The organism is Clostridium sp. CM037 (assembly GCF_055081095.1).
In genome coordinates, this window is sequence record NZ_CM143650.1 from 2,078,092 (window position 1) to 2,193,434 (window position 115,343).

The window sequence follows — 115,343 nt, forward strand, 5'->3', positions numbered from 1 at the left end:
TTTTCTAAAGATATAGGGTTTCCTCCAGTTAAAATGTTTATAAATGCTCTACCGATGGTTATTTCTGCATATATAGTTTTATTTGGTGATATGATACAATCTCAAGCGTTAATAGGAGACTGTAAGAAGGAGCGACCAGATGAACTTATAGATTATAATTCGAACAGATCTCACATAATATTTGGTCTTCGTAACATGCTAATGTCTGTAATAGGACCAGATCTTACAATGTGTGGACCACTATGGGCAGCAATGCAAGTTGTTATTTGTGAAAGATATAAACATGGCAAGGAATCTATGGAGTCGATATTTGGTGGAGCGGGTTCCTTCAGATTCGGTACGCTTACTGGATATTTACTCTTACCAATAGTTTCCCTATGCAAACCTATCTTAGGAATTGCACTAGCATCTACAATGCTAATACAGGGGTATGTTTCTATAAGGGTAGGAGTTTTGAAGGCACGTACAGCAAATGATCTAGGTATTGCAGGTGTTATGGCTGCTGTAGTTGCAACAAGAGGGGCAGCTTGGGGATTAGCAGCAGGCATTGTACTTTGTATAATCATTCAATCAGGAAATAAACCAAAATTTGATGTTATGCTGTTTGAAAATGAAGAACTGGAGGCATAAGCAAGAGAAAGACTTTTGAATAAAAGGAATAGAAGCGAGGTGATTTTACATTTTATTATACTGCTTCTATTTATTTTCATGTTTTAGTGCCTTTTTTATTTTGTTAAGTTTTGTACAAAATAAAAAAGGCTAATAATAGTTATGAAGTTTCAAAGCGATGTATTTTAATAAATACATTGGAAATATGGTTATATATATAATTAAAGAACCTTATTTAGGTATACAAGTTAAGAGAATTAGTGTATACTAAAAGAATAATAAGTGGAAAGATAAGCCAATTAGAATTGGTGTGAAAATGAACAAGTTTAAAAAATGCAGGAAGAACAATAAATATTAGTATATATATTATGCAGGAGTTTATAAATTTCTGTAAATTCGCTTTCTAACATTTGTGAAATAAATCACAATAATCCATTGAAATACTAACAAAAATGTGCTAATAAAAATTTTAAGAAATATTATAACCTTATTTATAACAACGTTTCCTTAAAAACTGAAACTATGATATTAAAATATTTAATATATAGTCAAAACAAAAATTTTATAATTTAGGAGAGTGATTGGTATGAACTTAGAAGAAATCTATAAATCAAAGGTGATTACGGCGCAGCAAGCGGCAGGGAAAATAAAGTCCGGAAATAGGGTAGTTACAGGCCATGCTTGTGGAGAGCCAACAGAGATTATAGCTGCAATGGTAGCTAATTGTAAGGCTTATGAAAATGTTGAAATTGCACACATGGTTCCTATGGGAAAAGCTGAGTATACTAATACTGGAATGGAAAAACATTTTAAGCATAATGCTTTATTTGCAGGCGCTCCTACAAGAGAAGCCATTAGAGATGGAAGAGCAGATTTTACACCTTGTTTTTTTTCTAAGATACCTGAGCTATTTAAGAAGGGCTATCTACCAATAGATGTGGCAATTGTTCAAGTTTCAGCACCAGATGAGCACGGTTATTGTAGTTTCGGTGTATCTGTCGATTATACAAAGACTGCAACGGAATGTTCAAAAATGGTAATTGCAGAAGTAAATAATAAAATGCCAAGAACTATGGGAGACTCTTTTATACATATTTCTGATATTGATTATATTGTAGAAGTAAGTCATCAAATAATAGAGCTTAATCCTCCTAAAATTGGAGATATTGAGAAAGCTATTGGAGAGTATTGTGCTTCTTTAGTTGAGGATGGTTCCACACTTCAACTTGGAATAGGAGCTATTCCAGATGCAGTACTTTTGTTTTTAAAGGATAAAAAGGACTTAGGTATACATTCGGAAATGATTTCAGACGGAGTAGTTGAACTTGTTGAAACAGGAGTTATAACAAATAAAGCTAAGACACTTCATCCAGGGAAAATAGTAGTAACTTTCCTCATGGGAACTAAAAGACTTTATGACTTTGTTGATAATAATCCAATGGTTGAAATGTATTCTGTAGATTATGTAAATGATCCGGCTATAATTGCAAAAAACAGTAAAATGGTCTGTATAAATTCTGCTATTCAAGTAGATTTTATGGGGCAGGTAAATGCAGAAACTATTGGATTAACTCAGTTTAGTGGGACAGGTGGACAGGTTGACTTTATTAGAGGTGCAAGTATGGCAAAGGACGGTAAATCTATCATTGCAATGCCTTCTACAGCAAGTAAAGGAAAGATTTCAAGAATTACGCCTTTGCTTGATGAAGGAGCAGCTGTTACAACTTTGAGAAACGAAATACAATACGTAATTACTGAATATGGTATTGCGGAGCTAAAAGGTAAAACATTAAGAGATAGAGCAAGGTCGCTCATAAATATTGCTCATCCAGACTTTAGACATTCACTTATTGAGGAATGGGAAGAAAGATTTAACTGTAAGTTTTAGTAAAATATATAATAAACACTAAAGATATAGTAAAAAGAAGCAGTGACTTTGTATTTAGTCATCCTGCTTCTTTTTATTTTCATATTTTACTGTAGTCTCTAATAAAAATGGGTATAACATAAAAAAATGAAAAAATATTACATAAAAAAAGAAGGAAAATCATGTAAGTTATAGAATATAGAATAAAGGTACATTATTTAGGCAATACTGAAAAATATTTTAATTTAAAATGATTTGGGGGGAAGAAAATGCATTTAAATTTTGAAAATAGCGAGGACAAATTGATAGTTTACATGTTTGGAGAACTAGACCATCATAGTGCTGAAGAAGTAAGGAACATTATAGATGATCGTTTAGAACGAGATAGTTACAATAAATTAATTATGGATTTCAAAGATGTGACGTTCATGGACAGCTCCGGTATTGGTGTGGTCATTGGAAGATACAAAAAGTTACATATGAAAAATGGGAAAGTATGCGTAACTAATATTAAATCTTCAGTAAAAAGAGTATTTGAATTGTCAGGAATGTTTAAGATTATTATGTCATATGATGACGTTGAACAAGCTGTAAACAACATTTAGTGGGGGGATTAGTATGTGTTACAATAGAATTAAAATTGAATTTTTAAGTAAATCGCAGAATGAAAGTTTTGCAAGAGTAGCAGTAGCAGCGTTCGCTTCACAATTAGATCCTACAATTGAAGAAATTACCGACGTTAAAACAGCAGTATCAGAAGCAGTTACTAATGCAATTATTCATGGATATGATAATGAAGAGGAAATGATTAATATAGAAGCTATTATTAATGGAACTGAACTAACAGTGATAATAGAAGATGTAGGAAAAGGAATTGACAATTTAGAACTTGCTAGGCAACCATTATACACTTCGCGCCCAGATTTAGAGAGGTCAGGTATGGGTTTTACTGTAATGGAGACTTTTATGGACAGTTTAGAAGTAAAGTCTGATAAAGGTAGGGGAACAAGTATAATAATGAAAAAAATATTTAATCCTTTAAGTTAGGTGGAATATTATGGATCAAAAAATAGTAAGAAAAGAAAACTATACTTATGAAGATAATATGCAACTTATTCAATTGGCTAGAAATAAAGAGCCGGGTGCATTAGATACGTTGGTGGAAATGAATTTACCATTAGTTTCATCAATAAGTAAAAAATTTCTTAATAGGGGATATGAGTATGATGATATATTTCAAATTGGATGTATTGGCTTAGTAAAGGCAATTAATAATTTTGATACTAAGTATAATGTGAAATTTTCTACATATGCCGTACCTATGATAATGGGAGAAATCAAAAGATTTCTTAGAGATGATGGAATTATAAAAGTAAGTAGAAGCGTTAAGATTACTGCAAGACAATTACATTATGATAAAGATACTCTAACCAAAGAATTGGGTAGGGAGCCTACTATTGATGAACTGTCGGTTTTTTCAAAAATTGAAAAAGAGGATATAGTATATGCATTAGAGTCTGCTAGCAATATGCTGTATTTATTTGATACAATACACCAAGATGACGGTGCCCCAGTACTATTAATAGATAAATTAAGTGAAAAATACGAAGAAGATAATCAGGTTTTAGATAAAATTTCCCTTAAAGAAGCACTTAGAAAACTTGATGCAAAATCAAGGCAAATAATTATGCTCAGATATTTTAAAGATAATACACAAATTCAAGTTGCAAAAATGATGGGAATTAGCCAGGTACAAGTATCGAGAATAGAAAAAAAAGTTTTAAAAATAATGAGGGAAAAGTTGATCTAATAAAAGTGAGTGTGTAAGATGATATATAAATAAGGAACTTCAATTTTAAATTTTGAAGTTCCCTATCTATAAATTCGTCTTATTTTTTTTGACTAAAAATAATATTAATGCAAATACTAACATAAAGAATTAACATATTATATTTGCATAATACAATATAATAAATGATTAGTAGTCACTATTAAAAGCGACAAGGAGGACATTTCATGAAAGTGGAAGAAAAAACTATAAGAAAAAAATTTGATAAACTTAATTCTAATAACATCCCTAAACCTAATTTAGGATTGCATTGCTTTAATGCTTTTTGGGTTGGAGGCTTAATATGTGTAATAGGACAATTTATCAGTGACATTTTTTCTGGAATTGGTATTCCTAAAGATGAGGTAGGGACATATGTTTCTATAGTTATGGTTTTTCTGGGAGCTGTGCTTACTGGCATAGGGGTATATGATAAGCTAGGTGATTTTGCAGGAGCAGGTTCTGTTGTACCAATTACAGGGTTTGCAAATTCAATCGTTTCACCAGCAATGGAATTTAAAAAAGAGGGTTTTGTTTTTGGTGTTGCAGCTAAAATGTTTACTATTGCAGGGCCCGTTTTAGTATATGGAATAGGGTCATCTGTAATTGTAGGAATTTTATATTATTTTTTAAGGTGGTGATTTAAAATGGGTAGAAGAATTGGTCTTCAAACAGTAGAAATCGAAAGTAAACCTAGAATTATCAGTACATATAATATAGTTGGGCCTAAGGAAGGGCAGGGACCATTAAAAGAGTATTTTGACCGAATTTTAGAAGATGATCTTAATGGAACTGAAAGCTTTGAAAAAGCTGAAACTAGTTTATTATATACTGCTGTATCAGAGGGCATAAAAAAAGCAAAACTAAAAGAAGTTGATATAAATTATCTACTAGCAGGTGATTTATTAAATCAGTTATCTTCTTCATGTTTTGCAGCTAGAGATTTGAATATACCATTCCTAGGACTTTATGGAGCTTGCTCAACTATGGCAGAGTCTTTAAGCGTTGCTTCAATGATAATGGAGGGTGGGCTGGCTAATTATGTTATAGCAGCTACTTCATCACATTTCTCATCAGCTGAAAGGCAATTTAGATTGCCACTCGAAATGGGAAGTCAGAGAGCTCCAACAGCGCAATGGACCGTTACAGGTGCAGGAGCAATAATTTTGGGAAAAAAAGGTAAATTTCCATATGTTACTCATGTTACAACTGGAAAGGTCAAAGATTATGGAATAATTGATGTGAATAATATGGGAGTTGCAATGGCGCCAGCGGCTGTAGACACTATTAAACAACATTTTATGGACACGGGTCGAAAGCCTTCGGATTATGATATTATAGCTACTGGAGATTTGGGCATTATAGGAAGAGAATTTACAGAAAAACTATTACTAGAATATAAGTACGATATGAAGGGTCATTACATTGACTGTGGTGAGGAAATTTTCGATGCGCAGACCCAAGGAACTAATGCGGGTGGTAGTGGTTGTGGATGTTCTGCAGTGGTTGCAACAGGGTACTTACTAAAAAATATGCTAAAGGGAAAATTTAAAAGAATACTACTAGTTTCCACAGGTGCACTTTTAAGTTCAACTTCGCCGCTTCAAGGAGAAACAATACCAGGAATTGCTCATGCCGTTTCAATAGAGTTTGGGGGTGAATAAATGAATAATTATATTATGTCTTTTATAGTTGGAGGGATAATTTGCATAATAGGTCAAATACTTATGGACACTACTAAATTAACTCCAGCTAGAATACTAGTTTTATTTGTAACTGCTGGTGTAATATTAGGTGCATTAAATATATATGATGTGGTGATAAAATATGGGAAAGCAGGTGGAAGTATACCTCTTCCTGGGTTTGGGTATAGTTTAGCTAAAAGTGTAATGAAGGAAGTAGATGAAGTTGGTATTATAGGAGCATTTACAGGAGGTATAAAGGGTACTGCGGGCGGTATTACTGCTGCAATTTTCTTTGGATATATTATGGCGTTGTTATTCAATCCTAAAACTAAAGGGTAATAAAAAACTACTATCAAATATTTGATAGTAGTTTTTTATTTATGTGTTAAGGCTTAGTAAAATAGTTACCTTTAGTTTTAGGAATGCTAGCTTTAGGAGTGACAACTGGGGGGAATATACTATTATTTGAAAAGGTGTCAACTGCTGTTGGTAATACATAAGCAGAGTCCTCTAGAAATACATTAGGTGTATAATTTCTCTTTATAAAAACTTTTGTTTCAATTTTTCCAGGTGGCGTAAATTCTGATGCAAGAACATATTTACCACTTGGGTCTTTGATAACCTTAGCCAAAACATGTATGCTATCAAGGGATGTAGGTTGAGTTCCATCAATAAATAGTTCGGAGTAAACTCTATTGCCTCTTGGGTCTGCATAAGTTAAATCAGTAGGTATATCACCTGAATCTTTTGATACGGAATAGGGAGATATACCAGAAGGCATTTCTAAGTTTTTCACTGAAAGAGACGTATGGGCTTTTTTCATAATATTGCCCCATAGTGAAGCGGCATCATTACTTCCAATATTTTTAAGTTCATCTCCCTTATCGGTTCCAATCCAAACAGCTGTAGAGTAATATGGAGTTAAACCAACAAACCACAGATTCTTAGAATCGGAAGAAGTACCAGTTTTACCTCTGACTGGCATGTCGCCAAAAACAGCATTTGTTCCAGTACCACCAGGACTTACAGGTCCTTTTAATAAATCATATATAATGTATGCACTTTGAGGAGATAAAACAGGTTTTGTTTCAAGTTTTGTTTCAAGCAATACTTTACCAGATCTATCGACTACTTTAGTGTATAATCTGGGAGTTGTACGTAGCCCATTGTTACCAAAAACACCATATGCCGCTGACATAGTGAGAGGATTAGTGCCTTTATAAGTACCACCATCTAATTGTCCAAGGGCCATAGCAGATATACTATTCTTATCTTGGTCATCTAACTGCAACCCAAACTTTTCGCCATAAGAAACGCCAGTCTTAAGACCAATCATATCCTCAATTTTAACAGCTGCAACATTAACAGAATATTTTAAGCAATCTCTAAGAGGTAAATATCCCTTATATCCAAGCGGGGAATTTCTAGGATTATAAGGAGGTGTACCTGGAGCAGAATATTTCTTGCCAATGTCTTCAGGTATAGGTGAATCTTCAATAATAGTAGAAGCTGTAGCTGTTTTTGAATCGATAGCTGGACCATATACGGTTAGTGGCTTAATGCTTGATCCAGGAGCCTTTAAGTAGTCATTCGACGCACCTCTGTTATAAGACATAGGAACTTGGTCACCACGTCCACCTATAATAGTTTTAACTTCACCTGTATGATAATCTGTGATAACACAGGCTGCCTGGAGGCCTGCTTGCGTTGATTTCATAGGATCATCAATTAGTTTCTGTGATGCATTTTGCATATCTCTATTCATGGTTGTATAAATTTTTACACCATCGTACATAAGCATTGAATATGCTTCCTTTTTACTAATATTATTTTGTTTCATTAAATCCTCAGCAACCTGTAGGAGTACAGGTCTTGAGAAGTACTCATAGTTCATTTTGTTTGCATCTTTTTGTGAAAAACTAAAATTTAAATCTTCAGCCATAGCTGAATCAAATTGTTCTTTGCTGATTTTGCCACTATTGTACATATTATCAAGAACGGCTTTTGTTCTATTTGAATCAAAAGCTTCTTTATTTTTATTTGATTTAGATGCCAAATTATATGAAACACTAGGATTTTGTGCAGCGCTAGCAAGAAAAGCGCATTGTTTTAAGGTCAAATCTTCAACAGATTTGTTAAAATATTGATGAGAGGCTGCTTCTACACCATGAGCATTTCCACCTAGAAAAATAGTGTTCATATAAGTCTCTAAAATTTGAGACTTGGTCAAAACTTTTTCAATTTGTAAGGATAAAGACATTTCTTGAATTTTTCTCTTTATAGAAGTTCTGTTTTCCATAGAATCTTCTAAAAACACTCTATACTTAACTAATTGTTGAGTTATAGTTGAAGCGCCCTGGAGACTTTGACCGCTACCAGCTATTTTTATCTTTATATCATTAAAAATAGCACCACCAAGTCTTTTTAAGTCAACACCTGGGTGTGTTTCAAATCTAACATCTTCAATACTTATAAATGAATCCTGAAGGATGACCGGAACTTTATTAATAGGTACATTAATTCTTCTTTGTGAAATAACATATTCATCCATAGTCTTTCCAGAATCGTCTAATAATATTGTAATCTCATCCAATTTTAAAAATTCATTAATATCTAAGATAGGAGCTGTCTTAATCATAGCTAGAACTGCTCCTCCAATAACTACACTGCTTACTAAGGCTATAATTAGAAAAGTAAAAACAAGGGTTCTAAAAACATGTTTCTCAGTTTCTTTTTTCTTTTTTTTATTATGTTCTTCTTTTTCCATTAAGTATCCTCCTTGCATTTCTCAGGAGCTGAAAACACTTATTAAGTATTTTTCCGCCTTCTAAAAATTCATCTTGTTTAACTATAATTAGCTTTTAATATTATACCATATAATCATGGTATTTATTTGAATGTGGCTTAATATAGAATATTGAGTTTGAGTTGGATATTTAAATTCTTTACCGTAAAAAAGTTACATATAATAGCATATAACCTTAGATGGAGGTAATAAATATTAAAAATAAAATTAAAGTTAGGATATTAATAATTATAGCCATAATTATGATAAATTTTACAATATTCATATACATTTTTGATAAAACCGTAATGCCAACGGTAATGGCGGTAGCGGATGCAGAAATGAGAGCAAAGGCTACAGAGATTGTAAATAGATCAATTATTAGTGAATATTCCAAGCAATTTAACTACGACCAGGTTATAAGAGTGGATAAAGATTCACAGGGGAATATTGTAATGCTAAAAGCGGATACTCTAAAAATGAATAAAATAGCATGTGATGTTGCTTTAGAATCCCAAAAGGAACTTATGAAATTGGGGGAGGTTGGTATGAAAATCCCAATAGGTTATATAACAAGAAATAGTATTTTATCTTATTATGGCCCTAAAGTAACCATAAAAATGCAGCCGATAGGCCATGTAGAAACTAAATATTCTTCTGAGTTTGAAAGTGCGGGTATAAATCAAACAAGGCATAAAATTTATGTTAAAGTAAAAACTACCGTTAAAGTAATTGCGCCTTTAAAAAGTAATGATATCGAAGTAGCTAATGAAGTACCAATTGCTGAAACTATTATAGTGGGAAAAACACCTAATACTGCAGTTCAATTAGATTTAAATGGTACAGATTTTAAACTGGGCAATAGTGGTAGTGATTAACAAAAATATAAAAATTAAAGTACGCTATTAATAATAACGTACTTTATTTTTATAAACTAACAATATGTATTTAAGGAGTATTGAAAAAGTGAGTTATTAAATAATCTCCTGCGGAGCTGCAATATTAACGACTTTCCCTCTGAAATGTCATTAATATGGACTTCTCTGATATAGAAGGTTATTAGTCTTCCCAATTAAATACGTATGGTATATTCCTATAGTAATCTCCGTAATTCAATCCATACCCAACTACAAAAAGATCTGGAATTTCAAAACAACAATAATCAGGTGTTATCTCAATTTTCCTTCTAAGTGGTTTATCTAAAAGAACGCAAGATTTAACGCTGGTGGCGCCTAAAGACTTAACGTGAGCCACAACGAAATCCATAGTTATTCCAGTATCAACAATATCATCTACTATTAATACATCAAAACCTTCAATATTGTCAGGAATATCATTTATAACATTAATTGATCCACAAGACTCTTCACCATCACCATAGCTTGAAGTTGTCATAAATCCTATTTTTGTAGGCACAGTAATTTGACGCACAAGGTCTGCGGTATATATAAAGCTACCTCTTAATAATGAAAGAATATATAATTTTTTTTCGCAATAATCTTTCGAAATCTCAGCACCAAGTTGCTCTATTCTTTCATCAATTTGGTCTTTAGTTATAAGAATATTTCTTTTTTTATTATCCAATGTTAATCCCACCCTCTATATATATTTACATTAATGCTCTAATGGTATAAAATTATATGAAAGTTGTCAAGTATAAGTATAAGGATACTTGTTAAATATTATTAGAATGGAGTGATTTACGTTGATATATGGAAATATTGGTGGAGTTAAAAATTCAATTTTAAATAAATTGGAAAATGCTTGCGATATAACGGTTTCCAAAGATTGCATTTTGTCTGAAGAATTGGTAGACATACTAGTGGAGGTAACAAAAGATTTGGATAGAGAAATTAGCGCTGCAATTGATAGAAAAGGTAAAATAATTAGTATGGCAATTGGTGATAGTAGTACAGTGGAATTGCCTATAATCGATATAAGAGAAGGTCGATTATCGGGGGTTAAAGTAGTACACACTCACCCAAATGGTAATTCTAGGTTATCTGCGCTGGATATGTCAGCTTTAACAAAATTAAAGTTAGATTGTATAGTAGCTATTGGTATAGGAGAAAAAGAGAATTTAAAGTATAACATAGGTTTTTGTGGAATAGAAAAGAGCATTTTAATAGAAGAAGAAATAGGACCAATAACTATAAATGAAGTAATGGAATATGATATTTTAGACAAAATTAGATATATTGAAAAATTAATGAGAACAAGTGAAATTGTTGAGGATGATTCAGAACGAGCTATTTTAGTAGGAATAGAAAGTGAAGATGATTTAGTAGAACTTGCAGAACTTGCAAAAGCATGTAATGTAGAAACTATAGATACAGTACTTCAGAATAGACATAAAATAGATTCGGCTTTATATATAGGTAGAGGTAAAGCAGAAGAGGTAGCTGGTCTTAGGCAAGCAATAAGAGCGAATATAGTTATCTTTGATGATGAATTATCAGGCTCTCAAGTTAGAAATTTGGAGGAAGTACTTGGATGTAAAGTTATAGACAGAACTACACTAATACTGGAAATATTTGCACGAAGAGCAAGAACTAGGGAATCAAAAATTCAAGTTGAACTTGCACAATTAAAATATAGATTACCACGTTTAACAGGACTTGGAACTATACTTTCAAGAACAGGTGCGGGAATTGGAACAAGAGGACCTGGAGAGAAAAAATTAGAAATAGATAAAAGGCGAATAAGAGAAGGTATCTATGAATTAAATAAAGAACTCGAAAAAATAAGAAATACTAGAAATGTGCAAAGAGAAAAGAGAAGTCGCGATAGCATTTCAAAAGTATCTTTAGTTGGATACACTAATTCTGGAAAATCAACACTTAGAAATGCATTATGCGATGTAGCAGCATTAAAAAGTATTGTGCAAAAAGAAAAAGTGTTTGAAGCAGATATGCTTTTTGCAACTCTAGATGTAACAACAAGAGCACTACTATTGCCTGATAATAGAGTGGCAGCAGTAACTGACACAGTGGGGTTTATAAGGAAACTTCCCCATGATTTAGTAGAGGCCTTTAAATCAACCCTTGAAGAAGTGGTATATTCAGATTTGTTGCTGCACGTGGTAGATGCATCATCTGAAAACGCAGTACTACAAATAGAGGCTGTAGATGGGGTTCTAAGAGAATTAAACGCAATTGATAAGCCAACAATATTGGTGTTGAATAAAATTGACAAAGCCTCACAAGAAAATATTTTTAAAATCAAAGAAAAATATAAAAATTTGAAATCAATTGAAATATCGGCTAAAGATGGTACAAATTTGGAGGAACTTCTAAAAAAAACTTGTAAATACCTTCCATATACTCTTAAAAAATTTAAGGTGCTTATTCCATATACTGATCAGGCAATAGTGGCATATTTGCATAGAGGCTCAAAGGTTGATACAGAAGAGTATATTGAAGAAGGAACGCTTATGTCAGTACAAGGGGACGACGAAGTTTATAATAAGTGTGAAAAATATATTTTAGTGTAGTTGAAATTTCTTTTTATAAAAAAATCTTCATAAGTGTAATAAAGTCAATGGGCATCTTATATAATTTAATATTAGGTCCGAAGCATTTATCAAAGAACTTAGGAGTAGATATGGGAGAAGAAAAATCAAATCCAGATAATGAAAAGAGAAAAAACAAAAAAATAAATCAGTATAACGTCAATAACATAATTAAAAAAATTATAGATGATATTAATGAACAAGATAAGGTACCCAATGATGGTCAATTTGATACCTGTGACATATCCAATAATTTTGACGTTAAATCATTAGCAGATAAGGTTGTAAATATAAATGTTTTAAGATTCGAATTAGATAGATTGCAACTAGATTTTAAAGCAAGTGCGTATTTTGAAAATGACATAAGACCGTTAATAGACACTCTATATACATTAGGCCTTGCATCTATTAATTTTTCAACCGCTGCAAGTAATATGTCGAATACAAATTTTGGACGCAGTTCAGAAATAAAAAATGCTCTAGGTTTAGCTGAAGACGTTAATGAAATTTCTGAAGATTTAATTAAAGTGTTAAGATGTAAAGTTGATAACATGCTGAAATTATCAAAGCATGATTGTAAATAATTTTCATAATGATAAGGAGAACAGGGTTATTAATATTAAACTTGATTCTCTTTATTTTTTTATTAGAAAATTATAAGCTTTTCTTTTTTTTATTAAGATTATTATAATAAAAGCTGGTAAAAATAGATATGATAATGAATTTGGAGGTAATATCATGAAAAAAATATGTCCTGTTTGCAATAATTTAGAAAGGAATATTTGTAATTGTGAAAAATGTAGTGCTATAATGAACGATAAAGGAATAATACAAGAATTTTATGATGATTATACTGCTAATATGGAGATTGATGACAAAGATCAGTTTTGCGTTCATATATATCAGTGCAGTAATTGTGATTTTTATGAGAGAATTAAAGTTAATAAAATATTCATTTAGGAATTTGATTTTTAAGACACCTAAACATATTTTAAAATTATAAGGCACATAAAAACTTGGGGGAGGCAAGGAAATGATGAAAACTATTTTGCAATATCAGAAAGCTTTTAATAGTGTAGTAGATAGAATAAAAATCGACGAATCTGTTTTATCAGTAATGGTTTTTGGAAGTATGGTAACAGGCGATTTGTGGGAAGAATCAGATATTGATATTTTCGTAATTGTCAGGGAGAAATTCAGTGAGATTAGGGACATATATGCACAAGAGAAGGATGTTCCTATTCATATTAAACTCATGGGTAAGGAAAAATTCATACAACTTTATTCTGATAATCTAAAGGGCGGATATATACATAGAATTTTCTCATCCTCAAGACTTATATTCTCAAAAGATATGGATATAACAGTAAGGTACGACGGTGGTAGATTTTTCCCGGATGTAGATAGAGAGCGATGGGGAATGTGTTTCCTAGGAAAACTCTTAAAAGATATTGGCGTATGTAAAAAATATTTATCAAGTGATGGTATATATACGGCCTATAGTACTGCGATAAGATGTATAGAGAAGTATTCAAGATTATTTGTCAACTCGTCGGGATATATGATTAGTAAGGATGTAATGACTATGGCGCTTAATTTAAATGAAGACTTTAAACTTTGCGTTGATAAATTGTTTTTTGAAAAATCAAATACAGTGGAGACAATTCAAGAAACTATGACATTTTTAGAACAAAGCATAAACTCAAGTATTAAGAGTAATTGTAGCCTGCTTTTAAACTATATGAGAGAAAAAGATAAGTTTTTAAGTGCTGAGGAAATTATGACGGAGGATTTGTTTAAGGATTTTGATATAGAAATGGAAGAGTTGCTTAATAAACTATGGGAAAGAAATATTATTAAAAAGGAAATTAGGGATTTTAAGATAAACAAGGATAAAATCTTATTTAATCAAAATGTTTACTTTGTTTAACATTTTCGGGATAGATAGGTGGAGATATGCATAAGTATGAAATTAAATTTATCTCCGAAATTCCTAAGTATATAGAGATATCAAAGCATATAAAAAAAATGATTGATGAAAATATGGTTGACGACGGTGAAAAATTACCCTCAATAAGGAAATTATCAAAACTGTTGGTGGTTAATGATGTTACCGTAGTTAGTGCTTATAAAAAACTTGAAGCTGAGGGCTATGCGTATCAAAAGATGGGGAGCGGAACTTACGCTAAACGAAGGGATACAAACAGTAAGTTTAAAAAGGAATATTCTAATACCTTAAAAAAAATTTCTGGTCAAGACCTTAAAAAATATATAGATTTTACGGGAGAAATTACAAGTAGTGAATATTTCCCTGTAACAGTCTTTAAAGACGTATTAAATGAGGTATTAGATAGAGATGGCACGGAAGCATTTGCCTACAAGGAATCTTTGGGGTATGAGGGACTTAGAAATAGTATAAGTAGTTTTTTTTGGGACAATAAGGTAAACACTGAAGATATATTGATTCTCTCAGGTGCGCAACAGGGTATTGATATAGTTTCAAAATCTATAATAAATGTTCATGATAACGTTGTTGTAGAAAAGCCGACCTATGGTGGGGCACTAACGGTCTTTAAATGGAGAAGGGCAAATATATTTGAAGTTGATATGTTAGAGGATGGCGTGAATTTACTTCAATTTGAAGAGATACTGAAAAAGAATAGGATAAAGTGTTTTTATGCCATGAGTTATTTTCAAAATCCTACAGGGGCCACCTATAGTTTGGAGAAAAAGCTAAGAATATTAGAACTTGCAGAGTTATATGATTTTTATATCGTTGAAGACGATTATTTATCTGAACTAATATATGACCAAAAGCAATATAAGAGTTTTAAGAGCTTAGACATATTTGATAGAGTTATCTATATAAAGAGTTTTTCAAAGATATTTCTACCAGGAATAAGGCTCGGATACATGATATCACCAGAGAAGTGCAAGGAGCATATTAAAAATTCCAAAATTAACACAGATATATCAACTTCAAGTCTTATGCAACGTGCTTTAGATTTATATATAAATAAGGATCTTTGGAAAGAACATATAAGTCGTCTAAATATGGCTTATAAGGACAAATATAACTTTATGATAACTTGTATAGAAAAAAACATGGGTGCAAAGGCTAGTTGTTATACCCCTGGAGGGGGAATTCATTTTTATTTTAAAATAGCTACTGGTTTGAAGATTAATTCCATGGAATTGTTTTATTTGTGTAAGCATAGAAAAGTTTTAATAACACCAGGGGTTTTATTTTATAAAAATGCTAAAGAAGGTAATGATTACTTTAGATTAAGTTTTTCAGAAATAAGAAAACCAGAAATAGAAGAAGGAATTAATATTATTTCAGAGATACTAAGCGGAAAGTAGAAAAAATGGCTACAAGGTAAGGAGAGGAGCTTTTGAAAAAGGGATTAGTGGACGTTGATTGGTTGTGCATTAGCAAATATTCTAACGAAGAAATATCTTATTTCTTGTTTTTGGAAGGGAAAACTATGGAAGCCATATGTAAAATTAGAAACTTGGATAATGCCATTGTGCAAAAACACATTATAAATGGTAAAATAAAATATAGATTTTTAGTGCATAGCAATGATACTGATGAGCTTTTTAAGAGTATTGCTAAAGCAGGAAAAGAGGATAAAATTTATTTTTTGAATTCATTGGAAGAGGATAATAAAAATAAATTAACGCAGCTAATAAAAACAAGTTATGTGGAGATGCACCCTAAAGATAAAGAAGTCGCAGTTTGGATATTAGGAGAATTAAAAGAAAAATCTTGTTTAAACATTTTAATCAAAGCTTCCGTGCATAAATTCTTAAATGTACGGAGAATGGCAGTTTCAGCTATGGGTAAAATGGGAGATGCGAGAGCTGAAGGAGCATTACTTAGAGCCTTAGAGGATGAGAATCCACAAGTAATAAGCTATGCAATAAAATCTCTAGGTAAAATAAAAAGTGAAAAAGCTATTACAAAAATAAAATACATATATGACAACGCAGAAAAAAAATACATAATTGATGCTGCTGAGAGGTTTTTATTGCTAATGGAGCAAATATAAATAGAAATTAGAGTGGGATTTTAAATTTTTATTTGGAATATTCAGTAATAGTTGGGAGAATTGAAATGGGTTACTTTACAATAAAAGATGAATCAATCGCTGAATTTAAAGAGAAAAAGTCCATTTTTATTGGACATGGAAAAAGGGTTGAAAGCGAAGATGAGGCTAAGGAATTTATCCAAGCGGTTAAAAATAAACACAAACAAGCAAGACACAATGTTTATGCCTATATAATTGGCGAAAACAGAGGGATACAAAGGTATAGTGACGATGGAGAGCCTCAAGGTACGGGAGGAATTCCTATGCTAGAAGTTTTGAAAAAAAGTGATATTACAGATGTAGCGGTGGTAGTTACCAGATATTTTGGAGGAATTCTTCTAGGCACTGGAGGCCTTGCAAGAGCATATTCGAAAGGTGCATCACTAGCTATTAAAGAGGCAGGGGTAGTGGAAAAGGTTGAAGGTATTTCAATAGATATACTAATTGAATACGATTTACTAGGGAAGCTACAACATGTCTGTGCTAAAGAAAATTTTTATATAGAGAACGTAGAATATACTGACAAAGTGAGGATTAAAATACTTTGTCAGTTTAGTAATCTAGAAAAATTAAGGGCAGAAATAACCCAGGTTACTTCTGGAAAAGCTCTGTTTTATGAAGAAGATCCAAAAATGTACTTCAAATTAGAACATAGATTATATGATAGTGAAATTATAAACTCTATCCTTTAACATATTTAAAATGTATTACCGATTTATGCACGAAAAAAAGTATATATTACGTATAATGTATTGAAGCGAGCGTTAGAACTATAATTTTCTTTTTAATTAAGGTGCGCTAAGAAAAACATATGATTGAGCGATAGCGAATTTATATATTGCGACAGCGAGTTTATGTTTTTTAGCAGATTAATTAAAAAGAAAATTAGTAGTTTTTAGCTAAGTGAATGCATTAATAGTGATATATACTTTTTTATTTTTTATTTGAAAAACGCTTTATTTCTATGATATAATGGGAATGTAATGTATTTAAAACCAATTGATAGAAATATTGGTATTTATTAGAGAAGGTTAGAATATTTCATATGAAAAATAGTTAGTTGGGGGGGATATCAAATGTCAGGACATTCAAAATGGCATAACATACAACAGAAAAAAGGTAAGATTGATGTTATAAGAGGTAAGGTATTCACAAAATTAGGTAAAGAAATAATAATGGCAGCTAAAAATGGTGGGTCTAATTTAGATATTAATGCTCATCTTAGAGATGTAGTTGCAAAAGCTAAATCTAATAATATGTCTCTAGAGACAATAACTAGAGCAATAAAAAAAGGTGCCGGAGAGCTTGAAGGCGTAAACTATGAAGAAATAGTTTATGAAGGCTATGGAGCAGAAGGCGTTGCTATAGTAGTTAAGACGCTAACGGACAAGAAAAATAGAAGTGTGGCAACTGTAAGGCATGCTTTTGATAGACATGGTGGAAACATGGGAGCGGCTGGATGTGTAAGCTGGATGTTTGCTAAAAAAGGACAAATCATCATAGAAAGAAATGAAACTATGGATGAAGATGAGATAATGATGGTAGCATTAGAAGCGGGTGCAGAAGATTTTAATGCAGAAGAGGAAATGTTTGAAATAATTACAGCTGCAGAAACTTTTGGAGCTGTAAGAGAAGTGTTAGAAACAGCGGGTTTTGAATTTGCTTCTGCAGAGGTTACAATGATACCAGATAACATGATACCTATTAGCCTAGAAGGCGCCGGTAAAGTGCAAAGACTTATAGATGCGCTTGAAGATGATGATGACGTACAGGACGTTTATCACAATGCAGAGTACCCTGAGGAATTTGAGGGATAGATGGTTTGCAGGCGATCATCAGAAATTTAGATGTTTGTATAATGACATACATGTTACCATAGAAAATTTAAGACAATGTTTTACTGAATTTAACCACCTCCAATAACAGATACACAATGTATCTGTTATTGGAGGTGGTTTTTTATTTTACAGAAAAATATGATTCAAACATAAGATCAATTTGTATAGTAGCAAAATAGTATATTTTCATTCAATTATTCTAATAATATAAAGAATAAATAATATTAGGATGGTGTGTAAAAATGAAGAATGTAAAAATTGCTTCAACATTTATTATAATTAGTATATCTATTCTGCTATTTACTGCTTGTAATTCCATGAAGTCGCCGACTAATAATACTACAAAAGATATCCTGCCAACAGCAACAAAAACAATTTATTCTGACACCCTTAAAGGATTAGTTACGGCTAAGACAATAACACAAACTCAGTCAGATAAAGTAATGGAAGAAGTAACAAAAGATGTGTCACAAGTTAAAGGTAGTATTAATAGATTAAGTACATTAGTAAAAAATCGTGTAATTACTCAAATACAAGCTGATAAAATAAACCAAGAAATTGAGAAAGCTATGAAAGGTATTGAGGGTAAGTAGCTACGGGTAAGATTACCCGTAGAATAATAGGGGAGCTTAGAGATGAGCTTCTTTTTTGTCGTGCAAAATGATGGTAATATACGAGACCCTATGAAAGAGTGCTCTAATGTAATATTTATATCACATTAGAGCAAAAACTTAGTGGGAGTATAAATCTCCTTCTGAAGTCATTAATATTGCAGATTCGCAGGAGATGACTTACACGATTAGAGTAGGAGAAATACTACTTTCGTTCTTTAGTTTGCAAAAATATCAGGTTTACTAAGAAAGTTGATAAATCAATTAACCAAATTTTTCATAATTATAAAATATTATGTAAAATATGATATAATATGGATATGTAAGAACGGATAAAAAATAATTATATACGAGGTGGATAAGATGAAGTGTTTTAATAATTTCTTAAAAAATATGTTAATTAATGATTTAGAACGTAAGGCATATTATGAAAGTAAGAAAATATTAGAAAAAAGAAAACCTATTTATGTATCAAGACAAAAATGGTTAAATATCCGTAAAGTCGCTATAGATGAATTTGTAGGAGAAAACAAAAATCCTAGAAATATTAGAGAACTTGAATTTAGTACATGCTATAAATTTTTAAATAATAATAAGCCTTCTTATATTAATAACAATGAATGGGATTATATATTGAAAAAATCTACAGAGGTATTAGAGGAACAAATCAAAAAAATAGTTTTGGAAATAAACTATTACAATGATTTTTCAGTGCTTTTAGGTTTGAATAAACCTCAAAATATTAAGCAAGATATATGGAATATAATACAGAATAAAATTTTTGATGTATTTATATTATTAAAAAAATACAATGCTAGTCAATATTATTTTAATACAGATAAAATACTGGATTTATTAAAAGAAAAAAAACAAAATGGAATGTTAGAAGATAAGTGGCTGGATTATTATAATTTCTTAAAAGAGTTGTATTTACAAAATTTATTAAGTAAATTATATTCTATAAAGTCTCCAATTGAATTTATAAATAATCATCCACTAGAATATTTGGAAGACAAAAAAATTTATGAGTTAAAGCATGAGGCATATAGATTAGAACTACTTGCATTTAAAATACTTTGTTATACTAAAAATCCGAAAGAATTAATTAAAAAGGAAAAACCTGCTTGGATTAAAGATATTGATTTTAAAATAATAGTATTAGATTTAAAGGGTAAAATTGAGATTGACGAAAAGAGAGAAGAATACAAAGAAAAACTACAATTGATTAATGGAATTTTAAAATGCAATAAATTACAGATGGATAGACCAAAAAATATAAATGAAGAAGACTGGTCATACTTATTTGATCTAGATAAAAGTATAAAAGATAAAATTGATAATAACAAGAAAAATGATAAGGCGAAAAAACTAATTGAAGATGAAGAAGAAACAAAATATATGAAAAAAATCACAAATATATTATAGGATAATAAATTAGTACAATATATATTCGAATAAAATTTGTTCAATGATGGTATAACACCTTAGTGTATTGATTAATTATCAATACACTAAGGTAGGTTTAATATTAAACACCCTGTGGTTAATTCATCCCTTGAGAAAAAGTCAAAATAACTCAAAATAAGAGCGTTACAGTATATATAGTATAGTCGGAAAACAATAATTAACAATTTCCATATTTAAGTATTAAAAGTGCTTATTTGAATGAAAAGTTATATTTGAATTAATTACGGATATGACAAAAAGACTTTTTTATACACTATTTTAAAAAAGCCGTAGGCTGGTTATTGAATTGAAATTTATTTTAAATTACGCAGCTATATTTTTAAGAGTTGGGAAAATATCGGCAAGGGCTATTAATCTTTCTGATGCCCAAGCATCTATGAAACAGCAAAATGCACCAAGAAATACCCTTGTTATTCTACACCCAACAGAATAAATAATTGCATCTTCAGCATGAAAATTGTTATTTATTCTATCCCAACATCTTTCAGTAGTTGAACGTCTTTTATAAAGAGATTTCCATTGTTTTGAACCTCTTAATATTGGAGTGAAATACCTTGGGTTGTCTAATGTTTTAGTGTAATAAGATTTATTGCTTTTCATAGGACATTTTTCACAGTTTTCACATTGAACTGGGAATAACCATTTATGTCTATATTGTTTACTAATAATTCCCCAATTACGAAGCTGATGTCCACAAACAGTTCCGTGTGGAATAGCATTCTTATCAAGTTTAACAAATTCACTATTTGATGAAGGTTTTGAAGAACGTGAATTTAAATCAATAATAGGATTTATTCCATAATGCATGCATAAAAGATAAAAAGCATTAGCATCATAAGCAGAATCTAAGGCTACAGAATGAAATTTAATTTCAGGATATAAATCCACAAGTTCTTTAAGTGCATAAACGCCAGTAACAGCATCATGGCGTGCCGCGCTAACAAATTTAATATGGATAGGTAGGCTGTAAAAGCTATCACAGGCAGTAAATCCGTGATAGGTATGACCATAGTAATAATGTTCATTAAAGCTATCCCAACCCCAGCTAGCACTGGGGTCGGTAAACTTTCGATAACAGTCACAATGTTCTCCTGGTTTAAGTTTGCAATCACAAACTTTTTTACCGTAAGGCGAAGCCTGTGTTGGCATACAGGTTCCGTCGCCAGCAATATTTAGTTTAGAAGGATCGCCCAAAATACCCATTGATAAAGAAGGAATAACAAATAATTCTTTAAGTATGTTGTTCATTTTGGATTCGCTTCTGTCAAGGAGCTTTGAATTATCATATTTTAAGATTCTTTTAACTAAACGGTCAACTACACCAGACTTGGAGTTATTCATCTTTTGGTTTTTCTTTTGTTTTTTACGTGGTTTACGTTTAATTTTACGCAGTTTGGATTTATTAAGGATCTTATCCTTATGAATCAGCCTATCCATAAAATCATAAAAAGTACCTACACCAGGAATTCGGTCAACATGTATGCCTTCGGCTTTAGAGTCTGAATAGCAAGCGGGTATAAAGCCAGATAAAATTGAATAGAAAGGGTCTGAACGTAATGTTTTTACCCAAGATGATATACTAGTTTCTTTACAATAAGCCATGATAATAAGTGACCTGAGTAATGCTACCGCATCTTTGGGCGGAGCCCCTTGATTAGATTTAGAGTAAGTACTTTCTATTAGAGGGACAATTCCGGTTAGGTCGGTAGACCAGATTTTAGTTATTTGTGAACTACGCTCAAACAAAGTGATTTGTTGATTGGTTTGAATATAGAATTTTTCTAAAAATGTTTCAAGAAAATATTGATATTGAGAATGAGAAACCTTAACAGTTAACATAAAAACACTCCTCGCAAATGAAATAATGTAAAAAAATATACATATTTAATTTTGCGAATTTTTACTAGCTGTCAAGTCTTATTTCACAATGTTTAAGTAAAAAAGATTAAAAGTAATACGAATAGCTTAAATTTTCTAGGTTATTCGTACAATATGAGGCACCACGAATTTTTGAGGTGAAGTTGATTTTTGAGCAAAATGAATCAAGAGTTAGCAGTACCTTAAGAGTTTCCGAGAGTGCACAGTATATACTGTAAGAGGTGAAAAGTATCACAGTGATGGTTGTAGATACTCAAAGAAAAGTAAAATGCATATGTTTTGAATAATGCAAAAGCGGGATATGAACCATGTAGCGTTTGGGGGGCACCTCGTTAAGGAGTTGATTGTATGAAAATAATAATAGATAGATTTGTTGGCTGTTATGCAGTATGTGAAAAAGAAGATAGAACTATGATTGATATTAAAAGGATTAAATTACCTCATAGCGCTAAAGAAGGAGACGTACTTAGTATTGATAATGGTTTGATTACTATTGATACAATGGAAACTAAAAAAAGAATCAGGAAAATTGAAAAATTAACTGAAGATTTATGGGAATAGAATTAATCGAGGTGTTCTTTTATGTTAATGAAAATAAATGAAGAATAACAGCACCTGGATTTCCAAAGTGCTGTTATTCTTCATTTATATTATAAAGTCTAAGATATACTCATCATTTAGACTTTTATATTTTTCTACAAGATCTTGTAGCGTTACTGAATCCATAACTTTATTAATTTGTTCATTAACCTCTTGCCAAACTAGAGTGTTTATACAAACTTTTATGGTTTTATCAACACCTAAGGCGCCACCATCATCTCCAGTAATATCTAAATCACCTTCAAGGGTTCTTAAAACTTCACCTACTGTGATTTTTGATGCTTCTTTTGATAGGGTATAACCACCCTGGGATCCTCTTGCACTTTTTACAAGATTAGCCTTTCTAAGTACTGAGAACACTTGTTCTAGATAATTTTCTGAGATTGACTGCCTTTCAGCGATAACCTTTAAGGGTATATAGTCTCCAAATGAATGCACAGCTATATCAACCATTGCCCTTAAACCGTATCTTCCTTTAGTAGAAATATTCATGGTAAGTTAATTCTCCTTATCTACACTAAAATATACATATTATGCATAATATAATATTTATTCATCAAACTATATACTACTATATTGAAAAGAATAAGTCAACTTAACCAGGCCACAACGACACTTTCTGGGGAACTATAAATTTTCGAATTCATTTAGTGTCTTCAATTTGCTCTCAACTTTAGCCTTTTCACTTCTTATATTATCTAATTGCTGTATTAGTTTTTTATTTTCTACTTTTATGTTTTTGGTTGAATTGTGCTTAAGACCTGTTTCTGAAAGTTCTAATGTATATTGAATTTCTTGCTCAAGCTTGCTTTTATAAGTTTCCTCAAATTCCTTCTCTACCTCAGTTAATTCTTCATTTAAAGTTGTTTTCATACTATCAATAACCTGCCTAGTAACTTCTGATTTAATTTGTTCTTCAGTTTTCATGATTATTTACCTCCTTATAGTTTATTGTTTTAATATTTTTGTTAATAATGAACTCTAACTAGCCAAAATTTAATGTTTTTATCGCTCCATCCAAGATCCCAAGGAACTTTATTTCTATCTGAATTATGACAGCTGACCAAGGAGTATCCTCTTGAATCAGAGCCTGTAACAACAGAAATATGAGTTATGTCATTTTTCTTTTCGTAGGCAATAAAATCTCCTGGCAGGAGATTATAACTAGCCTTATATACTTTGTCATAGCTGCCATAGGAAATTATTGATGCTCTACCGCTATATAGCATATAGTTTTTAAAACCATCCGCATTTAGCCAAGATCTTGTTGCTCCATTTTTGTCGTAGTTCCAAGCAGGATTTTTTTTAAATTTGCTTCCTTCTAAAAGAATTTGTGATGCAAAGTTTGCACAATCGCCACCTTCAGGATTATAATTTCTATATTTTTTGTTATACTTGTATTCATATTCTGAGGTGCTTGCAGCCCCGCAATATTTACCAGCATATTCTACAGCATTTACTCTTCTTTTATCTATGGTAGATAGATCTCGTGCGCTTTGAGATAGTATAAATTTTTTTATAGAATCTGCCTTAATATTATCTAAAGTTAAAGAATTTGCAAATGGATCTTTATACCACTCTTTAGAAATTACCCAAGAACCATCTTTACTCATAAGTTGTAAATTGTGATAGGTTCCAATTCTAGATGTATTTTCTAGTCCGGGCTGATTTTCATATACATATATATATTCTGTTGAACATAATAGATAAACTGAGAAATTATTATCGCTACATTTAATGTTTTTTACAATTACAGTTGGTATAATATGTGTAAACTTAACTCCTTGTTTTTCTGCCCAATTATTAATATACTCCATTTTTCTTTTTTCATATTCATATGCCCAAGTTCCGTATTTTGTGTCCATATTATAAAGTGACTGTATTAATTTTAAATCACTGCTAAGTAGGGCTTTATTTCTTTTTTGAAAAATTTGATCTATATAACTAGTAACTTCTTTTTTTGAATCATCCGTAATAGCATATGTGTAACTATTGCTACATAACTGTATTAATAAAAGAAGTATGATAAATATAAGTAAGTTACTTTTAGATAATTGTAATTTTTTAATTTTACAAAAATTCATAATGTTATACTCCTATTATTTTATTAATGCATTGATTCTATCAATTGCATTCTTTATAGGCACTTGTTGCCATGGTGCACCTTCATACCAAGCATTTTTTGAACCTACATTGCCTGTAAAATAGCGAGCTTTTAAAATGATTTCAGGTCTATACTCGAAATGTAAGATATCAAAGTGTGACCATTTACCACCCCAAACAAAGCCATTATTTTCAAAAACTTTTACAAGCTCGTTCGGATATGAGGATAATCTGTTTTCACCTGCTTCTTTAGATGCCCATTTCCAATAATCACTTTTATCACTAGCAAGATCAATAGCAATACCAAAAGAATGAGGACTTAATCGATTTGTACCTGCAATTACGCGATAATTAAAAGTTCCACTACAGGGAAGAAGACATCTTCTTACATTTTGGTTTCTTTCTGAAAGAGGAATTAGCTCACTCATAACAGATTGTAGTGAATCGGATGCACTACTACTATTATTGAATTGAAAATTACTATAACCTACTTTGACTTTTGTAAGTTTGGATTCTACAGCTTTTTTTGAAGTGCCATAAACTTCTGATAATAAGTCGTAGGACCGAAAGCGACCAGGATCAAAATTAGACTCCATAATGCTTTTAACAGCAGAAAGGGGATAAATTTGATCTAACGTGTCTTGAAGATCTGGGTTTGATAGTTTTTCTTGTGAATTTTTCTCTTTCTTGTCATCATAGCATAACTTTTTTCCAGACTTCATTATTAAATATACGTGTCCATTATTTTCTTCAATATTTGTAATATATTCAGGATAAGCTATCATTAGGCAGAGTAGGTCTTGCTTCATTATTATGTTATACTTATTAGCGTTTTGATCTGTAAAAGTAAAATTTGTAGCCGAGGCTATTGTCATATTGCAAATATTAAGAAGTAAACTAACAAAAAGCGTGAAAGTAAAAATTTTGATTTTGATAATATCTTCCTCCTTAAAAAAATAAATTATTTTAAGAAATTTTTAAGAAATATACAAGGATCAAATTACTTATTAATAATACTATTGGTATATATATTTGCCAATGTACTATTATTATATGTGTGGATATATTAACAAATTAAGTGAAGCTATTTCCAATAGAAATAAAATAATTATAAATTTTTATAAAATTGCAAAAGGAGAGAGGTAGAAATAAAGGTACCACAAAGCGAACAAAATAGGCCTCAAAAAATTGACGCCTATTTTGTATTTTCCTATTTAGTTATGATAAGAAACATGCCACTTGTAAGCTGGATGATACTAGGTATTAACCATTTATAATATTGCCGCCATTTACATGAATAGTTTCACCGCTTATAAATGAAGAACTTTCGTAAGCTAAAAACACATAAGTTTCAGCGAGTTCTACAGGTTGACCTGGCCTTCCCATAGGAGTGTTGCTCCCAAATTTACCAACCTCATTTGCGCTAAAGGAAGACGGTATAAGAGGTGTCCATATGGGGCCTGGAGCCACTGAGTTAACTCGTATTTTTCTACTTGCTAATGAAAGAGCTAAAGAACGAGTGAAGGTAACTATTGCTCCCTTAGTTGAGGAGTAATCAATTAAGGTTTCGTGGCCTTTGTAGGCTGTAACCGATGAAGTATTTATAATAGTAGCACCCTCTATTAAATGGGGTAATGCAGCTTTAACCATATAAAACATGGCAAAAATATTTGTTTTAAAAGTTTTCTCTAGTTGCTGCTTTGTAATATCTTCAATACTATTTTGGGGATGTTGCTCACCGGCATTGTTCACAAGAATATCTAATTTGCTAAATTCTTTTATTATTTTATTTACAGCATCATTACAAAAGGTATCGTCTCCTATATCTCCGGCAATTAAAATACACTTTCTACCCTTTGCCTCAATAAGTTTTTTTGTCTCTTCTGCATCTTCATGCTCATCAAGATATACTATGGCTATGTCAGCTCCTTCTCTGGCGTATGCAAGAGCAATTGCTTTTCCAATGCCACTATCGCCACCTGTAATTAAGGCAACTTTATTCATTAATTTTCCAGAACCTATGCAATTTAAATTTTCAAAAATAGGTCTTGGATTCATAAGCGTTTCTAATCCTGGTTGTTTATCTTGTTTTTGCTCAGGTACGTTCATAGGGTAATTAAAGTTTTCATTCATATAAATGTCTCCTTTTGTAAAAAAAATATTTTGTAGATATAGTTTGTGGTAAATTAACATTTATATTCAACATTATTTATGGAAAATAGAAGAATAGCAACAAGAGTCGAAATATGTTATAATAAGAAAATATGAGTGCAACGAATAGTTGAATTAAAACAGTTATAAGATTGAAGTTGATATAAAAGAAACATATTTATTTATACATCATAGACCTACAAAGTCGGAGCTAAATGAAGAAAAATCAGCCTAAATATGCTCATATCACTAATAAAAAGGGTGGTTTCTTAGATGCAATATAATCATGTAAGAAAGTTGTTGTTTCCAATTTTCAGGAAAATTCATAACAGGATATCAGTGATTTGTGACATTTAAAGTCAAAGACAGCCACTTCCAAAGGAGAAAAAAATGTTATTCGAAGACTTAAATCTTATTACGCCAATAAACAAGGCTTTAAAAACTGAAGGTTATGTGCAACCTACGCCTATACAAGAAGCTGCAATTCCTACTATATTGGAAGGAAAAGACTTTCTAGGCTGTGCTCAGACAGGCACTGGAAAGACAGCGGCTTTTGCTATTCCTATACTGCAAATTCTTTGTGGGAGACAAAAAGTTATAAAGGGACCTAAAAATATAAAGGCCTTAATACTCGCACCTACTAGGGAACTAGCAATTCAAATTGGAGAAAGTTTTACAGCCTATAGTAAACACATGAATCTTACTAGTGCAGTTATTTTCGGAGGCGTATCACAAAAAAAACAAACTGATGCTTTAAAAGGTGGAGTAGATATTTTAATTGCCACTACTGGTAGATTACTCGATTTAATGCAACAGAAATACATTAACATACACCATGTGGAAATGTTTGTACTTGACGAGGCAGACCGTATGCTTGATATGGGATTTTTGCGTGACGTAAAAAAAATTATAGCGCAACTACCTAAAATTAGACAAACTATGTTATTTTCAGCAACTATGCCGCCAGAAATCTCAAAGCTAGTTGATTCTATTCTTGTGGATCCAGTAAAAGTAGCAGTGACGCCTGTTTCATCTACCATTGAGCTTATTGAACAATCAGTATATTTTGTGGATAAAAAAGATAAGAAACCGCTACTTATTCATTTGCTAAAAGATAAGTCCATAGTTTCTGCCTTAGTATTTTCAAGAACAAAGCATGGTGCAAATAAAATCACGAAAGACCTTAACAATGTAGGAATAGAAGCACAAGCTATTCATGGTAATAAATCTCAAAGTGCTAGGCAACTTGCTTTAAATAATTTTAAGGCGGGTATAACAAGAGTATTAGTCGCGACAGATATAGCAGCGAGAGGTATTGATGTTGATGAATTATCTCATGTAATCAATTTTGATTTGCCAAATATACCAGAGACTTATGTTCATAGAATAGGAAGGACTGGTAGGGCAGGACTTGGTGGAGTTGCACTTTCGTTTTGCGATGAAGAAGAAAAACCTTTTCTTAAGGATATTCAAAAGGTTATATCAAAATCAATACCAGTAATAGAAGATCATCCTTATCCTGCAAGTAATGAACCTGTAATAGCAAGTAATGATAAGGCAAATAAACCTTCAACAAGAAAGCCTCAACAATCAGGCAATGCTAGAAGAAATGGAAGAAATCAGGGTGGGAATCAGCAGCCTAAAAATTTTAAATCAACAAGATAAAAAACATAAAGCCAATGATTATATAAAATAATCATTGGCTTTACTAATCCATATAAAATATGGATTTATTACTCCGTATTTTAATTTTCATACGGAATTACTTAGTAGTCCCCATTTTTAGCCCCAGCAATATTGCCTACGCTTAAAATTACAAGTGGTTTACTTATTAACATAACTAACATCTCCCTTTTATAAGTTTAATGTTTGTTTGTCGACTACAATAATAGTATATCCCGCGATTAAAAAGATATACATGAAATTAAAAAAATGTAAGAAGATAATTTAAAATTATCTTCTTACATTTTTAGTTTATTAAAATTATTTTAATGCCTTTTCAAATATACCATTAATAATATTTTTAGAGGCAACGCCTTCATGAACTTTAACTCCGTCAACATAGTAGGTAGGGACATAATAGTATGTATATTGTTTTGCTATATCCGGTTGAAGCTCTTCATCAATTATTTTAATATCAATACCAGCGTATTCTGGATTTTGTTTTTTTATAGCGTCCATCCAAGTAAGTGCTTTTTTACAATATGGACACCATTCAGTTACAAACATAATTACAGGTTTCATTTATTATCATCACCAAACTTTCTTATTAGTATATATATTATACACCATTTTTCTTATTCTTCGTGTATTATAAAATTTTAAATTTAGTACATAGTAATTAATAGAAATAAGTTAAACAATTTGATATAATGAAATAGCCGAAAAATAATTTATTATAGCGAAAAATCAAAATAATGTTTAGTTAAATTTCAATAAATTTTAACAAAAAACAATAAAAAAAGATGAAGGAGCGCCTTAAATGCAAACAATAACACAGTTATTTAATAGAAAAACCGTAGAGAAAATACTATTGCTTTTAGCAATAATATTATTTGCATATTTAATAAGATCCATTTTTAATTTGATTCTATTAACATTTATGATTACTTATTTAGTGAATAGTCTACAAAGTTTCTTAGTTAAGCAAATTAACAGAGTAGTAAAAGTAAATCCAACTATTATTACTATAATTATATATGTGTTTATGACAGTAACTATAGTCCTTCTAGCAGTAAAATATATACCAATTGCTATTTCTGAAGTATATCTATTTTAGGCAAAATGGAATATATTAATTTTTCTGAAAATACAAAAGGATTTACGAAGTATTTAGCACCGATGTTTAATCAAATTAATATTGCAAATTATGCTAAATCGGGTATTCAAAGTATTATGACTTTTGTAACTAATTTTGGAAAGTGGAGTTTTAATTTTTTTATGGCGCTTTTACTAAGCTTAGTATTTATATTAGAGAAGGACAGCGTGTTAAAATTTGTACATAAGTTTAAATATAGTAAAGTATCTGTGGCATATAATTATTTGAGCTATTTTGGTAATAATTTTTTAAATTCCTTTGGTAAAGTAATACAGGCTCAAATAATGATAGCCATTGCAAATACAGTATTATCAGTGATAGGATTAACTATAATGGGATTTCCGAAATTATTCGCTCTTGCATTTATGATATTTATTTTAAGTCTTATACCAGTGGAGGGGTTATTTATTTCGCTAATTCCCCTATGTTTAATTGCTTTTAAAATGGGCGGGTTAGTTAAAGTAATATTTGTGCTTATTATGATTTTTATAATTCATGCTATTGAAAGTTATATTTTAAACCCAAAGTTTATGTCTGATACCACCAATCTTCCAATATTTTTTACTTTTGTAACATTAATAGTATCAGAGCATTTTATGGGAATTTGGGGTCTGCTCCTTGGAATCCCAATATTTATGTTTATATTAGATTCAATTGGAGTAGAGTTTAGCGAAAAAACCATTCTAAAATTAAAGAAAATTAAAGAAAGGCAGTGATTTTGTGACAATAGAAAATAAAGAATCTATATTAAAATGTCCCGTATGCAACTTAAGTTTAAAAAAGTATGAAAAACAATATGTATGTTTAAATAATCATAGTTATGATATAGCAAGTAAAGGACATATTAATCTTTTGCTTGCTAATCAAAAGAAAACAAAAGACCCTGGAGACTGCAAAGAAATGATGGAAGGGCGTAGAGACTTTTTAAATAAAGGGTATTATCACACTTTCTCTGATAAACTAAATGATGTAATAATATCAAATATAAGTGGAAATAATATAAATATACTTGATGCTGGGTGTGGAGAAGGATATTTTTTATGCAGATTAAAGGAAGCCATACATAGAAAAGAAGCTAGCTACACCCGAAATAAAGAAATTGATTTTTTTGGCGTAGATATTTCGAAAGCTGCAGTTACTTATGCAACTAAGAGAGATAAAAAAATAAAATTTATAGTAGGTAGTAATTTTAACCTACCCATAATGCCAGGCACTATAGATATCATTATAAGAAATTTTGCACCCTCAGATGAGACTGAGCTTAATAGGGTTCTAAAGGATAACGGTAAGCTAGTTGTTATAACTCCTGGAGTTCAACATTTATATGGTTTAAAAGAAATATTATATGTAAATGCTAGAAAACATGAGGAAAAAGTAACAACATTTGATGGATTTAAGTTAACTCAGAGCGTGGAAGTTAAGTACAGCATCGATGTCGGAAATGCTGAAGATATAAAGAGTCTTATTGCAATGACTCCTTACTATTGGACCATTGATAATGCAATGAGAGAAAAAGCTAATGATACCTCAAAGCTATCAACTTTGCTCCATTTTAATATAAGTATATATGAAAAAAATTAACCGTATCCTCCATTTGAACTTCTTAGTTTTATTGATAATGCATGTTTGTTTTGGTAAAATCAAATTAGAACTAATGGAACTATATTTATAATGTATAATAAAATATATAGGAATAAATGTTATTGGGGGAGTTTGTGTGAAGTTTTATATCCGAGAAAAGATATTCTCAATAGGTGACAGTTTTAGTATTAAAGATGTTTCAGGTAATGATGTGTTCAATGTAGAAGGAAAGATTTTTTCATTTGGAAATAAACTTAGAATTTATGATATGAATAATAATGAAATTATATACATTGAGCAGAAGTTATTTAAGTTACTGCCGGAATATAATATATATTTAAGCGGAAACTATGCTGCCAAAGTGAAAAAAGAATTCACTTTATTTAGTAATAAATTCCATATAGAAAGCGATATGGGTAATTACGAGATTGAAGGAGACTTCTTTGTTCATGATTTTTCAATAGTGAAAAATGGTAGTATAGTTGCGCAAATAAACAAAAAATGGCTTTCGTGGGGAGATACTTATGAAATTGCCATCAATGAAGAAGAAAATTATGCGTTTACCTTAGCAATGGTAATTGTAATTGATCAAGTATTGCATGATAATAAAAAATAAAATAATGGGTAAATATCATAAATATTCGATTTCTAGAAGACTTTTTTAAAAAAAACTTATTAATTTAATTAGAAATGATTTATTGATGTTATTTAAGATGATATAATGTATTTGATAAATAAGAAATTTGAGGTGCATCCATGACTAATGATGAAATGTATAAACGTATAATAGCTATGACTAGTGTTAAAACTGCAAAAAGCTTTATTAAGACTTGTGATATAAGTAAAGGGGACCTAGGCAAGCTTTGCAAGAAATTTAACATATTTGTAGAAGGTAAAGCTACTAAGGAAGAAATGATTGATAGATTTATAGGCGAAACCCTTGGGAAAAAATTAAAAAATAAGGTGATCAATAAATACAACACTAGATAAAAAATATTAAGTTTGTAAAAGCACTGAAACATAGGGAGAACGGTATATATTTATCATACCGTTCTCCCTATATTTTGGTTTATATGGTAAATATAAAACCGCGGTTTTATTGTGGAATCAGTAGGTGCAATAATTATTGTGTGCTTATAATTAAGAAATAAGGTAAACTATAAAGGATCTAAGATGTATAAATAACTTTGTTTAATAAAATAATACTTATGAGGTGAGGATAATGGAGTTATTTATACCAGACATTGCATATATAGATCCTAAAGTTCTGAAATATGATGCAGCAAAAAAAGTTATAGAACACTTAGAGAGCTTAAAGGTACCCATAGTTAATTCTAAAAGAGTAATAATAGATTGTGGATCAACTGAAAAAAATTATGCAATGTCTAAAAAGGTTGTTCTTTTTACGATAAACGGTCAAAAAAAATTATCGAGTTGCAAACCATCTGCTGATTATCAATTTTCACTATCAAGTTCATGCCCTGCAAATTGTGAATATTGCTATCTTCAGACTACTCAAGGTGAAAAACCTTTCATGAAGATTTTTATGAATATTGAAGAAATTTTAGAAAATATACAAACTTATATAGAGGATAACAAGCCGAATATTACGACCTTTGAATGTGCAAGTATAACAGATCCCATTGCGCTTGAACACTTAAGTGGGAACTTAAAAAGATGCATAGAGTTCTTTGGAGAAAGTTCCAATGGTAGATTGAGGCTTGTAACGAAATTTAATGATGTTGATCCATTTTTAAAGCTAAAACATAACAAGCACACAAAATTCAGATTTACTTTAAATTCGCGTTATGTAATAGATAATTTCGAACACAATACTTCTAGTTTTAATGAGAGAATAGACGCAGTTAAAAAAAATGCTGCTGCTGGATATCCAATAGGATTCATAATTGCACCTATCATGATATATGATAATTGGCGTGAGGAATATAAGGAGTTATTTGAAACACTAAAAATAGCACTAGGTGATTATACTGGGGAAGTAAGCTTTGAACTTATTCAACATAGATTTACTAAAGCGGCAAAGGAGTTGATAGTTCAACGATTTAAAAATACTAAGCTTGATCTGAATGAAGAAAAAAGGCAATTGAAATGGGGGCCGTATGGAAAATTCAAATATGTCTATAAAAAACCAGACAGCGAGGATATTAAAAATTATATCTCAGAACTTATAAATAATAATTTTAAGCAGGCAATAATTGAATATTTTACTTAGTATTCTTTACCAAAGATAAGATGGTAGCATACTATTAAGAGTAGTGTTGATTTCTAACATAATAAAAGACTGCACTATTATATTATGAACGGCACCCTGCACAACGTGCAGGGTGCCCTATGTGTTAAGATAGTTGTCGTAGAGAGAAATATAGTATATTATACAGTATAGGCTTTACGAAAGGGGAAAGATATCATGGTGAGTAAAATTGGGTATTCTGAAGAAATAAGAAAAGAAGTACTTGCAAGAGTAACTGGTTCTGAAAAAGAAAGCATAACTAAAGTATCTCTAGATAAAAAGATAAATAAAGGTACAATTTATAAATGGATTAAAGACGCTGAGAAAAAAGAAGGAATAAAGATTTTAAGGCTAAATGGAGATTGGACATCTGAGGAAAAATTTCATATGGTTCTTGAGTCGGCTACTTTAAACGAGCAAGAGCTTAGTGAATATTGCCGAAGGAAAGGTACATATAAAGATGATATAAAGATATGGAAATCACAATGCATGAATGCAAACAACGTCAGCATCGAAGATCCTAAAAAGTTAAAAGGTGAGCTAAAAGAAGAAAAGGATAAAGTCATAAAGATTCAAAAAGAGCTTAGATTTAAAGAAAAAGCTTTAGCTGAAACCGCAGCACTACTAGTACTAAGAAAAAACGTTCATGCGATTTGGGGGGACCAAGAGGAAGACTAATCAGTGCCTCAGATCGCATTAAAGCTTTAGAACTGATTAATGAAGCTGTACATTCCGGTGCTAGGTTAAGTCCATGCTGCGATGAAGTTGGAATATCGACTAGGACTTATGAGCGATGGTCACTAACTCCTGAATCAACGGAAGATAAACGCCCGCTAGCATGTAGGAAGCCTCCTAAAAATAAACTTAGTGATGAAGAAAGAGCTGAGATTATTCAGGTAATAAATAGTAATGACTATGCCGATTTAGTACCTGCACAAATAGTGCCAAAGCTGGCTGATCGGGGGATTTATATTGTCTCGGAATCTACGATTCATAGAATACTTAGAGAAGAAAAACAAAACACTCATAGATTTAAGCCGAAGGCGCCTGTGAAAAGAGTTGCACCTACGCACATAGCAACCGCACAAAACCAAGTTTGGACATGGGATATCACATGGCTTGATGGCTCTGTGAAAGGTCTATATTTTAAGCTATATCTGATACTAGATATGTTCAGCCGTATGATTGTTGGTTATGAAGTTTGGGAAACAGAGAATGCAGAATATGCTAAAATCCTTGTTAGCCGTGCTCTCCTTTCTCAAAAAATATTAGGTAAACCTCTTATACTTCACTCCGATAATGGAAGTCCTATGAAGGCGGCAACATTCCTTGCCACATTAGAGAAACTAGGGGTCCAAAGTTCATTCTCACGGCCTAGAGTAAGCAACGATAACCCTTACTCAGAATCGTTATTCAAGACATTGAAGTATGTGCCCACATTCCCTAACGGCGGGTTTGTAAGCATTTCTGATGCACGAAAGTGGGTAACGAAGTTTGTCTACTGGTACAACAATGTTCATATGCATAGCGGTATCAAATATTTGACCCCATACCAGAGGCATTATAGCTTGGACAAAAACATTATGGAGAATAGAAAAAAAGTGTATGCAATGGCAAAAGAGAACCATCCTGAAAGGTGGAGTAGAGAAATTAGAAATTGGGATTTACCCAAATATGTATCTTTGAATCCAATAAAAGAAGAAGAGCTTCTTATTATAGAAGAGGCATCGTCATAAAAAGGTTAGAAATAGAAATTGCGACAACTATGTTGACAAACTCCGGGTGCCGTTCATTCAGGTTGTTTACAAACCCAGTATAATTTTTTTATTATACTGGGCTTTTTACATGCAATTATGCGATAGCATTTTGAGTTATGGATAAATTTAAAATAACAACTATGTTCTTAGTTAGAAAATCAAAAAACCTTAAAGATAGCAGGCTAGCTATCTTTTTCATATTCTGCACTGCTGCTGTAAGCAGACACTGCTCTTGCACATTTTCTAATCCACGCATATGGCAATAGCGAAGCCCATGCAGTTGTTTTGAATCTGCGAAGCTTCGCTCTATAGTTTCTTTTCTTCTTCTATATATATTTCTGCCTTTATCTGTTCTGGTGAACTTTACAACATCTTCTTTATACGTTTCCCAAACATGTCTTCTAATAGTTTTAAACTTGCTTTTTGCAGAAAAGCATTGAGCTCTGTTTGGACATATGTCGCAATATTTTGCATTACCAACATATTCTTTATATCCTTCTCTTGTTGTTGTTTTATAATGTAAAGCCCTTAAGTCAGGGCATACGTAAATGTCCTGCTCTTTAACATATTGGAATTTATTTTTTGTGTACATTCCTTTTGTATGTGGAGACCTACGGTATCCCATTACAGATTTTAATTCCCTCTCATATAGTTTTTTACATATAAGATTTGTAGCATAACCAGCATCTGCACCAACATATTTTGTATTAAAATTAAACTTTTTTATTTGCACATCTAATCTATCGATATAAGGATCAACATCATTTATGTTTCCAGGAGTAACATACACATCAGTAATTATATTATGTCTGCTATCGACAGTTCTGTGATCTAAATATGAGAAGCCTTCCGGCTTGCCATCTCTCATCATATATCCACTGTCGGGGTCGGTTGTGCTAACTTTAGTTTCTTTTATTTTGGTAACAGGTTCTTTTTCTTTTAAAGGTTTTTTACCATGGTTTATTCTATCTTCTTCCACTGCTTTATTAAGTTCAGCTACATATTCTTTCGGCGTTTTTTCAACTTCAATTTTCACAAGCTTTCGCTTATTAGCATTTGCTTTTAGGTGTGTAGAATCTGTGTAAAGTATTTTACCGGTTACCATCTTAAGATTTATAGCCTTAAATACTACTTCGTCAAATATTTTTTGAAACACATCTGTTCCTTTAAATCGTCTACGTCTATTTTGGCTAATTGTTGAATGATCTGGAATAGTATCAGTAAGACTTAGCCCTAGGAACCATCTATAAGCCACATTTACTTCAATTTCCTTTACAAGTTGTCGTTCAGATTTTATTCCAAATAAGTACCCAATAAACAGCATTTTAAAAAGTAGAATGGGATCTACGCCAGGTCTTCCATTATCTAAGCAGTAATATTTTTTAGTCAGTTCTCTTATAAAAGAGAAATCCATGTATTTATCTATATTTCTCAAAATATGGTCTTTAGGAACTAAATCTTCTAAATACACCATTTCTAGTTTTTGTTGTGTGAAGTTTTTTTCATTAATCATAATAATGCCCTCCGAATTATAAAGTTTGTATACTATATATATTCGACATTGATGTCCTAAAATCCTTTTTGAATATGAAAAAAACACTCCAATTTTAAATTAGAGTGTTTTACATTTTATGTTTGTCAACGGTCTGTATGAACGGCACCCTGCACAACGTGCAGGGTGCCGTTCATTTTTTTTTAGCTTCTGACTCTATAGTGTATATTGTATAATATTCGATAGCTTTTGCTTTTATAATAAAATAAAGGCTATTGAATGGAGCGTGATAGTATGTCAAATTGGCGGATGCATAGAAATATCATCTTTGAGATAATTCTTTATAAGGAATAGGCTCAACAATAAGGTAATCACTTCTGCACACGGAATAGTTAACCAAACTCCTGTCATTTGCAGAAAATGCGGAAGAATGAAAATCAAAGGGATAACAGTAATAAAACCTCTTGCAAGAGAAACGGTAAATGCTTTTGCAGGTTGATTAATAGAAGCAAAAAATGAAGACGTTAGGATATTAAAACCCATGAAGAAGAAGGAAATAAAATACAGCCTTATACCTTGTGTCGCCATATCAGCAAGCGCAGCATTATACTCCTTGTTAAACAGTTGGATAATAACATTCGGGTAAACCGCCCCCGCAATATAGAAAGCGAAGCCAATACAAAATGCAAGTATCACAGCGTATCTGAATACTTTCTTTATATTGTCTTTATTTCCTATACCGAAATTTATACTCAAAATGGGTTGTATACCCTGTGCAATACCAGTAAAAACAGCGACAACAATTAAAGCAAGGTTAGCGATAATTCCGTATGCTGCAACGCCGATGTTTCCGATGAGATTTAAAATTTCAATATTGAACAAAAGTATAATGAGTCCTGAAGATACCTCTGTGAACAAAGACGGTAATCCGAGCGAAAATATTTTTTTTACATACTTCTTTTGTAAGGATGTTTTTACTAATTTAAAACGGTTTTTCTTCTGTATAAGATGGATAGACAGTATGCCAATACTTATGATAGGGGCAAGACCTGTCGCAAATGCGGCGCCGAACATACCAAGATTCATGTGAAATATAAAAATATAATCAAGAATGACATTGCCAAAGCTTCCTGTAAGCATGGCAATCATCGAGAGCTTCGGATTGTTATCATTCCGTACAAAACAAACAATCACAGTGTTTACCATAAAAGCACAGGAAAATAGCAGTATTGTTCTTAGGTATGAACTTGCCATTGGCATTACCTCTGCATCAGCACCTAGCAGTCTCGCAATATCACCAGAGAAGAATGCTCCGACTGCCGTAAATAGGAACCCAAAGGCAAGAGCCATATAGATGGTTTGCGTAAAGGTCTTGCTTGCATTTTTGAAATTTCCCTCTCCGCAGAGGATGGAATACCTTATGGCACCTCCCATGCCGAGCATTAAACCGATACCATTCACAAGACTATAAATAGGCAATGCTAAATTCAATGCAGTTAAACCGTTATTACCCATATTTCTTGATACAAAAATCGTATCTGCCAATATGTAGAAAGACAATCCTATCATGCTGATTACATTTAACAACACATATTTGAAAAATAATTTATTAATGCTTGTATTAATTTTTGTTTTCATACTATAATCCTCCTAACAAAAAAAAGCATTAGGCGATTCATACCCTAAGACCTAACGGCATGAATTCCTAACGCTTATGATTTCAGTACATTTATCCGGTGACAAAAGTACCTAAGCAATATTTATTTAATCATATTATAATACTTGGAGTTTGTCAATGCGTTTCCATGCTTCGGTGTTTCTGTTTGTGTAGATTGCAATATAAAATGTCCGAAATTTTCAAGAAAAATATAATGTTAAGTTGTAATGGTTTTCTGTTCCATCATATTAGCAGATAGACCGTTAAAAATCCTTCTTGGATAATTGTTGATCCAGTGCTGTATTTGCATAATTTGTTTTTTAGAGAATGCTGTAATATCCACACCTTTTGGGATAAATCGTCGTATCATTTTATTGATATTCTCGTTTGTGCCTCGTTCCCATGAACTATATGGATGGGCATAATATACTTTAGTTCTCTTTCGTTTATTCCTTACTGAGGTCTCAATACCCTCGAAATCAAGGTTCTCACAGCCGTTATCACAGGTGATTGTTTTAAATGTTTTTGAGAATGCCATTCCCATTTTACGCTCCAATTTGTCCAATTCCTTCACAACAGCGACCTGTGATTTAGAAGGTATTTTAAAGATTAACTCCTTGCGAGTTACTCTTTCGCTTAACACCATTAATACAGTCTTTGTACCCTGCTTTCCTACTACGGTGTCCATTTCCCAGTGCCCTATCTCATCACGTGCAGCTACCGCTGTAGGTCTTTCTGATATGCTTGTCCCTTTGGTATTGTTATACGCCGGCCTTATTTTTTTATAGTTTCTCTTTTTGGCATTCTTTTTAACAGGCAGATCTTTGTTACTTATGTTTAAGAATAAATTATTATCCAAATAGTTATACACAGTTTTGAAGCAAATAGTTGTTTCGAATTGTAGATCTTTATTTGTTATATTTTGAATAGCTGCATACGGAGATTCGCCATATTTACCAATGGCTTTTTCTAAGTACTTCACCAATTTGTGATCTTTCCCTATTTTCAATGCAGGCCCTTTTGCTGTGCCTTGTCTGTCATGTTCTGACTGCCCAATTTCTGCGCTATATTCCATTCGAGTGGTTAAATCACTATTCAATAATTCTACTATTCCTTTAGCAATTTCACGCCTTATTGTACGCTCTGAACGTCCACCTATTTGCTCCGCAATACAGCTTGAATTTAGCCCCATTTTGTATAATGTCTCTATCTTTATACGATCCTCATATGTTAGGTGTTTACCTTTTTTGTTCTCTGTGATAAAATTTAATTGACTCATTTGAAATCCTCCTGTACTTGTGTTGGTTTAGTCACTTAACATGGTACAAGATTTTTTCTCTTGGGTCTTTATTTTTTGTTTTATGGTCATTTCATTTTACAACTTACCCGATGTTTCTGTTTGTAAGAAGTTTTAGAGCTTGAATAATTAAGGATTTGTGCAACTTAAAAGCACAATTTTAAAGGGTTTATTGAAATTTCTTTTTTCATAAGTTCCAAGAATTTTTCTCTTGGAATATAAACTGCTCCTAAACTTTCCAAATGAGTTGTATGAACCTGACAGTCAATCATATAAAATCCTTTTTCTTCCAATGACTTGCCTAGAGTAGTAAAGGCTACCTTAGAGGCATTATCCATAGTTGAAAACATTGATTCACCAAAAAAACATTTTCCCATACTTATGCCGTATAATCCACCAACTAACTTATCTTTGTACCAGGTTTCCACAGAATGGGCATAGCCGAGTTCGTGAAGCTTGCAGTAAGCTTCAATCATTTCATTTGTAATCCATGTACCTGTTTCTTTTCTTGTATTAGAACAATTACATATAACATCTCTGAAACAAGTATCAAAGGAAACCCTATATGTATTCTTTTTAAGTAGTTTTTTCATAGAATGTGAAATTCTAATATCTTTTGGATAAACAATAAATCTTGGATCAGGTGACCACCAAAGTATAGGCTCGTCTTCTGAAAACCATGGAAATATTCCATTAGAATACGCAAGTAGTAATCTCGCGGGAGATAGGTCGCCTTCAATGGATAAAAGTCCATCCGCGTCGCTTAGAGATGGATCTGGGAATACTAAATCATTTGATAATCTATAAATCGTCATAATAAACTCCTTTCAAGGTATATATTAATATTGCAGCTCCGAAGGAGATGATTTAATTACATAAACTAAGGGTCTGTAAAATTTATTATATACTATCTGTCTCATTGATACATACTTTCACCTTTATGATTATAGGAAATTGATATTTAAGTTATATTTTTCAATTTATTGAATGAATACCCCCTTATATGGACATAATTTCAAATAAGGAGTGGTAATATGAAAAACAGAAAAATTTTATATTCAATATTTACAATAATTTTAATAACTTTCGTTGGTGCTAACTATTCTCTTAATCACTATATGAATAAAAATGATTTAAAGCTTGAAGCTTGTGGCAAATTGCCATATTTAAAATTCACTGCGAAAAGTATTAATGATAATGACAAAAATAATTTAATGCAAACATCCGTGAATACTAAATTGGTTAGGGTATCTCAGGATACAAAATTTATGTTTAAGATTAGATATAAAGACAATGAAGTTAGAAATATGGTGCTCGAAAAACAATTTAATGGTTCGGATGTGCTAAATAAAAAAACACAGTTAGAACTTAATGAATTTTTTAAAAACCAAGGTTACACAGTTTTTAGTATGAGTAATGATGAAATAGTTTTTGTTAATAATAGTAATAGGTACAGTTACAAAGCTAACAGGTATTTTTTGGGAGTATATGAGGACCTTGTAACAATTTATAAAACAGATGAAAATGGAGACATAACAGCTCATAAACTATTTAATTCAAATGTTTATATAGCAAATGGTAAACAGCAGAAATATGACTTTGAAGCTCGAGACAAAGGGGAATTACAATATGTCAAGATAGGTGATTTGAAAGAGAAAGATGGCTTGGTGGATGACCTAATTCGCGGTAGAAAATATAGTAAAGACAGTGATGGTAGTAAGGATGCGGAAGAAAGCGCCGAATATGAAAAAGGAGAATTTAAAACACCCGAAAAGGCTTTTGATTATGCTAGGGGTTTATTAAAGTCTTAACATCCTAATGTGAAATAAAAAAATATGTACTAAAACCTTAAGAAAAATGTATTTCTTAAGGTTTTTTGACTTATTATTTATTTTCATGCATCTTAATTATTGAATTAATACCGTTTAGGTGGTAAAGTGTTATGTAGCCTTTATAAAAATGTGATGATAGCAATTAATAATTTATATTCACGAAGAAAGCATCAAGGAGGAAATATATGTACGAATATATAAATGGAATTTTTGTAGGCATTAATAAGGACTATATTGTAGTAGATAATAACGGCATGGGTTACAAAATATATACCTCTGGAAGTACTATGGCAAAGATGCCCAAAACTAACGAGCATGTATTATTATATATAAAACAAATTGTTAGAGAAGATTTTATTGGACTATACGGATTTCTAACAAAAGAAGAGATAGAGATGTTTAGCCTTGTAATTAGTATAAATGGAGTTGGGTCAAAAGCTGGCTTATCATTACTTTCTATTTGCAGTGTTACAAATTTAAAATATGCGATTGTATCGGGAGATGAAAAAACTTTAATACGGGCACCTGGAATAGGCAAGAAAATTGCTCAAAGAATAATTCTAGAGCTCAGAGAAAAAATTCATATTGAACAGTCAGCAGCTAACACTTTATCACAAATTTCAGGTAGTAATTTAGAAGATGATAGAAAACTTATAGAGGTTTTAGGAGCGCTTATTTCCCTTGGATATTCTGAAAAGGAAGCAGAAAAAGCATTAAAAGCTATAAGTAAAGAACAATCACTTGAAAATATGATTAAAGATTGTTTGAAATATTTGATGAACTAAGGTGGGAGTACACTATGGATGATATTGAGGAAAGAATTATTACTTCATCGGTCATTGAAGAAGATATGGACGCAGAGTATTCGCTAAGACCCCAAAAACTTAGAGAGTATATTGGTCAACCAAAGATTAAAGAAAAATTAAATATATTCATTAAAGCAGCTCAAAATAGGGAAGAAGCTCTTGATCATGTGCTTTTATATGGTCCTCCTGGGCTTGGTAAGACAACACTTGCCAACATTATTGCAAAGGAAATGAAGGGTAACTTAAAAGTAACCTCCGGGCCCGCGATTGAAAGAGCGGGGGATTTGGCAGCTATTTTAACTAGTTTGAGCGATTATGATGTTATTTTTATTGATGAAATACATAGACTTAATAGAGCTGTAGAAGAAATATTATATCCTGCTATGGAGGATTATGTTTTAGATATTGTAATTGGAAAAGGAGCTTCAGCAAAATCTATAAGACTAGATTTGCCTAAGTTCACACTTATTGGTGCAACTACCAGGATTGGACTATTAACAGCGCCTCTTCGTGATAGATTTGGTGTGCTAAGTGCCATGGAATATTATACGCAAGGTGAGTTAAAAGAGATAGTAATTCGTTCTGCATCTATTTTAAAAGTAGATATTACGGAAGATGCTGCAATTGAAGTTGCAAGACGTTCAAGAGGTACTCCGAGAATTGCTAATCGTTTGCTTAAGAGGGTTCGCGATTATTGTGATGTTAAGGGGAATGGAATTATTGATTTGAATTTAGCAAAGTCTGCGTGTGAACTTCTTGAAATAGACGACGAAGGATTTGATAGAATAGATAATAAAATGATTGAAGCTATTATAGATAATTTTAATGGGGGACCAGTAGGCATAGAGACCTTATCTTATTTTATAGGAGAAGAATTAGGAACTTTAGAAGATGTCTATGAACCTTATTTAATTCAAAAAGGATTCATAATAAGAACCCCAAGGGGGAGGATGGCTTCTAATAAGGCTTATAAACATTTGAATAGGCCTTTTAAAAAATAGAATAAGCATAAAAATCTAAAACAATTCACAGTATTTAATGATGAAGTTTGAATGATTTTTGCTAAAGAAAGGATGTAGTTTTTTTGAAAGTAAAGGATTTTTATTTTGACTTACCAAAGGAGCTTATTGCTCAACATCCAGTTGAAAAAAGGGATGAGTCAAGGCTTATGGTAGTCAATAAAACAAATGAGGAAATACAGCACAAACAGTTTAAAAATATAATAGAGTATTTAAACCCAGGAGATTGCTTAGTGCTAAATGACACCAGAGTTTTACCAGCAAGGCTTTTAGGAATGAAAGAGGAAACAGGAGGTAAAATGGAATTCCTGCTACTAAAGAGAATAGATGTTAACCACTGGGAAACCTTAGTTAAACCGGGTAAAAAAGCAAAGATTGGAGCTAGGTTTGTTTTTGGAAATGGAGAACTAAAGGCAACAGTCATGAGTGTTTCTGAGGGTGGAAGTAGAATAGTGGAATTTGAATTCGAAGGAATTTTTGAAGAGGTTTTAGATAAACTCGGAGAGATGCCGCTACCACCATACATAACTGAAAGATTAGAAGATAAAGAAAGATATCAGACTGTATTTTCAAGAGCTGCAGGATCTGCAGCAGCCCCTACTGCAGGACTCCATTTTACAGATGATTTGCTAAGCCAAATTAAAGCTAAGGGTGTTAAAATTGTATTTGTAACACTCCATATAGGGCTGGGTACTTTTAGACCTGTAAAAGCCGCAACAGTGGAAGAACATGAAATGCATTCAGAGTACTATATGCTTAGTAGTGAAGCAGCAGCGATAATTAATGAAGTAAAAGAGACAGGTGGCAGAGTAATTGCAGTAGGTACTACATCTAATAGAACACTCGAAAGTATAGCAGATGATAATGGCAGAGTAGAGGAAAAATCCGGATGGACAGATATATTTATTTATCCAGGATATAAATTCAAAATTGTTGATGCAATAATAACGAATTTTCATTTGCCAGAGTCCACGTTAATAATGTTAGTTAGCGCTTTTGCGGGCCAAGATTTAATTATGGGTGCATATGATATGGCAGTAAAAGAAAGATATAGATTCTTTAGTTTTGGAGATGCAATGTTTTTATATTAATTATTGTATAGAAAGTAGGGTAAATATGTATAAATTACTTAAGAAAAGTGGTAAAGTAAGACGTGGTGAGTTTACAACACCTCATGGAACTATTCAAACACCTGTATTTATGAATGTGGGAACTCAGGCAGTTATTAAGGGCGCTGTTTCCACTATGGATTTAAAAGAAATCAACTGCCAAGTAGAATTATCTAATACCTATCATTTGCACTTAAGGCCGACAGATAAGGTTATAAAGCAAATGGGAGGACTTCATAAATTTATGAATTGGGATAGACCTGTTCTTACAGATTCCGGTGGGTTTCAGGTGTTTTCTCTATCTAAAATGAGAAAAATTAAAGAAGAAGGAGTTTACTTTAATTCACATATTGACGGGAAAAAAATATTCATGGGGCCAGAAGAAAGTATGCAGATACAAAGCAATTTAGGATCTACTATTGCCATGGCTTTTGATGAATGTATATCAAACCCATCTACTAGAGAATATGTAGAAGACTCAGTAGCAAGAACTACAAGATGGCTAATTAGATGTAAGACTGAAATGGATAGATTAAATTCTCTTGAGGGCACCATAAATAACAAACAGATGTTGTTTGGAATAAATCAAGGTGGTATTTGTGAGGATATCAGAACAGAACATGCTAAAACAATTAGTAAAATGAACCTAGATGGTTATGCTATAGGAGGACTTGCAGTAGGGGAGACTCATGAAGAGATGTACAGAATCATTGATGCAGTTGTTCCACACTTACCACAGGATAAACCAATATATCTTATGGGAGTGGGCTATCCAAGTAATATTTTAGAAGCAGTATCTAGGGGAGTAGACTTTTTTGATTGTGTATTGCCAGCAAGAAATGGTAGGCACGGAAATGTTTTTACGAGTGATGGTAAAATAAATATAATGAATGCTAAATTTGAGCTGGATAGCGCTCCGATTGATGAAGGATGTCAATGTCCTGCTTGCAGGCACTATACAAGAGCCTATATAAGACACTTATTTAAGGCAAAAGAGATGCTCGCAATGAGACTTTGCGTGCTTCATAATCTATATTTTTATAATAAACTTATGGAAGACATTAGGGATGCCATTGATAATGATTGTTTTGAAGAGTTTAAGGCTGAGAAACTTGCTCAGTGGAATGAGTAAATATAATTATTTACTATAATATGATTAACCTATAAATGTACTAAGGGATGTTGTGGTCCTTTAGGAATTAAGTTTATGGGAAATTATTTTATTATAAGTTTAAAAAAATTATTGAAAGGAGGGGAACATAAATGGGACAATTCGGTTCTTTAATATCTATAGTGTTAATGCTTGCGGTATTTTATCTAGTAGTATTTATACCAGAAAACAAAAGAAAGAAAAAATATGCTACACTTTTAAATAATTTAAAATTAAATGATGAAGTAATGACTAAGGGCGGTATAATGGGAAAAATAATCAACATTCAAGATGACTACATTATATTGGAAAGTGGTCCAGACAGAGCTAGAATTAAATTATCAAAAAGTGGAATAGGCACAGTTATAAATTTAAACAGTGATGAAGTAGTAGAGAAAAAGTAGAAAATTAGTAATAAACCCCCCTTTTTAATCATAATTAATACTATAGATTTCAATGAAAACAATATTGAAATCTATAGTAAGGGGGGATATACATGGAAAACAAAAAAAAATATTCTTATGCTGCAGAAGGAGTATTTAGGGCTGCAATTTTAACCTTAATTATATTAGTGATTTATTCTATAATAACAACCTTTTTACCAGCTAGCATGAAGGTAACATCCGTTTTTTATATTGTAATAACATTAGTCAGTGTGCTTTATGGATCTGTATTTGCTGCAAAAAAAGCTGGAGAAAAAGGTTGGCTAATGGGTATCATGGTGGCAGCTACTTACATGTTAGTTTTATACCTAGTTAAAGTAGTTGGTGGTGGAAGCACTGCTATAGGTATGAGGGAAGTAGTAAGAACAGCTTTAGCTCTAGGCACAGGTGCTTTTTCAGGAATGCTTGGAATAAATCTATAAGAATACTTTATTTAGCTAAGATATTATGATATAATTATGCAGAAACTTTACGATATGGAGGAATAATAATGAAACATATAAGAACTATAAACAAATCAAGCATTAAAGAAAGTTTGAAAAAACCAGGATGCAAAGAATGTGCTAATTCATGCCAATCAGCATGTAAAACTTCTTGCACAGTAGCAAACTTAGCTTGTGAAAACGAATAATATTAATGTGGCAGTAACTTAAGGTTACTGCTTTAAATTTGTTAGGAGGAATAAAATTGTCATTAATTCATAAATATATCCAAAATGGAGAATACTACGTAATAGATGTAAATTCTGGAGCGCTACATGTAGTCGATGAAATAGTTTATGATCTTTTAGATGAGGTTTCCCTTGGGGAAAAAGAAGAGTTAATAGAAAGTTTAAAAGATAAATATAATGTAGAAGATATTGAGGAAGCGTATAGTGAAATTCAAAGTTTAATACAGGAAGAAATGCTATACACAAAAGATTTATATGAATCAATTGCAAAAGAAAGTGGACAAGCGGAGTCGTACATAAAAGCTTTATGTCTTAATGTAATACACGATTGTAATTTAAGATGTAAATACTGTTTTGCTGATGAGGGTGAGTATCATGGCGCTAGAGAGGTAATGTCAGCGGAAGTTGGAAAGAAAGCAATAGATTTTGTTCTGGAAAAATCTGGAACGAGAAAAAACATTGAGATAGATTTATTTGGTGGAGAACCACTCATGGCTTTTGATATGATAAAAGAAGTAGTGGAATATGCTAAAGTGCAAGAAAAAAAATATAAAAAAAGTATAAGGTTTACAATGACAACTAATGCTACATTACTTAATGATGAAATCATGAAATATATGGATGAAAATATGGGCAATATAGTACTTAGCATAGATGGTAGAAAATCTGTTAATGATAAGGTTAGAGTAAGAGTTGATGGAAGCGGTTCCTATGATAGGGTACTTCCTAACATCAAAAAAATGGTTGATATGAGAGATAAGTCAAAAGCTTATTATGCGAGGGGAACCTTTACCAGAGGAAATACTGACTTTTTTGAAGATGTAAAACATATGGCAGATTTAGGGTTTAAAGAAATATCTATAGAACCAGTAGTGTTACCAAAGGAACATGAACTTTCAATTAGAGAAGAAGATTTACCAGTTATTTTTGAGCAATATGATAAATTATATACGGATATGCTTCAGAGACATAAGGATGGAAATGAATTTAAATTTTACCATTTTAATATAGATTTAAAAGGTGGACCATGCGTCTATAAGAGAATTTCTGGATGCGGAGCGGGTCATGAATATATAGCAGTTACCCCTAAAGGAGAAATATACCCTTGCCATCAATTTGTTGGTAATAAAGATTATATACTGGGCGATATATATAATGGAATTACTAATAAAAAAATTGTGCAAGAGTTTAAAGAAGCACATATTTACAACAAACCTACATGTATGCAGTGCTGGGCCAAATTTTATTGTAGTGGGGGATGCCAAGCAAATAACTTTAACTTTAACGGAGATATGCATATTCCTTATGAACTTGGATGCAAGATGCAAAAGAAAAGGATAGAATGTGCTATAGCTTTAAAATCAAAAACTATGAGTAAGTAGAATTATTTTGACAAATATTGACTAAATTAGTTAGTTATAATATAATTCACTTATGAATATGCAGCGAAGGGGTGATAAAGATGAAAAAGAAAAAAAGTATGATGCTTTTTCTGACCAGTGTTTTAGTTGTGGGGGTATTGGCATTCGCAGGTTTCTATGGACTTGAAATAGGAAATTATAGGTTTAAACCATTTACTGAAACAATAAATAAAGGGTTAGATCTACAGGGTGGAATTTCTGTCTTAGAAGAAGTTCAAGGTGGGAAGGTTGATTCAAAAACATTGGACACAACAATTGAACTTATATCTATGAGAGTCAACAAAATGGGAGTTAGTGAGACACTAGTTGCCAAAGAAGGTGATAATAGAATTAGAATTGATATACCAGGAAAATTCGATTCTAAAGAAATTCTTGATACTGTTGCAAAATCAGGAGAGCTTAAATTTGTTGGTCCTGATAAAGTGACAATTCTTACTGGTAAAGATGTAAAAGATGCTACTGCATACATAGGTCAAGATAATAAACCTACTATAGGGCTTGAACTTAATGAATCAGGGAAGAATAAATTTGCAGTAGCTACAAAGAAGTTTTTAGGACAGCCAATTACTATTTATATGGATGATGAGGTGCTAACAGATCCTACAGTGGACTCAGTTATAACAGACGGTAAGGCTATGATCTCAGGAACCAAGACATTAGAAGAAGCTACAACAAAATCTCAAATTATTAAATCAGGAGCATTGCCTGTAACTTTAAAAGCTGTTTCTGTTAAAACAGTTGGAGCTACTTTAGGTAAAAATGCATTGCCATTAAGTATGAAGGCTGGAGCTATAGGAATATTAGTTATATTAATATTTATGCTTTTATATTATAGAGTACCAGGTATGATTTCAGGTATATCTTTAATTTTATATGTGGTTTTGGTTCTTGGGACATTCTCAGCAATTAATGCCACTTTGACACTTGCAGGGATAGCGGGATTCCTACTTACAGTTGGTATGGCAGTAGATGCTAATGTGTTAATCTTTGAAAGAATAAGAGAGGAGCTTAAAACCGGAAAATCAATAAAAGCCTCTGTAGATGCTGGTTTTCATAGAGCATTGTCATCAATATTAGATTCAAACATCACAACTATAATTGCCGCCTTAGTTCTATATACAGTTGGAACAGGCACAGTTAAAGGGTTTGCACTTACATTGATGATTGGTATAGGTATAAGTGTATTTACAGCACTTACTAGCACTAAATTCTTATTAAAATTAGCTGTCGAAATGGGACTACTAAGTAAAACATCTCATTTTGGCGTGAAAAGGGGGTAAGCATATGCTAAAAATAGTTGAAAAAACTAAACTATGGTTTGCTATGTCACTATTCATAATTGTAATAGGAATGGGGTTCATGGTAACAAAGGGACTAAACTTAGGTATAGATTTTAAAGGTGGTACAGCACTTACTATAAATATGAAGCAGGAATTTAAAAAAGCTGATGTAGATAAAATAATTGATAAGCACGCAAAGGGTGAATACTTATCAAAAACATTAGATGATGGTAAGGATTTGGAAATAACCATAAAAAGTGATGCCCTTTCTGCTGATGAAACAGCAACCATGCTAAAAGAAATTAAGAAAGAGTTTAAAGCTAGTGAATTAACTGCACAAGATACGATAGGCGCGTCTGTTGGTAGTGAATTACAGACAAAAGCTATGAGGGGCTTAATTATTGCTATGATTTGTATGCTAGCGTATATAGGATTAAGGTTTGAATTTAAATTCGGAGTTGCAGCCATAATTGCATTACTACATGATATTCTAATTATGGTTGGCGTGTATGCAGTAGTCCAAATACCGGTAAACGCAACGTTTATAGCGGCTATTCTGACTATAGTTGGTTACTCTATTAATGATACTATCGTTGTATTTGATAGAATAAGAGAAAATCAAAAGAATATGAGAAAAGTATCTATAGATGACATTACTAATGCCAGTATTACACAAACCATGGCAAGATCAATAAATACTGTTGCTACAACTTTATTTACTATAGTTGCGGTATATGTATTTGTACCATCTATACGAGAGCTTAGTTTACCATTAATAATCGGTATATTAGTTGGATGTTATTCTTCAATTTTTATAGCAAGTCCTGTTTGGGTGTTGCTTAAAAAAAGAAGTAAGAAAGCTACAGTCTAATCTACTTAAGATTACTAATATGTAATAGATAACTAAGCTAAGGATTGTTTCAAATGGTTAAAAATTAAAGCAGAGAAGTATGATGTATTAATTACTTCTTTGCTTTTTATTTTTATAAAAGGAAATTAGAAAATTTAAAATCAATTATTGAGTAGGGAATCGTTGGAATATAATTACTTTTGTATTTATTAAAAAAACTAATTTAAATTATACCAATGTGTTTTTTATTAACTTTGGGGAGCTTTTATGCTGGATTATCTTAAAAACATGCAAATGAATAAAAATAGCTTTATAGACTATAATATGTATAATCCGTTTTTATTAAAAGGAATGGAGGCCGCATTATATAGAGTTGTCAAAGCTATAAATGAGAGAGAAAAAATTGTCCTTTATGGTTTTTATGATGTGGATAGTATTGCGGCAATTTCCTTATTGATGCTAGTACTGAAGTTTGTAAATGCTGATGTTGAGTATTTTATACCAAGTGAACTAAGTGAAAACCGTGATTTAAATGAAAAAGATATTAATAATCATATAAAATATTTAGGACCAGGACTTATAATAACATTAGGTTGTGGAATCAATTCTTTCAGCGAAATAGAATCATGTAAATACATAGGGATTGATGTTATAGTCACAGATTTTCACGAACCTATTAAAAACGTTCCTGACACTATTGTTGTGGATCCACAACAAAAGGGTTGCAATTATCCATTCAAGGGATTATGTGCTTCAGGACTTACATTTAAACTAGCGCAAGCAATTTCGTCTTACTATAAGATGAAGTCCATAAATAAATATATGGATTTGGTAATGATAGGTACTAGTTATAGTAAAACAAAGCTTGAGAGTGAAAATAAAATAATCGCAGAGGAAGGTATAAAGCAATTAAAGTGCACCAATAATTATGGAATTTGTGCACTTCTAAAAACTCATAATATTAAGATTATTAATGAAGATACAGTATTAAAATTGGCATTAAAGGTAATGCCTACAATTAATCCTGTTGGAAGAATGGATAATGCTAAAATTGTTGTTGAGTTATTTATTACCACGGATAAAAATAGAGCACTACAGATATCAAAGTACTTAGATAATGAACTAAAAAATAATCTCGTATTTTAACGACAATTCAGAAGGAAAGCCTCCCACTTATATAAGTGGAAGTATATACCTTGATTTTACTTTAGGGGGAATAACTGTGGATTTAAAAAATAGTATAAGAATAATAGAAAATTTTCCAAAAAAAGGTATCAGTTTTAAAGACATAACTACGTTACTACAAGATGGTAATGCACTTAAGTACACTATAGATGGTATGGTAGCATATTTAAAAGATAAGCAAATAGATGTTATAGTGGGACCAGAAGCAAGAGGGTTTTTATTCGGTGTACCAGTGGCTTATGCTCTTGGCGCAGGATTTGTGCCAGTTAGAAAACCTGGTAAGTTACCTTATGACTCAATAGAAATTGAGTATGCCCTTGAATATGGCACGGATAAACTTGAAATTCATAAAGATGCAATAAAGCCTGGACAAAAAGTAGCGATAGTTGACGATTTACTTGCGACGGGTGGGACAGTTGTAGCAGTAACAAAACTTATAGAGCAAATGGGTGGAGAAGTTGTTTCCTTAAACTTTGTAATTGAATTAACAGAGCTTAATGGAAAAGACAAATTGCAGGGTTATGATATAAAGTCTCTTGTAAAATATGATATTTAGTTCTTATTTAAATTTAGTGTAGTGAATTACTAAATTAAAATTGCAAAATCCTACAAGATATTATATAATATTAGTAAAAAGTATTGGCTGGTTATTTAACCAGCCTTTGATTTTAGGAGTGTATAAGCATGTTAGAAAAATTGTTACATAAGATTGAAACTAATTGTAATGCTGTAGACAAAGATCTTATTATTAAAGCCTTTAATTTTTCTTACGCTGCACATAAAGAGCAAAAGAGAGAGTCGGGTGAGCCTTATATTGTGCACCCATTAGAAGTAGCTTGCATTTTAGCAGAGATGGGACTTGATACTAGCACAATTGTTGCAGGTTTGCTTCATGATGTAATTGAAGACACAGTATATTCTTTTGATGATGTAAGCAGGGAGTTTAACATAGAAGTAGCAAATTTAGTGGAGGGTGTAACTAAGCTTGGACTAATAAAATATAAGACTAAGGAAGAGGAACAAGCTGATAATGTTCGCAAAATGCTCTTAGCCATGGCAAAGGATATTAGGGTTATCCTTATTAAGCTTGCAGATAGACTTCATAATATGCGAACGCTTAAATATATGCCAGTTGCAAAGCAAAAACAAAAGGCAAAAGAAACTTTGGATATTTATGCACCTCTCGCTCACAGACTTGGAATGTCTAAGATTAAATGGGAACTCGAGGACTTATCACTCAGGTATTTAAATCCGAACGAATATTATAATTTAGTAAGAAAAATTGCAGAAAAAAGAGCTGAGAGAGAAGAAAATATAGATAACATAGTGATGGAATTAAAGTTCAACTTAAATATTGTTGGAATAGAAGCTGAAATGGATGGAAGACCAAAACATTTTTACAGCATTTATAGAAAGATGGTTACTAAAAATAAGACTTTAGATCAAGTTTTTGATTTAACGGCAGTTAGAATTTTAGTAAATGATATTGGAAATTGTTATGCAGCTCTAGGTATAGTGCATACTGTGTATAAACCAATTCCTGGAAGGTTTAAAGACTATATTGCAATGCCAAAACCCAACATGTATCAATCATTACATTCAACGGTGATAGGACCGCACGGGAAACCTTTTGAAATACAAATTAGAACATACGAGATGCATAAAACAGCAGAATATGGCATTGCAGCTCATTGGAAGTATAAAGAGGGGATAGAGGGCAGTGGAGAGCAAAATTCTGACCCTAAATTTTCATGGCTTAAGGATATTCTTGAGTGGCAAGGGGAAACTTTTGATGCAGAAGAGTTTATGGAAGGGTTTAAAACTGATTTGTTTTCAGATGAAGTTTTTGTATTTTCGCCAAAGGGTGAGGTTATTAATTTACCACTTGACGCAACGCCAATTGATTTTGCTTATAGAATTCATACAGATATAGGGCATAAGTGCATGGGTGCGAAAGTAAATGGAAGAATGGTACCTTTAGAATACCACTTGAAAACTGGAGAAATAGTTGAAATTGTAACTTCATCTACGCCTAAGGGACCTAGTATTGATTGGCTGAATATTACAAAGAGCAATCAAGCTAAGAGTAAAATAAAAGCTTGGTTTAAAAAGGCTAAAAGAGATGAGAGTATTGAAAAAGGTAAAGAATTATTAGAAAGGGAATCTAAGAGACAAGGATATAATTTTGGAGAAATTGCTAAGGGCGAAGCAATAGAAAAAATATATAAGAAATATAATTTTAGAACTGTAGACGATTTATTTGCTTATGTTGGAGTGGGAGATATTATGCCTCCAACTGTAATTAATAGGTTGAGAGAGAGTTTTGAAAATAAAAACAAGCAAGAGAATATGACCATTGAGGACATTGAGCAAAAGATAACCAAGAGTGAATGTAAAGATGATAAAAAAATAATGGATTACCAAGGTCTAATAGTTAAGGGTGAGGGCAATTTACTTGTGAGGTTTGCTAAGTGCTGTAATCCAGTTCCAGGTGATGAAATAGTAGGGTACATCACTAAGGGACGAGGAGTTTCTGTTCATAGACGCGATTGCAAAAATGTTGAAGCCTTAATAAATAGTGAAATAAATAAAGTGGTTGAGGTAAGCTGGGGAGCGCCCGAAGGAAAGGGCTATATTACTGAGATTCAAATTAAAGCAGATGACACGTATGGACTATTGTCTCATATTATGGAGATAATAACGCTTACAAAAACACAATTATACTCAATCAATGCAAAAACTTTAAAAAATAATGTGGCTTTAATAAATATAAAGCTACGAGTTGCTGATATTGAGAATTTGAAAGAACTACAAAAGAAAATCACTAAGTTAACGGGTGTAATGGAAGTTTATAGAATAAAAAATTAAGAGAATTGTTTTGCTTAATTTAGGAGAGGAATGTTTATGAGAGCAGTAGTGCAAAGAGTTAAATCATCAAAAGTTGAAGTTAGTGGTAAATTAGTTAGTGAAATAGGTTTTGGATTAAATGTTTTACTTGGAATCTGCGAAGGCGACACGGAAGATGATATAAAATTCCTAAAGGATAAGATATTAAACCTGAGAATTTTTGAAGAAGATGGGAAAATGAGTAAGTCATTAATAGACGTAGGGGGGGAACTTCTTGTAGTTTCTCAATTTACGTTATATGGAGATTGCAGAAAAGGTAGAAGACCAAATTTTATGAGAGCTCTTGGTGGAGAGCAAGCTGAAATATTATATTTAGAATTTGTCAAGCAGTGTAGTGAAGTATTAGGTAAAGTTAAAACTGGAGATTTTGGAGAAGATATGCAAGTTTATATACAGAACGATGGACCAGTAACCTTACTTTTAGAGAGTAAAAAAGACTTCTAGGAGGATTAAAATGGAAATTAGAAAAGTTGTTACAGGAATATATGGATCAAATTGTTATATTATAATGGATAAAAACACCAATGAAGCGATAGTGTTAGACCCAGGTGGAGATGTGGATGATATTGTTAAGGCCATAGATACTATAGGTGCAAAAGTTAAGTATATACTATTGACACATGGACATCTAGACCATACATCAGGAGTCGCGCAGCTTAAAACCATCACAAATGCAGTAGTGTGTATGAGTAAAAAAGACGATGATTTAATAACTAAAGGCGTAAACTTGTTTGGGCCGCTTATTGAAGGTGGAGCAGATAAGTTACTAAAGAATGGGGATATAATAAGAATTTCTAATTTGGAAATTACATGCATAGATACACCTGGACATACACCTGGTGGTATGAGCTTTTTAATAAAAAACTGTGCTTTCACCGGAGATACTCTTTTTGCAGGTTCAATCGGAAGAACAGATTTTGCAGGAGGAGATTTTAATACTATAATTACTAGTATAAAATCAAAGCTTTTATGTCTGCCAGAGAACTCTATAGTGTATCCTGGTCATGGACCATGTAGCACGATAAATAATGAAAAATTAAACAATCCATTTTTACAGAATTAATATAAGGGATAATAGCACAAGAAATTTTATAAGCTATGTTTCATTAAGGAGTTAGGATGATTAAGGTAAAATTAAATAACGCAGAATTTAATTATGATGTATATCAAATCATAAATTTGTTTTTTTTATTTCCAGATATTAAATTTGTTGAAGAAAATTATGATTTTAATATTGAAGTAAAAGAAGATATGGTAGTTATACAAAAGGGTTTTGAAAGTTTTGAGTACACAATTAATAAATTATACAAACTTAAAGAAGAGGTTAAAAAAGCTGTTTTCTTATATTTTTCAAAGGATACAACTCGTGAGCTACCGTGGGGAACTTTAATAGGAATTAGACCTTCTAAAAGAGCTCTTGAGCTACTCCAAAAGGATATTTCTGAGAAGGATATCATAGCTGAATTTAAAGAAAAACATATTACAAGGGAAGATAAGGCGCGACTTTGTATTGATGTTGCAAAGTTTGAAAAAAATATTGTAAACAAAGAGAAAGACAATATAAGTGTTTATATTGGTATGCCTTTTTGCCCTACACGTTGTTTATACTGTTCATTTGCATCTAATCCTATAAGCAGTTGCAAAAACATAGTAGAACCTTACCTTGAGGCCTTGTCGCATGAAATTAAAGAGATAAGTGATTACATTAAAGGTAAGAAGCTTAACATTGAATGCGTATATTTTGGAGGTGGTACTCCAACTTCCGTAAATGATGAGCAATTTGAATTTATAATGAAGTGTATTTATGAAGCTTTTATTCAAAATGATAATGTGAGTGAATTTACAGTAGAATGCGGAAGACCAGATAGTATAACCTTTGAAAAATTAACTACAATGAAAAAGTATGGAGTACATAGAATAAGCATAAATCCTCAAACTATGAACGACGATACTTTGGAATTAATTGGGAGAACCCATTCTGTAAATAGTGTTAACGAAAAATTTGCTATGGCAAGGGAACTAGGCTTTGATAATATAAATATGGATTTAATAGTAGGGCTACCGGGAGAGAAGATTTCACATATAATAAGAACTTGCGATAAAATATCCCAAATGCAACCTGATAGTATTACAATTCATGGAATGTCCATAAAAAGAGCTTCAAAACTCCATGAAAATATGCTTAATAATTATAGGTTTCAAGTTCCAGCTCAAGAAGAATTAAACCAAATGTATGAGCACACTGTTGAATTATCTAAAAAACTTCATATGAAACCGTATTATATGTATAGGCAGAAAAATATGGTGGGCAATATGGAAAATATTGGATATGCAACACCTGGAAAAGAAGGAATATACAATATTCAAATGATTGAGGAGAAACAGACAGTTATTGCACTTGGTGCAGATGCAGTTTGTAAAGTTGTTTTTTTAGAGGAAAACAGACATGAAAGGTTTGCCAATATCAAAGATGTTAGAGAGTACGTAAAAAGAGTGAATGAGATGATTGATAAAAAAATTGAACTGCTCAATACTTTATATAATTGATAATTGAGAGTTAACAAATAAGTAATAAAAATAGTATTTAGAGAGGAAGGAAGCAAAATGGCAGAAGCATTAGATGGTTTAAAGAGAACCAATATGTGTGGTGATCTTAGGGAATCGCATATATCAAATAAAATAACAGTAATGGGTTGGGTTCAAAGAAAAAGAAATCTAGGAGGACTTGTTTTTATAGACTTAAGAGATAGAACAGGTTTATTACAATTAGTATTTGGAGAAGAAATAAATAAAGAGGCTTTTCAAAAGGCAGATTTAGTGAAACCAGAATACTGTATTGCTGTAACTGGGGAACTTATTAGAAGACAGTCTCCAAATGAAAATATGCCTACAGGACTTGTAGAGGTTAAAGGTGAAAACATAAAGATATTATCTGAATCAGAAACTCCGCCTATATATATAAAAGAAGGTTTAGATGCCTCAGAAAACGTACGTCTAAAATACAGATATCTTGATTTAAGAAGACCAGATATGCAAAAAATATTTATGATACGCCATAAAACAACTAAGGTTGTTCGCGATTTTTTAGATGAGAATGGCTTTTTAGAAATAGAAACACCTATGCTCACAAAAAGTACTCCAGAGGGTGCTCGCGACTATTTAGTCCCAAGCAGAAATTATAAAGGAATGTTCTATGCACTTCCACAATCACCACAATTGTTTAAACAATTATTAATGGTGTCTGGATATGATAAGTACTTCCAAATAGCAAGATGTTTTAGAGATGAAGATTTAAGATCAAATAGACAACCAGAGTTTACACAAATAGATATAGAAATGTCATTTGTTGAAGAAGAAGATGTTATAGCTGTTAATGAAGCTTTAATTAAAAAAGTATTTAAAGAAGTTGTAAATGAGGATGTTAACCTTCCTATAAAAAGAATTACATATAAAGAAGCTATGGATAAATATGGATCAGATAAACCAGATTTAAGATTTGGAATGGAAATAAAAGATATTACCCAAGAGGTAAAAGAATGTGAATTCGTAGTATTTAAAGGTGCCATAGATAATGGCGGCAGCGTACGAGCTATAAAGGTAAGTAATGCTGCAGATATGGGAAGAAAGAAGTTAGACAAATTAGGTGAATTTGTTAAGACTTATAGAGCAAAAGGACTTGCTTGGATTGCATATAAAGAAGATGGAATTAAATCGCCTATATCTAAATTTTTAAGTGATGAAGAAATGCAATCTGTTCTAAATAAGGTAGACGCCAAAACTGGAGATTTAGTACTTATTGTTGCAGACAAAGATAGCGTTGCATTGCAGTCTTTAGGGGCATTAAGATTACAGGTAGCTAAAGATCTTGAAATTTTAAAAGATAATAAAGAATTTAACTTTGTATGGGTTACAGAGTTCCCATTATTTGATTATAGCGAAGAAGAAAATAGATATGTTGCTGCGCACCATCCCTTCACGATGCCAATGGATGAAGATTTACAGTATCTAGAAAGTGAGCCAGGCAGAGTTCGTGCTAAAGCTTATGATATAGTCTTAAACGGAGAAGAATTAGGTGGAGGAAGCATTAGAATACATAATTCTAAACTGCAAGAAACTATGCTTAAAGTTTTGGGATTTACGCAGGAAAAAGCATGGGAAAGATTTGGATTCTTACTAGAATCATTCAAATACGGTCCACCACCACACGGCGGCCTTGCTTTTGGACTAGATAGAATGATAATGTTCTTAGCAGGAACTGAAAATATTAAAGATGTAATAGCATTTCCTAAGAATCAAAATGCTTACTGTCCAATGAGTGAAGCTCCAAATATGGTTGATGATAAACAGCTTATAGAACTTGGTATCAAAAAAGCCACGGAGAAATAGGATACTGGCTTATTTTTTATTTGTTTGTGACTAACTGTCAATTGTCCACTATATTGTATAGGGGAGTGGTAAAATGATAAATGAAAAAGAAAAAACAATGAACGATGAATTAGTGAAAGATATCCAAGTGAGACTAAGAAAAATTGAAGGTCAGGTTAAAGGTATTGAAAAGATGATTTCCAGCGAAGCTTGCTGCAAAAACATATTGGTGCAAGTTGCTGCAGCTAGAGCTGCTATGAATAAAGTTGGTGGTCTTGTTTTAGAGAGATATACAAAAAACTGTCTTATACATGAAGAGGATGCAATAGAGGAAAAAAAAATCGAAGAGTTAGTTTCAACTTTCCTTATGTTTTTAAAGTAAAAAATAAAGAAGTAAAATTTGATGCTAAATTTTACTTCTTTATTTTTTTGAAAATTGAACTTATGGAGGATACGAATACAATCCCAATTGCAATTGAAATTGCGCTAAATAATGTTTCAGCACCTTTGGATAGAGCAGCATTAAAATTGCCCTTTACGGCCTCAAGAGTAGAATAATACATTCCACCACCGGGTACAAGTGGTATAATTGCGCAGATTACAAATATAGTCACAGGATTTTTATATATTCTTGCCATTATTTCTGAGTAAATACTTCCAACCATGGAGGCAAGAAATAATGAAAAAACTATGGAGGCTTGTAGTCTTGAGGCAAGAAGATAGGTGAACCAGCTGATGCCTCCTCCAAGGGCGGCGATTACTAAGTTTTTACCTCTAATATTAAATAGTATTCCAAAACTAAGAGAACTTAAAAAAGCATAAAAAGAATTAACAATCATATAAGAGTACCTCCAAATAATAAGAACCATGTTTTGAAAACTATACTTGTGCCTGCAGCTATAGCAATGGCTATAAATAAAGCTTCTATTGTCCTAGAGATACCAGAAACTAAATCACCAGCAATAGTATCCCTTATTGCATTTGTTATGGCAATGCCAGGTGCTAGTATCATTATAGATCCTATTATTATAGTATCTATATTACCTACTAGACCTAAAGACTTGGATAAGAGGGCTATGAATGCAGCTAAAGAACCACCAAGCATGTATTTTAGAAAGCTATTTACATCTAATTTTTCTAAAAATAAACTTAAACAATTTATAAGTGCCCCAATTATAAAGGCTACAAAAAAGTCCTTATAATTTCCACCAAAAAGTAAAGTAAAAAACCCTGCGCAGATAGCAGAAAAAAATGTGGTGGTCTTCGGAGAATAAGGTGGTAAATTATTTATATAATCGATTTTTTTTCTTATATCACTCATAGATAATGGATTAGAAACTAATTCTCTAGATAGATTGTTAATCATGGCAACCTTACCAAGGTTAACTGTTCTAACATTTATTCTTCTAATTAATGATATAGTTTTATTTTCACTATTGGTTATGGAAACCATAATACCAGTAGGGGTAACAAAACTTTCAGTGATTGGTATGCCATAGGATTTACATATCATAGTGATTGTTTGCTCGACCCTGTAGGTTTCTCCACCATTTTCTAATATGATTTTACCAGCTTCAGTAGCTACATGAATGATATCATCAATATGCATGTGATCTCCTTTCAATATAAAATTAGTTTTATTTTTTGTAGACTATTATAAGGCTTAAATATTTAATTTTGTATTGCATATAATAAAATTTCTACACTATTATATACCATAAATCTATTAAATAATTATTAGTTGAAAAATTATTATTATTTATTAGCAGTTGAAGTAGGGAAATTGATACGTATACATAAACGTGTATAATATGACCATGGAATTAGAAGGGTGAAAACCCTATAATAATTATAGTTATTAAAAAAATTAGAAGATTTTCATATTCTTGTTGATAAATATGCCATTAACTTTTATAATATAAGTATAATACATATTTATATAATTTTAGAGTATTATTCTTATTTATTTTAAATTATTAATGAAACCGGTTTAGTGAATTGTTTAATCTAAAAGATGAGAGGAAGGATATGACATGACGGAATATTTAAAAAACAATGATTTCAAGGTTTACGATATTATTAAAGAGGAAAATGCGAGGCAAGAGGATCATATTGAACTAATAGCTTCTGAAAATGTTGTTAGCAGAACTGTACTTGAAGCAAATGGTTCTATATTAACTAATAAATATGCAGAGGGATATCCTGCTAAAAGATATTATGGTGGTTGTGAAGTAGTTGATAAAATAGAAAATTTAGCTCGTGATAGAATGAAGGAACTTTTTGGTGCAGAACATGCTAACGTGCAACCTCATTCAGGTTCTCAAGCTAACATGGCTGTATATTTTTCAGTGCTTAAGCCAGGAGATACAGTATTAGGTATGAATTTGAGTCATGGTGGACACTTAACTCATGGTAGTTTAGTAAATTTTTCAGGGATTCTATATAACTTCGTTCCTTACGGTGTTAATTTAGAAACAGAAACTATAGATTATGAAAAAGTGAGAGCTTTAGCTAAAGAGCATAACCCTAAAATGATAGTTATTGGGGCGTCTGCTTACCCAAGAGCTATAGATTTTGCAGCATTTAGAGAAATTTGCGATGAAGTAAACGCATATATGTTTGTTGATATGGCTCATATAGCAGGACTTGTTGCAACAGGAGCACATGAGTCTCCAGTGCCATATGCTGATTTTGTTACTACTACAACACATAAAACACTAAGAGGACCTAGAGGTGGAGCAATTTTATGTAAAGAAAAATATGCAAAACAAGTAGACAAGTCTATTTTCCCAGGAATGCAAGGTGGACCATTAATGCATACTATTGCAGCTAAAGCTGTTTGCTTTGGAGAAGCTCTTAAACCAGAATTCAAAGTTTACATTGACCAAGTAGTTAAAAATGCAAAGGTATTGGGAGAAGAACTTTTAAAATATGGATTTAAATTAGTATCTGGAGGTACAGATAACCATCTTTTACTTATTGAATTAACAAACAAAGATATTACTGGAAAAGCTGCTGAAAAGTTATTAGATATTGTAGGTATTACTGTAAATAAAAATACTGTACCAAATGAAACTTTAAGTCCATTTGTTACAAGCGGCATAAGAATTGGTACGCCTGCTGTAACTACAAGAGGATTTAAAGAAGAAGAAATGAAAAAAATAGCTGAACTTATAAATGAAACTCTAGAAAATAGAGAAGGAAACTTAGAACCAATTAGAGAAAAAGTAGTACAATTATGTAGTAAATTCCCGTTATACTAGGGGAATAGAAACATCATATTTGTGTGTAGAGAAGGGCATCTGCTTATTGGCAGGTGCCCTTTATTAAAATATGGCAATAGAAATATTAACTCCATTATACATTACTATTGATTACTTTCAAGATTTATATTTTAGTTTCTGTGATTTTACACATTTATATCTTGGGTTTCAACGTCGTTCACAGCAGTATCTTTAACTATTAATACTGATTCACAACTACTACAGATTTCAGAAGACTCACTATTAAGTGCGGTGCAATTTGGGCATCTTATCATGATTTTAATTCCGTTTGCAGATTGAGGTGATGTGTTAGTATTATGGTTAGTGTGATTTCGCTTTTGAAATAAATTTTGTAGTTTATTCTTTAATAAAATCCCGTCGTCTGATTTTAAAAGGTGCTTTATTGATTCAAATGCAATATATCCTATAATTGCAGTGTCTATTAATTCATAAGGAGTACTATATTTAGAATGCTGTATTTTTGGCAAAGAGCTAGCTAGCATGATTAATTTCGAGATAGTAATAACTAGAAATGATAGAGAAAGAGCAATGTACTTTTTATTTATAAAGCACAAGGCACCTACAAGCAATAATATTGTTACGCTACTGTTAATCCATATAAAGTCAGTGAAAATGGATATTGCAATGGATATAAAACTTACAAAATATAAAATGAAATCTATAAATGGCATAATAGTTTTTAAGACTTTAAAGGAATAAAGCACTTCAAGAAGATTTTGACAAACTTCATCAAAAGTTATCCCAGTTGCTTCTTTTGCCACAAGGGAATTATCCATTTCTATTATGTTTTTTATGTTCGAAGAGAAAGTATTTCCTAGTGGAAGACTTTTAGGCTGCGATGAGTTGATTTTTGAGAAGCATGAATTTGAATTAGTCGCATTTTTGTGTAAAGCTAATTGTACCAATACTCCAACTATAGAAATGGCTACACTAAGAAGTATATTAGCTAAATCACTATCTGCTTTAAGTATTATAAGTAAACTCATGCCAGCCGCGAAGCCACCTGAAATACTGGTGGAGAGAATAATTACAGTTTTTACGAAAAATAGACTTAAAATACCTACCACTAATGATGTAAATATTGATAATGCAATACTTTGCGTCAGCATATAAGCTAATAAAAATCCCATAAGACCACAAAGAGTAAAAACTCCTACATTATATATCTTTAATGATATAAAAGCTCCTCCTATAGCGAATAGCAATCCGAAAAATATCCCCGCTCCTAAGCTTCCTATAATAAATACGCTGACTAATCCCCCTAGCATACCAAATATTAAAAATCCAAAAACAGCAATCCAAAATTTTAATATCTTATACCCTAGGAAACATTGTAAAATTCCAAAAATAAATAATGTGATAGCAATAAGTTTAATAGATTGGCCAGACGTAGAGCTAAATTGATCTAAAATTTCAATCATTTACATGATCCTCCCATTATAATTTTATTGTTCCTGCAAATGAAATTATAACATATATTTACAAATTATAAAATATTTTACTGAAATATATAATTAAGAATATGGGCATCTTAATATATAAGAAGAGGTGGAGTTATGAAAATTAAGATAGCATGTGTTTTATTATTAGGTATGTGTATGATAGGGTGCAATCGTACTACTGAGGTAGCAACTATGGTAGAAGATTTAAATATGTCACAAAAACAATCTGTAATATCTCAAAGTCAATTAAAAATTATAAATGAAGTATCCGTTGTTAAGCGTGGAGAAACAGGTGTTATAACAATACAAGGAACACCGAATACATTATACAACATAAAGACTTCTTATAAATTAGCAAATAAAACAGTCTCTGTCATTCAATGGCGTGCTACTGATGGTACAGGGGTTACTACATTTGACTGGATTGTTAGCATGGGAACTATGGCTGGAACATATGATGCCACAATCTCTGGTGGAGGAGATACATTAAAAACGAATCATAGAGTTAAAGGGTAAAGCTTTTATTGTAGATTATTAAAATTTAAATAGTCATAAGAAGACAAGGGATTACATTTTATAATCCCTTTTTTTAGTGCATAATCTCAGGAGATGATTTAACTGAAAATTATATATTTATAAACTATGATATAATTAAATAGATAAAAGTAAATAATAGCTTTTACATTATATATAGGAATACTAGGAGGATGGCTTATGATTGACTCACATATACATACAGAATTTTCTTCAGACTCCCAAATGAAGATTCAGGATGCACTAGAGCATTCGAGGAAAAATGGAATAGGAATGACTATTACAGAGCATCTAGATTTGAAATTTCCAACAGGAACAGGTTTTGTTTTTGATATAAATAAATATCTTAATGATTATGAAAAGTATAGAAGTAGCAAGTTTATGCTTGGGATTGAAATAGGTATGCAACTAATCTGCCTAGAGGAAAATAGAGAAATAGCTCGTAAATATCCTTTTGACTATATAATTGGATCTATACATGTAGCCAAAGGAGAAGATGTTTTCAATCCGAAATTTTATGAAGGTAAAACTAAAAAAGAAGCTTTTGAGCAATATTTTTCAAGTATGATTGATTGCATAAAACAGTACGACTTTATTGATGGTTTAGGACATATTGACTATATATCTAGATATGCCACTTTCAATGATAAGGAAATACATTATCATGAATTTAATCAATATATAAATGACGTTTTAAAAGCTATAGTAAATAATGGAAAAATAATGGAAATCAATACTAGAAGATTAGGAAATAAGGAAGCATATATTAATTTGCTTAATATTTATAAAGCATACAACCAAATAGGAGGAAAATATGTAACCATAGGATCAGATGCTCATCATGCAGAGGATATTGGGAAAAGATTCTTAGAAGCTACTAGGATATGCGAGATATGTAACCTCAAGCCGGTGTATTTTAAAAAAAGAAAAATGGAATACATTTAAATGCGAAAAAGTATTTTATTTTAATGAATAGTTGATAAGTGTCCCCCTTTATTTGGTTAATAGTAAATTACTGATATGTTTTGAATTAAGGAGGACAAAAATGAAAAATAGCCAATTAATTAATCAAGTTATCGCATTGTTCTTTGTTATGGCGGTAGGTTTTTATGCTAAGAAAAAGAAGTTTCTTAATAAGGCAGTTGATAAAGGTCTATCGGAATTATTATTGAATATAACTTTGCCATTTATGATAGTTACATCATTTAATATTAAATATGAAGCAGAGATGGTTAATAATACCCAAAAGATTTTAATATATTCTTTTTTAATACACATAAGTTTAATATTTATTAGTAAGATATTTTTCGTTAAGCTCCCTAAAAACAAACAGCAAGTATTTAGGTTCATAACAATTTTTTCTAATACGGGGTTTATGGGTTATCCAGTGCTTGAAAGCATTTATGGAGGAAAGGGCATTTTTTATGCAGCAATTTTCAATATTGCATTTAACATTTTAGTGTGGACAGTAGGGATAACGCTATACACTGGCGAAAAAGATTTTAAATCAATGAGGAAAGAAGTGGTAAATCCAGCGCTTATAGCAGTAATTATTGGCATAATTTTATTCGCTTCTTCAATAAGATTACCTGTACCTATTGAAGCTTCGCTAAAACTAGTTGGAGTTACCACAACACCAATATCTATGATAATTATTGGCTCAATGCTTGCGGAAATGCAATTTAAGAATATCTTTTCTGATTTTTCTATATACTATGCTACAGTAGTTAGACTTTTAATAGTTCCAATGATCGTTTACGTAGTGTTAAAATTTTCAAAGGTAGATGAATTGTTACTTAACATATGTGTTATACTGCAAGCAATGCCGGCAGCGGTAATAACTGGAATAATGGCTGAAAAATACGGTGGAGATGGGTTGCTAGCATCACAGTGCGTATTTATAACTACAATAATTTCTGGGATAACTATACCTATAGTAATATTATTTTTATAGGGTAAATAAAAACAAAATTAAGAAGAGACAAGCTCCGCATAATGAGACTTGTCTTTTTGTAATTTCAGATAAAAACTAAAGTATATTATTTTTATTTACCGGTAAATGAGTTTAGAAGTTATACATCAAAAAGGGTTTTTTTCATATTTTCATATTTGGTAACATAAAAATTTTTGTTTAATGAAATTTTCTTTAGAGCATAAGCTAGGGTATCAATTTCTGAGTAAGTGTTATACAGTCCAAAACTGATTCTAACCATTCCAGGACGGCATAAATCAGGATTTGTTATGAGATTAAGTGTAAACTCATTAGAAATATTCAATAGCTTAGCAAGGTATGGCTGAGCACAAAAACACCCACTTCTCACTGAAATACCCCATTCATAGGAAAGTATTTTTGCAACTAAGGCGTGGTGAATTCCGCAAATATTAAAGGGGATTATGCTAACCCGGTCAACTCCTTTAGAAGTATCACAATAGATTTTTAAGTTTGGAATATTTTTCATTTTCAAAATAGCGTATGCGGTCAATTTTTTTTCAATACATTCCACGTTGTCCATACCAATTTTATTCAATGTTTTAATGGCAGATGCTAGAGCTATAGATCCTATAACATTGGGGGAACCAGCCTCATGCCTTTGAGGAGAGTCATCCCATTTTATAAAATCATGAGTAACAATATCTACTGTGCCACCGCCTACTAAATCGGGCTCACATTTATCTAAGAAATTTTTAGGACCGATTAATACACCGGTGCCAAAAGGGGCATACATTTTATGAGCAGAGAATATTAAAAAATCTATATTATATTCTGAATTCTTATTACTCATAATAAAAGGAGCGTGGGGTATTAATTGTGCACCGTCCACAAGTAGTTTTGAACCAAATTTATGAACTAATTTAGCGATAGCATAAATAGGGTTTTTATATCCAGTTACATTTGAAGCACCTGTAATTGTAACTAATTTTATATGATTATTATATTTATTTAACTTAGATTCTAAATCATCTAAGGACAAGCGACCATCCGCATCTACGGATATATAATCGATAATAAATTTATCTCTCCAAGGTAGGTCGTTTGAGTGATGCTCCATATCCGTTGTTAGAATAACATTTTTTTCATATGGATCGTATAATAGGGTGGAAAGCTTGTTAAAGGCTTCTGTGGAATTTTTAACATAAATGACTGTATTATTAAAATCAGCATTAACAAATTTGCTGACGATATTTCTAGAATCGTCATATAATCTAGTAGTTAGTTGAGACTTATACCCTTCACCACGGTGAATGGAGGAATACCACGGAGCAAAATCAATAATATCTTCCATGACAGATTTAAAGGGAGGTGTAGTTGCTGCATTATCAAAATTAATTGCAGTAACATTTTTTCCGGATATAAGGGGTACCTTTTTGTTTATGCCAAGTATCAAACCCCTGTAGCTTGGACTATTATCTTTACTAGACATATAATCCTCCTCGTAAAATTATTTACAGTATATAGTATTAGTCTTACGAAGAAAAGGTGACTAAAAAAAGAGAAAACTTCAGGAGGAGCTATTGCAGCTTTGTAGGTAATGATTTAAAGTCTACGATCGTTTCATAAAAAAAGTAATATATTTTGCGAAAATATATTACTTTTTGTGAGTTAATGATTTATATATTAACTATTTTATGAGCACCATCAAAATCAGAAGTTATTTGCTCACCAGTGAGCATATTCTTTATAGTAACAGTTTTATTTTGAGCTTCCGTTTCACCGATTAAAAGTACAAAAGGGATGTTTAGTTTATTTGCATAACCAAGCTTCTTTACAAGTTTAGTATCCTCAAGGTATATTTCTGTGATTACGCCCTTATCTCTTAACGCATTTGCAAGAGAAATTCCATAATCAATATTATTATCTAATGGTATTACTAGTGCTTTTGTTATTGAAGAGGTAGTGCTATTTTTAAAGAATCCAACTTCATTTAATTGATAAAATAATCTAGTAAGACCAATTGATATCCCTACTCCTGGTAGTTTTTGTTTTGTATAATACCCTGCTAAATCATCATAGCGTCCACCTGAGCATACAGATCCTATAGAAGGGTATTCGTTTAAAAATGTTTCATAAACAGTGCCTGTGTAATAATCGAGGCCTCTGGATATTTTTAAATCTATTTTAAAATTATCATCAGGAACTCCAAATAATTTAATGTATTTAGTAACTGTTGAAAGTTCACATACACCGTCTTTAAAGTTTGAATTAGAAATGTTTAAATTCTTTAATAATAATAAAATATCATCGTTGCTTCCACTGATATTAATGAATTCAAGAATTTTTTCTACAACTTCTTTACTTAAACCACTATTTAAGAGTTCCTCGGTTGCGGTTGTTACTCCAATTTTATCTATTTTATCAATAGTCTTTAAAACCTCAGATTTATCTTGGATTTCTAAAGATTCAAAAAAACCATTTAATAACTTTCTATTGTTTATTTTTATTGTGAAATTCTTAAATCCAAGATTGTTGAATATTGAATAAATAATGCTAGGTATTTCAGCATCATTCAAAATACTTAAACTGTTGCTTCCAACAATATCAATATCGCATTGGTAAAATTCACGGAAACGTCCTTTTTGATTTCTCTCTCCTCTATATACCTTACCGATTTGGTATCTTCTAAATGGGAAAGTTAAAGAACTAAAATTTTGAGCCACATATCTCGCGAGTGGCACTGTTAAATCAAATCTAAGGGATAAATCATTACTACCCTTTAAAAATCTATAAATTTGTTTTTCGGTTTCTCCGCCTCCCTTTGCTAGGAGTATTTCTGATTTCTCTATTACTGGTGTGTCTATGGGCATAAACCCAAAGCTCTCATATGTTTCCCTTATTGTATCTGCTAATTTGTTGAATTGAATTTGATCTGCTGGCAGTAACTCCATGAAGCCAGGTAAAATTGATGGTTTTACAATTTCATTTTTCATTTTTAATACCTCCTATAAAAATATAAAAAACCCCACGCAAGTGATGTACCTACGTGGGTGATATTCTTCCAAAGCTTTTTTTAAATTATACTATATATAATTAAATACTTCAAGGATGAATATGAACTTTTTTAGTTATAAGATTAAATACGTCTCATAATATATAAATTTGAGCATTATGGATATATATATGGATTATTAATGAATAATTCAATGATTTAGCTTATAAATAGGAATAATAATGAAAAATTGAGTTATTTATAGTTGACAACATTACTAGGATTTGATATTATTATTTTAGAAAGTATAGCAAAACACTCTACTTTGAAGGAGTGATTAAATGAAATTATCTACTAAGGGAAGATATGGGGTTAAAGCCATGGTGGATTTATCAATAAATTATGGAGAACAACCTGTATCTATAAAAAGCATATCAGAAAGACAAAATATTTCTGAATATTATTTAGAACAATTATTTTCATCACTAAGGCGCGCTAAACTTATTAAAAGTATAAGGGGAGCTCAGGGTGGATACATACTAAATAGAAAACCAGAGGAAATAACTATACAAGACGTCCTTGATGTACTTGAAGGTCCAATTGAGGTGTCAAATTGTTTAGAAGACGGAGCATGCAATAATATTGATTGTTGTGCTACCAGATTATTATGGAAGAAATTAAAAAATAGTATAGATAGTGTAACGTCATCAATAACTTTAAAAGATATTGTAGATGATTACAATGAAATTACATTAATTAAAGGAGTGAAAGATAATGAATAAATCAATTTACATGGACCACGCTGCAACAACTTATACTAAACCAGAAGTTTTGGACGCGATGATTCCTTATTTTACAAAATACTTTGGAAATCCTTCATCAATTTACTCTTTATCAAGAGAAACTAAAAAAGCTATTGATGTTGCAAGAGACAAGGTGGCAAAAGCGCTAAATGCCAGCGAAAATGAAATTTACTTTACTGGTGGAGGTTCTGAAGCAGATAACTGGGCAATAAAGGGGATAGCTTCTGCTTATAAGCAAAAGGGAAATCATATAATAACAACAACAATTGAACATCATGCAGTATTACATACTTGCGAATATTTAGCTAAGAATGGATTTGAAATTACATATTTACCAGTTGACGAATACGGATTTATTAGCATTAAAGATTTAGAAAATGCTATTACAGATAAAACTATTCTAGTATCTGTAATGTTCGCTAACAATGAAATTGGAACAATAGAACCAATAAAAGAAATAGGCGCATTATGTAGAAGTAAAAAAATACTTTTTCATACGGATGCAGTTCAAGTAGTAGGCCATATTCCAGTTGATGTAAAAGAAATGAATATAGATTTATTATCCCTTGCTGGTCATAAATTTTATGGACCTAAGGGCATAGGAGCTTTATATGTAAGAAAAGGAATTAAAATAGATAATTTAATACATGGTGGTGGACAAGAAAGAAATAGAAGAGCAGGTACTGAAAATGTAGCTAGCATAGTGGGAATTGGTAAAGCTCTTGAACTAGCTGTAGAAAACATGGTAGAAAATAATAAAAAGCTAGTGTATTTAAGAGATAAGCTTATGAATGGATTATTAGAAGTACCTTACACAAGATTAAATGGACCAATAGGAGCAAAAAGGCTCCCAGGTAATTCGAATATATGTTTTAGATTTATAGAAGGTGAATCTATATTATTGATGTTAGATGCAAAAGGCATTGCAGCGTCAAGTGGAAGCGCATGTACATCGGGTTCCTTAGACCCATCTCACGTGTTACTTGCAATAGGCCTTAAGCATGAGATAGCACATGGATCCTTAAGATTAACATTAGGTGATGCTACCACAGAGGAAGAAGTAGATTTTGCATTAGAAACAATACCAAAAATAATCCAAAGATTAAGAGATATGTCCCCGCTATGGGATGACTACTTAAAGAAAGGGGAAAATTAATATGATGTACAGTGAAAAAGTTATGGACCATTTTACTAACCCAAGAAATGTAGGAGAAATTCAAAATGCTAGTGGAATTGGTGAGGTTGGTAACGCTAGATGTGGAGATATTATGAAAGTTTATTTAAAAGTAGAAGAAAATATAGTAGTAGATGCAAAGTTTAAAACTTTTGGTTGTGGATCAGCTATAGCATCTTCAAGTATGGCAACAGAGCTTATTAAAGGTAAATCTGTAGATGATGCATGGACACTTACAAATTTAGCTGTGGCTGAAGCGTTAGATGGACTTCCAGCAATAAAAATGCATTGCTCAGTACTTGCTGAAGAAGCTATTCACAAAGCAATTAATGATTATAGAAGTAAGGCTGGACTTGAAGTATGGGATTTCGTAGAACATGACGATATACATGGTGAAGTACACGGAGAATAGGTGATATTAAATGAAGAAAAAAGTAGTTATCGGAATGAGTGGTGGAGTAGATAGTTCCGTAGCTGCATATCTTTTGAAAGAGCAAGGATATGAAGTTATAGGAATTATGATGAAGCTATCACCAGATAATCAGGATTATGAAGAAAATGAAGGCGGATGTTGTTCTATTTCTGCAGCAAATGACGCAAGGCGCGTTGCAGACGTACTAGATATACCCTTTTATGTTATGAATTTTAAGGATGTTTTTAAGACAAATGTTATTGATAACTTTATTGATGAATATATGGAAGGTAGAACGCCTAATCCATGTATTGTATGTAATAAGATGATTAAATTCGAAGAATTTTTAAGAAAAGCGAAGGCGCTTGGGGCTGATTATATAGCTACAGGTCACTATGCTAAAATTGAAAAACAAGACGATCGATATATTCTTAGAAAATCAGAAGATGATAGAAAAGATCAAACTTATGCATTGTATACATTAACTCAAGAGCAATTAAGTCACACTTTAATGCCCTGTGGAGATTATGCTAAACCAGAAATACGAAATATTGCAGAGCGAATTGGACTAGAGGTTTTTAAAAAAAGGGACAGCCAAGAAATTTGCTTTATACCTGATAATGACCATGGAGCTTATATTAAGAAGTATAGTGGTAGAGAAATAAAGCCAGGTAACTTTGTTAATAAGCAAGGGGAAATTATGGGAAGACACAAGGGAATAGTGTATTATACTATAGGACAGCGAAAAGGACTTGGGATAGCGGTAGGTAAGCCTGTTTTTGTTACTGACATTAACCCTCTAACTAATCAAGTAATAATAGGTGATGAGGAGGATATTTTTAAAACTGAGCTTATAGCAAAAGATTTAAATTTCATTCTCTTCGATAAGCTCACCTCAAATTTAAGAGTTTCGGCTAAGATTAGATATTCTGCAAAACCTCAATTAGCTAATTTAATTCCTTTGGAAAATAATAGAGTGAAGGTCGTTTTTGATGAGAAACAAAGAGCTATAACCAAAGGCCAATCAGTAGTTTTCTATTCAGAAAACTTAGTAGTTGGCGGAGGGATAATCGAGGAAATTTTATAGGTGTACTAATTTAGTTTATAATTTAGGCAGAGGGATATTTAGTTAAAAAACTAGGTATCCCTCTGTATTTATAGTGGATAATTGTAACTATTTTAAATAGTGAAATTTCAGCTTTGAAGGTGATAATTTTATTATTTTGTTTATAAAAGGAGGAGCAATATTATGATGTATAGTGATAAGGTTATGGAGCATTTTTATAGTCCAAGAAATATGGGTATATTAGGTGATGCTAACGGTATTGGAGAGGCAGGGGACCCTAATTGCGGGGATATAATGAAGATTTATATAAAGGTTGAGGATAATATAATAACTAGTGTTAAGTTTAAGGCTTTTGGGTGTGGCTCAGCTATTGCATCATCTAGCATTGCGACAGAGCTTATAAAGGGTAAAAACTTAGAGAAGGCATGGGAATTAACCAACAAGTCAGTTATTGAAGCTCTGGAAGGATTACCGGCTTTAAAACAACATTGCTCAGTGCTTGCAGAACAAACTATACATAATGCGATAAATAATTATAGAGAGTCATGCATGCTTGAGCCCTGGAAGAATGATTTAAAATAAATATATTTCAGCTACGCAGGAGATGATTTAATGAAACTTCATTGGTGTTAATCCCATGTAGTTTGATTTTGATTTACTCTTTCAATAAGTTTTCTATTTTATTGTTAATTTCATGAATATTTATTGAACTTATTGCAGCGTTATTAATAATATATTTTTCTTTGAGTTTCAGTATTCTATATACACTCTCATTTAACCTATTTTCTGATATTACATTATTTTGTACTGCAGCTTTTAGTGAATTAATTACTTTTAGCTCGTTGTCATATTCATGGCATACTAAGATAATGTCACTTCCAGCATTAAATGATTTAACGGCAGCATCGCCAATGTCATTATATTTTGTAATGGCCGCCATGGTCATATCATCAGTAATGACTACACCGCTAAACTTTAAAGTTCCTCTTAATATATCGGTTATAATAACTTTTGACATACTCGCAGGATAAACAGAATCTATTTTATTAAGTAATATATGTGATACCATAATGGCATCCACATTATTCTTTATAGCTTCATTAAAAGGAGTCAGTTCAAAAGCATTAAGTTTTGTTAAATCCTTATTTACTACAGGCAGGCCTACATGGGAATCAACTGAAGTGTCCCCATGGCCAGGAAAGTGTTTTACCACAGGAATTATATTGTTATCTATCATACCTTCCATGGTTTTAATGCCTAGTTTATTAACAATATCAGTGGTACTCCCAAAAGCTCTGTCTCCTATTACAGGATTATTAGGGTTGCTATTTATATCGAGTACTGGAGCAAAATTCATATTAAATCCAAAGGTTTTAAGTTCTTCTGCAATAATTTTCCCAATGTTGTAACTTAAGGCACCATCGTTCTTTTCCCCTATAACTTGATTGGATGGAAGCTTTTTAATTTCATTTGGAATTCGTGATACCCGTCCACCTTCCTCATCTACAGAAATAAATAGAGGCGTTTTGTTTTGTGAATTAGTAGTTTTTAGTGAGTTAATCAGGCTAACTAATTGATTAGAAGTAGCTACATTATTTCTAAATAAAATAAATCCACCAACTTTATGGTCTTTAATCAAATTATTTATATTATTATTCATTGTATAACCATCAAGCCCAACAATTACTAACTGACCAATCTTGTCATCTAAACTCATAGCATCAATCTTGTTTTGAACTACATCAATATTTTCAGGCTTAGGATTAACAACCTCATCCTTAGAATTAATATTAGGGCTAAGGTTAGAATTTGAATTACTACAGCCAGATAAAAATAAACCACCAATTAACAATATACTTATAACTAATTTTTTCATTACAAAATTTCACCACTTTCTTTTAATAAAATTAATAGGGTAAAGAAGTCATTAAAGAGTAAAATTATTATTGAAAATATTATTTAGAGCAAATATAAAAAATAGGGCTAACAGTAATTTAATATAAGAAATTGTAAAATTACAAAATATTAATCTTTAACATTATTTTTAGTATATGTAATAATTCTTAGATTATTTGGAGAATATAACTATAAATAATAATTAAATTTTTTTCATTTAGGAGATAATATGTTTAAAAGCAGAGATTTTATATTTATGAATGTTGTTAGTATGGATGGCAAGAAAATTGGGTTTATCAGAGATTTGTTAATGGATTTTAATAAAGGAAAGGTAATCGGATTTGTAATATCTCCTTATAAACTTTTCCATAAAAATTTAAGTGTATTAAAAGAAGACATCATATATTTTAATAAGCATATGGTAGTTAAAAAAGTAGAGAAAAATAAATATCTATGTTTACATAGCTTTATTAATATGGATGTAATAGATAAATGTAGCAATGTATTTGGTATGGTGGAGGATATTACTTTTTCATGTGATACATTTGAAATAAAAGGAATTATAGTGTCTTCTGGATTTATTACAAATTTACTTAGAGGGAAAAGAATAATGCTAATAAATGAACTAATACTTGGAGAAGAAAATATTCTCTACATTCCCAATTTTGATGAATCATGTTTTAAAAGTATGCCACATAACTTCTTTGTGGAGGGAAAAGCCGATGAAAAAAATTAGCAAAAAGAAGTTAGCTATTACGATTCTCAGTATTATTATTTTTGTAGTTGTACTCTTTATGTTAATAAAAATCCCTATTGTTAAACAATTAATAAATTTAGTCTTTATTTCTTTCATTGTGGCATATATACTAAAACCATTATATATGCTTTTAATTAGAAAAGGAGTAAATAAAAAAGCTTCTGCTTGTTTAATAATAGTCGGTTTATTAAGTTTAGTATTATTAACGTTTATAGTGGTAATTCCATCAATATTTAGAGAAAGTTTAGACATAAATAAGGCAATAAATGATTTGCAAAAATATTTAATTAATGCAAATATGAAAATAAAAGTATTAAATAGAAGCAGAGTCATGAGTAGTATTATGACTACTATATACCAAAAATCAAATGCTCAAATACTTCTAATATTTGATAAAATATTAGATTCTATCATGGGCATCGGTGAGAATATATTAACTTACATGGTTTCGCCTTTAATAGTATATTACTTTTTATGCGATAGTGAAAACATGATAAATAAGGCATTGATAGTTTTTCCACCAGAGAGCAGAAATATAATAAAGAGAATCATAGCGGATATTGATAAAGTATTAGGAAGGTATATTATAAGTCAATTTATCTTATGTGGAATTATAACCATTGCTACATTTTTGATATTAATGTTTATGAAAGTTGATTTTCCTTTGATACTTTCATTGATAAATGGAATTTTTAATATAATACCTTACTTTGGACCTATATTTGGGGTAATACCTATCATTTTAATAGCTCTGCTTGACTCTCCAAAAATAGCTTTATATACAGCGTTGTGGCTATTTGCACTTCAACAAATCGAAGGAAGTATATTGTCACCAAAAATAATTGGAGATAGTATAAGTATGCACCCATTAACAGTAATATTATTGTTGGTTATAGGTGGGAAGGTTGGAGGGATTTTAGGTATGATACTAGCAGTGCCACTAGGAGTAGTGATAAAAGTTATATATGAGGACTTAAACTATTATCTATTCTAGGAATAAGCAATATATTTTTATTTATAATTTGCATATCTTGAAGTATTAAGGTAAAATGTACTATAGTATATATAAGTTAATATCAGGTAATGATAAGAATTAGTAAATATAGTTAGTCATTTAGAGAGGAAGTGGAGGGTGAAAACTTCTTGATAGCCATATTGAAGCTGTCTTTGAACCTTATTTTGTTGAGAGATATTGCAGTGTAATTAATTGTTATTAATTATATAGTGATATAATTAGGGTGGTAACGCGGAAAACTTTCGTCCCTTGCTTTAGGGAAGTGAAGGTTTTTTTTTATATTTTAGAAAATTATGAATTTTAAAATTCTATATATAAAATTAGCATAAATAGATCGTGTTAACACAGTCTATAAACAATCGGAGGAGATATTATGGAAAAATTAGGATTAAATGAAATTAGGGAATCGTTTCTAAATTTTTTTGAAGGTAAAGAGCATCTTAGACTAGAAAGTTTTCCTCTAGTACCTAAGAATGACAGCAGTTTATTGCTTGTAAATGCGGGTATGCAACCACTTAAACCATATTTTACAGGAATTAAAACACCACCTAATACTAGAATAACTAATTGTCAAAAATGTATTAGGACAGGAGATATTGAGAATGTAGGAAAGACATCAAGACATGGCACTTTCTTTGAAATGCTTGGAAATTTTTCTTTTGGTGATTATTTCAAAAAAGAGGTTATACCATGGGCTTGGGAATATGCAACAGAGGTTTTGAAAATACCAAAAGAAAATTTATATATAACTATATATTTAGAGGATGATGAGGCTTTTGATGTATGGAGTAAAAATACTGATGTTGATCCTTCACGTATTTTTAGATTAGGAAAAGAAGAAAATTTTTGGGAAATAGGTCAAGGACCTTGTGGACCGAGTTCAGAAATACACTTCGATAGAAATGTAGAACTCGGCCAAATAAAAACGGAAGAAGAGTTTATTAAGGCAGGCAATGAAGATAGAGTAATAGAATTTTGGAATTTAGTGTTCACTCAATTTAATAAGGATGAGCATGGTAACTACAACAAATTAAAAAATCCTAATATAGATACAGGTATGGGTCTCGAGAGAATAGCTGGCATAATGCAAGGCACAGATAGTATATTTGAAGTAGATACTATAAAAAATATTTTAGAAGAAGTTTCAAGAATTTCAGGCGTGAAATGTGGCGATAGCTGTAATGAGTCGATATCTTTAAAAGTTATAACAGACCATGTTAGAAGCACAACCTTTATGATAAGTGATGGTGTACTTCCGTCTAATGAGGGAAGAGGTTATGTTCTTAGGCGACTACTAAGGCGTGCGGCAAGGCATGGTAGGTTAATTGGAATTAAAAATACTTTTTTAAGTGAACTTTGCGATACTGTTATTGAAAACTCCTCTAAAGCATACCCAGAATTAAAAGAAAAATCATCCTATATTAAGAAAGTTATAAAAATTGAAGAGGAAAGATTTTTAGAAACTATAGATTCTGGTATGGATATTTTAAAAGTTTACATAGAAGAGCTTCAAAAAAAATACAATAAAATTTTAGGTGGAGATAAAGCTTTTAAATTATACGATACCTATGGTTTTCCATATGAGCTTACAGAAGAAATACTTAGCGATGCTGGTATAAAAATTGATTTAGAAGGATTTAATGCTGCAATGCAAAGTCAAAAGCAAAGGGCAAGAGCTGCTAGAGTACAGTCAAATTATATGGGCAGTGGAGAAAGTTCAATGAACTTAATTCCTAAAAATATAGAAACAAAATTTGATGGATATGATAAAATACAATTAGAATCTAAGGCTAAATTTTTAATTAGTTGCGAAGAGCATGTTACAGACCTTTCAAAGGGTTCAAAAGGGATTATTGTAACCGAAGATACTCCTTTCTATGCAGAAATGGGAGGGCAAATTGGAGATAAGGGAATAATTTTTAATGATAATTTTAAAGTAAAAGTGTACGATTGCCAAAAAGATATTTCTGGAAAAATAATACATTTTATTGAGGTGTTAGAAGGAATATTGATAGCAGATGAAATAGTAACTCTTAAGGTTGACGAAGATAGGAGAGCTCAAATTTGTAAAAATCATACTGTAACTCACATGCTACAAGAAACGCTGAAAAGAGTTTTAGGTGATCACGTTCATCAATCAGGTTCTTATGTAAATGAAGATAGATTAAGGTTTGACTTCACTCATTTTTCTGCACTAACTGAGAAAGAGATTGCTAAAGTTGAGAAAGTTGTAAATGACAATATTATGAAGGCGTATAAGGTAGAGACTGAGGTTATGACCATAGAGAAAGCTAAGGAAACTGGAGCTATAGCATTATTTGATGAAAAATATCAAGGAGATGTTAGAGTAGTATCTGTAGGAGAGTATAGTAAGGAATTATGTGGCGGTACTCATGTTAGAAATTCAGGCGAAATCGGATTATTTAAAATTTTATCTGAAGCAGGAGTAGCGGCAGGGGTTAGAAGAATTGAAGCTATAACTGGTAGTGAATCTATAAAATATGTAGAAGATAAAAGTAATTTATTAAAATATATTGGAAGTACATTAAAATGTTCAGAAAAAGACATAATAAATAAATTACAAACTCAATTGGTAGAATTAAAAGACAAAGAAAAGGAAATAGTATTATTAAAAGAAAAATTAGCCAGTTCTTCAGTAGATGAAATTTTAGAGAATATTAAACAGGTCAAAGGTGTTAAAGTGATTTCGGGAGCTGTAAAAAATATAAACGGAGATGCTTTAAGAGATTTAGCTGATAAACTTCGTAATAAGATTGTTGATGGTGTAGTGGTAATAGGAAGCTGTACAGACGATAAAGTACAATTTGTTGCAATGGCGTCTAAGTCAGCAATAGATAAAGGAATACACTGTGGGAAAATAATTAAAGAAGTTGCTAAAATCGCTGGTGGTGGCGGTGGTGGAAGGCCTGACATGGCAGAGGCAGGTGGAAAACTTCCCGAAAAATTAGATGAAGCAATAATGAATGTATGCTCTATAATTGAAAGATTGGTAAAATAGTATACTTTTTGCAATAGTTGTTTTATAATATAATTAATAATAAGTAATTTAATTATAGTTAGTATGTAATTATGGAACTTATTACAACTGAAAAAATTTACTATATTACCAAATGATTTCCTAGCGTATTCAAATGGGATAAATTTTAGTGTTTAGCGTATGATGAGGAAAGGGGTGTATATAATGGATAATAATCAAAATACAGTCCAATTTGATTTTGTAAAAGATAAAAAAGATTTAACAAAAACTATTTTGACTGACGTATATAATTCACTTATAAAAAAGGGCTATAACCCAGTGAACCAAATGGTAGGATATCTAATTTCAGGAGATCCGACATATATAACGAACTACAATGGAGCAAGAGCGATGGTAAGAAAGCTAGAGAGAGATGAGATATTGGAAGAAGTTTTGAAATCTTATCTAGACATAAAAAAGTAAAATGCCCATAGGGGGCATTTTATTTTTTAAAGTTAATGGTGTACATTAACTAGGCTATTATTAAAGGAGCATTTGGATGAGAATATTAGGGTTAGATATTGGAGACAGAACAATAGGGGTAGCTGTATGCGATCCATTAGGATTAACAGCACAGGGAATTACAACAATTAAAAGGAAAAGCATAGTTCTAGATATAGAGGAACTTTCTAAAATATGTAAGGAATACAATGTAGAAAGTTTTGTATCAGGCCTCCCTAAAAATATGAATGGAACTATAGGACCACAAGGGGAAAAGGTTCAGCGTTTTTGTGAAAAGCTTAAAGAAACATTAAATTTAGAAGTGAAAATGTGGGATGAAAGATTATCAACAGTAGCTGCTAATAGAGTAATGCTCGAGGGCGATTTATCTAGATCAAAAAGAAAAAAGATTGTAGATAAAATTGCGGCTACATTCATTTTACAAGGATATTTAGATAGTTTAGGCACACATCTATAAAATGAAATTTACAAAAATATGCAACGGGTATTAAGATATTATTGATTGCATAAATTGAAAGGAGAAAATAAAATGGATAACAATGTTGAAACCGTATTATTATATGATGAAGAGGGTAAAGAAATAGAATTTGACGTACTAACGAAATTGGACATTAAAGATAAGGAATATGTTATAGTTGCGCCAACTGGTGAAGAAGATATTGATGCAATTGCACTAAGAATAGATAAGGACGCAGAGGGTGAGGATATTTTAGTTACAATAGATGATGATGAAGAGTTTGAAATGATTTCGGAGGCGTATGACGCAATTTCTTCAGGAGAACTATAATAGTATTTAAGCAAAAAGATTCTAAATTAAGACATTTTAATATATTTTCAAACTAATTAACCTATTTTCTTAAAACTAAATGATTATCAATTGACAATATTATAATAAAGGATTAAAATAAAAGTATACTTAATATAATTTTATCTATGAGTCAAATGATGTTTGTAGAAAAGGGGTATATATATGTCAAAGGTATCTCCAGAGAGCGTTGAGAGTTTAAAAGAAACTCTAAAACAAGAGGGCTATAAGCTTACTCCGCAGAGAAGGGCTATTTTAAATGGGATAATTAAGAGTGAAGGTAGCCATCTTACTGCGGAAGAACTATATGACTTGGTTAAATCTGACTGTCCAGAAATAGGTCTTGCTACAATTTATAGAACAGTTCAACTTTTAGAAGAAATGGGTGTAATTCGAAAGTTTGATTTAGATGATGGCTGTAGTAGATATGAACTTAACCATGAAAATGAGAGACATCAACATCATCACCTAATATGTAATCGCTGTGGTAAAGTATTAGAGGTGCAGGGAGATTTACTAGAGGAATTAGAGACTATTGTTGAAAAAAAATATAACTTTAAGATTGAAGATCATAGTTTGAAATTCTATGGTGTTTGTGACAAGTGTATTTGTAAATAATGTAAACGACAAATCCTACAGAGGAAGCATTTGTATTTATGTGGGATGATGTGATGAAAAAACCAAGTAAATGATGTAATTTAAGTAAATGTATCATTTTTTTAATAATGAATGCTATACATAGTTGACTTTTTTGCAAGATAACATTAAAATAAGTATAGTAAATGCGAAAGTTGGGTACTTAAAGACGTATCCAATTTTTGTTTGTGTAATATGTTTAACTTACGAAAAAAAATTGGAGGATTAATATGAATTTATTTACAAGAAATGATGTTAGAAATATAGCAATAATTGCTCACGTAGATCACGGTAAGACAACACTAGTGGATTGTTTACTTAAACAAAGCCATGTTTTTAGAGAAAACGAAAAAGTACAAGAAAGAGTAATGGACTCTAACGATTTAGAAAAAGAAAGAGGAATAACAATTCTTTCTAAAAATACTGCAATAATGCATAATGGAATTAAAATAAATATAGTTGATACTCCTGGCCACGCTGACTTCGGTGGAGAGGTTGAACGAGTACTTAAAATGGTTGATAGCGTACTTCTTGTAGTTGATGCATATGAAGGTCCAATGCCACAAACTAAATTCGTTTTAAAAAAGGCATTAGAATTAAACCTTAAGCCAATCGTTGTTATAAACAAAATTGATAGAAAAGATGGTCGTCCTACACATGTTCTTGATGAAGTCTTTGACCTATTTGTTGAACTTGGAGCGGATGATGAACAATTAGATTTTGCAGTGGTATATGCTTCTGCTAGAGAAGGATTTGCTAAATTAAATGTTGATGATGTAAGTGACAACATGGAACCATTATTTGATTCTATAGTAAAGAATGTAAAGGCACCAGAAGGATATTTAGATATGCCACTTCAATTGCTTATTTCAACTATTGATTATAATGAGTATGTTGGTAAGATTGGAATAGGAAAGATCGAAAGAGGATCAATCAAAAGAAATCAACCTATCGCACTTATAAGAAAAGATGGCACAATAAACAATGTTAAAGTTTCAGCTCTTTTTGTTTACAAAGGTCTTAAAAGAGAAGAAACTGAAGAAGCAATGCTTGGTGATATAGTAGCAGTTTCTGGTATTCCAGACATTAACATCGGAGAGACAATAGCTGATATTAATGAACCAGAAGCTCTTCCATTCGTTGAAATTGATGAGCCTACACTAACTATGAATTTCATGGTTAATAATTCTCCTTTTGCAGGAAAAGAAGGAACTTATGTTACATCAAGACACATAAGAGATAGACTTATCAAAGAGCTTGAAACCAATGTTAGTTTAAGAGTAAAAGAAATTGATGATGGTTTTGAAGTAAGTGGAAGAGGAGAACTTCATCTTTCAGTTCTAATTGAAACTATGAGACGTGAAGGATATGAATTCCAAGTGTCAAAAGCAAATGTTATATTTAAAGAAGAAAATGGCCATAAAACAGAGCCAATTGAGTACCTTACAATTGACGTACCAGAAGAATTTATGGGCGTAGTAATGGAGAAAATGGGACCTAGAAAAGCAGAAATGGTAAATATGACTTCAGCTATAAATGGATACACTAGATTAGAATTTAAAATACCATCAAGAGGATTAATTGGATTTAGAAGTGAACTTATGACTGATACCAAGGGTAATGGTATAATGAATCACGTTCTAGATGGTTACGATAAATACAGAGGTGAAATACCAGATAGAAGTAGAGGTTCTTTAATTGTATTTGAAACAGGAGAATCAATTACTTACGGATTATTTAATGCTCAGGATCGTGGTACTCTTTTCCTAGAACCAGGAGTGCCTGTATATGCAGGAATGATTGCAGGAGAATGTGCAAGAGCTGGAGATATGGAGATAAATATTTGTAGAAAGAAACAATTAACAAATACTAGATCTTCAGGAGCAGATGAATCACCAAAACTAGTTCCAGTAAAACAAATGACACTAGAACAATGCTTAGAATTTATAGCTGTTGATGAGTTAGTTGAAATTACTCCTCTAAATATCAGAATGAGAAAAAGAATATTAGATTCAGGAGAAAGAAAAAGAGCAACTAGCAAAAAAAGCAAATAGCATAAATTATGGGGTGGTTTAATGAAAAAGATAGTGCTATTAATTATGGTTTTAATAGTTTGCGTATTAGCTGGTAATTTTCAGTATAAAAAGATAATACAGCATCCTATTAAAACTAATAAAGATATCTATGTTAATGTGAAAAATGGAGACGCTTTGTATAGTGTACTAGATGATTTAAACCAAATTGGTGCTATAAAAAATGCAAGTATTATAAAATTTTATATCAAATCAAACAAAATAAAATCTAATGTTCATACAGGAAAGTTCTTGATACCAAAGGATGTTACAGTTGTGGAGTTTATAAAAATTTTATCAACTGTAGGAAATGAAAAAGACATTATTAAAGTAACAATACCTGAGGGATTTGATATAAATAGTATTGCAAATATGCTACAAGAAAAAGGCATAATAAACAAAGAAAAATTTATTGATAGCTGTAAAACTTACAAGCTGCCTACTTATATTACGGAAAAAGAAAACCGAAAATTTAATTTGGAAGGTTTTCTTTTTCCATCTACATATGATCTTAAAGCCGGTATGAGTGGAAATGCAATAATAAAATTAATGGTGGATAAGTTTTATAGTACTATAAATGAAATAAATATAGAAACGCCTATAGAGATGAAGAAATTAGATGATATAATAATAATGGCATCAATTGTTGAAAGAGAAACTAGTGATAAAAATGAAAAAGCTAAAGTGGCATCAGTTTTTTATAATAGGCTAAAAAAAGACATGAAGTTACAATCTTGTGCAACTGTTTTATATTCTTTAGGTAAACATAAGGAAAAATTATACAATAAAGATTTAGAGGTTAAGTCACCTTATAATACCTACAAGGTGACAGGACTTCCTGTAGGTCCAATATGTAACCCAGGAAAAGAATCTATTAAAGCAGCCTTATCTCCTACTAAAACAAATTATTTATACTTTGTTTTAAGTAATGATGGAAAGCATTTTTTTACAGATGACTATAATGAATTTTTAAAGGTCAAAGATGTAACACAAGGATTTTAGTTAGTGTTAGTCACATGAGAATAAATAACAAGTCAGTATAATTATATCGTTGACTTGTTATTTGTTTTTATGTGCATTAATGAATTTTGGAGGAAATTAAATGAGTGGGATAACATATGATTATATGGAACAATATTTAAGAGATCTCATTCCAAGTAATGTTGGTATTTTAGATGAGCTAGAGAAATTTGCTCTCGAGAATAGAGTCCCTATAGTTCAAAAAGAAACTGCTAAATTTTTGGAATTAATGATAACTATAAATAGACCTAAAAAAATTTTAGAGCTGGGCACGGCTATAGGATATTCTTCTATTTTAATGAATTTAACTTCCGGTGGGTTAAGTGAAATTACGACTATTGAAAGAGATGAAAGAATGATAGAAATTGCAAATGCGAATATAATAAAATACGGAATGCAGAATAAAATTACTGTTCTAAAAGGAGATTGTTTAGAGATTTTAGAAAGTCTCCAAGATGAATATGATATGATTTTTATGGATGCAGGTAAAGGTCACTATAATCATTTTCTTCCTCACTGCTTGAGACTCTTAAAAAGAGAGGGAGTTCTTATTGCTGATAATGTACTTTTTCGAGGAATGGTTGCATCGAAAGAACTCGCAACACGTAGAAAAATCACTATAATAAAACGTATGAAAAGCTATTTAGAACTAGTATCTAATAATGATAACCTTGTAACTTCTGTAATACCAATGGGTGATGGTATCTCAGTTACAGTAAGAAAGTTTGCAGGGGGAAGTAAGGAGGCATGAAACTAATGAAACCAGAAATATTAGCACCGGCAGGTAATTTGGAGAAATTAAAAGCAGCTATAAATTTTGGAGCAGACGCAGTTTATTTAGGCGGAAGTAAATTGAATTTAAGAGCTTTTGCGGATAATTTTAGCAATGTTCAATTAAAAGAAGGTATAGACTTTGCACATTCCAAAGGTAAAAGAGTATATGTTACATTAAATGTATTTCCTCATAATGACGATTTAGAAGGCCTAGAAGGTTATCTAAAAGAAATATATGAACTAGGTGCAGATGCTATTATCGTTTCTGACCCAGGAATTATTATGACGGCTAGAGAAGTTGTACCAAATTTAGAAATTCATTTGAGTACCCAATCTAACAATGTAAACTACAAATCAGCTATTTTTTGGCATAAGCAAGGGGTCAAAAGAATTGTTCTTGCAAGAGAATTGTCTCTAGGTGAAATTAAAGAAATTAGAGCAAAGTTGCCGGATACTTGTGAACTTGAAGCTTTTGTCCATGGATCTATGTGTATGGCCTATTCGGGAAGATGTCTTATGTCAAATTATATGACGGGAAGAGATGCAAATCGTGGACAATGCGCCCAGCCATGTAGATATAAATATTTCTTAACGGAAGAAAAAAGAGATGGTGAGTACTTTCCTATAATAGAAGATGATAAAGGCACTTACATAATGAATTCAAAGGACTTATGCATGATAGAACATATACCGGAACTTGTAGAATCAGGGATAACGTCATTTAAAATAGAAGGAAGAATGAAAAGCTCATATTATGTTGCTTCTGTATGTAAATCCTATAGAGAAGCTTTGGATACATATATGAAGGATTCAGTAAATTATAAATTTCAAAAAAAATGGATGGATAACCTCTTGAAACCGAGTCACAGACAATATTATACTGGGTTCTACTTTGGAGATCCCAATAAACAGATACATGAATCCTCTTCATATATTAGAGATTACGATATAGTTGGAATTGTACGCGAATACCATTCGGAAAATAATATTGCATTAGTGGAACAAAGGAATAAAGTATTCCAGGGTGATACTGTTGAAGTATTAAGGCCTGTAGGAGATAATGTTTTAATTGTGCTTAATGATATGAGAAATTCTAAGGGCGAAAGCATAGCTGCTGCACCAAGTGCCCAGATGTTATTCACTGTAAATGTTAAAGAAAGACTACATGAGAATGATATACTTATCAAATCTAAGGAGAAAGAATAATGTATCGCCCGGTTTTAATAGGGATAACCGGAGGAACGGGTTCAGGAAAAAGCACTATAGCGAGAGAAATTTATAAACATTTTGATGAGACATGTATTACAATGATTGCACAAGATTCTTATTATAAGGATCAGAGTAATCTTTCTTTTGAAGAAAGAATAAAAACAAATTATGATCATCCGGATGCTTTTGATACTTCACTATTAGTGAGACACCTAAATCTTCTTTTAGAAGGAAAGGTTATTGAAAAGCCTATATATAATTTTGAAATGCATAATAGAATAGAAGAAACAGTTTCCGTGCAGCCAAAGGAAATTATTATATTTGAAGGAATTCTTGTACTCCAGGAAAAGGTTCTTCGTGACATGCTGGATATTAAAATATATGTAGACACAGATGCAGATGTTAGGTTTATACGAAGACTTACAAGAGATATTACCGAGAGAGGTAGAACAACAGATTCTGTTATAAATCAATATTTAAATGTTGTTAAACCAATGCACGAACAATTTATTGAACCTACCAAAAGACACGCTGACATTATTATACCTGAAGGCGGACATAATAAGGTAGCTATAGATATAATTACAGCTAATATAAGCCAAATACTGCAGAAACAGCAAAAGAAAAAATAACATATTTGAAGTATAAAACATCTCAATCTAGGCGAGAATTAGCCTAGGTGAGGTGTTTTTTTATGAGTAGTAGAAATAATATCTTTGGTTACTCAAATCAAAGAAGTGAAATTAAAAAAAGAACTTGGACGGTAATGGGTGTGTTTACGGTATTATTTTGTTTTTTAATTTGGAGAATCATGAATTACATGTATTTTAAATCTGAACCCTTGAAAACTATGTTTAATTCACAATATACAATAGATGAACAATATGGGTCGCTATATAGTTTAACTGACTGTAATGGGCGAGATCTTTTGAATTATGCTGTGAGTTACTATGCGATTATTGATCCTGTCGATTATTTGAGATTTAATGAATATACTAGCAAATATGACATGCAAGCATTAACTATTACTTTAAGAAACTATGATAAAGGCTATGATTTAGAAAAAATAAAAGGTAATGGTAATGGAGAGAAAATAAGATATAAAATTGATGAAGTGACTTATAATAAACTTAAAGATATTAAAAAAGTAAAAGGATTTTATACCTATGTAGCTAATGAAGTGATCAAGGATAGGAATTGGAAAATTGAAAATGTATTGATAGACCCGAAATACAATAAAGAACACGTTGATCCTGTATCTAAAAAAGTCGTTAGTGATTATGTATTCAAAGGTACTGATTCTTTGGAAATGGAAATATACAATAAAACTAAAAATAATGATTATACAAAAATTAGATTTGCTAAAGGGGTTAATGGCGAAATAGCTGCGGGCAAAATTATTAATCCTAAAAACAATGTTAATGTAAGACTTACATTAGATAAAGAAATCCAAGATAAAGCCTGCGCTGTTATTCATGAGGGAATCTACAAAAAGTATAGTCAAATTGGTGTTGTAGTAATGGAGAGCAATAATGGAAAGATAAGGGCGATGGTACAAAAGGATGATAACGCTTATAATGCGAACTTAGGATATCCAAGTACTAATGGAGCTTTGCCGGGATCGATTTTTAAAGTTATTGTGGATGAAGCTGGTTTAGACACGAACAAAATAGATAACTATAAAAAATATACAGTAAGTCCTAAAATATTTCTAGAAGAGCCTTTTAAGGGAGAAACATTTACAGTTGCAGAGGCGCTAGCCAAATCTTCTAATAACATATTTGCTCAACTAGGTTGGAAAATAGGTTTTAAAAATATATATGATTATGCAGAAAAACAAGGGATGTTACATAAAGTATTAAATATTCATCAAGAGGCCAGTGGTAAGTTTGACATGGCGGATTTATTACACCCTACGGATGGTGATACAAGTCAAACAGCTATTGGTCAGAATGTTAGAATAACGCCGCTAGAAGCCATGAGTATTCCTAATACTATTATAAATAATGGAGTGTATGTTCAGCCAAGCATAATAGATGCATACGTAAATGACGATAATAAAATTCTAGGGGAAATTACCCCTAAAAATACGACCATATTAAAAAGAGAAACTGCAGAAGCTGTGAAACTTCATATGATGGATGTAGTAAACAAAGGCACAGGAACCCAGGCTTCAATTAAAGGCATGGATATAGGTGGGAAAACGGGCACTACTACATACTATGTAAATAAATTAGTAAATGGGAAAAAAGAAAGTCAGAAGTGTTCCGATGGATGGTTTGTTGGCTTTTTCAATTTAAACGGGAAAAATTATTCCATGGTTGTATATGTAAATAATATTGAGATGAGTAATGTAAAAGGTGTAGCAGATGAAGAAGGTGGAGGTACAGCGGCTCCGATATTTAAAAAAGTAGTTAACGCCATTAAAACATCTCCTGTGAGGCTGCATTAAAGATTTCGGAAGGAATGTTATTAGCTAAAGAAATATATAAAATAATAAAATAAATTTCCATGTACAGGCACTTTTAGTAAAATAAATCATATTATATTATAAGCTCTATTAGGAGGAACATCTGTGTTTTTCATAAATTGTTTATTAGATATGATTGGAAATGTTACACTTTTGACGGCTTATATAACTGGAAGTAGTTCATTCCCTCAACCATTAAGTGAAGAAGAGGAGAAATCCTATTTAAAAAAGTTAAAGGACGGCGAGTTACTAGCTAAAGGTGTATTAGTTGAACGAAATCTAAGACTAGTTGCACATATAGTAAAAAAATATTCCTATCCAGGAAAGGATGTAGATGACCTGATTTCTATTGGAACTGTAGGTCTTATTAAAGCCATTGATTCCTTTGATATAGGTAAGGGAACAAGGCTTGCCACCTATGCTGCAAGGTGCATAGAAAACGAGATACTTATGCTTATTCGCAATAATAAGAAAACAAAAGGGGAGGTTTACCTGCAAGACCCTATTGGTATTGATAAAGAGGGTAATGAGATATCACTTATGGATGTGTTAAGCAGCGATGAAGATTCTATTATTGATATAGTAGAAAGTAAAATACAAATTAAAAAGCTTTATAATAAGATAAACGTAGCTTTAATGGATAGAGAAAAAACAATAATTCAAATGCGATATGGATTACTTGATGGTAACCCTAGAACTCAAAGAGAAATTGCATTGATCTTAGGGATTTCAAGGTCCTATGTTTCTAGAATTGAAAAGAGGGCATTAAAGAAGCTTAATAAGGAATTAAATAGTACTAGTAAAAATAGGTTGAATAGTTCTAATAAATTGTAACAACTATGGTATAATTATAAAATGTACACCGTTAGTCAAATAAAGCATCTTAACGATTTTCATTAAAGATACAAAATATTTCGGGAAAGAATGTATTTAAATTATTTATCTGAGAAAATAAAATTTCTGCAGTTAGGTGATGAAAATGGAGCAAAAATTTTAAGTGACAAGAAGATTCTAAAATTTAGAACTCAATTTGGCATATATATTTGGAAGCTTCATTAAAAGAACAGGAGGACCAATAATGATACCTCTTAGTGAATTACTAAAAAAGACAACAGAACAAAATGCATCAGATTTGCACCTTACAGTGGACTCAGTGCCAATCATTAGAGTCGATGGTAATTTAATACAAACAGGAAAAGATAAATTAACTCCAGCAGACACTGAAAAATACTCAAGAGAAATTTTAGAAAATTCTTATGAAAAATATTGTCAAAATGGAGAAATCGATACGTCTTACTTTATTTACGGACTTGGAAGATTTAGGGTTAATGTTTATAAACATAGGGGAAGCGATACTATAGCTATTAGAGTAGTTGCATTAAAAATACCTACTATTAAACAGCTTGAGCTTCCAGAGGTTGTTAGGGTTCTTACCACAAAACAAAGAGGGCTAGTTTTAGTGACAGGGCCTACAGGTAGTGGTAAAAGTACAACTCTCGCTGCTATGGTTAATGAAATTAATTCTACTAGAGCATGTAATATTATAACACTCGAGGACCCTATTGAATATTTACACAAACATAACAAATCCATTATTAATCAAAGAGAAATCGGAAAAGACAGTAAAAATTATAAAAATGCATTAAGGGCTATTCTTAGAGAGGATCCAGATGTTATATTAGTAGGTGAAATGCGAGATCTTGAAACGATTTCTATTGCTATTACTGCAGCTGAAACTGGACATTTGGTTTTCTCTACTTTACATACTATAGGTGCAGCAAAAACAGTAGATAGAATAGTTGATGTATTTCCTCCATATCAGCAGCAACAAATTAAAGTTCAATTATCAGCGGTAATGCAGGGAATAGTTTCTCAACAATTAATACCTAAGATAAGTGGAAGAGGGAGAGTAGCAGCGCTTGAGGTAGTGATATCAACTCCAGCAATTCAAAATCTTATCCGCGAAGGCAAGACACATCAATTACAATCTTGTGTTCAAACTGGCGGGAAATATGGTATGAAAACTATGGATATGTCAATTGCAGAGTTATATAAAAAAGGTGTTATATCTAAAGAGGAAGCAATTAATTACTCAGTTGACAATGAAATGATTGTAAGAATGCTATCGCTTTAGTAAATAATTAAAAAACAAGCTAAAAGCATAGATAAATTATAGCTTTCAGCTTTATTTTTAATTTAATGTAAAATTAACCAATTTATATACTATTTGGTTGATTTACTTAACGATATGATATTGCTTTTTCTATATTTTGCTATTATAATTAGTCTAGAAGGACAAGTTAGCTTTTTAACATCATAATATAATGTATTTACTAATTTGAAATTAAGGTTATATATATCTGCAAATATACAATAAAATGAAATTAATTTTGATTATATTTAAATTTATAATAAATATTTAAAAAAATCATTTAAATTAAGAGGAAAATTTATCTTTTTGTTGAATATATACACTTAAGGTTTCTCTTATGAGGGGGGATAAACTTAATGAATGAACAAATAGTAGGGATTGATTTAGGATCATCAAAAATATGTGGATCAGTTGGTAAAATCAGTAGTAATGGAAAACTTCAGATTATAGGCATTACATCAGTTGTATGTAGTGGTTTAAATAAATCAGTTGTAATAGATATTGATAGTACAGCGGAAGCTATAAAAAAATGTATTACACAATTAGAGCGTATGACAGATACACAAATCAATGAAGGGTATATATCTTTACCTGGAGGAATTTGTGAACTAGTAAGAAATACAGGTATGATTGCGATATCTTCTGAAGACAGAGAAATAAAGCAGAGCGACGTGGACAGGGTAATTGAGGCAGCTAAACTCATCTCAGTTCCGCCCGATAAAGAAATAGTAGGTGTTGAGCCCGAACAATATATTGTTGATGGATATGATAATATCAAAGACCCTAGAGGAATGAGTGGTATAAGGCTAGAAGTTGAAGGACAAGTAGTCATGGCACAATCCACAGTAGTTAGTAATTTATTAAAAAGTGTGAAGCGAGCTGGAATTAAAGTTAATGGGATAGTACTTCAACCATCAGCTATATCAGAGGCTGTATTACGAAAAGAAGAAAAGGACATGGGAATAGCACTAGTTGATGTTGGAGCACAAACTATTGATATTTCTATTTACAAGAGTGGAAAATTAAAACATACTTCTATTATTCAATTAGGTGGAGATAACATAACCAACGATATCTCGGTTTGTCTTAAAGTTCCTTTTAGCGAAGGTGAAAGATTAAAGCTTAAATATGGAAGCTTAATTAAAGAAAAAGGAGAAAACGTTGAGAAAATTAGAGTCAAAGATTCTTATGATAATTTAATGGAAATTGATAATAATTTATTAGTTGATATAATTTATGCTAGAGTAGATGAGTTATTACATTTAATTAAAAGAAACCTAGTAAATAGTGGATTTTATAATGAAACTTCTGGAGTAGTAATAGTTGGTGGAGGTATAGCTTTATTAAGAGGCACTAATGAACTCAGTAAAGTTATACTCGATAAGTCAGTGAGAATAGGTTCACCAGAGTATGTAGGAGCAGCTAGCCCTATATATGTTACAGCAGTAGGTATAGTGCTTCAAGCTGTTAATAATATTAAAACTAGTAATAGTTCATTGGAAGAATCAGATGAACATTCATATGATAACAAATGGTCAAAAAACAAAAATATAAAAGTAGAAAATGGATTTGCATCAAAAATAAAAGGTTTTTTTGCAGATTTTTTCTAAAGAGGAGGTAGTGTTGTGCTAGATTTTGATGTTGATGTTCAAGAATTTGCTCAAATTAAAGTAATTGGGTGTGGAGGCGGAGGAAACAATGCTATAAACAGAATGATTATAGAGGGACTCAAAAACGTGGAGTTTATAGCGATAAATACGGATAAACAAGCTTTAATTCTTTCTCATGCAGTTCAAAAAATTCAAATTGGTGATAAGTTAACTAAGGGGCTAGGAGCAGGCGCTAATCCAGAAATAGGTATGAAAGCAGCAGAAGAAAGTAAAGAAGAAATTTCTCAAGCAATAAAAGGAGCGGATATGGTATTTATTACTGCAGGTATGGGAGGCGGTACAGGTACTGGAGCTGCACCTGTAGTTGCAGAAATCGCTAAATCCATGGGAATACTTACTGTAGGAGTTGTAACAAAACCATTCCCTTTTGAAGGCAGAAAAAGAATGATTAATGCTGAAATCGGAATAAAAACGCTTAAAGAAGTAGTTGATACTTTAGTAACAATTCCAAATGAAAGATTATTAACAATGGTAGATAAAAAAACTACATTGATGGACTCTTTCAAAATGGCAGATGATGTTTTAAGACAAGGTATACAAGGTATATCTGATTTGATTACTATACCCGGTCTTGTAAATTTAGATTTTGCAGATGTGAGAACAATTATGCTTGCTAAAGGTCTTGCACATATGGGTGTTGGTAGAGCCTCTGGTGATAATAGATCTCAAGAGGCAGCAAAACAAGCTATTTCAAGTCCGTTACTAGAAACTTCTATAGTCGGTGCTACAGGTGTACTTTTAAATATTACTGGTGGAATGGACTTAGGTTTACTTGAAATAAATGAGGCTGCGGAAATTGTACAAGGTGCAGCTGACCCAGACGCTAATATTATATTTGGTGCAGTTATAGATGAAGACCTAAAAGATGAAATAAGAATAACAGTTATTGCAACTGGTTTTGAAAGTGACAAAGTTGTGCAAAATAAAACTGTCCCAAAGCCTAAAGTAAAAGAACCAGTTAATCCTATTGAAGAAGTTGCATATACTAAAGAGTATGGAGATTCTGATTTAGAAATTCCAGCTTTTTTAAGAAGACAAAGCAAGTAATAAATAGTAAAGTGCCTTTTGGCACTTTATTTGCGTTTAGGGCAATTTTAATTGCTAATAGGACATAATCTCTATGCAAATTCACTGAGTTAACTTAAGTCGTTTTAGAGGGGCTAGTTAACGTGGTGAATTAATAAGGAATGGTCCTTTTTTTTACTTTGTATTTCCTAACACAATATGGAAAAAAATGGTGATTTATAGAAGAATAAAAATAAAAAAATATTGTAAAAAATGACAAAATTTTGATTGCATAAGTTATATAATAATTTTAAAGGAGGAAGAGCAAGTGATAGTATATATAGATGTCCTTATATTAGTGAATTTTATAGTTAATCTATTCATATTGCATATTACAGTTCAAACATTAAAAAAAAGAGTAAATCTTATATGGATGTGTCTTTCAAGTTTTATAGGCAGCTTATATGTATTAACAGTAGTCTATCCAAAGCTTAGATACTTGACATATTTACCTTTTAAAATATTAGTACCAGTCGCGATGATTTTAATTGTTTTTAGAGAAAAAAACATTTTATTCAATATTAAGGCTTCTTTAATATTTATATTATATTCAATACTTTTAGCTGGAATGTGTTTATTTATACAAATGAACAATAGTAAAAATATGTCATTTGATATAATCATAATAAATTTTCCTTACGAAAAATTAATGCTTTCAGTAATGATAATTTATATATTGATATACAGGATCATGATTTTTATTGGAGATAGAAAAAAAATATCAACACTTATATACACTGTTGATATAATAAATAAAAGCTATAAAAAAACTATTAAGGCATTTTTAGATACTGGAAATGAGCTTCGTGAACCTGCTACCAACTTACCAGTATTAATTGTTGAACGGGATATTTTAAGCGAAATTTTGTTAGAAAGAAACAACACTTACTTTATTCCTTATAATGTAGTGAATGGCACTAATGGAAGGCTTATAGGGTTTAAACCACAGTATATTAATATTCATATTGATAAAAAGAATGTTGAAACAAGAGATGTAATTATAGCATTTTGTGAGTATAAATTAAGCAAAGATAATGACTATAACGCTCTTATGTCTAGAGGGATACTAAGTTAGATGATTTAATAGGAAATGATCGCTATGTGCTAATAATATAGATGGGGAGGAAATTATGTTCAATTTTAAAGTGATGTTAAACAAGTTATTTGCTAAATTCAAAATATTTTCAAACAATTTGTTTTATATAGGAGGGAACGATGCATTGCCACCTCCTTTAACTAAGGATGAAGAGTATGAGTTAGTGGTTAAATTAGATACAGGTGATAAGCAGGTGAGAGCTACCTTAATTGAAAGAAATTTAAGACTGGTAGTATATATAGCAAGGAAGTTTGAGAATACAGGCTTAAATGTTGAAGATTTAATTTCTGTAGGAACCATAGGGCTTATAAAAGCAGTTAATACTTTTGATCCTGAAAAGAACATTAAGCTAGCTACATATGCTTCAAGATGTATAGAGAATGAAATTTTAATGTATCTTAGGCGAAATAGTAAAATTAAAACAGAAATTTCTCTTTATGAGCCTCTAAATGTTGATTGGGACGGTAATGAATTGCTGCTCTCAGACATTATTGGAACGGACAACGATGTGGTTTATAATATTATTGAAGAAGATGTAGATAAACAATTGCTTTGGCTTGCTATGCAACGTTTAAATTCAAGAGAAAAAGAAATTGTTCAATTAAGATTTGGCTTAAATGGAACCATAGAAAAAACACAAAAAGAAGTGGCTGATATACTTGGAATATCACAATCTTATATCTCAAGGCTTGAAAAAAGAATAATAAAAAGATTACAAAAAGAAATAAATAAAATGGTATAGGGGCCGCAAGTAGGACCCTTTTTATAATTTTATTTTAGAAACCGATTTTAAAAGTTATTATTTGAAGATTAAATATTAAGCAAAATGAAACAAATAAAGAAATGTTCTAATTATAAATAATATTTTTAATAACTTATGAATATAAATAATATAAAGTGCTAGGCCTCTAAAAATAGACTAGAGTAGTGACTAGCTGGTTTAAAAAAAGGGTTTATGAAAACTTATTGGGGGTGAACAAAATGGAAAGTTTAATGTTTGCAATAAATAATTTAAGACAGATGGAAATTATAGATATAAGTTCAGGCTCAAAAATGGGATATATCAAAGATTTAAAAGTTGATTGTGAAGACTATAGAATTATTTCAATCCTAATGCCAACCCAAAAGTCATCTTGGTTCAATAAAAATAATAGTGTTGAGATACCTTGGGAAAAAGTAAAGAAAATTGGGGTAGATGTTATTCTTGTAGATGGTAGTGATGTAAATATAGAAAACGAATAGGAAAAAGTGTATAATGTTAGTATATTTGCTAACTATACTATGAAAAGGACGTGAAGGCCATTGAAATGTCCATATTGCAGCTGTGAAGAAAGTAAAGTAGTTGATTCTAGATCAACAGATGAGAATATTGCAACTAGAAGAAGAAGAGAGTGCCTAAGTTGTTTTAAGAGATATACTACATATGAAAAAGTGGAAGATGTACCTATTTTAGTAATAAAGAAGGATTCTAATAGAGAATATTTTGACAGAACGAAAATATTAAATGGCCTTATGAAGGCATGCCAAAAGAGGCCGGTGTCAAGAAAACAAATAGAAGCTATTTGTGATGAAGTAGAAAAACAGTTAAACAATGAAATGCTTACAGAAGTGAAATCAGATTATATAGGAGAAATCATTATGAGCATATTAAAAAATGTAGATGAGGTATCTTATGTGAGGTTTGCTTCAGTTTATAGGCAATTCAAAGATATTAATACATTCATGGAAGAGATAAGGAAATTAATGTCTAAGGAATGAAAATGCCCTTAGGCATTTTCAGACCGTTGACAAACATAAAATGTAAAACACCCTAATTTAAAATTGGAGTGTTTTTTTCATATTCAAAAAGGATTTTAGGACATCAATGTCGAATATATATAGTATACAAACTTTATAATTCGGAGGGCATTATTATGATTAATGAAAAGAACTTCACACAACAAAAACTAGAAATGGTGTATTTAGAAGATTTAGTTCCTAAAGACCATATTCTGAGAAATATAGATAAATACATGGATTTCTCTTTTATAAGAGAACTGACTAAAAAATATTACTGCTTAGATAATGGAAGACCTGGCGTAGATCCTATTATACTTTTTAAAATGCTGTTTATTGGGTACTTATTTGGAATAAAATCTGAACGACAACTTGTAAAGGACATTGAAGTAAATGTGGCTTATAGATGGTTTCTAGGACTAAGTCTTACTGATCCTATTCCAGATCATTCAACAATTAGCCAAAATAGACGTAGACGGTTTAAAGGTACAGATGTGTTTCAAAAAATATTTGACAAAGTAGTATTTAAGGCTATAAATCTTAAGATGGTAACCGGTAAAATACTTTACACAGATTCTACACACCTAAAAGCAAATGCTAATAAGCGAAAGCTTGTGAAAATTGAAGTTGAAAAAACGCCGAAAGAATATATAGCTGAACTTAATAAAGCAGTAGAAGAAGATAGAATAAACCATGGTAAAAAACCTTTAAAAGAAAAAGAACCTGTTACCAAAATAAAAGAAACTAAAGTTAGCACAACCGACCCTGACAGTGGATATATGATGAGAGATGGCAAGCCGGAAGGCTTCTCATATTTAGATCACAGAACTGTCGATAGCAGACATAATATAATTACTGATGTGTATGTTACTCCTGGAAACATAAATGATGTTGATCCTTATATCGATAGATTAGATGTGCAAATAAAAAAGTTTAATTTTAATACAAAATATGTTGGTGCAGATGCTGGTTATGCTACAAATCTTATATGTAAAAAACTATATGAGAGGGAATTAAAATCTGTAATGGGATACCGTAGGTCTCCACATACAAAAGGAATGTACACAAAAAATAAATTCCAATATGTTAAAGAGCAGGACATTTACGTATGCCCTGACTTAAGGGCTTTACATTATAAAACAACAACAAGAGAAGGATATAAAGAATATGTTGGTAATGCAAAATATTGCGACATATGTCCAAACAGAGCTCAATGCTTTTCTGCAAAAAGCAAGTTTAAAACTATTAGAAGACATGTTTGGGAAACGTATAAAGAAGATGTTGTAAAGTTCACCAGAACAGATAAAGGCAGAAATATATATAGAAGAAGAAAAGAAACTATAGAGCGAAGCTTCGCAGATTCAAAACAACTGCATGGGCTTCGCTATTGCCATATGCGTGGATTAGAAAATGTGCAAGAGCAGTGTCTGCTTACAGCAGCAGTGCAGAATATGAAAAAGATAGCTAGCCTGCTATCTTTACTGTTTTTTGATTTTCTAACTAAGAAGATAGTTGTTATTTTAAATTTATCCATAACTCAAAATGCTATCGCATAATTGCATGTAAAAAGCCCAGTATAATAAAAAAATTATACTGGGTTTGTAAACAACCTGAAAATGCCCTTAGGCATTTTTTTTATAATTTTTTTTTTGAAAAACTACGAGAAAATTATGACGTAGCAGCTAAATATATTAGAGGCTGATGATATGAAACTATCAGGTAAGTAATAGAACAGTTTACTAGTGAGGATATTTAGAGTAATATTAAGGCTAGTAATAATAAACAAAAGAAAATGTATTATTGTTTATTTAAAACAATAAACTAACGCTGAAATATGGAGGGATTAACATGGCTGAAGAAAAAATATTAGTGGTGGATGATGAGGAACATATACAAGAGTTAATTAAATTTAATTTGGAGAAGAATGGTTATAAAGTTATGTGTGCTAATAATGGTATAGATGCTATAAAACTTGCTAAAGAACAATTGCCGCAATTGATGTTACTAGATTTAATGTTACCTGGAATGGATGGCCTAGATGTTTGTAAGGAAATTAGAAAAGATTCATCTATGTCGAATATGTCAATAATAATGATAACAGCAAAAGCAGAAGAAATAGATAAAATAATAGGGCTAGAGTTAGGGGCAGACGATTATATTACAAAGCCATTCTCAGTAAGGGAGCTAGTAGCAAGAATCAAAGCCATGCTTAGAAGAACCAATATGCAAGTAGCTGAAAAGTCTTTTAGTGTTGGAAATTTGACTATTGATTTTGGTAAGCACGAGGTTATTAAAGGTGAAATCAAAATTGATTTGACATTAAAGGAATTCGAACTATTGGAAATTTTGATAAAGAATAAAGGAAGAGTTATGACTAGAGACTTTTTATTAGATAAAATATGGGGTTATGAATACTTAGGAGAAACAAGAACTGTTGACGTTCACATAAGACATTTAAGGCAAAAAATTGAAGAAGATGATAAAAATCCAATGTATATCCAGACTATTAGGGGCATAGGATATAGATTTAATTTTGGAGAGTAATTATGAAAAAAAAATTACTTATATATTTGTTAAGCACTGTGATTTTTATATTTGTGGTAGTAACTGCATTATTCACGTCTATTTTTAATTATGAATATCAGCAAAATCTAAAAGGGAAGCTTCAAATTAATAACAATATGATTATTAGATTATTGCAAAGTAATAATTTAAGAGACCCTCAGAAATTTTTTATGGAGAACTTAGAAAGTTCGCAGCTAAGAGTTACCTATGTTGATAAGAATGGTAAAGTTATTTATGATTCAAATATAAGCGGGGAAACTATGGATGATCATAATGATAGGCAAGAAATAAAAGACGCAAGAAAAAGCGGCAGTGGATTTACAGTGAGATATAGTAAATCCACTGATCGGAATATGATGTATTTTGCAACCACTTTTGGTGATGGGTTTATTATTAGAAGCTCTATGCCTCTTGAAATTGTAAATGGATTAGGCAGTAAATATTTTAAGCTTTACATCTTAGCCATAATTTTTTCAGCAATAATGTCAATTTGGTTTTCTCTAAAACTATCATATATTATAGTAAAACCAATTACCGACTTGATTTTTATTACTTCAAGAATTAGTAAGGGCGAATTTCATAGAAGAGCTAGAGTATTATCAGATGGTGAAATAGGACAACTAGCTAAGAATTTTAATGAGATGGCGGATAAACTAGAGTCTACATTGAATGAAGTTACCGATAAGCAAAACAGGCTTGAGGCTATTTTGCAAAGTATGGATAGTGGAGTCATTGCTGTAGATAGAAAAAATAAAGTGATAATGATTAATCCATATGCTAAAAAAACATTTGGAATCACTAAAGATATTATAGGGCAGAATCTTCTGGATAATATAAGGGATTTTGAATTAGAAAATATCTTCCACCAAAGTGATAATGATTATAAGGAAATAAAGATAGTTTGGCCACAAGAAAGAGAACTTAGAATAAAAACTACAGATATAATTAACAGAAGCGAACATATAGGCACTGTGGCAGTTGTTCAAGATATTACAGAAGTGAAAAAATTGGAAAATATGAGAACACAATTTGTTGCTAATGTTTCTCATGAGCTTAAAACGCCTTTAACCTCTATTAAAGGGTTTGCAGAAACTCTAAAATATGTTGATGATGCTGACACAAAGGAAAAATTTTTAAATATAATCAATGAAGAAGCTGAAAGATTAACTAGATTAAGTACAGATATTTTAACACTTTCACATATAGAACAACAAAAGGAAGTTAAAAATGAAAAAATTAATATTAATAAAATTGTAGAAAATGTCTACAACTTAATGAAAAACATAGCAGAATTAAAAGGAATCAAGTTAAAGGTTGATCAGCGAAATGTAAAAGAAGTGATAGGTGACGCTGATAGGTTTAAACAAATGTTAATTAACTTAGTAGATAATGCAATAAACTACTCAGAAACTGGAGATAGTGTTTGCATTGGAATGGAGAGCAAGGATGATAGATGCATGCTATGGGTTAAGGACACTGGGGTTGGAATAGACAAAGAACAAATTCCACGTATATTTGAGAGATTTTACAGAGTGGATAAGGCTCGTTTAAGATCAAAAGGTGGCACTGGATTAGGACTTGCTATTGTTAAGCATATAGTGCTTAAATTAAATGGAAAAATATATGTGGAAAGTCAGCTAGGATCAGGCAGTAAATTTATAGTTGAAATTCCGTACGCTAAATAAAAATAAAGCTATCGCGTTATTTAAAATGGATCCTATATGATAGACACTAAAAAAGTCTATTCATATGGGATTTTTTTTTGTACAATTAAATTAGAAAGGTTGTGAGCATTATGAGTAAAAAAGTATTTACTAATGAACAAATTTTAGCGCTCTCAAAAAACAGATATATTAAACGAGTTAGTGAAAAAGGAATTACATATACAGATGAGTTCAAATCCTTATTTGTAGCTGAGCATATAATGGGGAAATTATCGTCTCAGATTTTTCAAGATGCAGGGTTCGATATAGAAACACTTGGTAATACTAGAATCAAGTCTTCTAGTAAGAGGTGGCGCAAGGCTTATAAGGAATCTGGCGAATTAGGCCTTAGAGATACTAGAAAATTCAGCAGTGGACGCCCACTTAAACGTGAATTAACCCTAGAAGAAATAATCACAAGAAAAGATGCTGAGATTGAATACTGGAAGGCAGAAGCAGAACTATTAAAAAAAATCGAGCTGCAAGAAAGGCAGGTGAAAAACGGTAGTTTAAGGATCTCTTCAATTTTTGCACTTATTCAGAACATTCTCTCTAAATCTAAATATAAAAATATGATTAGACATCTATGTGGTGTAATTGGAGTATCAAGATCAGGTTATTATAATTACCTAAAATCAGAATCTACACGTAATATTCGAGAACAAAGAGATTTACAATTAAGGAAAATAGTTCTTAAGGCATTTGAACATAGGGGTTACAAGAAGGGTTCACGTTCTATTAAGATGGTACTCGAGCAAGAGTTCAATTTAATTATTAATAGAAAATGTATTCAAAGAATTATGCGTAAATATAATATCAAATGTCCAATTAGGAAAGCAAATCCTTATCGTAGGATGATGAAAGCAACTCGAGAACATACTGTTGTACCAAATCTATTAAATAGAAACTTCAAGCAAAATATACCTGGCAAGGTATTGCTTACAGATATAACTTATTTGTTTTATGGAAAGGGTCATAGGGCGTATTTATCAACGATTAAGGATTCCTCTACAAATGAAATACTGGCATATAATGTGTCAGCTAATATTAAGATGGATATAGTCACTGATACTATACTAAAGCTAAAAAAGAATAGAAATATTAAAATATCTAAAGATGCATTTATTCACTCAGATCAAGGTTGTCATGTGCGACAAGAAGTCGCGTAATATATTGTCGAAAGACTACCCTATCCATTCGGGGTAACCCTATCATGACTAGCGTGGATGGTAACGTCTGGGTTAGAAAGCTCATGAGACGATGTGGAAGTTCGAGAAGCCTAATCTGGAACAACTGCTAGGGTAAGAATGCTATGGAGAACGTAAAGTGAATCACTGTAGGAATCGTTACGCTGGAGAAAGCGAAATAGGCTGAAACGCTTTGACCAAAAGGTACGGAGTCAAGCAAAGGCCAACTGTTAAACCAATGCGATTGGATGAAGCACTCCCGGTTTAAAGGTGGCTCTTAAGGCATTCATAATTATATATTACGTGGAACTTGGTAAACCCTATATATTCCTTAAACATAAGGTATCTACCCGCAAGGTGAAGAAATGATATAGAGGGCAGAAGAAAAGGATAAAAAGCGAAAGCCGTTTTTGTAATAAAAACAGATAAGAGTTCAAACTTTGCTCTAACCTGAAAGGGTGCTGACTTGTCCTATGGTATTTCTTGTCAGGAAAGGACGGTAAACTTATGAATTTTAATAACTCAACGACGGATAAAACCGAGAGGCTAAAAGACACTAAAACACTTGCAGACAAATGGGATTCCATTGATTGGATACAAGTACAAAATGATGTTAATAGGCTACAGTCCCGTATCGCTAAGGCAACAGTGAAAGGTGATAAAAACAAAGCAAAACAGCTACAATATTTACTGACACATTCTTTTTCGGCAAAAGCCTATGCAGTGAAAAAGGTAACCACCAACAAAGGAAAGAAGACATCAGGTGTTGATAAAAAACTATGGTCCACTTCTGCCTCAAAAATGAAAGCGGTACTTAAACTTAATGGTAAACATTACAAATCAAAACCACTCAAAAGAGTTTATATTGCAAAAAAAGGCAAGAATAAGAAGCGACCTTTAGGAATCCCGACAATGTATGATAGAGCAATGCAGACTTTATATGCATTAGCACTCGAACCGATTGCTGAAACCAAAGGTGATAACATCTCGTTTGGGTTTCGTCAGGGAAGAAGTGCCAAAGATGCATGTGAACAAATATTTAATGTACTAGCAAGAAAATGCTCTCCTACATGGATATTAGAAGGAGACATAAAGGGATGCTTTGATAACATCAACCATAGTTGGTTACAAGAAAACATTCCAATGGATAAAAGAATCATGAAACAGTTTCTGAAATCAGGGTTTATATACGAGGGTAAGTTATTTCCGACGGACACATGTTCTCCGCAAGGAGGTGCCATATCAAGTCTTTATGCAAACATGGCACTTGATGGTCTTGAAAAGGTGATTCAAGATAAATACCATCGTAACACAAAAGGGAATATCGAAAATCACTATCGTGCAAAAACCAAAGTAAATCTAGTACGATATGCTGATGACTTTATAATAACTGCAAATACTAAAGAAGTTGCAATAGAACTTAAAGAAGTTGTTAGTCAGTTTCTTGAAACTCGAGGACTAGTGTTATCTGAAGAAAAGACTAGAATTACCCATATAAATGAAGGTTTTGACTTTCTAGGTTGGACATTTCGGAAATTCAAAGAAAAACTTATTGTTAAACCTTCAAAAGGTTCAATAAAAAGCTTGATAAGGAAATGTTCCACTATTATTCTTAAAGAAGGGAAAGCATGCACTCAATCGGATATAATTCGTAGACTCAATTCTGTAATAAGAGGTTGGACTAACTATCATAAACACACGGTAGCCAGTCAAGTTTTTTCTTACATTAACAACACACTTTATTACTTATTACATTATTGGGCAAAGCATCGACACCCAAATAAAAATAAACGGTGGCGAATTAATAAGTATTGGCATCAGAAGGGATACAAAATATGGGTTTTTATGACAGAAGACTATTCTCTTATTAATTTAAGGCGAATCAAAATAGTCCGACACCCAAATTTGAAAATCTCTCAAAATCCTTTTTTACATAAGGAATATTTTGTTAAAAGAAGAATGAAACTACAATCACTGAATGCCGCCTGAAAAGGTGAAGAAATGCTTGAGCCGTATGAGCGGGAAACTCTCACGTACGGTTCTTAGACGAGGGGAAGGGAGCAATCCCTTTTCTTTAGTCGATTATACCAGTCCCAAATTTCAAAAACTACTTAAAAAATATAAACTTGGACAGTCAATGTCTAGAAGAGGAAACTGTTGGGACAATGCCCCACAAGAATCATTTTTTGGTCATATGAAGGATGAGATTGACTATAAAAGTTGTGATACATTTACTGATTTACAGAATCTAATTGATAATTATATGGATTATTATAACGACTATAGATATCAATGGGGATTAAAAAAGTTGACTCCTGTACAATACAGAAATCAACTTTTAGTTGCATAGTCTTTTTTAAATGTCCTTGACATAGGATCCATTTTAATTAACGTGATAGCTTTATTTTTATCATTGTAAAGTTTAATTAACATTAGCTAAACTTTAGTTAACTTTGTCTTAATACAAAGTTAACTTTCGGGGTATAATATTATAAGTGTAATGAGTAGCTAATAAAACAATCTAAATAAATGAACGGGGGAATTATCAATGAAAAGAAAAAACTTAAAATTAATGGTCGCTGCACTAGCAGTTGCAATGACAGCAGGAATTTCCACGGGTTGTTCAAGTAAAACTGCACCTAAAACTGAGACTAAAAAAAATGAGTTATCAGGTACAATAACAGCAGCAGGATCAACATCACTTCAGCCTTTAGCTGAATTAGGTGCTAAGAGTTTTTTAGATAAAAACCCAGGAGCAACTGTAAATGTTCAAGGTGGTGGTAGTGGTACTGGACTTAAATTAGTATTAGAAGGTAGTGTAGAAATAGGAAATTCAGATATTTATGCAAAAGATAAAGAAGGAATTGACGCAACTAAATTAAAAGACAATAAGGTATGTGTTATAGGAATTGCAGCAGTAACAAATCAAAAATCTAAAGTTGAATCTTTAACAAAGGCTCAATTAATAGATATATTTACAGGTAAGATAAAAAACTGGAAAGAAGTTGGCGGAGCTGACATGAAAATCACTGTTATAAATAGACCAAAATCTTCAGGAACTAGAGTAACATTTAAAGAATTTGGTCTGGATAAAAAGGAAGAAGTCGCTGGTTTAACTCAAGATTCGAGCGGAGCTGTTAAACAAGCAGTTAAACAGACAGATGGGGCAATAAGTTACTTAGCATTATCATACTTCGCTGATGAGGCTAATAAAGAGGGTTTAACCGTACTGAAAATTAATGGTGTTTCTGCAAATGCAGAGAACATAAGCACAGATAAATATAAAATTTGGGCATATGAACATATGTATACCAAAGGTGAACCTACAGGAATAACAAAAGCATACTTGGATTATATGGTAAGTGATGAAATGAAGGCAGGGATAACAAAATTAGGGTATATTCCAATGGCAGATATGAAGGCTAAAAGAGATTAATATTCTCTAAATGCTGGGTAAAACCGGTCTTATTTTGCATTAAATTATCACTTTCGGTTCTACAATATTAACGACTTCAGAAGGAGATTTATAACCTCGCCAAGTTTCATTTTTGTTAGGGTAGTAAGTCCACAATTATAGAAGGTAGGGGGGACTTTCCTTCTGGAATATCGTTAAAATAATTTTTTTGAGGTACAATGATATGAAAAAAAATGCTATGAAAAAAATATTTTTAAAACTAAAGAATGAATATTTAGGACGTGGATTTGCAACATTTTGTGGTGCTGTTATAGTTATTCTTACTTTTTCAATCATATTTTTCCTAACGACTAAAGGATTAAATACCTTTATAAAGCACGGATACTCAATATTTCATTTTATATTCTCTGGAGAGTGGAATCCAGAGGTGGGGGGAGAATCTTTACCTCCTCAATTTGGAACTTTGATATTTATTCTTGGGTCTTCAGCAGTGTCTTTCCTTGCAGTGCTAGTAAGTGCACCGATAGGGGTAGCTTTAGCAGTGTTTATGAATGTAGTATCACCAAAACTTGGCACAAAAGTTCTTCAACCTGCCATAGAGTTATTTGTGGGAATACCTTCAGTTGTTTATGGTTGGATAGGTGTAAGTGTTTTAGTGCCTATTATTAAGCTTTGGTTCGGAGGAATTGGTTTTAGTTTACTCGCAGGAGTATTAGTTATAAGCGTAATGATTTTGCCAACAATCACAAGTATTGCGTCTGATGCTATAAAAACCATACCCAAAGATTATATAGAGGCATCTTATGGACTTGGAGCAACTAGATGGCAAACTATAATTAAGGTGATTATTCCTGCATCTAAAAGTGGAATATTAACAGGTATAGTACTCGGAGTTTCAAGAGCATTTGGAGAAGCATTAGCAGTGCAAATGGTTATAGGAAACTCAGTAGCATTCCCTAAGGGGTTACTCGGAACCACATCTACATTAACAAGCATACTTACTATGGATATGGCAAATACAATCTATGGTACAGCTTGGAATGATGCGTTATGGTCAATGGCATTATTATTACTAATAATATCCTTTGTATTTATACTTATAATTAGAAAACTTGGAAGAAGAGGTGAGGTATAATGAGTTCTAAAGTTAAAGATAAAATAGCAACCATAGTTTTATATATAATTTCTGCTTTAGTAATTCTTTTACTCGTAAGCCTCATAGGATATATACTATATAATGGAAGGCAATCATTAAATTTAAAATTTATATTTGGAGAACCCCAAATTGGTGAAGCCGGTGGAGGGATTGGACGTCAATTATATAATTCGTTACATCTGCTTGTAGTAACACTTATAATCACAGTGCCACTAGGTGTAGGGGCTGGAATATATTTAGCTGAGTACGCAAAAGAAGGCAAGCTATTAAATATTATTAGATTGAGTATTGAGACTATGGCATCTCTACCGTCTATAGTAGTTGGTCTATTTGGACTTTTAGTGTTTGTTAATATGACAGGATGGGGATATTCTCTTATTGCTGGAGCATTAGCTATAACTATAATAAATCTACCTGGACTTACTAGAGTTAGTGAAAATGCTATTAAAGCCGCTTCTTCTGGTGTTAAAGAAGCAAGCTTAGGATTAGGTGCAACTAGATGGCAGACTATTAAAAATGTTATATTGCCATCTGCAATGCCTCAAATTCTAACAGGTGTTATACTAGCGGCGGGAAGAATATTTGGAGAAGCAGCGGCATTACTATATACTGCAGGTATGAGTGCACCAACTTTAAATTTTACTAATTTAAGTTTAACTAGTAAAGCTTCAGCTTATAGTTTATTAAGGCCCGCTGAAACTTTATCTGTATATATATGGAAGTTGAATTCTGAAGGAATGGTACCTGATGCTACTAAGATAGCAAATGGAGCTTCAGCAGTTTTAATAATTGCAGTGCTTATATTTAATGTATCTGCAAGAATAATTGGGAAAAAATTGTATGAATCTCATACAGGAAGTAAATAAGGAGGGTATAATATGGGAATTGTTATAGCAAAGAATCTAAATCTATATTATGGCAACGTTCAAGCACTGAAAAATGTAAACATTAATATAGAAAAAAATTCGGTTACTGCACTTATAGGACCATCAGGTTGTGGTAAATCGACATTTTTACGTACTATAAACAGAATGAATGATTTAATAGATTCTGTTAAAATAGATGGAGAAGTATTATACGAAAATAAAAATATATACAATCCAGATTATGATGTTATAGATTTAAGAAAGAAAATAGGAATGGTATTCCAAAAGCCTAATCCTTTCCCTATGTCAATATACGATAATGTGGCTTATGGACCCAGAATTCATGGTCTAACTAATAAGAAACAACTTGATGAAGTTGTAGAGAATAGTTTAAAGGGAGCTGCACTTTGGAATGAAGTAAAAGATAGGCTTAAAAAGAGTGCACTAGGATTATCTGGTGGACAACAGCAACGTTTATGCATAGCTAGAACTTTGGCAGTAGAACCTGAGGTTTTACTGATGGATGAACCAACTTCTGCATTAGACCCTATTTCAACTTTAAAGGTTGAAGAATTAATGGATGTTCTCAAAAAAAAGTATACAGTTATAATTGTTACGCATAATATGCAACAAGCAGGTAGGATTTCTGATTATACAGCATTTTTCTTAAATGGAGAAATCATTGAGAATGGAAAAACAGAGGAGATTTTTTACAAACCTCGAGATAAAAGAACAGAGGATTATATTACAGGAAGATTTGGCTAAAATATAATAAGGAAGGTGATTTAATGGCAAGAAAAGTATTTGAAGCGAATCTTCAAGAGCTTCATAATGATTTAATTAGAATGGGAAGCATAGTAGAAAAACAAATTTATGACTGCATCGATGCCTTAGTTACTCAAAACACCGAGAAAGCTGAAAAAATAATGAAGAATGATGACATAGTTGATGAAATGGAGCGAGAAATAGAAGATAAAGCAATAAAATTAATCGCTATGCAGCAGCCTTTAGCAATAGATTTAAGAAATATTTTCACTATGACAAAAATAGTAACGGACCTTGAGAGAATGGCTGATTATGCCGTTGATGTTGCTAAAATTACATTAAGATTAAAAGATGAAAAGTATGTAAAGCAACTAGTAAGTATACCTAAAATGGCTGAAATAGTAGTGCTTATGATAAGAGATGCCTTGGATGCCTATGTGGCAGGAGATGTTAAAAAGGCTTATGCAGTTTGCAAACGGGATGATGAGGTAGACACTATATATAAGGAAGTATTTAGAGAACTACTACAATTAATGATTAAAGATCAAAATACAGTAAATCAAGCTACTCAATTTATATTCATTTGTAAGTGGCTAGAAAGAATTGCTGACCATACAACAAATATATGTGAATGGACAATTTATCTAGTTACTGGTGAAAAAATTAATTTAAACGAATAGTTTTTAGATAAAATACAAAAACTACAATGAATACAAATTTAAAATATTGTAGTGGAGTTGTGATTATGAAGAAAAAAAAACTAAAAAAATTTTTTATATTTTTTTGCGTTAGTATGATAATGCTAAGTACAGGGTGTAAAAAAGGTGCAGAATTCAAAGAAAAAAAGCCCGAAAGTATTAAAATAATTTGTGAAGACACAGTTTTTCCTTTGGTAAATGATTTAGCACGTGATTATAATTTAAATAATGAGCATGCAGTTACTGTGGAATCTGCTGAGAAAGAAAGTGCTTTTAATAAATTAGATAATTCTGAAGGGGATGTTTTAATTGGATATGTTCAGCCAGATAAGAAGGAGATTGAAGCTGACATGCTAGCTTGTGATGGAATAGGGATTATTGTTAACGCTAGCAATAAAGTGGATGGTGTGGGAACTCAGGAATTAAAAAAAATATATACTGGAAATATAGTAAACTGGGAAAAATTAAATGGTGAATCAAAAACAATAGTACCTGTAGCATATAAAAATATGTTAAATACAGCCCAGCAGGGATTTAACATAATGATAATGGATACTCCTGTAAAAGAACAAATGGGTAATAGTACTCAATATGTATCAAGTGTAGAAGAGATGAAGAGTTTTGTTGCTCAGAATAAAAATTCTATAGGATTTATACCTGGACAGTGGTATAATAAAGAAAGTAAATTTTTAAAATTAAATGGTATTGAAATTACTAAATCGAATTTGCAAAATGAACTTTACTTTCTAAGGATTCCAATAAAAATGTATTATTCTAAAGAAAAAGAAGACAGGTTAAAGGATCTTTTTCAGTATTTTAAAAGTGAAGATGGTAAGAAAATTATTAGAAAATATTGCATAGAAGCATTTTAATACCTCCTTCTTAGGAGGTATTTTTATTCTGTAGTAAATTGCATAGCAGGTTTAAATCCATTAGTATAAGATAGCTAAAAAACCGCAAAATGAGCGTAATTTGCTTTTTTTCTTCTTTTAACGACTAATAGCGTTGACTTAGGTATTTAATTAATGTAATATAACTTAATGGAATACTATAATTTATTACTTAACTAATTTCTTATTATAAATTTAAAGGTGTGATTTAATCTTAATATAATATTTCTAATTCCTCATAAAACCTTTTAGATGAAAGGTTATGGTTGAGCAGGAGGTAAAAATGAAAAACCAAATAGCTAAGATACTTCCAGGAAGTATCGCAGAAGAAATTGAGTTAGAAGTAGGAGATAGATTAATAAGTATAAATGGCAATGACGTAGTAGACATTATAGACTACAAGTTTTTAATTACAGATGAACTTCTTGAAATTGAAATTGAAAAGATAGATGGTGAGATTTGGGATATTGAATTTGAGAAGGAATATGATGAAGATTTAGGAATCCAATTTGTTGATGCTATTTTGGATAAACCAATGAGCTGTCATAATAAATGTATATTTTGTTTTATTGACCAATTGCCAGAAAGAATGAGAGAAACTTTGTATTTTAAAGATGATGATTCAAGGTTATCGTTTTTTCAAGGTAATTTTGTAACTTTAACTAATATGAAGGAAGAGGACATAAATAGAATTATTCGATACAAAATAAGCCCTATTAATGTGTCAGTTCACACTACTGATCCAGAGCTTAGAAAGATAATGTTAAACAATAAATTTGCTGGAAATGTGTATGATAGGTTAAAAAGGCTGGCTGAAGCGGGTATTAAAATTAATTGTCAAGTAGTTTCTTGTCCAGGTATTAATAATGGAGAAGAGCTTATAAAAACCATTGAGGATTTATATAAACTTTATCCTAGCATAGAAAACTTAGCAGTTGTTCCAGTTGGTATAACAAAGTATAGGAAAGGCTTATTTAATTTAACATTGTATGATAAAAATACTGCAGCAAAGGAAATAGAAAGTGTAAAGCAATTACAAGAAAAATATATTAGAGAAGTAGGCTCACCTTTTATACGATTGTCTGATGAATTCTATGTTGTAGCACATAGTGATGTACCACAAGAAGAGTTTTATGATGGGTATGATCAATTAGAAGATGGCATTGGTATGATTAGACTACTTAGAAGTGTTATTGATAAAGATATAGAAAACCTAAAGCCGAATAATAAGGGAAGCTTTACATTTGTAACAGGGCATTCAGCTTATACAGAAATATTAAAGGTAGCTGAGAAAATTACTGCATGTAATAATAAAATAAAAACTGATGTTAAAAAAATAAATAATGTTTTTTTTGGAGAAACTATTACAGTAGCGGGTCTTTTAACAGGAAATGACATAATTAAGCAGCTAAGGGATGAAAAGCTAGGAGATTATTTAATAATTCCTAGCAATATGCTAAAAAAAGGATATGAACTAGGAAACTATGAGGAACAAATATTCTTGGATAATATTACGATAAGTGATTTAGAAAAAAGCTTAAATACAAAAATTTTAATATGTGATTATTCAGGAGAAGATTTAATCCATATAATAAACCAAAATAGTCGGGAGGAAGAATAATGGCAAAACCAATCGTAGCAATAGTAGGAAGACCCAATGTAGGGAAATCTACATTATTTAATAAGTTGGCAGGTAAAAGAATTTCAATAGTGGATGATAAACCAGGTGTAACAAGAGACCGAGTATATGCAGATGCAGATTGGCTTAGACACAATTTCACATTAATTGATACAGGTGGTATAGAAATTGAAAGTCAAGATATTATTTTAGCTCAAATGAGAAGACAGGCACAAATAGCGATAGAAACAGCAGATGTTATAATATTTATTGTAGATGGTAAACAAGGACTTACAGGTGCGGATACTGAAGTTGCACAGATGCTTAGACAAAGCAAAAAAGCAGTAGTACTCGTAGTAAATAAAATAGACCATCTTGAACTAGAAGCTAATGCCTTTGAATTCTATAATTTAGGTATAGGGACTCCTATAGCTATTTCTGCAACTCAAGCCCTTGGACTTGGAGATATGCTAGATGAAGTAGTAGCCCATTTTGAAAGTGTTTATTCAAACACAGAAGATGAAGAATATATTCAAGTTGCAGTAGTAGGTAAGCCGAATGTTGGTAAATCATCGCTTATAAATAAAATACTTGGAGAAGAAAGAAACATAGTAACTGATATTGCAGGTACTACAAGAGATGCTATTGATAGTAAAATAGAAACTGAAGAAGGTAAATTTATTCTTATAGATACTGCGGGAATAAGAAGAAAAAGTAAAGTAGAAGAAGGAATTGAAAGGTATAGTGTTATTAGATCATTAGCTGCTGTTGAGCGAGCTGATGTAGTTGTACTTATCCTTGATGCTACGGATGAATTAAGTGATCAAGATGAGAAAATTATAGGTTATGCTCATGAGATGAAAAAAGCAATTTTTGTTATAGTGAATAAATGGGATCTTATTGAAAAAGATACAAAGACTATGCTTGAATATAAACAAAAATTACAAGCAGGATTAAATTTCATGGCATATGCACCTTATTTATTTATATCCGCAAAAACCGGCCAAAGAGTACATAAGGTATTAAAAACAGTTAAAGAATGTTATGAGAATTATTCAAAAAGAATTTCTACAGGAATACTTAATGAAGTTGTAAATAAGGCTGTACTTATGAAAGAACCTCCAACGGTGGCAAATAAAAGATTAAAAATATTCTACGTTACTGAAGTAGACTCTAAACCACCAACATTTGTATTCTTTGTAAATAATGAAAATTTACTACATTTTTCTTATGAAAGATATTTAGAAAATCAATTAAGAAATAGCTTTGAGTTTATCGGAACAGGGATAAGACTTATATTTAGGGAAAGGAAGGAATAGAATGTCAAAAGTTGCTTTTTTAGGTGGTGGGAGTTTTGGCACTGCGTTATCAATAATGCTTGCCAAAAAAGGTACGAGCGTTAATATCTGGGATAGAAAGCTTAGTGTTATTGATGATATTAACATTAAGAGAGAAAACATTAAGTACTTACCAGGCATTATCGTGCCAGCAGGAGTAACAGCATTTACGGACATAGAAAAGGTTATAAGTGATAGTGAGCTAATTGTATTAGCAGTGCCTTCGCATGCAATAAGAGGCTTAAGTAAGATGATAGCACCACATCTAAAAGAAAATCAAATTGTGGTTAGCATTGCAAAGGGAATAGAAGAGGGCTCAGCAAAAAGGATTTCAGAAGTTGTAGAGGAAGAAATTGTAAGTAACCCTATAGTAATACTTTCTGGTCCTAGTCATGCAGAAGAGGTTGCATTAGATATACCTACAACGCTAGTAGTTACATCTAAAAAAATGGAGTATGCAAGTATTGTGCAAGATGCATTTATGTCTAGTAAATTTAGAGTTTACACTAATGAAGATATTGTGGGTGTAGAGATAGGTGGAGCAGTTAAAAACATTATTGCACTAGCTGCAGGCGTATCTGATGGTATAGGCTACGGTGACAATGCTAAGGCTGCACTAATGACAAGAGGAATGAGTGAAATTATACGAATAGGCACAAAGCTCGGAGGCAGAATTGAAACATTCTATGGCTTAACGGGTATGGGTGATCTTATAGTAACTTGCACTAGTATGCACAGTAGAAATAGAAGAGCTGGTATTTTGATTGGAAAGGGTGTTCCAATGGAAAAGGCATGCGAAGACATAGGAATGGTAGTAGAGGGTATAAAGGCTGTAAGAGCCTTCTATGAGCTTAAAGAAAAAGAGCAGATTTCTATGCCTATTACGGATGTGTTATACAAAGTATTATTTGAAGGTAAAGACCCTAAATATGGGGTATACGAATTGATGTCAAGAAACAAAAAAGATGAGTTTTAAGAAAACTATTAGTATGGAAAGACCAATTTTTTATTAAGAATTTAATAAAAAATTGGTTTTTTTTTATATATTTTTAATCTATAGTAATAATTCATTGATCTCTAAAATATATTTATAGTGATAATAATAAGTATTGGGAGGTATATATTGGATAATTTTGATATATATAAAGATATAGCGGAGAGAACGCAAGGGGATATTTATGTAGGTGTTGTGGGTCCTGTAAGGACTGGAAAATCAACATTTATAAAAAGATTTATGGAGCTTATGGTAATTCCTAACATAGACAATCCTCATAAAAAAGAAAGAGCAAAAGATGAACTTCCTCAAAGTGGTTCAGGGAAATCGATTCATACTACTGAACCTAAATTCGTACCCAACGAAGCAGTTGAAATTGAGTTTGAAGGGGGAACTAAATTTAAAGTAAGGATGGTCGATTGTGTTGGGTATATTGTTAAAGGAGCGGTAGGATATGCTGAAGGAGAGACGCCTAAAATGGTGACAACCCCTTGGTATGATTACGAAATTCCATTTGAGGAAGCCGCAGAGATTGGAACAAAAAAGGTAATAAATGAGCATTCAACTATTGGTCTTTTAATTACTACAGATGGTTCTATCACAGGCATAGAAAGGGAAGAATACTTAGAAGCGGAAGGAAGGGTAGTTGATGAACTTAAATCCATTAATAAACCTTTCATAATGGTATTAAATTCTAAAAATGCAGATGCTCCTGAAACACAAGTTTTAGCAAGAGAATTAGAAGAAAAATATGATGTTCCAGTTCAAGTTATGGATGTTGTAAATATGAAAGAGGAGGATATAGCTAATATATTTCAAAGAATTCTTAAAGAATTTCCAGTTAAAGAAATTAACATAGATATGCCAGAATGGATTGAAAACTTAAGTTCTAAGCACTGGGTAAAAATTAACTTTATGAAGTTCTTAAAAGATACGTGTAAAGATATTTTTAAAGTTAGGGATATAAATAAATCGCTACTAACATTTAAAGAAGTTGATTTTTTAGACTCTGCAATACTTGATGAAATGAATATGGGAGAAGGTACTGCTAGAGTCAATATAATTCCTAAACACGAATTATTTTACAAAATACTTGGCGAAACTTGTGATTGTGAAATAAAAGGAGAAAATGATTTATTAACATTAATGGGAGAATTCTCTAGATCTAAAGTAGAATATGATAAAATTTCAGAGGCTTTAAAAGATGTTAAAGAAAAAGGCTATGGATTAGTTGCACCACAGCTTTCAGAAATGACATTAGAAGAACCTGAAATTGTGCAGCATGGTGGGAGGTATGGAGTTAAATTAAAGGCATCTGCACCTTCTCTTCATTTTATTAAGGCAGATATACAAACAGAAATATCACCTATTATGGGTACAGAAAAGCAAAGTGAAGATTTCTATAAATCCATTTTAGAACAGTTTGAGAATGATAAATCTCAAATTTGGCAGAGTAATATGTTTGGTAAATCTTTAGAAGTATTAGTTAAAGAAGGCCTCCAAAGTAAGCTGTTTAAGATGCCTGATGACGTTCAAGTGAAAATTCAAAAGACTCTACAACGAATTATAAATGAGGGTAATGGCAGCTTAATATGCATTATATTATAATAAAATTTTTCAGGATATAGTAGCTTTGAGTTATAGGGAGTATTCCTTATGGCTCAAAGCTTATTTTCATTT

Annotated in this window: 112 protein-coding genes, 1 pseudogene and 1 other annotated feature (1 of these 114 running past the window's edge); of the genes and pseudogenes, 94 read left to right on the forward strand and 19 right to left on the reverse strand. The window is 31.6% G+C overall.

All coding sequences use genetic code 11. The annotated features are described in order from the left end of the window. The 8 genes from ACWJKP_RS10130 to spoVAE form a co-directional block, all read left to right on the forward strand. A protein-coding gene (locus ACWJKP_RS10130) for a hypothetical protein (RefSeq protein ID WP_165413392.1) crosses the window boundary here: on the forward strand, positions 1–630 show its 3' portion. Its footprint begins 744 nt before the window's first position; the window shows 630 of its 1,374 coding nt (coding positions 745–1,374); the start codon falls outside the window, past its left edge; the stop codon is at positions 628–630. 565 nt (positions 631–1,195) lie between these two features. Further along, positions 1,196–2,497: an acetyl-CoA hydrolase/transferase family protein gene (locus ACWJKP_RS10135; RefSeq protein ID WP_165413393.1), complete on the forward strand. Its 1,302-nt coding sequence runs from the start codon at positions 1,196–1,198 to the stop codon at positions 2,495–2,497. 248 nt (positions 2,498–2,745) lie between these two features. Continuing rightward, positions 2,746–3,081 (forward strand): anti-sigma F factor antagonist, encoded by a 336-nt coding sequence (spoIIAA, locus tag ACWJKP_RS10140; RefSeq protein WP_165413394.1) that lies wholly within the window; start codon positions 2,746–2,748, stop codon positions 3,079–3,081. A gap of 13 nt (positions 3,082–3,094) precedes the next feature. After that, positions 3,095–3,523 (forward strand): anti-sigma F factor, encoded by a 429-nt coding sequence (gene spoIIAB, locus ACWJKP_RS10145; RefSeq protein ID WP_165413395.1) that lies wholly within the window; start codon positions 3,095–3,097, stop codon positions 3,521–3,523. Positions 3,524–3,533: 10 nt separating this feature from the next. Further along, positions 3,534–4,286, forward strand: a complete 753-nt coding sequence (gene sigF / locus ACWJKP_RS10150) for an RNA polymerase sporulation sigma factor SigF (protein ID WP_165413396.1) — start codon at positions 3,534–3,536, stop codon at positions 4,284–4,286. A gap of 206 nt (positions 4,287–4,492) precedes the next feature. Beyond that, positions 4,493–4,945, forward strand: coding sequence for a stage V sporulation protein AC (gene spoVAC / locus ACWJKP_RS10155; RefSeq protein WP_165413397.1), 453 nt, complete (start codon positions 4,493–4,495; stop codon positions 4,943–4,945). Between the two features lie 6 nt (positions 4,946–4,951). Then, positions 4,952–5,968, forward strand: coding sequence for a stage V sporulation protein AD (gene spoVAD / locus ACWJKP_RS10160; protein WP_165413398.1), 1,017 nt, complete (start codon positions 4,952–4,954; stop codon positions 5,966–5,968). Then, positions 5,969–6,328: a stage V sporulation protein AE gene (gene spoVAE / locus ACWJKP_RS10165; RefSeq protein ID WP_165413399.1), complete on the forward strand. Its 360-nt coding sequence runs from the start codon at positions 5,969–5,971 to the stop codon at positions 6,326–6,328. 46 nt (positions 6,329–6,374) lie between these two features. On the opposite strand, the gene ACWJKP_RS10170 is transcribed toward spoVAE, so the two are convergent. After that, on the reverse strand, positions 6,375–8,756 hold the full coding sequence (locus ACWJKP_RS10170) for a transglycosylase domain-containing protein (protein ID WP_165413400.1): 2,382 nt from the start codon (positions 8,754–8,756) through the stop codon (positions 6,375–6,377). A 218-nt stretch (positions 8,757–8,974) separates the two neighbouring features. Here ACWJKP_RS10170 and yunB point away from each other — a divergent pair, with 218 nt between their 5' ends. Next, entirely contained in the window at positions 8,975–9,652 is a 678-nt protein-coding gene (gene yunB / locus ACWJKP_RS10175) for a sporulation protein YunB (protein WP_165413401.1), read from the forward strand. 181 nt (positions 9,653–9,833) lie between these two features. On the opposite strand, the gene hpt is transcribed toward yunB, so the two are convergent. Next, the gene (gene hpt, locus ACWJKP_RS10180; RefSeq protein ID WP_165413402.1) at positions 9,834–10,358 is read right to left on the reverse strand and encodes a hypoxanthine phosphoribosyltransferase; all 525 of its coding nucleotides are present in this window, start codon (positions 10,356–10,358) and stop codon (positions 9,834–9,836) included. 121 nt (positions 10,359–10,479) lie between these two features. On the opposite strand from hpt, the gene hflX reads away from it, so the two are divergent. The 10 genes from hflX to ACWJKP_RS10230 all read left to right on the forward strand — a co-directional run bounded on the left by hflX (position 10,480) and on the right by ACWJKP_RS10230 (position 20,253). Continuing rightward, entirely contained in the window at positions 10,480–12,267 is a 1,788-nt protein-coding gene (hflX, locus tag ACWJKP_RS10185) for a GTPase HflX (RefSeq protein ID WP_462961665.1), read from the forward strand. 110 nt (positions 12,268–12,377) lie between these two features. After that, positions 12,378–12,869, forward strand: a complete 492-nt coding sequence (locus tag ACWJKP_RS10190; protein ID WP_165413404.1) for a hypothetical protein — start codon at positions 12,378–12,380, stop codon at positions 12,867–12,869. 154 nt (positions 12,870–13,023) lie between these two features. Then, on the forward strand, positions 13,024–13,245 hold the full coding sequence (locus ACWJKP_RS10195; protein ID WP_165413405.1) for a hypothetical protein: 222 nt from the start codon (positions 13,024–13,026) through the stop codon (positions 13,243–13,245). A 73-nt stretch (positions 13,246–13,318) separates the two neighbouring features. Further along, positions 13,319–14,215, forward strand: a complete 897-nt coding sequence (locus tag ACWJKP_RS10200) for a nucleotidyltransferase domain-containing protein (RefSeq protein ID WP_165413406.1) — start codon at positions 13,319–13,321, stop codon at positions 14,213–14,215. Between the two features lie 26 nt (positions 14,216–14,241). Then, on the forward strand, positions 14,242–15,648 hold the full coding sequence (gene pdxR, locus ACWJKP_RS10205; RefSeq protein WP_462961666.1) for a MocR-like pyridoxine biosynthesis transcription factor PdxR: 1,407 nt from the start codon (positions 14,242–14,244) through the stop codon (positions 15,646–15,648). Positions 15,649–15,680: 32 nt separating this feature from the next. Beyond that, positions 15,681–16,340, forward strand: a complete 660-nt coding sequence (locus tag ACWJKP_RS10210) for a HEAT repeat domain-containing protein (RefSeq protein WP_165413408.1) — start codon at positions 15,681–15,683, stop codon at positions 16,338–16,340. Between the two features lie 65 nt (positions 16,341–16,405). Further along, positions 16,406–17,071, forward strand: coding sequence for a YigZ family protein (locus tag ACWJKP_RS10215; RefSeq protein WP_165413409.1), 666 nt, complete (start codon positions 16,406–16,408; stop codon positions 17,069–17,071). A gap of 384 nt (positions 17,072–17,455) precedes the next feature. Then, positions 17,456–18,196, forward strand: a complete 741-nt coding sequence (locus ACWJKP_RS10220; RefSeq protein ID WP_165413410.1) for a YebC/PmpR family DNA-binding transcriptional regulator — start codon at positions 17,456–17,458, stop codon at positions 18,194–18,196. A gap of 263 nt (positions 18,197–18,459) precedes the next feature. Next, positions 18,460–18,810 carry a hypothetical protein gene (locus ACWJKP_RS10225; RefSeq protein ID WP_165413411.1) on the forward strand — a complete coding sequence of 117 codons (351 nt, stop codon included), beginning with the start codon at positions 18,460–18,462 and terminating at the stop codon, positions 18,808–18,810. A 381-nt stretch (positions 18,811–19,191) separates the two neighbouring features. Beyond that, complete coding sequence (locus ACWJKP_RS10230; RefSeq protein ID WP_165413412.1) at positions 19,192–20,253, forward strand: hypothetical protein; 1,062 nt, start codon at positions 19,192–19,194, stop codon at positions 20,251–20,253. Between the two features lie 345 nt (positions 20,254–20,598). Here the strand turns inward: ACWJKP_RS10230 and ACWJKP_RS10235 are convergent, their stop codons facing one another. Then, positions 20,599–22,134 carry a transposase gene (locus ACWJKP_RS10235; RefSeq protein ID WP_224578784.1) on the reverse strand — a complete coding sequence of 512 codons (1,536 nt, stop codon included), beginning with the start codon at positions 22,132–22,134 and terminating at the stop codon, positions 20,599–20,601. Positions 22,135–22,521: 387 nt separating this feature from the next. On the opposite strand from ACWJKP_RS10235, the gene ACWJKP_RS10240 reads away from it, so the two are divergent. Next, positions 22,522–22,734, forward strand: a complete 213-nt coding sequence (locus ACWJKP_RS10240; RefSeq protein ID WP_165414602.1) for a DUF3006 domain-containing protein — start codon at positions 22,522–22,524, stop codon at positions 22,732–22,734. Between the two features lie 84 nt (positions 22,735–22,818). Here ACWJKP_RS10240 and ACWJKP_RS10245 read toward each other — a convergent pair whose 3' ends face one another. The 5 genes from ACWJKP_RS10245 to ACWJKP_RS10265 form a co-directional block, all read right to left on the reverse strand. Next, positions 22,819–23,265, reverse strand: coding sequence for an RrF2 family transcriptional regulator (locus ACWJKP_RS10245; protein WP_165414603.1), 447 nt, complete (start codon positions 23,263–23,265; stop codon positions 22,819–22,821). A 135-nt stretch (positions 23,266–23,400) separates the two neighbouring features. Further along, entirely contained in the window at positions 23,401–23,700 is a 300-nt protein-coding gene (locus tag ACWJKP_RS10250) for a hypothetical protein (RefSeq protein ID WP_165414604.1), read from the reverse strand. 41 nt (positions 23,701–23,741) lie between these two features. Then, positions 23,742–24,857: an amidase domain-containing protein gene (locus tag ACWJKP_RS10255; protein WP_165414605.1), complete on the reverse strand. Its 1,116-nt coding sequence runs from the start codon at positions 24,855–24,857 to the stop codon at positions 23,742–23,744. A 15-nt stretch (positions 24,858–24,872) separates the two neighbouring features. Continuing rightward, positions 24,873–25,751, reverse strand: coding sequence for a M15 family metallopeptidase (locus ACWJKP_RS10260; RefSeq protein WP_165414606.1), 879 nt, complete (start codon positions 25,749–25,751; stop codon positions 24,873–24,875). 388 nt (positions 25,752–26,139) lie between these two features. Continuing rightward, the gene (locus ACWJKP_RS10265) at positions 26,140–27,009 is read right to left on the reverse strand and encodes an SDR family oxidoreductase (RefSeq protein WP_165414607.1); all 870 of its coding nucleotides are present in this window, start codon (positions 27,007–27,009) and stop codon (positions 26,140–26,142) included. A gap of 408 nt (positions 27,010–27,417) precedes the next feature. On the opposite strand from ACWJKP_RS10265, the gene ACWJKP_RS10270 reads away from it, so the two are divergent. Beyond that, entirely contained in the window at positions 27,418–28,692 is a 1,275-nt protein-coding gene (locus ACWJKP_RS10270; RefSeq protein ID WP_165414608.1) for a DEAD/DEAH box helicase, read from the forward strand. A 318-nt stretch (positions 28,693–29,010) separates the two neighbouring features. Here the strand turns inward: ACWJKP_RS10270 and ACWJKP_RS10275 are convergent, their stop codons facing one another. Continuing rightward, positions 29,011–29,271, reverse strand: a complete 261-nt coding sequence (locus ACWJKP_RS10275) for a glutaredoxin family protein (protein WP_165414609.1) — start codon at positions 29,269–29,271, stop codon at positions 29,011–29,013. A 238-nt stretch (positions 29,272–29,509) separates the two neighbouring features. Between ACWJKP_RS10275 and ACWJKP_RS10280 the strand changes: the two genes are divergently transcribed. The 8 genes from ACWJKP_RS10280 to ACWJKP_RS10315 all read left to right on the forward strand — a co-directional run bounded on the left by ACWJKP_RS10280 (position 29,510) and on the right by ACWJKP_RS10315 (position 35,413). Beyond that, on the forward strand, positions 29,510–29,806 hold the full coding sequence (locus tag ACWJKP_RS10280; RefSeq protein WP_318038334.1) for a hypothetical protein: 297 nt from the start codon (positions 29,510–29,512) through the stop codon (positions 29,804–29,806). A gap of 5 nt (positions 29,807–29,811) precedes the next feature. Next, complete coding sequence (locus ACWJKP_RS10285) at positions 29,812–30,561, forward strand: AI-2E family transporter (protein ID WP_462961667.1); 750 nt, start codon at positions 29,812–29,814, stop codon at positions 30,559–30,561. 4 nt (positions 30,562–30,565) lie between these two features. Beyond that, the gene (locus ACWJKP_RS10290; protein ID WP_165414610.1) at positions 30,566–31,426 is read left to right on the forward strand and encodes a methyltransferase domain-containing protein; all 861 of its coding nucleotides are present in this window, start codon (positions 30,566–30,568) and stop codon (positions 31,424–31,426) included. A 136-nt stretch (positions 31,427–31,562) separates the two neighbouring features. Beyond that, positions 31,563–32,042, forward strand: coding sequence for an LURP-one-related/scramblase family protein (locus ACWJKP_RS10295; RefSeq protein WP_165414611.1), 480 nt, complete (start codon positions 31,563–31,565; stop codon positions 32,040–32,042). A 140-nt stretch (positions 32,043–32,182) separates the two neighbouring features. After that, positions 32,183–32,416, forward strand: coding sequence for a hypothetical protein (locus ACWJKP_RS10300; protein WP_165414612.1), 234 nt, complete (start codon positions 32,183–32,185; stop codon positions 32,414–32,416). A 232-nt stretch (positions 32,417–32,648) separates the two neighbouring features. Beyond that, positions 32,649–33,659, forward strand: a complete 1,011-nt coding sequence (gene splB, locus ACWJKP_RS10305; RefSeq protein WP_165414613.1) for a spore photoproduct lyase — start codon at positions 32,649–32,651, stop codon at positions 33,657–33,659. Between the two features lie 195 nt (positions 33,660–33,854). Next, positions 33,855–34,355 (forward strand): hypothetical protein, encoded by a 501-nt coding sequence (locus ACWJKP_RS10310; protein WP_202881894.1) that lies wholly within the window; start codon positions 33,855–33,857, stop codon positions 34,353–34,355. Then, a complete protein-coding gene (locus ACWJKP_RS10315) occupies positions 34,331–35,413 on the forward strand; it encodes an IS3 family transposase (RefSeq protein WP_165414614.1) in 1,083 nt (360 codons plus the stop codon). The genes ACWJKP_RS10310 and ACWJKP_RS10315 overlap by 25 nt, the downstream gene beginning before the upstream one ends. A 115-nt stretch (positions 35,414–35,528) precedes the next feature. On the opposite strand, the gene ACWJKP_RS10320 is transcribed toward ACWJKP_RS10315, so the two are convergent. From ACWJKP_RS10320 to aat, 4 genes are all read right to left on the reverse strand, one after another. Next, the gene (locus tag ACWJKP_RS10320; protein ID WP_224578694.1) at positions 35,529–36,947 is read right to left on the reverse strand and encodes an IS1182 family transposase; all 1,419 of its coding nucleotides are present in this window, start codon (positions 36,945–36,947) and stop codon (positions 35,529–35,531) included. Between the two features lie 276 nt (positions 36,948–37,223). Then, entirely contained in the window at positions 37,224–38,564 is a 1,341-nt protein-coding gene (locus ACWJKP_RS10325; RefSeq protein ID WP_165415039.1) for an MATE family efflux transporter, read from the reverse strand. A 236-nt stretch (positions 38,565–38,800) separates the two neighbouring features. Further along, entirely contained in the window at positions 38,801–39,862 is a 1,062-nt protein-coding gene (locus tag ACWJKP_RS10330; protein WP_224578948.1) for an IS30 family transposase, read from the reverse strand. Positions 39,863–40,026: 164 nt separating this feature from the next. Further along, the gene (gene aat / locus ACWJKP_RS10335; RefSeq protein WP_165412781.1) at positions 40,027–40,695 is read right to left on the reverse strand and encodes a leucyl/phenylalanyl-tRNA--protein transferase; all 669 of its coding nucleotides are present in this window, start codon (positions 40,693–40,695) and stop codon (positions 40,027–40,029) included. 219 nt (positions 40,696–40,914) lie between these two features. Between aat and ACWJKP_RS10340 the strand changes: the two genes are divergently transcribed. The 19 genes from ACWJKP_RS10340 (at position 40,915) to ACWJKP_RS10430 (ending at position 59,299) form a co-directional block, all read left to right on the forward strand. Beyond that, entirely contained in the window at positions 40,915–41,691 is a 777-nt protein-coding gene (locus ACWJKP_RS10340; protein WP_165412780.1) for a hypothetical protein, read from the forward strand. Between the two features lie 206 nt (positions 41,692–41,897). After that, positions 41,898–42,497: a Holliday junction branch migration protein RuvA gene (gene ruvA, locus ACWJKP_RS10345; RefSeq protein ID WP_165412779.1), complete on the forward strand. Its 600-nt coding sequence runs from the start codon at positions 41,898–41,900 to the stop codon at positions 42,495–42,497. Positions 42,498–42,511: 14 nt separating this feature from the next. Then, entirely contained in the window at positions 42,512–43,519 is a 1,008-nt protein-coding gene (gene ruvB, locus ACWJKP_RS10350) for a Holliday junction branch migration DNA helicase RuvB (protein WP_165412778.1), read from the forward strand. A gap of 83 nt (positions 43,520–43,602) precedes the next feature. After that, positions 43,603–44,628 carry a tRNA preQ1(34) S-adenosylmethionine ribosyltransferase-isomerase QueA gene (gene queA, locus ACWJKP_RS10355; protein ID WP_165412777.1) on the forward strand — a complete coding sequence of 342 codons (1,026 nt, stop codon included), beginning with the start codon at positions 43,603–43,605 and terminating at the stop codon, positions 44,626–44,628. Positions 44,629–44,653: 25 nt separating this feature from the next. Beyond that, a complete protein-coding gene (gene tgt / locus ACWJKP_RS10360) occupies positions 44,654–45,778 on the forward strand; it encodes a tRNA guanosine(34) transglycosylase Tgt (RefSeq protein WP_165412776.1) in 1,125 nt (374 codons plus the stop codon). 131 nt (positions 45,779–45,909) lie between these two features. Continuing rightward, on the forward strand, positions 45,910–46,200 hold the full coding sequence (yajC, locus tag ACWJKP_RS10365) for a preprotein translocase subunit YajC (protein WP_165412775.1): 291 nt from the start codon (positions 45,910–45,912) through the stop codon (positions 46,198–46,200). A 92-nt stretch (positions 46,201–46,292) separates the two neighbouring features. Next, positions 46,293–46,661: a TIGR04086 family membrane protein gene (locus tag ACWJKP_RS10370; protein WP_165412774.1), complete on the forward strand. Its 369-nt coding sequence runs from the start codon at positions 46,293–46,295 to the stop codon at positions 46,659–46,661. 68 nt (positions 46,662–46,729) lie between these two features. Next, on the forward strand, positions 46,730–46,870 hold the full coding sequence (gene scfA, locus ACWJKP_RS10375) for a six-cysteine ranthipeptide SCIFF (protein ID WP_165412773.1): 141 nt from the start codon (positions 46,730–46,732) through the stop codon (positions 46,868–46,870). A 56-nt stretch (positions 46,871–46,926) separates the two neighbouring features. Continuing rightward, a complete protein-coding gene (gene scfB, locus ACWJKP_RS10380) occupies positions 46,927–48,291 on the forward strand; it encodes a thioether cross-link-forming SCIFF peptide maturase (RefSeq protein WP_165412772.1) in 1,365 nt (454 codons plus the stop codon). Positions 48,292–48,371: 80 nt separating this feature from the next. After that, positions 48,372–49,610: a protein translocase subunit SecD gene (gene secD / locus ACWJKP_RS10385; RefSeq protein ID WP_165412771.1), complete on the forward strand. Its 1,239-nt coding sequence runs from the start codon at positions 48,372–48,374 to the stop codon at positions 49,608–49,610. 4 nt (positions 49,611–49,614) lie between these two features. Continuing rightward, complete coding sequence (gene secF / locus ACWJKP_RS10390; protein WP_165412770.1) at positions 49,615–50,481, forward strand: protein translocase subunit SecF; 867 nt, start codon at positions 49,615–49,617, stop codon at positions 50,479–50,481. 246 nt (positions 50,482–50,727) lie between these two features. After that, positions 50,728–51,606 carry a DHH family phosphoesterase gene (locus ACWJKP_RS10395; protein ID WP_462961166.1) on the forward strand — a complete coding sequence of 293 codons (879 nt, stop codon included), beginning with the start codon at positions 50,728–50,730 and terminating at the stop codon, positions 51,604–51,606. A 76-nt stretch (positions 51,607–51,682) separates the two neighbouring features. Continuing rightward, the gene (locus ACWJKP_RS10400; RefSeq protein WP_165412768.1) at positions 51,683–52,201 is read left to right on the forward strand and encodes an adenine phosphoribosyltransferase; all 519 of its coding nucleotides are present in this window, start codon (positions 51,683–51,685) and stop codon (positions 52,199–52,201) included. A 128-nt stretch (positions 52,202–52,329) separates the two neighbouring features. Then, on the forward strand, positions 52,330–54,513 hold the full coding sequence (locus ACWJKP_RS10405; RefSeq protein ID WP_165412767.1) for a RelA/SpoT family protein: 2,184 nt from the start codon (positions 52,330–52,332) through the stop codon (positions 54,511–54,513). Positions 54,514–54,549: 36 nt separating this feature from the next. Next, positions 54,550–54,996: a D-aminoacyl-tRNA deacylase gene (gene dtd / locus ACWJKP_RS10410; RefSeq protein ID WP_165412766.1), complete on the forward strand. Its 447-nt coding sequence runs from the start codon at positions 54,550–54,552 to the stop codon at positions 54,994–54,996. A gap of 10 nt (positions 54,997–55,006) precedes the next feature. After that, the gene (locus ACWJKP_RS10415) at positions 55,007–55,615 is read left to right on the forward strand and encodes an MBL fold metallo-hydrolase (protein ID WP_165412765.1); all 609 of its coding nucleotides are present in this window, start codon (positions 55,007–55,009) and stop codon (positions 55,613–55,615) included. A gap of 56 nt (positions 55,616–55,671) precedes the next feature. After that, positions 55,672–57,099, forward strand: coding sequence for a coproporphyrinogen III oxidase (locus ACWJKP_RS10420; protein ID WP_165412764.1), 1,428 nt, complete (start codon positions 55,672–55,674; stop codon positions 57,097–57,099). A 57-nt stretch (positions 57,100–57,156) separates the two neighbouring features. Next, positions 57,157–58,938, forward strand: a complete 1,782-nt coding sequence (aspS, locus tag ACWJKP_RS10425) for an aspartate--tRNA ligase (RefSeq protein ID WP_165412763.1) — start codon at positions 57,157–57,159, stop codon at positions 58,936–58,938. 73 nt (positions 58,939–59,011) lie between these two features. After that, positions 59,012–59,299, forward strand: a complete 288-nt coding sequence (locus tag ACWJKP_RS10430; RefSeq protein ID WP_165412762.1) for a metal-sensitive transcriptional regulator — start codon at positions 59,012–59,014, stop codon at positions 59,297–59,299. 31 nt (positions 59,300–59,330) lie between these two features. On the opposite strand, the gene ACWJKP_RS10435 is transcribed toward ACWJKP_RS10430, so the two are convergent. Then, complete coding sequence (locus ACWJKP_RS10435; protein ID WP_165412761.1) at positions 59,331–59,756, reverse strand: threonine/serine exporter family protein; 426 nt, start codon at positions 59,754–59,756, stop codon at positions 59,331–59,333. Then, entirely contained in the window at positions 59,753–60,526 is a 774-nt protein-coding gene (locus tag ACWJKP_RS10440) for a threonine/serine exporter family protein (protein WP_165412760.1), read from the reverse strand. Before ACWJKP_RS10440 ends, ACWJKP_RS10435 begins: the two co-directional genes overlap by 4 nt. A 424-nt stretch (positions 60,527–60,950) precedes the next feature. Between ACWJKP_RS10440 and ACWJKP_RS10445 the strand changes: the two genes are divergently transcribed. Next, positions 60,951–62,180 (forward strand): serine hydroxymethyltransferase, encoded by a 1,230-nt coding sequence (locus ACWJKP_RS10445; protein WP_165412759.1) that lies wholly within the window; start codon positions 60,951–60,953, stop codon positions 62,178–62,180. A gap of 146 nt (positions 62,181–62,326) precedes the next feature. Here ACWJKP_RS10445 and ACWJKP_RS10450 read toward each other — a convergent pair whose 3' ends face one another. Then, entirely contained in the window at positions 62,327–63,622 is a 1,296-nt protein-coding gene (locus ACWJKP_RS10450) for a TMEM198/TM7SF3 family protein (protein ID WP_165412758.1), read from the reverse strand. A gap of 135 nt (positions 63,623–63,757) precedes the next feature. On the opposite strand from ACWJKP_RS10450, the gene ACWJKP_RS10455 reads away from it, so the two are divergent. The 3 genes from ACWJKP_RS10455 to ACWJKP_RS10465 all read left to right on the forward strand — a co-directional run bounded on the left by ACWJKP_RS10455 (position 63,758) and on the right by ACWJKP_RS10465 (position 66,131). After that, positions 63,758–64,159 (forward strand): hypothetical protein, encoded by a 402-nt coding sequence (locus ACWJKP_RS10455; protein ID WP_165412757.1) that lies wholly within the window; start codon positions 63,758–63,760, stop codon positions 64,157–64,159. Between the two features lie 198 nt (positions 64,160–64,357). After that, positions 64,358–65,122, forward strand: a complete 765-nt coding sequence (locus tag ACWJKP_RS10460; RefSeq protein ID WP_165412756.1) for a histidinol phosphate phosphatase — start codon at positions 64,358–64,360, stop codon at positions 65,120–65,122. Positions 65,123–65,222: 100 nt separating this feature from the next. Beyond that, positions 65,223–66,131: an AEC family transporter gene (locus ACWJKP_RS10465; protein ID WP_462961167.1), complete on the forward strand. Its 909-nt coding sequence runs from the start codon at positions 65,223–65,225 to the stop codon at positions 66,129–66,131. Between the two features lie 118 nt (positions 66,132–66,249). Here ACWJKP_RS10465 and ACWJKP_RS10470 read toward each other — a convergent pair whose 3' ends face one another. Both ACWJKP_RS10470 and hisS read right to left on the reverse strand, forming a co-directional pair. Beyond that, a complete protein-coding gene (locus ACWJKP_RS10470) occupies positions 66,250–67,599 on the reverse strand; it encodes an aminotransferase class V-fold PLP-dependent enzyme (protein ID WP_165412754.1) in 1,350 nt (449 codons plus the stop codon). Between the two features lie 187 nt (positions 67,600–67,786). Continuing rightward, positions 67,787–69,103: a histidine--tRNA ligase gene (hisS, locus tag ACWJKP_RS10475; protein ID WP_165412753.1), complete on the reverse strand. Its 1,317-nt coding sequence runs from the start codon at positions 69,101–69,103 to the stop codon at positions 67,787–67,789. Positions 69,104–69,443: 340 nt separating this feature from the next. On the opposite strand from hisS, the gene ACWJKP_RS10480 reads away from it, so the two are divergent. From ACWJKP_RS10480 to nifU (ACWJKP_RS10500), 5 genes are all read left to right on the forward strand, one after another. Further along, on the forward strand, positions 69,444–69,884 hold the full coding sequence (locus ACWJKP_RS10480) for an RrF2 family transcriptional regulator (RefSeq protein ID WP_165412752.1): 441 nt from the start codon (positions 69,444–69,446) through the stop codon (positions 69,882–69,884). Continuing rightward, entirely contained in the window at positions 69,877–71,061 is a 1,185-nt protein-coding gene (nifS, locus tag ACWJKP_RS10485; RefSeq protein ID WP_165412751.1) for a cysteine desulfurase NifS, read from the forward strand. Before ACWJKP_RS10480 ends, nifS begins: the two co-directional genes overlap by 8 nt. A 1-nt stretch (position 71,062) precedes the next feature. After that, positions 71,063–71,491 (forward strand): Fe-S cluster assembly scaffold protein NifU, encoded by a 429-nt coding sequence (gene nifU / locus ACWJKP_RS10490; protein WP_165412750.1) that lies wholly within the window; start codon positions 71,063–71,065, stop codon positions 71,489–71,491. 10 nt (positions 71,492–71,501) lie between these two features. Continuing rightward, positions 71,502–72,578, forward strand: a complete 1,077-nt coding sequence (gene mnmA, locus ACWJKP_RS10495) for a tRNA 2-thiouridine(34) synthase MnmA (protein WP_165412749.1) — start codon at positions 71,502–71,504, stop codon at positions 72,576–72,578. Positions 72,579–72,743: 165 nt separating this feature from the next. Then, complete coding sequence (gene nifU, locus ACWJKP_RS10500) at positions 72,744–73,139, forward strand: Fe-S cluster assembly scaffold protein NifU (RefSeq protein WP_187351419.1); 396 nt, start codon at positions 72,744–72,746, stop codon at positions 73,137–73,139. 73 nt (positions 73,140–73,212) lie between these two features. On the opposite strand, the gene nagZ is transcribed toward nifU (ACWJKP_RS10500), so the two are convergent. Continuing rightward, positions 73,213–74,433, reverse strand: a complete 1,221-nt coding sequence (gene nagZ, locus ACWJKP_RS10505) for a beta-N-acetylhexosaminidase (RefSeq protein ID WP_165412747.1) — start codon at positions 74,431–74,433, stop codon at positions 73,213–73,215. 249 nt (positions 74,434–74,682) lie between these two features. On the opposite strand from nagZ, the gene ACWJKP_RS10510 reads away from it, so the two are divergent. From ACWJKP_RS10510 to spoIVA, 37 genes and pseudogenes are all read left to right on the forward strand, one after another. Further along, complete coding sequence (locus ACWJKP_RS10510) at positions 74,683–75,189, forward strand: PRC-barrel domain-containing protein (protein ID WP_165412746.1); 507 nt, start codon at positions 74,683–74,685, stop codon at positions 75,187–75,189. Then, positions 75,176–76,204: an AI-2E family transporter gene (locus tag ACWJKP_RS10515; RefSeq protein ID WP_165412745.1), complete on the forward strand. Its 1,029-nt coding sequence runs from the start codon at positions 75,176–75,178 to the stop codon at positions 76,202–76,204. Before ACWJKP_RS10510 ends, ACWJKP_RS10515 begins: the two co-directional genes overlap by 14 nt. Positions 76,205–76,284: 80 nt before the next feature. Further along, positions 76,285–76,478, forward strand: a binding site (T-box leader). Between the two features lie 120 nt (positions 76,479–76,598). After that, positions 76,599–79,244, forward strand: a complete 2,646-nt coding sequence (gene alaS, locus ACWJKP_RS10520; protein ID WP_462961168.1) for an alanine--tRNA ligase — start codon at positions 76,599–76,601, stop codon at positions 79,242–79,244. Between the two features lie 183 nt (positions 79,245–79,427). Further along, positions 79,428–79,685: an IreB family regulatory phosphoprotein gene (locus ACWJKP_RS10525; protein WP_165412743.1), complete on the forward strand. Its 258-nt coding sequence runs from the start codon at positions 79,428–79,430 to the stop codon at positions 79,683–79,685. A gap of 76 nt (positions 79,686–79,761) precedes the next feature. Then, entirely contained in the window at positions 79,762–80,181 is a 420-nt protein-coding gene (gene ruvX / locus ACWJKP_RS10530; RefSeq protein ID WP_165412742.1) for a Holliday junction resolvase RuvX, read from the forward strand. A gap of 72 nt (positions 80,182–80,253) precedes the next feature. Beyond that, a complete protein-coding gene (locus ACWJKP_RS10535) occupies positions 80,254–80,511 on the forward strand; it encodes a DUF1292 domain-containing protein (protein ID WP_165412741.1) in 258 nt (85 codons plus the stop codon). A gap of 183 nt (positions 80,512–80,694) precedes the next feature. Next, on the forward strand, positions 80,695–81,147 hold the full coding sequence (locus tag ACWJKP_RS10540) for a Fur family transcriptional regulator (RefSeq protein WP_165412740.1): 453 nt from the start codon (positions 80,695–80,697) through the stop codon (positions 81,145–81,147). Positions 81,148–81,395: 248 nt separating this feature from the next. Next, entirely contained in the window at positions 81,396–83,219 is a 1,824-nt protein-coding gene (typA, locus tag ACWJKP_RS10545) for a translational GTPase TypA (RefSeq protein WP_165412739.1), read from the forward strand. A 21-nt stretch (positions 83,220–83,240) separates the two neighbouring features. Next, positions 83,241–84,239, forward strand: coding sequence for an endolytic transglycosylase MltG (mltG, locus tag ACWJKP_RS10550; protein ID WP_165412738.1), 999 nt, complete (start codon positions 83,241–83,243; stop codon positions 84,237–84,239). A 100-nt stretch (positions 84,240–84,339) separates the two neighbouring features. After that, positions 84,340–85,008 (forward strand): O-methyltransferase, encoded by a 669-nt coding sequence (locus ACWJKP_RS10555; protein ID WP_165412737.1) that lies wholly within the window; start codon positions 84,340–84,342, stop codon positions 85,006–85,008. Beyond that, positions 85,005–86,237 (forward strand): peptidase U32 family protein, encoded by a 1,233-nt coding sequence (locus ACWJKP_RS10560; protein WP_165412736.1) that lies wholly within the window; start codon positions 85,005–85,007, stop codon positions 86,235–86,237. The genes ACWJKP_RS10555 and ACWJKP_RS10560 overlap by 4 nt, the downstream gene beginning before the upstream one ends. After that, complete coding sequence (udk, locus tag ACWJKP_RS10565; RefSeq protein ID WP_165412735.1) at positions 86,237–86,872, forward strand: uridine kinase; 636 nt, start codon at positions 86,237–86,239, stop codon at positions 86,870–86,872. Before ACWJKP_RS10560 ends, udk begins: the two co-directional genes overlap by 1 nt. A 62-nt stretch (positions 86,873–86,934) precedes the next feature. Further along, on the forward strand, positions 86,935–88,692 hold the full coding sequence (locus tag ACWJKP_RS10570) for a penicillin-binding transpeptidase domain-containing protein (RefSeq protein ID WP_165412734.1): 1,758 nt from the start codon (positions 86,935–86,937) through the stop codon (positions 88,690–88,692). A gap of 123 nt (positions 88,693–88,815) precedes the next feature. Then, positions 88,816–89,544 (forward strand): RNA polymerase sporulation sigma factor SigK, encoded by a 729-nt coding sequence (gene sigK, locus ACWJKP_RS10575; protein ID WP_165412733.1) that lies wholly within the window; start codon positions 88,816–88,818, stop codon positions 89,542–89,544. Between the two features lie 244 nt (positions 89,545–89,788). Next, positions 89,789–90,844 carry a type IV pilus twitching motility protein PilT gene (locus ACWJKP_RS10580; protein WP_165412732.1) on the forward strand — a complete coding sequence of 352 codons (1,056 nt, stop codon included), beginning with the start codon at positions 89,789–89,791 and terminating at the stop codon, positions 90,842–90,844. A gap of 374 nt (positions 90,845–91,218) precedes the next feature. Continuing rightward, on the forward strand, positions 91,219–92,472 hold the full coding sequence (gene ftsA / locus ACWJKP_RS10585) for a cell division protein FtsA (protein ID WP_165412731.1): 1,254 nt from the start codon (positions 91,219–91,221) through the stop codon (positions 92,470–92,472). A 15-nt stretch (positions 92,473–92,487) separates the two neighbouring features. After that, positions 92,488–93,579: a cell division protein FtsZ gene (ftsZ, locus tag ACWJKP_RS10590; protein WP_165412730.1), complete on the forward strand. Its 1,092-nt coding sequence runs from the start codon at positions 92,488–92,490 to the stop codon at positions 93,577–93,579. A gap of 286 nt (positions 93,580–93,865) precedes the next feature. Then, positions 93,866–94,672, forward strand: a complete 807-nt coding sequence (gene spoIIGA, locus ACWJKP_RS10595; protein WP_462961169.1) for a sigma-E processing peptidase SpoIIGA — start codon at positions 93,866–93,868, stop codon at positions 94,670–94,672. Positions 94,673–94,727: 55 nt separating this feature from the next. After that, complete coding sequence (gene sigE / locus ACWJKP_RS10600; RefSeq protein WP_165412728.1) at positions 94,728–95,435, forward strand: RNA polymerase sporulation sigma factor SigE; 708 nt, start codon at positions 94,728–94,730, stop codon at positions 95,433–95,435. A 239-nt stretch (positions 95,436–95,674) separates the two neighbouring features. Then, complete coding sequence (locus tag ACWJKP_RS10605; RefSeq protein ID WP_165412727.1) at positions 95,675–95,935, forward strand: YlmC/YmxH family sporulation protein; 261 nt, start codon at positions 95,675–95,677, stop codon at positions 95,933–95,935. A gap of 60 nt (positions 95,936–95,995) precedes the next feature. Next, a complete protein-coding gene (gene nrdR, locus ACWJKP_RS10610; protein WP_165412726.1) occupies positions 95,996–96,451 on the forward strand; it encodes a transcriptional regulator NrdR in 456 nt (151 codons plus the stop codon). Positions 96,452–96,606: 155 nt separating this feature from the next. Then, a complete protein-coding gene (locus ACWJKP_RS10615) occupies positions 96,607–98,025 on the forward strand; it encodes an IS1182 family transposase (protein ID WP_224578821.1) in 1,419 nt (472 codons plus the stop codon). A gap of 292 nt (positions 98,026–98,317) precedes the next feature. Next, positions 98,318–99,013, forward strand: coding sequence for a response regulator (locus tag ACWJKP_RS10620; protein ID WP_165412725.1), 696 nt, complete (start codon positions 98,318–98,320; stop codon positions 99,011–99,013). Positions 99,014–99,015: 2 nt separating this feature from the next. After that, positions 99,016–100,719, forward strand: a complete 1,704-nt coding sequence (gene pnpS, locus ACWJKP_RS10625; RefSeq protein ID WP_165412724.1) for a two-component system histidine kinase PnpS — start codon at positions 99,016–99,018, stop codon at positions 100,717–100,719. A gap of 110 nt (positions 100,720–100,829) precedes the next feature. Next, a complete protein-coding gene (locus ACWJKP_RS10630; protein ID WP_462961170.1) occupies positions 100,830–101,906 on the forward strand; it encodes an IS3 family transposase in 1,077 nt (358 codons plus the stop codon). A gap of 525 nt (positions 101,907–102,431) precedes the next feature. Beyond that, on the forward strand, positions 102,432–103,913 hold the full coding sequence (ltrA, locus tag ACWJKP_RS10635; protein ID WP_462961171.1) for a group II intron reverse transcriptase/maturase: 1,482 nt from the start codon (positions 102,432–102,434) through the stop codon (positions 103,911–103,913). An 88-nt stretch (positions 103,914–104,001) separates the two neighbouring features. Then, positions 104,002–104,274: pseudogene (locus ACWJKP_RS10640) on the forward strand (IS3 family transposase); the annotation flags it as partial. A 198-nt stretch (positions 104,275–104,472) separates the two neighbouring features. Beyond that, positions 104,473–105,360: a phosphate ABC transporter substrate-binding protein gene (locus ACWJKP_RS10645; protein WP_165413522.1), complete on the forward strand. Its 888-nt coding sequence runs from the start codon at positions 104,473–104,475 to the stop codon at positions 105,358–105,360. Between the two features lie 202 nt (positions 105,361–105,562). Continuing rightward, complete coding sequence (pstC, locus tag ACWJKP_RS10650) at positions 105,563–106,474, forward strand: phosphate ABC transporter permease subunit PstC (RefSeq protein WP_165413523.1); 912 nt, start codon at positions 105,563–105,565, stop codon at positions 106,472–106,474. Next, positions 106,474–107,361, forward strand: a complete 888-nt coding sequence (gene pstA, locus ACWJKP_RS10655; RefSeq protein WP_165413524.1) for a phosphate ABC transporter permease PstA — start codon at positions 106,474–106,476, stop codon at positions 107,359–107,361. Before pstC ends, pstA begins: the two co-directional genes overlap by 1 nt. Before the next feature lie 12 nt (positions 107,362–107,373). Then, a complete protein-coding gene (gene pstB / locus ACWJKP_RS10660) occupies positions 107,374–108,126 on the forward strand; it encodes a phosphate ABC transporter ATP-binding protein PstB (RefSeq protein WP_165413525.1) in 753 nt (250 codons plus the stop codon). Between the two features lie 23 nt (positions 108,127–108,149). After that, a complete protein-coding gene (gene phoU, locus ACWJKP_RS10665; RefSeq protein ID WP_165413526.1) occupies positions 108,150–108,806 on the forward strand; it encodes a phosphate signaling complex protein PhoU in 657 nt (218 codons plus the stop codon). A gap of 65 nt (positions 108,807–108,871) precedes the next feature. Then, positions 108,872–109,696: a substrate-binding domain-containing protein gene (locus ACWJKP_RS10670; RefSeq protein WP_165413527.1), complete on the forward strand. Its 825-nt coding sequence runs from the start codon at positions 108,872–108,874 to the stop codon at positions 109,694–109,696. Between the two features lie 301 nt (positions 109,697–109,997). Continuing rightward, a complete protein-coding gene (locus ACWJKP_RS10675; RefSeq protein ID WP_165413528.1) occupies positions 109,998–111,335 on the forward strand; it encodes a DUF512 domain-containing protein in 1,338 nt (445 codons plus the stop codon). Continuing rightward, positions 111,335–112,651, forward strand: a complete 1,317-nt coding sequence (der, locus tag ACWJKP_RS10680; RefSeq protein ID WP_165413529.1) for a ribosome biogenesis GTPase Der — start codon at positions 111,335–111,337, stop codon at positions 112,649–112,651. Before ACWJKP_RS10675 ends, der begins: the two co-directional genes overlap by 1 nt. 1 nt (position 112,652) lies before the next feature. After that, complete coding sequence (locus ACWJKP_RS10685; protein ID WP_462961172.1) at positions 112,653–113,645, forward strand: NAD(P)H-dependent glycerol-3-phosphate dehydrogenase; 993 nt, start codon at positions 112,653–112,655, stop codon at positions 113,643–113,645. A 147-nt stretch (positions 113,646–113,792) separates the two neighbouring features. Then, the gene (gene spoIVA / locus ACWJKP_RS10690) at positions 113,793–115,271 is read left to right on the forward strand and encodes a stage IV sporulation protein A (RefSeq protein ID WP_165413531.1); all 1,479 of its coding nucleotides are present in this window, start codon (positions 113,793–113,795) and stop codon (positions 115,269–115,271) included. The last annotated feature ends 72 nt before the right edge of the window (positions 115,272–115,343 follow it).

Coding starts and splice junctions, on each gene's coding strand:
- ACWJKP_RS10685 (WP_462961172.1), top strand. CDS start 112,653: ATGTCAAAAGTTGCTTTTTTAGGTGGTGGGAGTTTTGGCACTGCGTTA.
- ACWJKP_RS10240 (WP_165414602.1), top strand. CDS start 22,522: ATGAAAATAATAATAGATAGATTTGTTGGCTGTTATGCAGTATGTGAA.
- ACWJKP_RS10285 (WP_462961667.1), top strand. CDS start 29,812: ATGGAATATATTAATTTTTCTGAAAATACAAAAGGATTTACGAAGTAT.
- pnpS (WP_165412724.1), top strand. CDS start 99,016: ATGAAAAAAAAATTACTTATATATTTGTTAAGCACTGTGATTTTTATA.
- ACWJKP_RS10330 (WP_224578948.1), bottom strand. CDS start 39,862: ATGAGTCAATTAAATTTTATCACAGAGAACAAAAAAGGTAAACACCTA.
- ACWJKP_RS10250 (WP_165414604.1), bottom strand. CDS start 23,700: ATGAAAACTGAAGAACAAATTAAATCAGAAGTTACTAGGCAGGTTATT.
- udk (WP_165412735.1), top strand. CDS start 86,237: ATGTATCGCCCGGTTTTAATAGGGATAACCGGAGGAACGGGTTCAGGA.
- ACWJKP_RS10215 (WP_165413409.1), top strand. CDS start 16,406: ATGGGTTACTTTACAATAAAAGATGAATCAATCGCTGAATTTAAAGAG.
- ACWJKP_RS10435 (WP_165412761.1), bottom strand. CDS start 59,756: ATGATTGTTAATTCTTTTTATGCTTTTTTAAGTTCTCTTAGTTTTGGA.
- aat (WP_165412781.1), bottom strand. CDS start 40,695: ATGACGATTTATAGATTATCAAATGATTTAGTATTCCCAGATCCATCT.
- splB (WP_165414613.1), top strand. CDS start 32,649: ATGGAGTTATTTATACCAGACATTGCATATATAGATCCTAAAGTTCTG.
- nifU (WP_165412750.1), top strand. CDS start 71,063: ATGATGTACAGTGAAAAAGTTATGGACCATTTTACTAACCCAAGAAAT.
- ruvB (WP_165412778.1), top strand. CDS start 42,512: ATGGATGATATTGAGGAAAGAATTATTACTTCATCGGTCATTGAAGAA.
- ACWJKP_RS10525 (WP_165412743.1), top strand. CDS start 79,428: ATGGATAATAATCAAAATACAGTCCAATTTGATTTTGTAAAAGATAAA.
- secD (WP_165412771.1), top strand. CDS start 48,372: ATGAAAAAGAAAAAAAGTATGATGCTTTTTCTGACCAGTGTTTTAGTT.
- ACWJKP_RS10570 (WP_165412734.1), top strand. CDS start 86,935: ATGAGTAGTAGAAATAATATCTTTGGTTACTCAAATCAAAGAAGTGAA.
- ACWJKP_RS10615 (WP_224578821.1), top strand. CDS start 96,607: ATGATTAATGAAAAGAACTTCACACAACAAAAACTAGAAATGGTGTAT.
- mltG (WP_165412738.1), top strand. CDS start 83,241: ATGAAAAAGATAGTGCTATTAATTATGGTTTTAATAGTTTGCGTATTA.
- spoIIAA (WP_165413394.1), top strand. CDS start 2,746: ATGCATTTAAATTTTGAAAATAGCGAGGACAAATTGATAGTTTACATG.
- ACWJKP_RS10480 (WP_165412752.1), top strand. CDS start 69,444: ATGAAATTATCTACTAAGGGAAGATATGGGGTTAAAGCCATGGTGGAT.
- ACWJKP_RS10630 (WP_462961170.1), top strand. CDS start 100,830: ATGAGTAAAAAAGTATTTACTAATGAACAAATTTTAGCGCTCTCAAAA.
- ACWJKP_RS10260 (WP_165414606.1), bottom strand. CDS start 25,751: ATGACAATAGCCTCGGCTACAAATTTTACTTTTACAGATCAAAACGCT.
- ACWJKP_RS10325 (WP_165415039.1), bottom strand. CDS start 38,564: ATGAAAACAAAAATTAATACAAGCATTAATAAATTATTTTTCAAATAT.
- ACWJKP_RS10675 (WP_165413528.1), top strand. CDS start 109,998: ATGAAAAACCAAATAGCTAAGATACTTCCAGGAAGTATCGCAGAAGAA.
- ACWJKP_RS10645 (WP_165413522.1), top strand. CDS start 104,473: ATGAAAAGAAAAAACTTAAAATTAATGGTCGCTGCACTAGCAGTTGCA.
- ACWJKP_RS10230 (WP_165413412.1), top strand. CDS start 19,192: ATGAAGTGTTTTAATAATTTCTTAAAAAATATGTTAATTAATGATTTA.
- mnmA (WP_165412749.1), top strand. CDS start 71,502: ATGAAGAAAAAAGTAGTTATCGGAATGAGTGGTGGAGTAGATAGTTCC.
- ACWJKP_RS10580 (WP_165412732.1), top strand. CDS start 89,789: ATGATACCTCTTAGTGAATTACTAAAAAAGACAACAGAACAAAATGCA.
- ACWJKP_RS10135 (WP_165413393.1), top strand. CDS start 1,196: ATGAACTTAGAAGAAATCTATAAATCAAAGGTGATTACGGCGCAGCAA.
- sigF (WP_165413396.1), top strand. CDS start 3,534: ATGGATCAAAAAATAGTAAGAAAAGAAAACTATACTTATGAAGATAAT.
- dtd (WP_165412766.1), top strand. CDS start 54,550: ATGAGAGCAGTAGTGCAAAGAGTTAAATCATCAAAAGTTGAAGTTAGT.
- ACWJKP_RS10190 (WP_165413404.1), top strand. CDS start 12,378: ATGGGAGAAGAAAAATCAAATCCAGATAATGAAAAGAGAAAAAACAAA.
- ACWJKP_RS10670 (WP_165413527.1), top strand. CDS start 108,872: ATGAAGAAAAAAAAACTAAAAAAATTTTTTATATTTTTTTGCGTTAGT.
- ACWJKP_RS10470 (WP_165412754.1), bottom strand. CDS start 67,599: ATGTCTAGTAAAGATAATAGTCCAAGCTACAGGGGTTTGATACTTGGC.
- ACWJKP_RS10440 (WP_165412760.1), bottom strand. CDS start 60,526: ATGCATATTGATGATATCATTCATGTAGCTACTGAAGCTGGTAAAATC.
- ruvA (WP_165412779.1), top strand. CDS start 41,898: ATGTACGAATATATAAATGGAATTTTTGTAGGCATTAATAAGGACTAT.
- ACWJKP_RS10370 (WP_165412774.1), top strand. CDS start 46,293: ATGGAAAACAAAAAAAAATATTCTTATGCTGCAGAAGGAGTATTTAGG.
- ACWJKP_RS10620 (WP_165412725.1), top strand. CDS start 98,318: ATGGCTGAAGAAAAAATATTAGTGGTGGATGATGAGGAACATATACAA.
- secF (WP_165412770.1), top strand. CDS start 49,615: ATGCTAAAAATAGTTGAAAAAACTAAACTATGGTTTGCTATGTCACTA.
- ACWJKP_RS10270 (WP_165414608.1), top strand. CDS start 27,418: ATGTTATTCGAAGACTTAAATCTTATTACGCCAATAAACAAGGCTTTA.
- nifS (WP_165412751.1), top strand. CDS start 69,877: ATGAATAAATCAATTTACATGGACCACGCTGCAACAACTTATACTAAA.
- yunB (WP_165413401.1), top strand. CDS start 8,975: ATGGAGGTAATAAATATTAAAAATAAAATTAAAGTTAGGATATTAATA.
- ACWJKP_RS10265 (WP_165414607.1), bottom strand. CDS start 27,009: ATGAATGAAAACTTTAATTACCCTATGAACGTACCTGAGCAAAAACAA.
- ACWJKP_RS10195 (WP_165413405.1), top strand. CDS start 13,024: ATGAAAAAAATATGTCCTGTTTGCAATAATTTAGAAAGGAATATTTGT.
- phoU (WP_165413526.1), top strand. CDS start 108,150: ATGGCAAGAAAAGTATTTGAAGCGAATCTTCAAGAGCTTCATAATGAT.
- ACWJKP_RS10235 (WP_224578784.1), bottom strand. CDS start 22,134: ATGTTAACTGTTAAGGTTTCTCATTCTCAATATCAATATTTTCTTGAA.
- ACWJKP_RS10460 (WP_165412756.1), top strand. CDS start 64,358: ATGATTGACTCACATATACATACAGAATTTTCTTCAGACTCCCAAATG.
- alaS (WP_462961168.1), top strand. CDS start 76,599: ATGGAAAAATTAGGATTAAATGAAATTAGGGAATCGTTTCTAAATTTT.
- ACWJKP_RS10420 (WP_165412764.1), top strand. CDS start 55,672: ATGATTAAGGTAAAATTAAATAACGCAGAATTTAATTATGATGTATAT.
- ACWJKP_RS10310 (WP_202881894.1), top strand. CDS start 33,855: ATGGTGAGTAAAATTGGGTATTCTGAAGAAATAAGAAAAGAAGTACTT.
- ACWJKP_RS10280 (WP_318038334.1), top strand. CDS start 29,510: ATGCAAACAATAACACAGTTATTTAATAGAAAAACCGTAGAGAAAATA.
- ACWJKP_RS10275 (WP_165414609.1), bottom strand. CDS start 29,271: ATGAAACCTGTAATTATGTTTGTAACTGAATGGTGTCCATATTGTAAA.
- spoVAD (WP_165413398.1), top strand. CDS start 4,952: ATGGGTAGAAGAATTGGTCTTCAAACAGTAGAAATCGAAAGTAAACCT.
- nagZ (WP_165412747.1), bottom strand. CDS start 74,433: ATGAAAAAATTAGTTATAAGTATATTGTTAATTGGTGGTTTATTTTTA.
- ACWJKP_RS10170 (WP_165413400.1), bottom strand. CDS start 8,756: ATGGAAAAAGAAGAACATAATAAAAAAAAGAAAAAAGAAACTGAGAAA.
- pstA (WP_165413524.1), top strand. CDS start 106,474: ATGAGTTCTAAAGTTAAAGATAAAATAGCAACCATAGTTTTATATATA.
- der (WP_165413529.1), top strand. CDS start 111,335: ATGGCAAAACCAATCGTAGCAATAGTAGGAAGACCCAATGTAGGGAAA.
- ACWJKP_RS10450 (WP_165412758.1), bottom strand. CDS start 63,622: ATGATTGAAATTTTAGATCAATTTAGCTCTACGTCTGGCCAATCTATT.
- nifU (WP_187351419.1), top strand. CDS start 72,744: ATGTATAGTGATAAGGTTATGGAGCATTTTTATAGTCCAAGAAATATG.
- ACWJKP_RS10200 (WP_165413406.1), top strand. CDS start 13,319: ATGATGAAAACTATTTTGCAATATCAGAAAGCTTTTAATAGTGTAGTA.
- typA (WP_165412739.1), top strand. CDS start 81,396: ATGAATTTATTTACAAGAAATGATGTTAGAAATATAGCAATAATTGCT.
- ACWJKP_RS10510 (WP_165412746.1), top strand. CDS start 74,683: ATGTTTAAAAGCAGAGATTTTATATTTATGAATGTTGTTAGTATGGAT.
- ACWJKP_RS10415 (WP_165412765.1), top strand. CDS start 55,007: ATGGAAATTAGAAAAGTTGTTACAGGAATATATGGATCAAATTGTTAT.
- spoVAC (WP_165413397.1), top strand. CDS start 4,493: ATGAAAGTGGAAGAAAAAACTATAAGAAAAAAATTTGATAAACTTAAT.
- ACWJKP_RS10430 (WP_165412762.1), top strand. CDS start 59,012: ATGATAAATGAAAAAGAAAAAACAATGAACGATGAATTAGTGAAAGAT.
- ACWJKP_RS10605 (WP_165412727.1), top strand. CDS start 95,675: ATGGAAAGTTTAATGTTTGCAATAAATAATTTAAGACAGATGGAAATT.
- ltrA (WP_462961171.1), top strand. CDS start 102,432: ATGAATTTTAATAACTCAACGACGGATAAAACCGAGAGGCTAAAAGAC.
- spoIIAB (WP_165413395.1), top strand. CDS start 3,095: ATGTGTTACAATAGAATTAAAATTGAATTTTTAAGTAAATCGCAGAAT.
- ACWJKP_RS10245 (WP_165414603.1), bottom strand. CDS start 23,265: ATGAATATTTCTACTAAAGGAAGATACGGTTTAAGGGCAATGGTTGAT.
- ACWJKP_RS10340 (WP_165412780.1), top strand. CDS start 40,915: ATGAAAAACAGAAAAATTTTATATTCAATATTTACAATAATTTTAATA.
- sigE (WP_165412728.1), top strand. CDS start 94,728: ATGTTCAATTTTAAAGTGATGTTAAACAAGTTATTTGCTAAATTCAAA.
- ACWJKP_RS10300 (WP_165414612.1), top strand. CDS start 32,183: ATGACTAATGATGAAATGTATAAACGTATAATAGCTATGACTAGTGTT.
- ftsA (WP_165412731.1), top strand. CDS start 91,219: ATGAATGAACAAATAGTAGGGATTGATTTAGGATCATCAAAAATATGT.
- ACWJKP_RS10515 (WP_165412745.1), top strand. CDS start 75,176: ATGAAAAAAATTAGCAAAAAGAAGTTAGCTATTACGATTCTCAGTATT.
- ACWJKP_RS10535 (WP_165412741.1), top strand. CDS start 80,254: ATGGATAACAATGTTGAAACCGTATTATTATATGATGAAGAGGGTAAA.
- yajC (WP_165412775.1), top strand. CDS start 45,910: ATGGGACAATTCGGTTCTTTAATATCTATAGTGTTAATGCTTGCGGTA.
- ACWJKP_RS10555 (WP_165412737.1), top strand. CDS start 84,340: ATGAGTGGGATAACATATGATTATATGGAACAATATTTAAGAGATCTC.
- scfA (WP_165412773.1), top strand. CDS start 46,730: ATGAAACATATAAGAACTATAAACAAATCAAGCATTAAAGAAAGTTTG.
- tgt (WP_165412776.1), top strand. CDS start 44,654: ATGTATAAATTACTTAAGAAAAGTGGTAAAGTAAGACGTGGTGAGTTT.
- ACWJKP_RS10540 (WP_165412740.1), top strand. CDS start 80,695: ATGTCAAAGGTATCTCCAGAGAGCGTTGAGAGTTTAAAAGAAACTCTA.
- ACWJKP_RS10405 (WP_165412767.1), top strand. CDS start 52,330: ATGTTAGAAAAATTGTTACATAAGATTGAAACTAATTGTAATGCTGTA.
- ACWJKP_RS10255 (WP_165414605.1), bottom strand. CDS start 24,857: ATGAATTTTTGTAAAATTAAAAAATTACAATTATCTAAAAGTAACTTA.
- spoVAE (WP_165413399.1), top strand. CDS start 5,969: ATGAATAATTATATTATGTCTTTTATAGTTGGAGGGATAATTTGCATA.
- ACWJKP_RS10445 (WP_165412759.1), top strand. CDS start 60,951: ATGACGGAATATTTAAAAAACAATGATTTCAAGGTTTACGATATTATT.
- ACWJKP_RS10560 (WP_165412736.1), top strand. CDS start 85,005: ATGAAACTAATGAAACCAGAAATATTAGCACCGGCAGGTAATTTGGAG.
- ACWJKP_RS10220 (WP_165413410.1), top strand. CDS start 17,456: ATGTCAGGACATTCAAAATGGCATAACATACAACAGAAAAAAGGTAAG.
- aspS (WP_165412763.1), top strand. CDS start 57,157: ATGGCAGAAGCATTAGATGGTTTAAAGAGAACCAATATGTGTGGTGAT.
- pstC (WP_165413523.1), top strand. CDS start 105,563: ATGAAAAAAAATGCTATGAAAAAAATATTTTTAAAACTAAAGAATGAA.
- pstB (WP_165413525.1), top strand. CDS start 107,374: ATGGGAATTGTTATAGCAAAGAATCTAAATCTATATTATGGCAACGTT.
- ACWJKP_RS10455 (WP_165412757.1), top strand. CDS start 63,758: ATGAAAATTAAGATAGCATGTGTTTTATTATTAGGTATGTGTATGATA.
- pdxR (WP_462961666.1), top strand. CDS start 14,242: ATGCATAAGTATGAAATTAAATTTATCTCCGAAATTCCTAAGTATATA.
- ACWJKP_RS10395 (WP_462961166.1), top strand. CDS start 50,728: ATGCTGGATTATCTTAAAAACATGCAAATGAATAAAAATAGCTTTATA.
- ACWJKP_RS10320 (WP_224578694.1), bottom strand. CDS start 36,947: ATGATTAATGAAAAAAACTTCACACAACAAAAACTAGAAATGGTGTAT.
- ACWJKP_RS10225 (WP_165413411.1), top strand. CDS start 18,460: ATGAAGAATGTAAAAATTGCTTCAACATTTATTATAATTAGTATATCT.
- hisS (WP_165412753.1), bottom strand. CDS start 69,103: ATGAAAAATGAAATTGTAAAACCATCAATTTTACCTGGCTTCATGGAG.
- ACWJKP_RS10465 (WP_462961167.1), top strand. CDS start 65,223: ATGAAAAATAGCCAATTAATTAATCAAGTTATCGCATTGTTCTTTGTT.
- ruvX (WP_165412742.1), top strand. CDS start 79,762: ATGAGAATATTAGGGTTAGATATTGGAGACAGAACAATAGGGGTAGCT.